The following is a 112,177-nucleotide window of genomic DNA, read 5'->3' as shown; positions in this document are numbered from 1 at the left end:
GATCCGCGCGAGCGGGCCAAGGCCGAGAGCTTTCCGAAGCAGGATTGCCTCTATACCCTCACCGTCTGCCCGCCGCACGGCACGCCGCAGATCCGCGTCATCGGCTCGATCATCGAATACCTCTTCGCGCCGGACGATGCGGAGGCGGTCTTCACCCGCCTCTGCGATCCGGCGGTGCGCATCGTGACGATGACGCTGACCGAGGGCGGCTACAATATCGACGACGAGACCCAGGCCTTCAAGCTCGACACCCCGGATATCCAGCACGATCTGGCCAATCCCGGCCGCCCGCGCACGGCCTTCGGCTTCGTGGCCGAAGCGCTCGCCCGCCGCCGCGCCGCCGGGCTGCCCGCCTTCACCATCCAATCCTGCGACAACCTCCGCCATAACGGCCATGTCGCGAAGACCGCCTTCGTGAGCTTCGCCCGCGCGCGGGATGCGGAACTTGCCGAATGGATGGAGCAGGAGGTCGATTTCCCGAACAGCATGGTGGATCGCATCACCCCCGCGACCTCCGAGAACGACCGCACGCGCCTCAACGCGGCGAGCGGCATCGCCGACGAAATTCCCGTCTTCTGCGAGGATTTCATCCAATGGGTGGTGCAGGATCACTTCCGCCTCGGCCGCCCGGCCTGGGAAAAGGCGGGCGTGCAGATCACCGACGATGTCTGGAGCTACGAGCAGATCAAGCTCCGCATGCTCAACTCCTCGCACAGCATGCTGGCCTTCCCCGGCACGCTTGCGGGCTATCGGCTGGTGCATGAGACGGTGGCCGATCCGCTCATCGCCCAGTTGCTGATGGATTTCTGGAACAAGGACGTCATCCCGCTCCTCAAGCCAGCGCCGGGCATGCCGCTCGACGGTTATCGGGACAAGCTGATGGAGCGCTATTCGAACCCGGCGACGCGGGACCAGACGATCCGCATCGCGACGGACGGCGCATCCCGCATCCCGATCTTCTCGGGCGATACGCTGCGGAGCGTGCTGGAACAGGGCAAGGACCACCGCCGCCTCGCCTTCCTGCTCGCCTGCTTTGCCCGCTGCCTCGGCGGGGTGGACGATAAGGGCGAGCGCTTCCACACGCCCGAGCCGCGGCTGACGGAGGCCGACCGCGCGACGGCGGCGGAGGCCGACCCGATGGCCTTCCTGAGCTTGCCGATCTTCGCGGGCCTCGGCATCGAGAAGGCGCCGGGCTTCGTCCGCACCTATCAGAGCTATCGGGAAAGCCTCGCCACCCGCGGCACCCTGGCGACGCTGAAGGAGATCGTCGCGGGCTGAGCGGGCAAGGGCTGAGCGGGCGAGCGCGCGGCGTGGCGGAATACGGCGGAATGGCGCGCTCGGCGGAGGTTCACGGGCGGGCATTTCGCTGGGCGCCGCTCGTGCCCGAACTACTGGTCGCCGAGATCGGTCCGAGCCTCGCCTTCTGGCGCGATCTTTGCGGTTTCGCGATCGCCTACCATCGGCTGGAAGAGGGCTTCGCCTATCTCGACCAGGAGGGCGCCCAGTTGATGCTCGAAGAAGCGGGGCATGGGCGAAACTGGATTACCGGCCCGATGGAGCGCCCGCTCGGCCGGGGCATCAATTTCCAGATCACGCTCAGCGATATCGGGCCGATGCTGGCGCGCCTTGCCGATGCCACCTGGCCGCTCTTCATGGCGCCCGAGGAAAAATGGTATCGCGCGGACACCATCGAGATCGGGCAGCGGCAGTTTCTCGTCCAAGATCCGGACGGTTATCTCATCCGCTTCGCCATGCCGCTCGGCGAAGGGCCGGCCTGACGCGCTGGTGCGGACGGCGGGGATCGAACCCGCACTCCCATCCGGGAGGCAGATTTTAAGTCTGCTGCGTCTACCGGTTCCGCCACGTCCGCATCGGACCCACCTTAGCCCTGGGTGAGACGCTTGGCGATATCCAGCCCCATGCGGATGAGGCTTTCCGAGGCTTCCGGCGTGTTGAACCCGTCATGCGCGGTCAGCGTCACGTTCGGCAGGCTGGTCAGCACATCCTCTGCCGGCAGCGGTTCGCGATCGAAGACATCGAGGGCGGCGTGGCGAAGATGCCCAGCCCTTAGCGCCCCGACCATCGCGGCGGTATCGACCAGCCCGGCGCGGGCGGTGTTGACGAGGATCGCCCCCGGCTTCATCGCCGCGATCGCCGCCGCATCCAGAACGCCGCGCGTCTCCTCCGTCAGCAGGAGATGGAGGGAGAGCACATCGCTCTCGGCGAGCAGCCTCGGCAGATCGACGAAACTGACGCCGGGGGCGCTGCGCGGCGTGCGATTCCAGGCGAGCACCCGCATGCCCGAGCCCGCGGCGATCCGCGCGACCTCGGCCGCGATGCCGCCGAAGCCGTAGAGGCCGAGCGTCCGCCCGGTAAGCTGCACGCCATTGCCGCGCGGCCAGAGGCCGGCGCGAACGCCACGGTCGAGCATCGCGATATTGCGCGCCGCCGACCACATCAGCGCAATCGTATGTTCCGCCACCGCCGTATCGCCATAGCCGCGGATGGTATGGACGCGGATGCCGAGCGCCTCGATCGCGGCGACGTCCATATAGGACTGCGCGCCGGTGCCGAGGAAGATGATGTGGCGGAGGTCCGGGCAGGCGGCCATCGCCTCGGTCGGCAGGGTGGTGTGGTCGTTGAGGATGAAATCGAAGCCGGCGAACAGCGCCGGCATTTCCTCGGGTTGAATGACCTTGCGCCGGCCGACCAAGATCGGGGGATCATCCGGCCGATGCACCCGGGCGAAGACCGCATCCAGCCCGCCGCTCGCATCCGGGTAGATGCCTCTCATGCCGCCTTGCCTCCCTCATCCGTTTCACCGGCAGGCTGGGGCCGCGGCGGAATTTCGGCAAGAGCACGCATCTGCTTGACGCAGCCTCGGTCTTTCCGCAAATCTCGCCCGGTATCCCGGGGCGATAGCGTGCGTTCTTCATGTTTCACCTGAAGCCCGACGGCAAACCCCCGCGGCTCCCGCCAGCGCCCGCAGGATGGGCGGGCGGCCGTGCCCCGCCCGCCCACGCGCCCTATGTGCCACCCCGCTACGAGGTGGCGGACGAGGAGGATGTCCTCGGCCTCATGGAGGACACCGCCTTCCCGGCGGAGGAGGGAGAAAGCGGCAGAGCCGGCCCGACCGAGCGTGGCGGGCGCCGCCGCTCCTGGCTCCGCCTCATTCCGCGCCTCGTCAAATGGAGCATCTTCGTCACCGTCTGGGGCGGCCTCGCCGCCGCGCTGGTGCTGCTCTACTTCTGCTGGGATCTGCCGCGCCCCTCGGCCGGGATGGCGGCAATGCGCCGTCCTTCCCTCGTGCTCAGCGACATGCACGGCCGCCCCTTCACCCATTTCGGCGATTACACCGGCCAGCCGCTGACCCTGCAATCGGTGCCCGCCTATCTGCCGGAGGCGGTGGTGGCGGTGGAGGATCGGCGCTTCTGGCAGCATGGCGCGATCGATCTCCTCGGCATGGCCCGCGCCGTCGTCGTCGATCTCACCGCCGGGCGGATCGTCCAGGGCGGCTCGACCCTCACCCAGCAGGTCGCCAAGACGCTCTTTCTCAGCGACGCCCGCACCTTCCGCCGCAAGGCGCAGGAACTCTTGCTCACGCTCTGGCTCACGCATCACTTCACGCCGGCCGAAATCCTCGAAATCTACCTCAACCGCGTCTATCTCGGCGCCGGCGCCTGGGGGATGGATGCCGCGGCCGAGACCTATTTCGGCGTGCCGGCAAGCGCGGTGACGCTGTGGCAGGCGGCGATGCTGGCGGGCCTGCCGCGGGCGCCCTCCCGCTTCAATCCGCTGGCCGATCCGGCGGCGGCGGCGGCCCGAACCCGCGAGGTGCTGGCCGCCATGGTCCGCGCCCATGACATCACCCAGGCAGCGGCCGATGCGGCGGCGGCGGCCATCACCGTTGTGCCGCGCTCGGCCGATGCGGATTACTGGTTCTCCTCCTGGGCGGCGCAGCAGGCCGGGCCCTTCATCCCCGAGAATACCGATTCGCGGCTGGCGACGACGCTCGATCCGCGCCTGCAGATCGTCGCGCAGCGGGCGCTGACGGCGATGCTCGCCGGCCCCGGCATCGCCGCCCAGGCGCATCAGGGGGCGATCGTCGTGCTCGATGCCGCCACCGGCGCGGTTCGCGCCATGGTCGGCGGATCCAATGATGGGCATGATTTCTTCAACCGCGCCGTGCTCGCCCGGCGGCAGGCAGGCTCCTGCTTCAAGCCTTTCGTCTGGCTCGGTGCCCTGCAGGCGGGCATGACGCCGGCAAGCACCGTGCTCGACGCGCCGGTGCGGATCGGCGGCTGGTCACCGCATGATTACGACCGGACCTATCGCGGCGCCGTCTCGCTGACCGAGGCGCTGGCCTATTCCCTCAATACCGCCGCCGCCCGGCTGATGCTGGCCGCCGGCGGCCCGCGGGCGGTGGCGGCTATCGCGCATCGGCTCGGCGTCTCCGACCCGTTGCCCGATAACGGCACGATCGCGCTCGGCACCGCCAATGTCGGGCTTTTGGAGATGACCGCCGCCTATGCCGCCTTCTTCAATGGCGGGCACCGCGTGGTGCCGCACGGCATCACCGGGCTCTTCGCCGGAGGGCGAGACCTCATCGCGCCGCCGGCCCCGCCCGTGCCGGTGATGACGGCGGCGGAGGCAGCCGCGATGCGGCAGATGCTGGGTGCCGTCGTCTCCTACGGCACCGGCCGCGCGGCCGCCGTGCCGGGCTATTTCGTCGGCGGCAAGACCGGCACCACGCAATCGAGCCGCGATGCCTGGTTCATCGGCGGCATCGCGGGCGATGTCATCGGCGTCTGGGTGGGTAACGACAATGACAGCCCGATGGCCGGCACAGTCGCCGGCGGCACGCTGCCGGCGGCACTGTTCCACGATGTCGCCCTCGCCGTCGTCCACCCCTGACGCGGCGTGCGCCTGCCACGCGGCTTAGCGGGGCAGCGGGCGCCCCCGCGTCTCGGGCATCAGCGCCATGGCGATGACGCCGAGAATCCCCGAGCCGATCATATACCAGGCGGGCGAGAGCGGATCGCCGCTGACGCCGATGAGCCAGGCGAGGACGAATTGCGTCGTCCCCCCGAAGACCGTGACGGCGAAGGCATAGACCGTGGAAAGCCCCGAAGCGCGCACCGCCGCGGGCAGCATTTCGGGGATGGCGACGATCAGCGCGGCCGAACTCAGCGAGCCGAGGACGGACATGAGGCCGGTGGTGCAGAGCAGCGTCACGGTCGCGGGGTGGCCGTCGAGGAAGAGGAAGGCCGGGTAGATCAGCAGGATGAGCAGGATGCGCGGCGCCAGCATGACGATCTTGCGGCCGATGCGATCCGCGAGCCAGCCGCCGGCGAGCGCGAAGACGATGGTGGTGAGGCCGCTGATCACCGGTGCGGCGATCGCCGCCGGCGGCTTCAGATGCAGCGCGGTTTCGCCATAGGTCGTCATATAGAGCCCGACATAGGCGGAGATGGTACTCGCCATGATGGCGACGAGGCCGAGGATGAGCGGCCGGGGATAGCCGATGAGCAGCTGGGCGAGCACGCGGCCGGCGCCGCGGCGCCGGATGGCCGCGCCGGCCGCCACCGTCTCGGGCAGGCGGCTGCGGATATAGAGGCCGCCCGGGACGATGCTGAGGCCGAGCAGCAAGGCGATCCGCCAGCCCCATCCCGCCATCGCCGCGGGCGAGAGGCTGTGAGCGAGGAGAAAGCCGATGAGCCCGGCGCTGAGCAGGGCGCAGCCCTGGCTCGCGATCTGCCAGGAGGCGAGCCGCCCGCGCCGGTCATCCGGCGCAATTTCGACGAGATAGCTCGTCGCCGGCCCGACCTCACCGCCGAGCGCGAAGCCCTGGATGAGCCGGGCGATGACGACCAGCACCGGCGCGGCGTAGCCGATCGCCGAAAAAGGCGGCATCAGCCCCAGCATGAGCATGCCGAAGGCCATGAGGCCGATCGTCAGCAGCATCGCGGGCTTCCGCCCGGCATGATCGGCCAACGCGCCGATGACAAGCCCGCCGAGCGGGCGGGTGAAGAAGCCGACCCCGAAGGTCGCGACAGAGATGAGCAGCGAGACCACCGGATCATGCGCCGGGAAGAAGCTGCGGCCGATTTCCACCGCGAAGAAGGTGTAGGTGGTGAAATCGTAGAATTCGAGGGCGTTGCCGAGCACGCAGGCGAAGACGGTGGCGGCAGGCGGCGCGGCTGACGTCCGCGGCGGCTCGCCCGGCGCGGTATGGAGAGGCATCGGCGGCGGCAGGGGCATCGATTCCATCCCGATCTTGGGGTCTCTGCCCAGAAAGGAATGCCGCCGCGCCGGGTTTGCAAGGGCGCGGGCGCGCCCCGATCACTCAAGAGCCAGGGGGGTCTTCCCTCTTCAACCGCAAGATATGGAGTGCCACCCTGCGTCGTTCCCCATCATCTAGTAAAACTACGCGAAAAATCGTTGACCTTTCCAAGCCCCAAGGATACCGCTCGTGCGTGACAACTCTTTCGCGCACCCGCCCCAATCTTCGCGTTCGAGGCCGGTCCTTCATGGCCTTCGTGCTCTCGCCTGACGCGCCGCTCCGCGCCTGGTTGGGTGAGCTGGACGCCCAGATCGAACGTTCGGCGAGCTTTTTCGCCGGGCGCCCGATCGTGGTCGATCTCTCCGCCATCCCGCAGGACGACCCCGATCTCGACACGCTGTTCGACGAGTTGCGCAGCCGCGGCATCCGCATCATCGGCGCCGAGGGCGCGGATGGGCTGACGCCTGCGATCCAATCCGTCGGCGGCCCGCTGATCGGCGGCCGGCCGCTCGGCCTCTACGAAGTGCCGGACGATCCGCCGGACGAGCCGCCGCCGCCGGAGCCGACCTCGATGGTCCTCGATCAGCCCGTCCGCTCCGGGCAGACGATCCTTTTCCCGCAGGGCGACCTCACCGTCAGCGCCTCGGTCGGCTCCGGCGCGGAAATCATGGCCGGCGGGTCCATCCATGTGTACGGTGTGCTGCGCGGCCGCGCCATCGCGGGGGTCACCGGCAATCCGCAGGCGCGCATCTTCTGCCGCAAGCTCGATGCCGAACTCATTTCCATCGACGGTCTCTATATGACGGCGGAGGATATGGAAGCCTATCGCGGCAAGTCCATCATGGCGCGCCTCGAAGGCTCCTCCATCATCATTACCGAGATTAGCTAGGTGCCATCCGGCACGGACGACGCGGATAGGGGTTAAGAATGGCGAAAGTTCTCGTGGTGACTTCGGGCAAGGGTGGCGTCGGCAAGACCACCTCCACGGCCGCCATCGGCGCCGCCCTCGCGCAGAAGGGCCAGAACGTCGTCGTCGTCGATTTCGATGTCGGCCTGCGCAATCTCGATATCGTGATGGGCGCCGAGCGGCGCGTCGTTTTCGACATGATCAACGTGATCCAGGGCGATGCCAAGCTCTCCCAGGCGCTGATCCGAGATAAGCGAGTGGAGAGCCTCTCGATCCTCCCCGCCTCGCAAACGCGGGACAAGGATGCGCTGACCAGCGAAGGTGTGGCGGCGGTGATCGCCGAGCTGCGCGAGAAGTTCGACTGGGTGATCTGCGACAGCCCCGCCGGGATCGAGCGGGGCGCGACGCTCGCCATGCACCACGCCGATGTCGCGCTGATCGTGACCAACCCCGAAGTCTCCTCGGTGCGCGATAGCGACCGCATCATCGGCCTGCTGGACAGCAAGACCGAGCGCGCCACCAAGGGCGAGCGGATCGAGAAGCACCTGCTGCTGACGCGCTACGATCCGGTGCGCGCCGCGCGCGGCGACATGCTGAAGACCGAGGACGTGCTCGAGATCCTCTCGATCCCGCTGCTCGGCATCATTCCGGAGAGCCAGGAAGTGCTCCGCGCCTCCAACCTCGGCACGCCCGTCACCCTCGCCAGCACCGATTCCGCCCCGGCCCGCGCCTATATGGACGCGGCCCGGCGGCTGTTGGGCGAGCAGGTGCCGATGACGGTGCCGGGCGAGAAGCAGAGCTTCCTCGGCAAGCTCTTCGGCAGGAGGGTTGCATGAGCTTCTTCGGCTTCCTCAGCCGCAAACCGACGGCGACGGTCGCGCGGGACCGTCTGCAGATCCTGCTCGCGCATGAACGCGCGACCTTGGGTGGCAATTCCGATCTCGTCGCCATCCTGCAGGAGGAGATCCTCGCCGTCATCGCCAAGCACATCTCGGTCGAGCGGGAGAAGGTGCAGGTGAAGCTCGACCGGGGCGACAGTTTTTCGACGCTGGAAATCGGCGTCGAGATCCCGCCCGGCCTGCAGGGCCGCAAGACGCCGGGCAATCCCGCGCTCCGCGCCTCCTGATCCGGCCGCAAGCGTCCCCAAGGAGGCTCGCCGATGGCGCTATCAGGACACCAGTCGGGTGATGGCGATCTGCCGCCCGTCACCGCCTTCGGGCCGGATTTTCCCTTCGCCTATGATGCCTGGCTGACGCATCCCGCGGGCCTCGGCCACCTGCCGGCCGAAACGCTCGGCGCGGAAGTCGCGGTGGTCGGCGCGGGCCTCGCCGGGATCGTCGCGGCGTTCGAACTCATGAAGCTCGGCCTCCGGCCGGTGCTCTACGAATCAGCGCGCCTCGGCGGCCGGCTGCGCTCGGAACCCTTCAGCGGCGGTGCCGGCGTCGTCGCCGAACTGGGCGGCATGCGCTTCCCCACCTCCTCGCGCGGGCTCTACCACTATGCCGATGCGGTCGGGATCGAGACCGCGCCCTTCCCCAATCCGCTCGACGCGGTGACCCCCTCGACCCTCATAGACCTCGAAAGCGAGCAGTTCTATGTCGAGGGGAATGGCGGCGGGCGCCTGCCGCCACTGCTGCAGGAGGTGTCGGACGCCTGGGACGAGGCGCTGGAGCAAGGATCGGGCTTCGCGGCGCTGCAAGGCGCCATCCGCCGGCAGGATGTGCCCGCGCTGAAGGCGCTGTGGGATCCGCTGGTGGCGCAGTGGGATGAGCGGACCTTCTACGATTTCGTCGCCTCCTCGCCCGCCTTCCAGCGCCTCTCCTTCCGCCATCGCGAGGTCTTCGGCCAGGTGGGTTTCGGCACCGGCGGCTGGGATAGCGATTTCCCCAATTCCATGCTGGAAATCCTCCGCGTCGTGTTGACGGCGCAGGATGAGGGCCAGCGCCTCATGCTGGGGGGCGCCGAGCAACTGCCGCGCCGCCTCTGGTCTCGCGTGCCGGAGCGGATGGTCCATTGGCCCGCGGGCACGTCTCTGAGCCGCCTGCATGGCGGCGCGCCGCGCCCCGGCGTCACCTCCATCGCGCGTGCCGATGACGGGCGGATCGCCATCACCGACCGCTGGGGAGACAAGCGCTTCTACAAGGCCGCCATCGTCACCTGCCAGTCCTGGCTGTTGACGACGCATATCGACTGCGACGAGAGCCTCTTCTCGCAGAAGCTCTGGATGGCGCTGGACCGCACGCGCTACATGCAGTCCTCCAAAACCTTCGTGATGGTGGACCGGCCTTTCTGGACGGAGCGCGATGCCGAGAGCGGGCGCTATCGCATGAGCATGACGCTCTCCGATCGCATCACCCGCGGCACCTATCTCTTCGACAACGGGCCCGACAAGCCTTCAGTCATCTGCTTATCCTACTCCTGGATGTCGGACGCGATGAAGGTTCTGCCGCTTGATGCCGACAAGCGGGTGCGGCTGATGCTGGCGGCCCTCGCGAAAGTTTATCCAGACGTTGATATTGCATCCCACATCATCGGCGAGCCGATAACGGTCTCCTGGGAAAATGACCCGAATTTCCTCGGTGCTTTCAAGGGCGCGCTTCCTGGCCACTACCGCTACAACCGGCAGATGTATTGTCATTTCATGCAGGATGCGATGCCGCCGGGCGAACGCGGGTTGTTCCTGGCGGGGGATGGCATCTCCTTCACCCCCGGCTGGGCGGAGGGGGCGGTGCAGACCGCGCTCAATTGCGTCTGGGGCGTGATGCACCAATATGGCGGGGTGAGTGCGGCGGCCAATCCGGGCCCTGGCGATCTCTTCGAGGCGATCAAGCCAGTCGAACTCCAGGGCTGACCGTTCCCTCCTGCACTCGCCCGCGCGCTTCGATCCGGGCACCGCTCGTTGCCATATCCGCCCGCTCGCGGATCGGTTAGGCTTCCGTTCAGGAAACGCGGAGCCTGGACCGATGCGCCGTCTCGGAGCTTGCCTCGCCGCCCTGGCGCTTCTCGCCGCGCCCCCCTGCCTCGCCCAGACAGCGAGCGGGAGCGCCGACCCGCTCGGAGCGGCTGACACGCTGTTCCAAACCGGGCATTTCGATGAAGCCGCCACGCAGTATCGGGGCATCGTCGCGAAGACGCCCGAGGACTATCCCGCGGTGCTCAAGCTCGGCCAGATCGCGCTGCTCGCCAAGCTGGAAGAGGACAAGGCTGAAACGGGGGCCGGCGGTGGCGGCACGCTCAAAACCGTGCCCTATACGGTGCGCCGGCTCTCCTTCGGGCGCGTGGCGGAGAAGAATGTGCCGGGGCTCTATGACGGGCCTTTCCCATGGGAGCACATGTTCGGCTTCTCCCTCGCCGGCATGGTCGGGCACGACTTCTTCGCGCCCTATGCCGTCACCTTCGATTTCCGCCACATGGCGATCATCCTCACGCGCTGAGGATGGCAGGCACCCCTCAGGGGTGCGCGGCGGTGGCGGCGCGGCTGAAGGATCGGTTGAGCTGCGAGCCGAGATCCTGCCCTTGCGTCATGAGATAGCCGCCGAAGCCGAGGAAGGCGGCGAAGGCGCCCACGGCCGCCATGCCGATGAGCGAGAGGCGCCAGGGCGAAGGATGCTCCGCCTGGTCAAGCCGCTTGCTGCTCCCCTGCTTGGGCATCGCCGCTTCCCTTCGAAACCTCGCCTCACGACGCCGGAACATCGCGACCAGCCCCTCCGGCCATCGCCGCGGCCGAGGCCTGTCCCGTCCCGCAGCCGAAAAACCTCCCGGCCGGCCGTAAGCTGCATCGGCGGACCGGACAGACACAGCCTTAAACACAGTGCGTGATACCATAACGTTAATATCTAGCAAGATTCTCCATATCATTAACTATTTGGAAGTATATGCGGCCGCGCGACCGGCGGGCCCGCGGAGGGCCCCAGCCCTTGTTTCAGAGAGCGGTGAGGCGGCTGACCGCCCAAGCCCCCGCCTCGGCAAGCACCGGATCGGGCTCGGCGGCGAGGCGCTCGGCCTCCGGCAGCAGCGAGGCATCCCCGCTATTGCCGATGGCGATCGCGACATTGCGGAGGAAGCGGTTCCGCCCGATGCGCTTGATCGGCGAGCCGGCGAAGAGCGCGCGGAAGGCCGCATCATCGAGGCGGGAAAGATCGCGCAAGGCGGGGGCTTGAAGCTCCGCCCGCGCCGCGAGCTTCGCCTCCCGCCCCGCAACCGCGAAGCGGTTCCAGGGGCAGACGGCGAGGCAATCGTCGCAACCATAGATGCGGTTGCCTATCGCTTCCCGGAACTCCGCGGGGATCGGCCCGGCATGCTCGATCGTGAGATAGGAGATGCAGCGCGTCGGCTGCAGCCGGTAGGGCGCGGGGATCGCCGCGGTGGGGCAGGCGACCATGCAGCGCGTGCAGCTGCCGCAGCGGTCGGCATGCGGCGGATCGGGCGGGAGATCGAGCGTCGTGTAGATCTCGCCCAGGAAAAGCCAGGAGCCGTGGCGGCGGGAGACGAGGTTGGTGTGCTTGCCCTGCCAGCCGAGGCCCGCGGCAGCAGCCAGCGGCTTTTCCATCACCGGCGCGGTATCGACAAAGACTTTCACCTCCGGTTGCTGCCCGGCCGCGCGTGACACGATGAACTGCGCGAGGTGCTTGAGCTTCCCCTTGAGGATGTCGTGGTAATCACGGTTGCGGGCATAGACGGAGATAGCGCCACGCGCCGGCTGCGAGAGGGTCGCCAGCGGCTCGCCCTCCGGCGCGTAGGAGAGGCCGAGGGAGATGACGCTCCGCACTGCCGGCCAAAGCCCGCGCGGATCGGCCCGCTGCTCCATCCGTTCAGCCAGCCACCCCATCTCGCCATGATCGCCGGCATCGACGAGTTCGCGCAGCCGCGCGGCCGCCTCGGGCGGCAATTCGGCGCGGGCGAAGCCCACCGCATCGAAGCCGAGTGCATGCGCCTTGGCGCGGATCTCGGCCCCGATATCGGCGGGTCGCTTCGTCATCCCCGGCCGCGATAGGGAGCGACGCCCTGATCGGGCAGGAAGACGCCTGCGGGCGGGGCGCCCGTCTGCCAGAACACGTCGATCGGGATGCCGCCGCGCGGATACCAATAGGCGCCGATGCGGAGCCAGCGGGGTGCGAGAAGGTCGATCAGCCGTTCGGCGATCATCATGGTGCAGGCTTCATGGAAGGCGCCATGATTGCGGAAGCTGGTGAGAAAGAGCTTGAGGCTCTTGCTCTCCACCAGCCATTCACCGGGAATATAGTCGATGACGATATGGGCGAAATCGGGCTGGCCCGTCATCGGGCAGAGGGAGGTGAATTCTGGTGCGGTGAAGCGCACCACGTAATCCTTGCCCTGCGCCGGGGCGGGCACGCGTTCCAGCAGCGCATCCTCAGGCCGGTCGGCCGGGCGGGCTTCCGCGCCGAGCTGCGTGAGCCCGGCATAGGGGTTGTCACTCATCCTTGTCTCCTTCCGCCCAACGGGCGCGAACGGCGGCCGTATAGGCATCGAGCCGGCCTTCCAGGATAGCGCTCCGCGCGCCGGCCACGAGGCGCTGATAATAGGTGAGGTTGTGCCAGGTCAGCAGCATCGGCCCGAGCATTTCTTCCGCCCGGAACAGGTGATGCAGATAGCCGCGCACGTGGCGGCGGCAGCCGAGGCAGGCGCAGCCGGGGTCGAGCGGCCTTCCATCATCGGCAAAGCGGGCGTTGCGCATATTGAGGATGCCGCGCGAGGTGAAGGCGCGGCCGGTGCGCCCCGCCCGCGTCGGCATCACGCAATCGAACATGTCGATCCCGCGCGCGATCGAGCCCAGCAGATCATCGGGCGTGCCGACGCCCATGAGGTAGCGGGGCTTGTCCTCGGGCATGAGATCGGCCGTCGCCTCGATCATGGCGAACATCATCTCCTGGCCCTCACCCACCGCGAGGCCGCCGAGCGCATAGCCCTCGAAGCCGATCGCCATCAGCGCCTCGATCGAGCGGCGGCGGAGATCGGGGAAGACTGAGCCCTGGACGATGCCGAAAAGCCCGTAGCCGGCGCGCGGCACGAAGGCCTCGCGCGAGAGCCCGGCCCAGCGCATGGACATCTCCATCGACGCCTTCGCCTGCTCCTCCGTCACCGGGAAGGGCGGGCATTCGTCCAGCACCATGGTGATCGTGGCATCGAGCTTGTGCTGGATCTGCACTGAGATCGCCGGCGTCAGCCGGTGCTTCGAGCCATCGAGATGGGATTGGAAGGTGACGCCCTCGGCGTCGAGCTTGCGCAAGCCGGCGAGCGACATGACCTGAAAGCCGCCGCTATCGGTGAGGATCGGCCCCGGCCAGTCCATGAGCTTATGCAGCCCGCCAAAGGAGGCGACCTTATCCGCACCGGGGCGGAGCATGAGATGATAGGTATTGCCGAGCACGATGCCCGCGCCGGTGGCGCGCACGGCATCCGCCGTCATCGCCTTCACGGTCGCGGCCGTGCCGACCGGCATGAAGGTCGGCGTCGGCACATCGCCATGGGCGGTGCGCAGCACCCCCGCACGGGCATAGCCGTCCGCGCCGGCACGCTCCCAGGTGAGGCTCATCGGCTGCGCTCCAGCAGCGAGGCATCGCCATAGGAGAAGAAGCGATAGCCCTGGGCGATGGCGTGCTGATAGGCGCTTCGCATGCGCTCCAGCCCCATGAAGGCCGAGACAAGCATGAAGAGGGTGGATTTCGGCAGGTGGAAATTGGTCATGAGGCAATCGACGATGCGGAAACTGTAGCCGGGGGTGATGAAGATATCGGTCTCGCCTGTGAAGGGGCGGAGCGTGCCATCCGCCGCCGCCGTTTCGAGCAGGCGGAGGCTCGTGGTGCCGACGGCAACGACGCGGCCGCCCGCCGCCCGCGCCGCGTTGATGCGCGCCGCCGCCTCGGCTGTAATGATGCCGCGCTCGGCATGCATGCGGTGTTCGGAGACATCCTCGACCCGCACCGGCAGAAAGGTGCCGACGCCGACATGGAGCGTGACGGTCTCCCGCAGCACGCCCTGTGCATCGAGGCCAGCGAGCAGTCCGGGCGTGAAGTGCAGCCCGGCTGTCGGCGCGGCGACGGCGCCTTTCGGGTCGGCGAAGACGGTCTGGTAATCCGCCGCATCCTCGGCCGTGGGGCCCTCGGGCCGCTCGATATAGGGCGGGAGGGCGAGCGCGCCGGCCTGATCGAGCGCGGCGGCGAAGAGATCGCCTTCCTGATCGAAGCGGAGGGCGACCGAGCCATCGGCCCGCCGTTCGGCAACCGTCGCCGTGAGATCGGCGCCCTCGAAGGCCAGCCGGTCACCATCGCGGAGGCGCTTGGCGTTCCGCGCCAGCGCCTGCCAGCTGCCATCCGGCAGCGGCCGGTCCAGAGTGATGCCGATGCGCGCCTCGCCGCGCCTGGCCGAAAGCTGGGCCGGGATGACGCGGGTGTTATTGGCGACGAGGATATCGCCGGGGCTCAGGAGCGAGGGCAGATCCCGCACGATGAGATCGGCGAGCCGATCGGCCCGCACATGCAGCAGCTTCGCCGAATCGCGCGGGCGCGCCGGGGCTTGGGCGATCGCGCCCTCGGGCAGGTCAAAATCGAAATCGGAGAGGCGCATCAGTCTTCGAGGTAGGAGGCGATCTCGACGTGGTTGCCGTCCGGATCGCGGCAATAGACGGAACTCATCGGCCCGAGCGCGCCGAGCCGCGGCACCGGGCCTTTCTCGACCTTCACGCCGCAGCTTTCGAGATGGGTGATGATATCCGCCGGGCCGAAGGCGGTGATGAAGCAGATCGAAGCCGTGCCGGGACCGGCGGAAGCGCCCGTCACGCTCGGGTCTTCGTCAGCGGAATAGAGGTTGATCTTCTGGCCGCCAAAGCGAAGCGCCGTGCGCTGATCCTGGCCGAATTCCTCCCGCTCCATGCCGAGCACGCGCTGGAACCAGGAGGCTGTGGTCTCCACGTCGCGGCAGGTGAGCGAGATGTGGTCGATCCGGTCGATAGTGAAACGCATGCCTCGAAGCCCTATCCTCTCGGGTGCCGGCACAGCGGCCAAGAGCGGCGCATAGCGGAATACGCGCGCGCTGGGAATGTTCCGAGATGGGAGGCTGCGTCTCCACACGCCAGGCACAGCCGCGCCGGCCGCGGAACGGCAAGGCGCGAGACGGGCGGGGCTCTCGCCTCGTCTAGTCCTTGGGCGGGCTCCGCCGGCGGAAGGCGTCGAGGCTCACCACCTGCGGCGTCTCGGCCGGGGCCGGGGCTTCCGCGTCCTGCTCTACGGCCGTACCCTCCGCCGCCTCCGCCTCCTCGCCAAGCTCATCCTCTTCATCGAAGGGCCGCGGCTGCATGCGCAGCCCGAAGCGGACATGCGGATCGGCGAAGCCGACGATGGCGCCCGAGGGGATGACGAGGGTCGAAGGAATGCCCGAGAAGGAGAGGCCGACGGTCAGCACCTCGTCCTCATCCACCTTGAGATCCCAGAACTGGTGCTGCAGGACGATCGTCATCTCCTCGGGATATTGCGCGAGCAACCGGGAGGGGATGTGCACGCCGGGATAATCCGTGCGGAAGGTGAGGTAGAAGTGATGCTGCCCGGGGAGGCCATGCTCGGCGACGTGAACCAGCGCACGCAGAGCAACCGCCCGCTGGGCCTCGTCCAGCCAGCTTTCATAGGGCAGAAGGCTCGGCGGCAGTTCGGTAGGCTCGTCCGTCACGCAGGAAGGCTCCTCTCATACGGCGGGCTTTCGCCCTGCGGCGCGCATGTTAGGTGGAAAGGGAGCGTGAATATAGGGGGCTTCTGTTGCCCGGTGCCCCCCGAACCGCGCTTATTGCTGCTTACGCAGCGACAGCGAATGCCTCATGATTGTCATTGGCATTTGTAAAATGACCCGATAACGGCGGTATCATGCCGAGCGAAAGATGCACCTTTACCGCGCGTGTCGAGCCTGTTTCGCCCCCATGAACGTCGGAGCTATCGCCCGAACGTGAATGGTGGAGGCGCCGGGTACTGCCCCCGGGTCCACTACGCTTATTCCGAACACCGTTTATCGCCATAGTTGGCCGAAGCCAGCGAGAGGAATATAGGGCGTCCGGCAGGACAAGAGAAGAGGCTGAACGTGCGCCCGAGCGAAAACCAGACCACCGCCACCCCCGGGGCTCGGGATCTGCCGGAACCGACGCTCCGCGCCACCGTCCCCGCCCTCGAAGCGCGGCTCTACAAGCCGATCCCGCTGCTCGACCACGGCTTCCTCCGCGTCATCGACTATATGGGCGATGACGGCGCCATCGTGCAGGCGGCCCGGGTTTCCTACGGGCGGGGCACCAAGCGGGTCAGCGAGGATCGCGGCCTCATCCGCTATCTCATGCGCCACCGGCACACCACGCCCTTCGAGATGTGCGAGATCAAGTTCCACGTGAAGCTGCCGATCTTCGTGGCGCGGCAGTGGATCAGGCACCGCACGGCGAATGTGAACGAGTATTCCGCCCGCTATTCGGTGCTGGACCGGGAGTTCTACATCCCCGCGCCCGCGCAGCTTGCCGCGCAATCCGCCCTCAACCGCCAGGGGCGGGATGCGGTGCTGCAAGGCGAGGAGGCAGCGCGCGTGCTCGATCTGCTGCGCGAGGATGCGGATCGCTGCTATCGTGACTATGCCTGGATGCTGAACGAGGGGAGCGAGGCGGCGCCCGCCGACCCCGCCCGCCAGGGCCTCGCGCGGGAACTTGCGCGGATGAACCTCACGCTCAATACCTATACGCAATGGTATTGGAAGACCAACCTCCACAACCTCTTCCATTTCCTCGCCCTTCGCGCCGATTCCCACGCTCAGTACGAAATCCGCGTCTATGCCGAGGCGATGATGGCGATCACCGAGGATTGGGTGCCGGTGGCGGCCGAAGCCTTCCGCGACTATCGGCTCGGCGCCGTCAGCTTCTCCGCCCCGATGATGGCGATCCTCCGCCGCATGCTGGCGGGCGAGGCGGTGGGCCAGGCGGAAAGCGGCCTCTCGATACGCGAATGGCGGGAGATGATGGCGGCTCTCGGCCGGGAAGGCTGAACGCCCCCGCCACGCGCCTCACGGAACGGCGAGAATTTTTCTCGCACCTGCATCAAAGCCATCGACCGACGGCTGATTGTCGGGCAGCATCATGGGGTTAGCGCCTTGCCCCGCAAGCCTGCCGGCGCCTCCGGCGGCCGCGCGGGCAAGGCCGCCACCCGCCCGCCCTGCCCCGCCAGCCGAGGAAGAGCCCGCCGATGTCGATCCATGCCGCGCTGACCCATCGCACCCGCTACAGCTACGATCGGCTGGTGACACTCGGCCCGCAGACGATCCGGCTGCGGCCCGCGCCGCACGCCCGCACGCCGATCCTCTCCTATAGCCTCACCGTCTCGCCCGAGCCGCATTTCATCAACTGGCAGCAGGATCCACAGGGCAATTTCCAGGCGCGCGTGGTCTTTCCCGAACGCGTCACGCATTTCGATGTCACGGTCGATCTCATCGCCGATATGGCGACCATCAACCCCTTCGATTTCTTCCTCGAACCCGAGGCGGAGTTGTTCCCCTTCACCTACGATCCCGGCTTGGAGGAGGAGCTTGCCCCCTTCCGCAAGCTCCATCCGCCGGGGCCGGAACTCGCCGCGCTGATCGCCGAGATCCCGCGCGCGCCGCGCAAGACGGTCGATCTCCTGGTCGCCATCAACCAGATGCTGGCCGAGCGCATCGCCTATATCGTCCGGCTCGAACCCGGCGTCTGGACGCCGGAGGAGACGCTCGCCCGCGCCACCGGCTCCTGCCGCGACTCGGCCTGGGTGCTGGTGAATCTGCTGCGCCACCTGGGCTTCGCCGCGCGCTTCGTCTCGGGCTATCTCATCCAGCTGGTCGCCGATCAGAAGCCGGTCACGGGCCCGGCGGGCCCCGCCGCGGATTTCACCGATCTGCACGCCTGGGCGGAGGTCTATCTCCCCGGTGCCGGCTGGATCGGGCTGGACGCGACCTCCGGCCTGCTCGCCGGCGACGGCCATATCCCGCTCGCCGCGACGCCGGAACCCGCTTCCGCGGCGCCGATCTCGGGCCTCGTCGATGAATGCGAGACGACCTTCGACGTCGCGATGACGGTGGCGCGGGTCTCGGAGACGCCGCGCACCACCAAGCCCTATGCGCCGGAGACCTGGTCCGAGATCCTGCGCGCCGGCGCGCGGGTCGATCGGGCGCTGCTCGCCGGGGATGTGCGGCTTTCCATGGGCGGGGAGCCCACTTTCGTCTCGGCCTCGGATTTCGATGCCCCGGAATGGACGACGGAGGCGCTCGGCCCCTCGAAGCGCCGGCTGGCCGGCCGGCTGCTCCGCCGCCTGGCGCCGCTCTGGGCGCCGGGGGCGGCCCTGCAATACGGGCTCGGCAAGCATTATCCGGGCGAGCAATTGCCCCGCTGGGCGCTGCTCTGCCACTGGCGGCGGGATGGCGAGCCGATCTGGCTCAACCCCGATCTCCTCGCCTCGGACGAGGATCGCGGCGCGGCAACCGCGACGGAGGCGGCGCTCTTCGCCGGCCGCCTCGCCGAGCGTCTCGGGGTCGATCCGGCCCTCGTCATTCCGGCATATGAGGACATCCACTATTTCCTGTGGCGGGAGAAGCGGCTGCCGGCCAATGTCGTCGTCGAAGATGCCAAGCTCCGCGATCCGCTGGAGCGCGCGCGCCTCGCCCGAGTGTTCGGCCAGGGGCTCGGCGCCTCGGTCGGCTCGGTCCTGCCGCTGCGGCGCGCCGTGGTGGGCGAGGGGCGGCGCTGGCAGAGCGGCCGCTGGTTCTTCCGCGAGGGGCCGCTGTTCCTGATCCCGGGGGATAGCCCGGTCGGCTTCCGCCTGCCGCTCGAAACCCTGCCCTGGGCGGAGCCGCAGCATATTCCCTATGAGAGCGAGCGCGATCCCTTCAGCCCGCGCCCCGCCCTGCCGCCGCACCCGCGCAACGAACGCCAGGCGCGGCTCTGGGGCTCGTCGGACCTCGGCGCCGGCATGGCCGGCCGGGGCTTCGCCGGCCAGGGCGGCGGCTACGGCCTGGCCGGCGGCATCATGCCGCAGGACCGGGATTGGGAAGCCTATCGCCCGCGCCCGGGCCAGGAGGAGCCGGGGCTGGTGCGCACCGCCCTGTCGGTCGAGGCGCGGGGCGGCATCGTCCACGTCTTCTTCCCGCCGCTCTACGAGGCCGAGGACTGGATCGACCTTGCCGCGGCGGTAGAGGCGACGGCCGAGGAGCTGGGCTGCAAGGTCTTTCTCGAAGGCTATCCGCCGCCCGCCGATGCCCGGCTCAACCAATTCTCGGTCACCCCCGATCCCGGGGTCATCGAGGTCAATATCCATCCGGCGACGAGCTGGGCCGAGCAGGTGGAGCGTACCGAGCAGCTCTATGCCATCGCCCGGGAAGAGGGCCTCGCCACCGAGAAGTTCATGCTCGACGGCCGCCATATCGGCACCGGCGGCGGCAATCACGTGGTGATGGGCGGGGTGGAGGTGGCGGACAGCCCCTTCCTGCGCCGGCCGGACCTGCTCAAGAGCCTGCTCGGCTTCTGGCAGAACCATCCGAGCCTCTCCTACCTCTTCAGCGGCCTCTTCATCGGCCCCTCCTCGCAGCATCCGCGCATCGACGAAGCGCGGATGGACAGCCTGAACGAGCTGGAAATCGCCTTCGCCCAGATCAGCCCCTTCCGCGAGACCGTGCCCTGGCTGACCGACCGGCTGCTGCGCAACATCCTCGCCGATATGACCGGCAATACCCATCGCACCGAATTCTCGATCGACAAGCTCTATGCCCCCGAGGGTGTCGGCGGGCGGCGCGGCCTCGTCGAATTCCGCGCATTCGAGATGCCGCCGCATGCCCAGATGTCGCTCGCCCAAGTGCATCTCATGCGCTCGGCCATCGCCGCCTTCTGGCAGAAACCCTATGAGCGGCCGCTCATCCGCTGGGGCGCCCGGCTGCACGACGATTTCATGCTGCGCCATTATGTCGAGCAGGATCTGCGGGATGCGCTCCGCGATCTCGGTGCCCTGGGCTTTCCCATTCCGGCCGAATGGTTCGCCCCGCATGTCGAATTCCGCTTCCCCGTGATCGGCGCCGTCTCCACCCATGGCGTCACGCTCGAAATCTCCCATGCGCTGGAGCCGTGGCATACGCTCGCCGAAGATCCGGCGGCGGGCGGCACCGTCCGCTATGTCGATAGCTCGGCCGAGCGCATCCAGGCCAAGGTCAGCGGCTGGGTGGCGGAGCGCTTCATCCTTGCCTGCAACGGCATCGCCGTGCCGCTGACGGAAGCCGACCGGCTGGGCGATGCCGTGGGCGCCGTGCGCTTCAAGGCCTGGAACCCGCCTTCCGCCCTGCACCCGACGATCCGCGCCCAATCGCCGCTCGTCTTCGATATCTATGACCGCTGGAGCGGCCGCTCCCTCGGCGGCCTCACCCATCACATCTCCCATCCCGGCGGCCTCGCCTACGAGCATTTCCCGGTGAATGCGAACGAGGCGGAGGCCCGGCGGCGCTCGCGCTTCAGCACCCATCGCCATAGCCCCGGGCCGATGCCCGAGCCGCGCGGCGCGGCGGGGGTGGAGCATCCGCGCAGCCTCGATTTGCGCCGCTTCGCTTGATGGGCGCATAAGCGCCGGCCGATCATGACGGAAGCACGATGATTCTGCCGGGTCTCAGAGACGGCTTGGACGAGATGGTGGATGGCGCGCGCAATGTGCGCCCCCATTGGCGCGGCGTGCTCGGCGGGCTTGCCATGCTGAGCGACAGCCTGGCCGCCCGCCAGCGCCGGCTCGATCAAGCCTTCGCCGACGAGGGGGTGCGCAGCATCCTGCCTGGCGCCCAAGGCGCGGGCGGAGCGGACGGCGCCGGGCTCTGGCATTGCGATCCGATCCCGCTGCCGATCGCCGCGCGGGAATTCGCCGCCCTCGAAGCCGGGCTCGCCCAGCGCGCCCGCCTGCTCTCCGCCCTGCTCGACGATCTCTACGGCCCGCAGGAGAGCCTCGCCCGCGGCCTGCTGCCGCCCGCACTCGTCTATGCCAATCCGGGCTTCCTCCATGCCTGCCATACGCGGCCCGGATTGCCGGGGCCGCGCCTCTCCTTCTATGCCGCCGATCTCGTGCGCGAGCCCGACGGGCACTGGCGGGTGCTGAGCGACCGCACGGCCGGGGCTGCCGGCGTCGGCATGGCGCGGGAAAACCGCCGCATCCTCTCCCGCGTGGTGCCGGAGATGTTCCGCTCGGTGCAGATCCGCGCGCTCCGCCCCTTCTTCGATCTCTGGCAGGATTCGCTCGCCGAATTCGCGCCCCCCGGGCGCGCCCTGCCGAATATCGCGCTCCTCACCCCGGGGCCGGGCAGCCCGCAATGGCTCGAACACATGCTGCTCAGCCAGGAACTCTCCTGCAATCTGGTGGAGGGCGGCGACCTCACCATCCGCGGCGGCGTTCTCTACCTCAAGATGCTGAACGGCCTGCGGCGGATCGACGTGCTGCTCCGCCGCCTCGACGGGCGCATGCTCGATCCGCTGGAACTCCATGCCGGCAGCCTGCTCGGCGTGCCGGGGCTGATGGATGCGATCCGCGGCGGCACCGTGCGCATCACCAACGATCCGGGCTCGGCGGTGGCGGAAGCGCCTGCCCTGCCACGCTTCCTCCCCGGCCTCGCCCGCCATCTGCTCGGCGAGGAGTTGCTGCTGCCGAGCATCGAGACGCTCTGGCTCGGCGAGGAGCGCGACCGGGCGCGGGTGATGAGCGACGTGAACGGCTGGCTGATCCAGCCGGCGACGGAGAGCACCGGCACCTGCTGGCAGGCGGCTGAGATGGAGCCCGCGGCACGGCACGATTTGCTCGGGCGGATCACGGCGCGGCCCGCCGAATTCGCCGCCGCCCGTATCAGCGCGCCCTCCCTCGCCCCTTGCGCCCGCGGCAGCGACCTCGTGCCCCAGGCGATCGTGCTCCGCATGTTCCTCGTCCATAGCGGTGGCGCCTGGCATGCCATGCCGGGTGGCCTCGCCCGGCATCTGGAGCCTGGGCAGTTCACCGGCCAATTGCCCAGCCGGGGCATCTCCAAGGATGTCTGGGTTCTGGCGGAAGGCAGCGAGCATATCGTCGGGCCGCCGGTGCAGGCCCAGGCGCCGCTGCCCATCCGCCGCGTCTATGGCGAATTGCCCAGCCGCACGGCGGACAATATGTTCTGGCTCGGCCGCTATATCGAGCGGCTGGAAACCGCCGCCCGCCTCACCCGCGCGCAGATCCTGCGGCTCGGCCGCGCCCAGCCGATGCCGCGCGAGCAGGCCGAGTTGCAACTGCTCGACGCCTGCCTCGCGGTGACGCATATGACCAGTATCGACCTCGCGGCCGCCGGCGCCCCGACCCCGGCCTCGATCGCCGCGATGCTGCGCGAAAGCGGGCCGATCGGCCGCCTGCTCGGCAAGGTCGGGCGGCTCACCGATCTCGTGCGCGACCGGCTGACCGGCGAGATGTATGCCGCCTTCACCCATATGCTGCGGAGCGCAGGCGAGGAAATCGCCGCCGGCGGCACCACGCTCGATGGCCAGGCGCAAGCGATGGCCAGCATCCAGCGCTTCGCCACCGTCGTCGCTGGCCTCGCCGCTGAGAATATGGTGCGCGGCGGCAGCTGGCTGTTCCTCGACATGGGCCGCCGCATCGAACGCGCGGCGCTGACGGCCGACAATCTCGCCGTCGTGCTCGACCAGCCGGAGCCGCGGCTCGAACTCGGCCTCCGCCTCGCCCTCGAACTCTGCGATTCCGCCATCACCTATCGTAGCCGCTATTTCACCACGCTGCAGGCGGCCCCGGTGCTCGATCTCGTCATCGCCGACGAGAGCAACCCCCGCGCCATCGCCTTCCAGATCGCGACGCTCGTGCGCCTGCTCGGCAGCATGGGCGAGGAGGCTGATGCCCGGCTGACCGGCCAGGCCGAGGCGCTGGGGCGGCAGGCGCAGCAGATCGTCGCCGATATCGTCGGCCGGCGGGAGCTCGGGGCGGCCGCCGGGGTGGCCGAGCGGTTGCGGGCGCTGGCGGAGGCGATGCGCGGCCTTTCGGACCTTCTGTTCCGCCGCTACTTCGCGCTGCTGCCGATGCCCCGGGCGGTCGGGATCGAACAGGCGGAGGACTCGCCCTCCCTCAATGGCGCCGCCTGAGGAACCCGCGGCCCATGCGCTTCAAGCTTCGCCACATCACGAGCTACAGCTACGCCGAGCAGGTCGATCTCGCGAGCCATATGCTGCACCTGTCGCCGCGGCCGCTGCCCTGGCAGGAGGTGCGCGAGCTGCGCATCCTCTGCGAGCCGGCGCCCGCCCGAACCAGCCGCGCGCTCGACCATTTCGGCAACGAGGCGCAGTGGATCTTCATCGATCAGCCGCATGCGGCGCTGAAGGTGACGGCGGAATCGGAAGTCGCGGTCGCGTTCCCCAAGGCACCGGCCCCGCAGGAGACCCTGGCTTGGGAGACGGTCGTCGCCGAAGCGCAGGCCGGCGGGCCGCTCGCCTGGGAGGCGGCGCAATTCCTCTATCCCGGCCCGCTGGTGCCGAACGACCAGGGCGCCGGCCCCTATGCCGCGCAATCCTTCCCGCCCGGGCGGCCGATCCTCGCCGGGCTGATCGACCTCAACAGCCGGATCAAGCGGGATTTCGCCTTCCGCCCCTTCAGCACCACGATCACCACCTCGGTTGCCCGCGTCATGGCGCAGCGCGCCGGCGTCTGCCAGGATTTCGCCCATCTGATGATCGCGGGCTTGCGCGCCCTCGGCCTGCCGGCGCGCTATACCTCGGGCTATATCCGCACCGCGCCGCCGCCCGGCCAGGCGCGGCGGGTGGGGGCGGATGTCTCCCATGCCTGGGTCGGCGCCTGGCTCGGCCCGCGGCATGGCTGGGTCGATCTCGACCCGACCAACGATCTCGTGGTGCGGGATGAGCATGTCGTGCTCGGCTGGGGGCGGGAATTCAGCGATGTCTCGCCGCTGCGGGGCATCATCCTCGGTGGCGGCACGCACGGCCTCACGGTCTCTGTCGATCTCGAACCCCTCGCGGCCTGAGCCATGCGGCGGAGCCTGCCCCGCCTCCGGGCAAGATGCTGGCGCGCGGCGCGGGGCCGGGGCATGCTGGCGCATGGCTGAAGAACAGATCCCCCCGGTCGAAGTGCTCGATCCTGGCGCCGGGCCGGTGCTCTATCGCGTCGCCGTGCCGCCGGCCGAGATGCCGCCGGTGCCGGTGCATGCGCTGGAAGGCGCGCTGGATGCGGCGCGCAGTGCCGCCCGCCAGGGCGGGGAGACGCGGCCGCGCCGCTTCCGCTTCGCCGCGCCAGGCGGCGCGGTCGCCGATTTCACCATTTCGGACCGCGATGCGCGGTTCTGGGCCCAGGCGGTGGATCGCACGGCCGATCTCGGGACGCTCGGCGGCCTCTCCCTCTGCCTGCGGCTGCTCGCGCTTGTGGACCTGCTGGGCACGGCGCCTTGGGCCGCCCGCTACCTGCGCGCCAGCCCGGATGGGCCGCGCATGGACCGCGGGCTGTTGCGGGCGGCGGCGCGCACCAATCTGACCGAGGAAGCGCGCTTCAACGAAGCCTCCTTCCGCCGCAACCTGCCGCTCGCCCAGGCGGGCGGGACGCCTGCCCCCACGGCCTTCACCGGAGTTTCCTCATGACCCTTGCCGAATTCATCCGCCGCCCTGGCAGCGGTCAGGCCCGGGTAGCGCTGCTCGCGCTGCCGCTCATCCTGCTCGCCGGCTGCGCCGAGGCGCCGCAGCAGAGCAAGAGCGAGCAATCACAATATGATGCCTGCCACCGGATGGCGGATCGTATCGTCAAGCAGGCCAATGTCGCGTCCCTGAGCCAGGGCGATCCCTATAGCTCGCCCTTCGCCGCGACCTCGGTGCTGCCGACGACGACGGACAATCTCTCGATCGAGCATCAGCGCGAGCAGATCATGAACGACTGCATGCACCATTACGATTCCTATGCCCCGAACCAGGGCGTGGTGACGGCGACGCCGGGCAGCCCGGTGGTGAGCCAGCCGGTGCCGCCGCCGCCTGCCGATCTGGCCGGGCCGACGGGCAGCGATCTCACAAAGCCGCCGATCCTGCCGCCCGCGCAATAACGCGCAAGGCCCCGCCGCACCGGCCCGCTACTGCTGCGCCGGCGGCGTCAGCGGCGTCGGCTGCGCGCCCGAAGGCGTCGGAGCCGCGGTCGGGGTCGGCGCCGTCGTCGGAGCGGGGGCGAGCGGCTGGCTTTGAATAGCCGGGCTCGCCGGCATGGCGGTGGCGCCGGGGCTCGGCGTCGCCGCAGCGCCTGCGCCCGCCTGCGGCGCGGAAGCGAGCGGCATGGGCGGCGGCAGGCTGCCGGCAGCGGCAGGTGCGGCGGCGGTGCCGGGTGAGACGCCATGCGCCCGCTGCCACACCGGATCGCCGAGATTGACCTGCCCTGGGGTCGTATTGGTCGCCGTCAACGCGCCCGCCCCGGCGCCGACGGCCGCCCCGATCGCCACCCCGATCGGCCCGCCGACGAGGCCGATCAGCGCGCCGGTGCCCGCCCCCGTCGCCGCCCCGCCCGAGGTGCGGCCGGGCTGGCTACTGCCGCAGGCGGAGAGCAGCGCCGAAAGCGCGATCGTGAAAGCCGAGCGGATTGCGACGTTGCGTCTCATGGTCACCTTCGCACAGTTTCAGCCTTGTTAATCCCTGCAACGGGCGGCAAGGCTTGTCCAGAAACGCTGTTTCCTTGGCGGCATTAAGGCTAGCCTTTGCCAAAGGCGGCCCGCCGCTTCCCGCCTGATCTTCATGGGAGACCGAGATGGTGCAGATCGAGCTCAAGACTCCGCCGAAACCCGCCTGGATGGCGGAGTTCCAGGCCTTCATCATGCGCGGCAATGTGATCGACCTCGCCGTCGGCATCATCATCGGCGCGGCCTTCACCGGCATCGTCAACAGCCTGGTCAAAGACCTGCTGAACCCGATTCTCGGCCTCATCGTGGGCGGGATCGATTTCAGCAACCTGTTCATCACCCTCAAGGGCCCGCACGAGCCGACCCTCGCGGCTGCGCAAAAAGCCGGTGCGGTGACGATGAATATCGGCGTCTTCATCAACGCCGTGATCAATTTCGTGATCGTCGCCTTCGCGGTCTTCTGGCTGGTGCGGGTTATTTCCAAGCTCTACCGCAAGCCCGCTCCGGCACCGGCTGAGCCGGCGCCGCCGCCGCCCACCGAAGTGCTGCTGGCGGAAATCCGCGACATCCTGAAATCCGAGCAGTCCCGCCTGCCGATGCCGCCGAGCCCGGCGGAATAAGTCGAACGCGCAGAGGTGGGCGCGGCGCGCCCCAGCCTCTCCGTTACTGCGCGGTGCCGCCGAAGCCCACGAAGCCGGCCGAAGGCACCGCCGCCCCGCTGCCGCCGCCATAGCTCGCGGCATAGGCCGAGCCACCCGGCGCCGGGGCAGGCCCCCGCGCGGCCAGCGTCGTCGCCTGCGGACGGGTGGCGCCCTTCTTGGCGGCCGAGGGGTTGAGGAAGGAAACCGGCGTCGTCGTCGCCTTCAAATCCTTCTCGCTCATCCCGAGCGTATTGGCCGGCGGCTGCGCCATGGGGCCCTGCGGCTCGGAATAGTCCGAGCCATTGGCCTTCATCATGGTGACGAGCAGGAAGGTGATGGCGTTGCGGCCAAGCTGGATCGAGACATCCACCGGCGTCTGGCCGACCGCATCGCGCGCATTGAGATCGGCGCCGCGCGCCAGCGCATCCCGCGCGGCGGTGACATCGCCGCGGTTGATCGCATCGAAAAGCTCGGTCGTGGGGGAGAGGAGCGAGGCGTCGATCGGGCTCTGCTTGATCGGCGCCGTGGGGCTCGCACCAGGCAAGCCGGCGACCGAGGGCTGCGCCTTGGGCCCGTTATTGGCGCCCTGCACCACCGGGCCCATCGCGGTGGGCTGCGGCAATGCCGCCTGCGCCGCCGCCCGCTCGGCCGGAAGTGCCGCCGCGAAGCCCAAGCCCAGGACGAGGCCGGGGACCAGCCCCCTCAGAATCCGGCTGTTCATGCTCGTTTCACTCACTCCATTCCGGGGCGGATCGTCCCGGCGCGGCGCCGCGCCGCCCTCGGCTTGCGCGCGGTCTCTATCACCGCAGGGGAAGGTTCAGCCACCAAAAACCGAAATTTAAGTAGGCTGCATAGCAGAGCCAGAGATAGGGGGGGAGTAACAATGCGCCCGAGGCGCGGTTTCGCCGCCAGAAGGCGCGGAAGGTCGCCGCGGCCGCGAGGCCCAGCAGGGCGACGACAACGAGGGCGAGGCCCGGCGCATGCAGGCGGAAGAAGATGCTCGGCCACAGCGCGAGCAGCGCCACCTGCCAGGCCCAGAGGCGGAGCGCCGGGCGCGGGCTGAGCCGCCAGGGATCGACCTGCCGCCAGATAAGCCAGGCGGCCATCCCGTAGCTGCATCCGGCCAGAGCCCAGACGCCGGAAAAGGCGCGCGGCGAAACGAGCCCGGCGGGCGGCCGCAGCGACAGATACCAGTGGTGGAGATCGTGCGAGACGAGGCTCGTTGCCGCGAGCTGGACCAGCAGGGCCAGACCCACGAACCCGAGCAGCGCCAGGAACTGGGCGCCGCTGCTGTGATCACGGCCGGGATCCCGTAAATTCTGGAAGACACGCCCCCCTTGCGGCCAAGCTCCGGCAGATACCGGGCCTCAGGCTAGGCCGGGTTGCTCGCCATGGGAAGGCAGCGAAACGGGCAGGCAAGCTGCGAAAATCCGGGGGTCGCGCTTGGGCGGCCGGCCAAGCGGCGGGCAGCCCGCCGGGCCCGAGCTGGGGTCAGCGCAGGCTGCGGTCCGGCGCGCTCGTCTCGATTGCCGGGCCGCTGAAGGACGGGGCGGAGGCGAATTGCACGCTTTGCGAGAAGAGCGCGCGGCCATGGCGGCGTTCGGCGGCGGTGCGCAGATCGGCCGGCGGCGCATTGCCGAGATCCATCTGCGGCGCCGGGCCGGCCTCGGCCATCAGCAGATGCGGCGTGGTGCTGCGGTAGATGAAGCCGTAGGTGGGATAGACCGAACCATAGGTCGAGGTGTGGCCGAGGGCCACGCGCACCGCCGTCCAGTCATTGTTCGGGGAGACATCGACCACCGCGATATCGGAGGAAACGCCGCCCGGCACGAAGCCCGGCCCGCCCCAATTCGCCTGGGTGATGAGGATTTCCCGCCGATTGACCACTTCCTGGACGACCGCGACATGGCCGAGCCGCATACGGCCATTGGCCCGGAAATTCAGCACCGCCCCAGGCTCGGGCGTATGGCCGCGGCCGAAGCGGCCGGCCGCCTCGTTCCACCAATTGGCCGCATTGCCGGTGAGATCGATGCCGGAAACCTCGCGCGCATAGGGCACGCATTCGAGAAAGCCGTGGTGATAGACCCCGTCGCTCAGCCGCGCTTCCGCCGTGCGGGTGCGCCAGACCGTGCGGAGGTAGCTATGGCCATGCACGCGCACCCGATAGGTGACGCGCACCCGGCGGACCTCGACATGGCTATGAGCCGCCATCGCGACATGGCGGATGGCGGCGTGATGGGTCTCGACCGCGAGGTGGCGGACCGGCCGATGCTCTACGTGATGCGTGGCGGATGCGACATGGCGATAGACGGTGTGATGCGCGGCGGATGCGACATGTCGATAAATTGTGTGATGCGCGGCGGCGACATGCACGGCCGTGTGCCTGTGCGCGGCGGCGACATGGCTGCGATGTTCAACTTTATGAGAGGCTGCCTCAGCAGCGAGCGAGAAGAGAGACGAGCCCGCAACCAAAAATGATGCAAAAACACAGGCTTTTCTAACAATGTTCTGCATCGTACTCCGACCGGTCCAGCGTGCCAAACATCACAGCTTCATGAAGTGGGCGTAACCGAGCTTCGCCGCGGAGACAACCGTCCTTCGCCAGAAATGCATGTCAACCCCGCAATTTGTCCAATTCCGCGACAAAGCGTGAGGAGTTTTAGGACCATTTTCCTAATTCGCGCATTTAGTCGGACCATCGTCTCATCGCTGGCAGGAGGCCGCGTTCTGGAGTCCGGCGGCCGTTGGGATGCAGGCCAGCGGAAGGGGCCGAAGCCCGAGGGAGCGCGCGGATCGTTCCGCGGAGGAGGCCCCAGGCCCTGCTCTGCGCGCCGGCCGCGGCCCGGAACTCCCCGCACGGACGGGTACGGGAGAGGCGCGTCACCGCGCGGCCGGATGAGCGGCCGGCGCGGCGGTCAGCGCATGCGGCCTTACTTGCAGGCCGTGACCATGATTTCCACGAGGTGCTTCGGATCGGCCATATTGGCTTCCACGCAGGCGCGGGCGGGGGCGAGCCCCTCCGGCAGCCAGGCCTGCCACACTTCGTTCATCGCCGGGCGGTCGGAAATCCGCTTCAGCCAGATCTGCGCGGTGAGAAGGCGCGTCTTGTCGGTGCCGTGCTCTTCCAGCAGCGCATCGATCTGGGCGAGAATTTCCTCGGTCTGGCCGACGACATCCTTGTCCAGATCCTGCGCCGTGCAGCCCTGGAGATAGACGAAGCCGTGGTATTCCACCGCCGCCGAGAGGATCGGGCCGGGATTGGTGCGGATGATCTTGCTCATGGAAAAATCCTGGACTTGAGGGAGGCCTCCGGCCTGGATTGGCCGGCCGGGCCAGCTATAGAGCAGATCCGGGCACGATAGAATGAGCCTGGCCGAGCGGAGATGGGCAGGTCGCGCGGCGCGGCGCCGCCCACCGCTCAGGCGGGCTCGGCGGGGAAGATCGTCTCCGGCCGGACCAGCGCCTCCTGCGCGGCGATGAGCGCGATCTCCCGCTGGCCGAGTTCCGCGGTGCGCCGCAGCACGGCATGGATCGCGGAGCCTGCCGCGCTCAGGGCCTCGGCGACGGAGCCGGTGCGCAGGATATGGACGAGGAACAGCGCCGCCACCGCATCGCCCGCGCCGTTGACGGCGAGCGGCAGCAAGGGCGCGCGCAGGCGGAAGAAGCGCGCCCCGTCGGCGGCCAGCATGTCAAGGCAATCGGGCGGCGTCTCCTCCGTCCGCAGGCTCGTCACCAGCACGATGCGCGGCCCCGCCTGCTGCAAGGCGGCGACCGCGGCCTTGACCTCGCCGAGCGTGCCGCAAGGCAGGCCGGTGAGATGCTTCAGTTCGAACAGATTGGGGGTCAGGATATCCGCCGCCGGCACGATCCGCGCGCGGATGAGCTCGGCCACCCCCGGCCGGACATAGACGCCGCGATCCTCGTCCCCGATCACCGGATCGGCGCAGTAAAGCGCCCGCGGATTGGCGGCGCGGAGCCGCGCCCGTGCATCGAGCACGGCTTCGGCCACCAGCGGATCGCCGAGATAGCCGGAGAGCAGGGCGTCGCAGCCCGGCAGCACGCCGCGTTCCTCGATCCCGAGGACGAGTTCGCGGATCATATCGGGCGCGGTCGCCGCCCCCCGCCAGGCGCCATACCCGGTATGGTTGGAGAATTGCACGGTATTGACCGCCCAGACCTCGGCGCCGAGGCGCTGCATGGGAAAGACCGCGGCGGCATTGCCGACATGGCCATAGGCTACCCAGGATTGAATCGAGAGAATGTTCATGGCCGGGGGAGTTAGCACTGTCCAGGATGCCGCCGGCAAGCACCCTGCCTTCAGGCCTGCCCGCCGGGGCCGCCCATCCGGGCGATGCCGGCCCGGCCAGGCTGGGCCAGAGGAACCAGCGCCCCACGCAGCCCAGGGGTGACAATTCGTTCTGACTATGCAACTAACTGCGCTCTGCCCTTCAGCCCGAGGACCAAGCGATATGCCCTTCCGCAGCCCCCGCCGCCGGCCGGCGCCCCGCGCTTCGATATGTCTGGCGCTCCTGGCGCTGACCCCGCTCCTGGCCTTCGGCCCCACCCGGCCTGCCGCCGCGCAATCCGCCGCGGGGAGTGTCGCGCCCGCAACCGCGGTGCCAGCGGCAGCCGTGCCGGCGCCAGGGGCCGCAGCCGGGCATCACCCGGGTAGCAAGGCGCTCAACAACTATCTGGCCCAGCTTCACGGCAGCCTGCGGATCACGGCGGCAGAAGAGCCGCTTTGGGCCAGCTTCGCGCAGATCATGCGCGATAACGCCTATACGCTCGGCCAGGCCTATCGGGAGCGACGGGCCAAGCTCCGCTCCATGACGGCGATCGAGGATCTCAATTCCTATGTCGGCGTCGAGCAGACGCGGCTCGATGGGCTGAAGCGCACCTCTGCCGCCTTCGCGGCCCTCTATGCCCAGATGCCACCCGACCAGCAGAAGGTCGCGGATGCGCTGTTCCTCGAAGATCTGCCCGGCGGCCCGCACCGCAAGGCGCATCCCGGCGGCGCCCCGCACCACAAGAAGAAGCATGACGCTGCGGCCTCTTCCGGCCAATAGGCGGAAGGCGCGGCCTGAGGATCGCGCGCCTCAGCCGCCGGGGGGCGGGCGGGGCTCCGCCGCGCGCCGCTCCTGCTTCCCTCTCATGCGCGGCAGGCCCAGGCCGAGGTTGCAGACAAGCCCGCGCCGGTCTATAGGCCGCCGCTTCCGCGCTTCCGGTCGTATCGGCGGCGCCGACAGCAACGGAACCCGCAGCCATGAAGCCGAATATCCACCCCGACTACCATGAAGTGACCATCATCATGACCGATGGCACCGAATATAAGACCCGGTCCTGCTTCGGCAGCGCGGGCGACACCCTCCGCCTCGACATCGATCCGAAATCCCATCCCGCCTGGACCGGCCAGCAGCGCATCATCGACAGCGGCGGCCAGATCGCCAAGTTCAACAAGAAGTTCGCCGGCATCGGCATGCGCAAGGGCTGAACCGGCCGCCGCGCCACACAAAATCTTGACCGCTCTCCGGGGCCGCTTCTTGAAAGAGGAGCGGCCCTTTTCCATATCCGGGGTGCCGGGGTGCCCGATTGGGGCCCCGGGCGTGCATGGCGAGCCGGCCCCATCGGCGGCTCGATTGTTCAGACCTTGCTCTTCAGGAGGTTTTCATGATTCGCGATTTCACCCCGCTGTTCCGCACCGCTATCGGCTTCGACCGGCTCGCCCAGATGGTCGAGGGCTTGCAGGAAACATCCGCCACCGCCTTCCCGCCCTACAATATCGAGAAGACCGGGGAGGATACCTATCGCGTCACCATCGCGGTCGCGGGCTTCCGCCCCGAGGATCTGGACGTGACGGTGAAGGAGAACACCCTGCTCGTCTCCGGCCGTGTCCAGCAGGCCTCGTCGGACAAGGTGGCGACGCTCTATCGCGGCATCGCTGGCCGCTCCTTCGAACGCCGCTTCGCGCTCGCCGATCATATCGTGGTCGAGGATGCGACGCTCGATAACGGCCTGCTCCATATCGGCCTCAAGCGGATCGTGCCGGAAGCGCTCAAGCCGCGCCGGATCGCGATCGGCCTTTCGGGCGCCGAGGGCCAGAAGGTGATTACCGCCGAGGCGGAGCCGGAGATGGCCGAAGCCGCGGGCCGGCAGCAGCAGGCGGCCTGATCGCCGCCGGCGCCTGACGCAGCCGGGCTTCTGATGACCGCCCGTGTCCGGTGATGACGAGGGGGCCCGCGCTGGCCCCCTCGCCTTTTCCGCCGCCCCCCTGGTTGTGCCCCCAGGCTTCGGCCATATTTCCTTCCCAAGGCCGGGTGCCAATGCGGGCTGAGGGAGGATCAGAGGCTGGCACGTTTCGCGTTTCATGGTCTCCGTATCGCCAAGCCGGCCTTCTGGGCGCCGGCCTGCGCGCTCGGCCTGGCGCTCGCCGCCCCCACCCGCGCGGCCGACCCACAGCCCTATGCGGTCAGCTTCACCAAGACCGGCAATGCGGCGATCGACAAGCTCGCGCCGCAGACATCGAGCCTCGTCGCGCTCCGCACCAAGGCCCCGGCCGGACCCTTCGCCCTCGTGCTGCGGGCGCGGGCCGATATCGGCCGGCTGCAGACCGTCCTCGATAGCGAAGGCTATTACGACGGCACGGTTGCCATCACGATCGACGGCAAGCCGCTCGACGACCCGGACCTGCCGCAGGCGATCGCGCAATATCCCGGGGCGACGCCGGTGCCGGTGCAGGTCACCCTCACCCTCGGCCCGCTCTTCCACCTCGGCAAGGTAGCGGTGAAGGGCGATGTGCCGGCCAAGGCCATGGCGCGGTTCGGCTTGCGGAGCGGCGCGCCGGCGCGGGCGGCCGAGGTCATCGCCGCGGGGGCACGGCTGCAAAGCGCCCTGCTCGATGAAGGCTATGCCTTCGCCAAGGTCAGCACGCCGCTCGCATTCGAAAACCCCGCCGCCAGGACGATCGACATCACCTATACCGCGACCGTCGGGCCGCGCGTCGATATCGGCGCGATCACGGTGGACGGGCTGCATGCCGTCCATCGCAGCTTTGTCCAGCGCGAGATGACACTGCGGCCCGGCGAGCGGTTCAGCCCGGCCAAGATCGAAACCGCGCGGCAGACCCTCGCCGGGCTCGATGTCTTTTCCTCGGTCCAGGCGGTGCCGGGCACCGCCCTCGGCCCGGATGGGCGCCTGCCCGTCACCTTCCGGGTGGTGGAAGGGCCGCCGCGCACGGTGAGCTTTACCGCCGGCTACGCGACCGATACGGGCGGCGCCCTCGGCGTCGCCTGGACGCATCACAACCTCTTCGGCGGCGGCCAGACCCTCGCCCTCTCGGCCCAGGCGACCGGTCTCGGCGGCTCCAGCACCAATGGCCTCGGCTACAATATCGGCGCGACCTATACGCTGCCGGCCTTCTTCCGCCGGGATCAGACGCTGAGCTTCAACATCGGCGCGCTGAAGCAGGATTATACCGCCTATAATCAGCAGGCGGTGCTGGCCGGCACCACCTTCACCCGCAAGCTCGGCAAAGACTGGAGCCTGAGCGCCGGGCTCACCGGCATCATCGAGCAGGTGGCGCAAGAGGGCGTCAACCGCCGCTACGACCTGCTGCAGTTGCCGCTGGCCCTGAAATACGACAGCACGAATTCCCTGTTCGACCCGACGCGCGGCATCCGCGCCGCGGCGAGCGTGACGCCGACGGAATCCTTCCTCAACCCGAGCACTTTCTTCACCATCCTGCAGCTTTCCGGCTCGACCTATATCGACCTCACCGGCAAGGGGCGGAGCGTCATCGCGCTGCGCGGGCTCATCGGCTCGGTGCAGGGCGCCTCGACCTTCGAACTGCCGCCGGACCAGCGCTTCTATGCCGGCGGCAGCGGCACCATCCGCGGCTATGCCTATCAGTCCGTCGGGCCGCAATTCGCCGATGGCAATCCGGTCGGCGGCACCTCAATCGATACCGGCACGGTGGAATACCGCCAGCGCATCGGCAAAAGCTTCGGCACGGCGCTGTTCGTGGATGCGGGCCAGGTGGGCAGCACCGCCGCGCCCTTCCAGGGCAGCGTGAAGGTGGGGGCCGGCATCGGCCTGCGCTATTACACCGCCATCGGCCCGATCCGCGTCGATTTCGCGGTGCCGCTGGTGCATCAGCAGAATAGCGGAAACTTCCAGCTCTATATCGGCATCGGGCAGGCCTTCTGATGCACATGGCCCGGCGCATCGCCAAATGGCTCGCCATCGCCCTCGGTGCGGTGGTGGTTCTTCTGCTGGTGCTGCTCGGCGGCGCGGCGATCGCGCTCAATACCGCCGCGGGCCAGAGGATGGTGGCCGGGCTGATCAACCGGGAGGCCAAGGGCTCGCTCGCGATCGCCGGCCTCTCCGGCACGATCCCGACCGATCTGCGCCTCGCCACGGTGCGGCTCCAGGATCGCGAGGGCACCTGGGCGACCGCCTCGGGCCTCGCGCTGCGGCTGCGGCTGCTCCCCCTGCTGCACGGCAAGCTGATCATCGACGAGCTGAGCGCCCGGCGCATCGCCCTGCTCCGCCCGCCACTGGCGAGCCGCAAGACGCCGCCGCAGCCGGCGAGCGGGCCCTACCAGGCGGAGATCCCTGGCCTGCCCGTGCAGATCGACCTCCGCTCGCTCACCATCGGCGAGGTGAAGGTGAGCAGGCGCTTCACCGGCACCGTGGGCGCCCGCCTCGCGGTCGCCGGCTCGGCCACCGTCACCGGGCGGAACATGGGGCGGATCGCCCTCGCGCTCCGCGATCTCGACGGCGCCGGCCGCTACGGCGCGGCGGCGGCGCTGATGGGCCAGGCGCTCGATGCGCGGCTGACGCTCGACGAGCCGGCGCACGGGCTGATCGCCCGGCTCGCCAGGCTGCCCGATCTCGGGGCGCTGCACCTTGCCGCGCATCTCGCCGGGCCGCAGAGCGCGGCGCGGCTGGCGCTCGATCTCGCTGCCGGGCCGCTCACCGCCGCAGCCCATGGCACGATCGACATTCCGGGCGAGGCGGCGCAGCTCGCCATCACCGCCCATGCGCCGGCCATGCAGCCGGCGCCGGGCCTTGGCTGGCAGAAGGTGGATATCGCGCTCACCACCGCCGGGCCCTTCACGAAGCCGACCGCGCAGGGCCATATCCTGCTGCAGGGGCTGGCGGCCGGCGGCGCCTCGCTCCGCTCGCTCACCGCCGAGGTGGGCGGCGATCTCGGCGCGGTGCAGCTGCACGCACGGCTCGTCGGCCTCGCCGCTCCCGGCCTGCCGCCCGGTCTGCTCGGCGATGCGCCGATCGAGGTAAGCGCCTCGGCCGCCTTGCAGGCGCCGGCGGAGCCGGTGCATGTCACGATCCGGCATCCGCTCGCCGCCCTCACGCTCGACGGCACGCTCAAACCCGGCCTCGCCGCACGCTTCACCCTCGATCTGCCGCAGCTCGCCCCCCTCGCCGCGATCGCGCATCAGAGCCTGCAAGGCAGCGCCCGGATCACCGGCACCGCCAGCCGGGCAAGCGGGGGCGCGGGCGCGGGGGGCGCCATGGCCGCGCATATCGCCGCCGCCATCCATCTGACGCAGGCGATGCCCCAGGCGATGGCGCTGACCGGCGGGCGGCTGACGCTCGGCGCCGATGCGCGGATGGCCGGCAAAACGCTGACCCTCTCCACCCTCACCCTGCAGGGCGCGGATATTGACCTCGCCGCCCATGGCACGCTGCAGACGGCGAGCGAGGCCCTCGCCCTCGATTGGCACCTCGCGCTCGCCAGGCTCGGCGATCTCAGCCCCACGCTCTCAGGCGCGCTGAGCATGACGGGCCATGCCGCCGGCACCGTCCGCAACCTCGCCGTCGCCGCGCATGTCACGGGCAGGCTTGGCGCGCGGGCGGGAGGCAAGCTCGGCCGGGCGGGGCCGATCGACCTGCAGCTTGCCGCGACCGGCCTGCCGGCGGCGCCCGAGGCGCGCATCACGCTGACCGGGGCGCCGGCCGGGGCGCCCGCCCATATCGCGCTGACCGCCGGGCGCAGCGCGCAAGGCGCGGTCAGCCTGCGGATCGCTGAGCTTAGCTGGAAGAGCCTCAGCGGCAGCGGCGACCTCGCACTCGCGCCCGGTGCCCGGCTGCCGACCGGCGCGCTCTCGCTCGCCATCACCCGGCTTGGGGATTTCGCCTTCCTGCTCGGCCAGCCGCTCGGCGGCAGCCTCTCTCTCACGGTGCAGGCGCCGCCCGGCCAGGCGGCGCATGTCGCGCTCCAGGCCCACGGCCTTGCCTTCGGCACGAACCGCCTGGCCGGGCTCGCGCTGACCGGCACGGTGCAAGACCCGATGGGCGGCGATCCGCGCATCGGGGCCACGGCACGGCTGACCGGCCTCAGCGCCGCCGCGGTGCGGGGCGATGCGCGCCTCACCGCGCAAGGCCCGCTGAGCGCGCTGGCCCTCACCCTCGATGCCAATCTGCCGGATCTGCAAGGCGCGCCGGCCCATGCCGCCGCCCGCGCCACGCTGGACGTGCAGCGGAGCAGGCTGGCGCTCGCGGCGCTGACCGCCGCCTGGCACGGCGAAAGCCTCCGCCTGCTGGGGCCGAGCCGCATCGCCTTCGGCAAGGCGATGGCGGTGGATCACCTCCGCCTCGCCGCCGGCCCCGCCACCATCGAGGCTTCCGGCAGCATCACCCCGCGGCTCGCGCTTACCGCCCGCCTCAGCAACCTCACCCCCGCGCTCATCCAGCCCTTCGCGCCGAACCTGCACCTCGCCGGGCGCTTCGATGCCGCGGCGGAGCTCAGCGGTTCGCTTGCCGCCCCGCGCGGCACCGTCACCCTCACCGGGCGCGGCCTGCGGGAGACGACGGGGCCTGCCGCCTCCCTGCCCGCCGCCTCGCTCGACGCGCGGGCGCAGCTCGCCGGCCGCACGGCCGATCTCGCGCTGCGGCTCGATGCCGGCAGCGCGAGCCACCTCGCCATCACCGGCACGACGCCGATAAGCCCGAGCGGGCGGCTCGCGCTCGCCATCGGCGGCAAGCTCGACCTCGCGCTGATCGATCCGATCATGCAGGCCCAGGGTCGGCAGATCGCCGGCATGGTCACGCTCGCGCTACAAGCCTCGGGCACATTGAAGCAGCCGGTCATCGGCGGGCAGATCGCCCTCGATCGCGGCCGGTTCCAGGATTATGTGCAGGGCCTCACCCTCTCGGCGATCACGGCGCGGATCGAGGCGCGCGGCCAGGATCTCATCCTCCGGCAATTCGATGCCCAGGCCGGCAACGGCACGATCGCCATGACCGGGCGGATCGGCGCGCTGGCGCCTGGCGTGCCGATCGACCTGCGGATCACCGCGCGCGATGCCTCCCCGGTGCAGAGCGACCTGCTGACCGCGGTCTTCGACAGCGCTTTGCATGTCGCGGGCTCGGTCGCGAGCGGCATCACCGCCGCCGGCACGCTCCATATCCGCCGCGCCGAGATCAACATCCCGGACAGCTTCCCCCCGAGTGTCGCCGTGCTGACGGTCCATAAGCCCGGCGAGAAGCCGGCCCCGCCGCAGCCCCCGGCGCCGCCCATCCACCTCGATCTCACCCTCTCCGCGCCGCGCGCGATCTTCGTCCGCGGCCATGGGCTCGATGCGGAACTCGGCGGCCAGCTGCACCTCGGCGGCACGCTCGCCGATCTTCAGCCGCATGGCCATTTCGACATGATCCGCGGCACCTTCAGCCTCGTCACCTCCACGCTCACCTTCACCACCGGCAAGGTGGGCTTCGACGGCGGCAAGATCACCGATCCTTCCCTCGACTTCGAGGCGACCACCGAATCGGGGAGCATCACGGCGACCCTGGCCGTCACCGGCTATGCGAGCGCGCCGAAGATCTCGCTCACCTCCTCGCCCGTGCTGCCGCAGGACGAGGTGCTGGCGCAGCTCCTCTTCCATAGCAGCACCGCCCAGCTCAGCCCCTTCCAGCTGGTGACGATCGCCTCGGCCGTCGCGCAGATCGCGGGGGTCAATACCGGCGGCGGGCCGGGCGGCGTGCTCAACAGCCTGCGCCAGGGCCTCGGGCTCGACGAATTGTCGATCGGCAGCAGCACGACGCCCTCCGCCATCCCCTCCAACACGACGACGACCAACAAGACCCAGAGCGCGCCGACCCTGCAGGCGGGCCGCTACGTGGCGCCGGGCATCTATGTGGGGGCGGTGCAGGGCACCGGGCTCGGCGGCAGCGGCGCCAATGCCGGCACCGCGGCGCAGGTGCAGATCGACATCGCCAAGGGGCTGAAGCTGGAGACGCAGGTCGGCGGCAACAGCAACGGCGTCGGCGTGACCTACCAGTTCAAATACTGAGGACCGATGAGGCCTGGGCAAAATAAACCCGGACGCGCAGAGCGCATCCGGGTCCAGAGAGCAGCTATGGCGCCGGTCGGGCCATGAGGCTCGGCCGGCACACAGCCTGACGATTTAGTTCGACGTGGTGCCAGTGACCTTGTGGTGCACGGCGCCGGGGCCCTTCTTGGTGCCGCCGCGCACGTAGTTGTAGTGCTTGCCGTTGAGCTTTTTGTGCTTGCGCTTGTGGGTCTTCGCATGCGGCTTGGCGACGATGCCGGGGCCACCGACCGGGGCCGAATTGTTCGCACCCTGGCCGGAGCTCGCGGCCGGAGCGGTGCCGGTGATGGAAGCCTTCGGATTCGGCGGCGGAACGGAACTGGCAGAATTCTGGGCCAGGGCGGCGGCCGGAGCCAAGGCTAGCCCCAGAACAATGGCAAGGGTGGCATTGAAGATACGCATTAGGGAAACTTCCTGTTAAAGGTGGACAGGCGATCTGGTTTGGCTCGACCGTGCAGGGCTTCTCTCCCTGGTTCGCGCATAAGGCCCTTATTTCGCTCATGACTCAAGGGATTTTGAGCCGAAAGGCCGCATCAGGCGCGAATGTTAACACCTCAGAGCAGGCAGAGTTCGCGTAAGGCCAGCCGCAGGCTTGCCGGAAGATCCTGCCCCAGCGCCGCATCCGGGCCGAGATCGGCGGGCGCGTCCTCCCCCCGCAGATAGCGCCACCCCTGGAATGGCTTGGTCAGGCGCGGCTCCACCGGCACCAGCGCGGGATCGAGGATAAGGGCGGCGCAGGCGCTGGCATCGGGGTAGTGATCCTGCCTGAGATCGCTTATCCGCTGGCGGCATTGCACCCGCCCGGCGATGACCCAGTAGATCGAGCCGCCGTCGATCAGTTCCGCGCTGCGCTTCGGCCATTGCCGCGTGCGGTGGCGCAGCGGCGGCTCGGCCGCGGCGCGGGCGGCCTGCGCCTCACCGAGATGGGCGATGTCGCGGATGCCGACCGCGAGCTTGATGAGGTGAAGCATGAGGGGTCCATCAAATCGCAAGGAAGCTGCGGCAGTATCGGCGCTCCGTCGCGTGGCGCAACCGCGCCACGCGCTTGTCATCATCCAATGCTTGACAGTCCGCCCCCTGCCTTTGCGAAGATGCATGACTGGAATAGGAGTCGCACAGCCTCATTGCGCTTGACCCGCACCTTCCGGAACGCGATTGGTCCCACCCCGCCGGGATGCCCCGGCGGCTGGACAGGATCAGTTGTGCCATGAGCCTCCCCGATCTCCGCACCGAGACGCTCTCCGTGCCGAGTGACGCCGCCCCGAGCCTGCCGCACCCTACCGATCGCGCGGCGAATGGCGGCCAGGATCTTGCCCGCCCGCTCCGCCGCCTCCACATGATCACCTGGGGTTGCCAGATGAATGTGTACGACAGCGGCAGAATGGCGGATGTGCTGGCGCCCTTGGGCTATGGCCCGACGGAGGATCCCGCCGCGGCCGACATGGTGATCCTCAATACCTGCCATATCCGCGAACGCGCGACCGAGAAGGTGTTCTCCGAACTCGGCCGCCTGCGGCTGGTGAAGGAGGCCCGCGCCGCCGAGGGGCGCCGCACCATCCTCGCCGTCGCCGGCTGCGTCGCCCAGGCCGAAGGCGCCTTCATCACCGAACGCGCGCCTTATGTGGATATCGTGCTCGGGCCGCAGACCTACCATCGCCTGCCCGAGATGGTGGCCCGCGCCCATCGCGCCGCGGGGCCGGTGATCGAGACGGATTTTCCGGTCGAGCAGAAGTTCGATTTCCTGCCCGAACAGGCGGCGGGCGAGGAGCGCGCGGTCACTGCCTTCCTCACCGTGCAGGAGGGCTGCGACAAGTTCTGCTCCTTCTGCGTCGTCCCCTATACGCGCGGCGCGGAAGCGAGCCGCCCGGCGCGCTCGGTCATCGAGGAGGCGCGGCGGCTCATCGCCCGGGGGGCGCGTGAGATCACCCTGCTCGGCCAGAACGTGAACGCCTATCATGGCGAAGGGCCGGACGGGCGGGATTGGGGCCTCGGCCGGCTCATCCGCGCGCTCGCGGAGCTCGATGGCCTCGCCCGCATCCGCTACACGACCTCGCATCCGCGCGACATGGGCGAGGATCTCATCGCGGCGCATGCCGAGGTGCCGGCCCTCATGCCCTTCCTGCACCTGCCGGTGCAATCGGGCTCGGACCGCATCCTCGCCGCGATGAACCGCCGCCATACCGCGGACGACTATCGCCGGCTGATCGAGCGGTTGCGCGCGGCGCGGCCCGATCTCGCCCTTTCGTCTGATTTCATCGTCGGCCATCCCGGGGAGAGCGAGGCGGATTTCGCGGCGACGCTCGGCCTCATCCGCGAGATCGGTTTCGCGCTCGCCTATAGTTTCAAGTATTCGCCGCGCCCCGGCACGCCGGCAGCCGGCAGCCCCGGCGCGGTTGCGGAAGCCGAGAAGGACCGGCGGCTCGCCACCTTGCAGGCGCTGCTGCGCGAGCAGCAGGAAGGCTTCAATGCCCGCTGCGTCGGGCGCGATCTGCCGGTGCTCGTGACCGGGCCGGGGCGGCATCCCGGGCAGATCGCCGGCCGCTCGCCCTATCTCCAGGCCGTCCATATGGATGGGCCGGTAAGCCTTGCCGGGCAGGTGGTGACTGTCCGGGTCCAGGGGCATTCCCTGAATTCACTTTCGGCCAGCCTCGGCCGCACGCATGGCCTTAACCAGGTTCTTGAAGAGGAGCGAGCCAGCGCTTGACCCAGATCTCGGCTGCCGAACGGTCGAACACCCCCCGGGCCGCGGATGCGGCGCCTGCCGCCACCGCCCGCGGGGTGACCTTGCAGTTTGGGAATAACCACTTGTTATCGCAGTTGCTGGGCGATCATGACCGGCATCTCATCCGGCTGGAACAGGCGCTCGGCGTGCGTCTCGCCTGCCGGGGCAACCGCATCGCTATCACCGGCGACGCCGAGGGGATCGAAACCGCGCAAGCGACGCTGAACCGGCTTTACGGCCGGCTGGAACGCGGCCATCGCCTCTCGGCGAGCGATATCGATGCCGCGATCAAACTCAACAGCCGCCAGGCGGAGCCGCGCCTGCCACTCGCCGATCTTCCCGCCATCCGCACCCGCAAGGGCGTGATCGAGCCGCGCAGCCCGGCCCAGGCTGGCTATATGGAGATGCTGGCGCGGAACGAGATGGTCTTCGGCGTCGGCCCCGCCGGCACCGGCAAGACCTATCTCGCCGTGGCGCAAGCCGTCGGCATGCTGCAGACCGGCCAGGTCGATCGCATCATCCTCTCCCGCCCGGCGGTGGAAGCGGGGGAGAGGCTCGGCTTCCTGCCGGGGGACATGAAGGAGAAGGTCGATCCCTATCTCCGCCCGCTCTATGATGCGCTGCACGACATGATGCCCGGCGATCAGGTGCTGCGGCGGATGGCCGCCGGCGAGATCGAGGTGGCGCCGCTCGCCTTCATGCGCGGGCGCACCCTCGCCCATGCCTTCGCCATTCTGGACGAGGCGCAGAACACCACGCCGATGCAGATGAAGATGTTCCTCACCCGCATGGGCGAGGGCACCCGGATGGTGATCACCGGCGACCCGAGCCAGGTGGACCTGCCGCCCGGCATCAGCTCCGGCCTCGTCGATGCGCTGGCGACCGTCGAGGGCGTGCAGGGCATCGGCGTCACCCGCTTCGGGCAACAGGACGTTGTGCGCCATCCGCTGGTCGCGCGCATCGTCGAGGCTTATGACCAGCGAGCAACGGCTGAGCGGGACCACGCGCGGGATGCGCGGCGCCACCGGCCACGTGAGAGTGACCTTGGAACCCCGAAGTAGTACCACGGAACCCCCGCCTGCGCCTGACCTCATCATCGAGGACCGGCGCTGGCGGCGGTTCGTCCCCCGCCTCGAAGAGCGCGTGCAGCGCGCTGTCCGGGCGGCCCAGTCCGCCGCCCCGGATATCCTGGTCGATACGATCGTCCTGACCGGAGACCGGGCTGTGCAGCGGCTGAATGCGCGCCATCGCGGCCGCAACAAGCCCACCAATGTCCTGACCTTCGAGCCGGTGGCCGAGGGCCTCGGCGGCGAGCTGGTGCTGGCGCTCGGCGTGCTGCGGCGGGAAGCGGCCGCCGAAGGCAAGAGCATCGCGGCCCATCTCGCCCATCTGCTGGTGCATGGCATGCTGCATCTGCAGGGCGAGGATCACCACCATCCGGGCGAGGCCCGGCGCATGGAGATGGCGGAAAGCCGCATCCTCGCCCGCCTCGGCGTCGCCAATCCCTGGAGGGCGGCGCGATGAGCCAGTCCGACGGGTCTTTCTTCTCCCGCATCCTCTCGATCCTCGGCCGCCGCGGCAATGAGCAGACGCTCCGCCAGTCGATCGCCGAACTCGTGGAAGAGGCTGGAACGACGACGGCGACCCACACGCCCGCCGAGGAACTGCCTGAGCTGGACCGGCAGGAGCGGGCGCTGATCGCCAATATCCTGCAACTGCGCGGCACGATCGCCAATGACGTGATGGTGCCGCGCACCGATATCGTGGCGCTCCGCGCCGATCTCACCCTCGACGAGACCTTGCAGCGCCTGCGCGAGGAACAGCATTCCCGCCTGCCGATCTATCGGCAGGAACTCGATGACATCATCGGCATGGTCCACATCAAGGATGTCTTCGCCTATATCGGCCGGGCGGAGGAGTTCTCGCTCGAAAAACTGCTGCGCCGGCCGCTGATGGTCGCCCCGCAAGCGCCGGTGCTGGATCTGCTGGTGCAGATGCGCCAGGCGCGCATCCATATGGCGCTGGTGATCGACGAATATGGCGGCGTCGATGGCCTCATCACCATCGAGGATCTGGTGGAAACCATCGTCGGCGATATCGACGACGAGCATGACGATGTAGAGGCGCCCTTGATGACCGAGCGGGCAGACGGCACGCTCGATATCGCCGCCCGGCTGCCGATCGAGGATTTCGAGGAGCGCGTCGGCCCGGTGCTCACGCCCGAGGAGCGGGCCTCCTCGATCGATACCGTGGGCGGGCTGATCTTCACCCTGGCGGGGCGGGTGCCAGCCATGAACGAGATCATCCTCCACCCTGCCTCGGGCGCCGAGTTCCAGGTGCTGGACGCCGATGCCCGCCACATCCATAAGGTGCGGGTACGGCCGCCCCTCACCAAGAACGAGACGGAAGGCGCCGCGGCAGCGGCGTAAACTTCGCAGATGCGCCTGAACGGGACCGAGGCGCATCCGCGCCTGAGGAAGATGGCAGCCTTTTTGCGCCCTGGGCCCGGGCTTGCCATCGCCATGGTACTGCTCTCGTCGCTTTGCTATTCGCTCGGCTATGCGCTGACGAAGCGGATCATCGCCGTCTGGCATTTTGATGCCATGCAGCTTTTCGTCCTGCGCTCGCTGCTGGTCTGCGCGGGCTTTGCGCTGATGTCGCTCTTCGGCCGCCGGCCGCTTTCGCTCGCCCGCCTGCTCGCGCCGCCGCAGGCGCGGGTGCAGCGGCTGGCGGCCACCGCCCTCGTGCTCTCGGCGGTGCTCGCCATGATCGGCTATGCCCATCTCGCGGTGACGACGGCGACCGCCTTCAGCTTCACGACGCCGCTGCTGGTGACGATCCTCGCCGCCCTGCTGCTGCGCGAAAAGGTGCCGCCGCTCCGCTGGGTGGCGGTCGGGCTCGGCTTCGCCGGCGTGCTCGTGGTTCTGCACCCGGGCGCCGGCACGCCGGGGCAGGAGAGAGGCCAGATGATCGGTGTTGCCGCCGCCCTCGGCTCGGCCGTGCTCTACGCCGCGCAGCAATTGCTCATCCGCCATGCGCGGGATTCGGTGACAACGACGGATGTGGTGGCGCAGGGCGCGCTACTCGGCCTCATCCTGCTCGGCGGCTTCATGCCCTTTATCTGGCGGCCGGTGCCGGCTTCCGCCTTCACCCTCATCCTGCTCGCCACCATCGCGCAGACCGGCGGCCTGTTCAGCATCGCCGCCGCGATCCGCATGGGGCAGATCTCGCAGCTCGCCCCCTGGCAGTATGGCGGCATGGTCTGGGCCATGCTGCTCGACCTCACCATGTTCGGCCATGTGCCGGGCCTGCTGGCGCTGACCGGCGCGGTGATGATCGCCGCCGGGGGCTTGCTCTCGCAGCTCAAGCTTGGGAGGAGTCGTCGTACGGCCAAGGTGAGGACGCGCCCATGAAGACCTTTTTCGTGCAGATCAAATGCGAGCTCGGCCGCGCCTATCAGGTGGCGGCGGAGCTTGCGGATGCTTTCGAGAACGCCCAGCAGATCTTCTCGACCTCCGGCCAGTGGGACATCCTCGCCCAGTTCCGGCTGGAGGACGAGGAGGATATCGGCGTCTTCGTCAACGAGCGGCTGCATCAGGTGGCGGGCATCCGCGATACCTACACCATCATGGTGTTCGACGCGTTTACCCCCGGCCCGGCGTGAAAACTGCCCCCGGGGCGCAAACCCCAGGGGCTGATAGCCGCCTCGTCAGGCCGCCTTGGCGATCATGCCATGCGGATCGATCACGAATTTCTTCGCCGCCCCGGCATCGAAGGCCTCGTAGCCCTGCGGCGCGTCTTCGAGGCCGATCACCGTCGCGTTGACGATCTCGGCGATCTTCACGCGGTCATACAGGATCGCCTGCATCAGCATCCGGTTGTAGCGGATCACCGGCGTCTGCCCGGTATGGAGCGAATGCGCCTTCGACCAGCCCTTGCCGAAGCGCAAAGAGAGGCTGCCGACCTTCGCCGCCTCATCCACCGCGCCGGGATCATCCGTCACGTAAAGGCCGGGAATGCCGATATTGCCGGCAACGCGGGTGATCTCCATCATCTGGTTCAGCACCACCGCCGGCTGCTCGCCGCCGGCGTGTCCCCGCGCCTCGAAGCCCACCGCATCGATCGCGGCATCGACCTCCGGCACGCCGACCACCTCGGCAATCATCTCGCCCAGGCGATCATGCTTGGCGAGGTTGATCGGCACGAAGCCCATGCGCTCGGCATGGGCCAGCCGCTCGGCATTGAAATCGCCCACCATGGTCACGGCCGCACCGAGCAGCCGGGCGGAGGCGGCGGCGGCCATGCCGACGGGGCCGGCGCCCGCGACATAGACGGTGGACCCCACGCCGACCTTGGCGTTGACGGCACCGTGGAACCCGGTCGGGAAAATATCCGTCAGCATCGTCAGATCGCGGATCTTGGCCATCGCCTGGGCCTTGTCCGGAAACTTGAGCAGGTTGAAATCGGCATAGGGCACCATGACGTAGCGCGCCTGCCCGCCGATCCAGCCGCCCATATCGACATAGCCATAAGCCCCACCCGGCCGCGCGTCGTTCACCGTCAGGCAAACGCCGGTATCGCCGGCCCGGCAGCAGCGGCAGCGCCCGCAGGCGACGTTGAAGGGCACCGAGACGAGATCGCCCTTCTTGAGCATCTCGACATCGATGCCGGTCTCCACGATCTCGCCGGTGATTTCATGGCCGAGCACGAGGCCCGCCGGCGCGGTGGTGCGGCCACGCACCATGTGCTGGTCGGAGCCGCAGATATTGGTCGCCACGATCTTGAGGATGGCCGCATGCTCGATCTTCCGGCCGTCCGGAGATTGGAGCTTGGGGTCTGGAATGTCCTGCACCTCGACATGCTTGGGCCCGAGATAGACGACGCCGCGATTTCCGCTCATGAGCTTGCTCTCTCCCGACTGGGGCCGATCTTCTCGCCCGGGCGGGTTGCCCGGCGGGATCGCCTGCCCCCAAGGTCGCGCTTTCGGCGCTTGGCTTCAATGCCCCCGGGCTGCACGGATGCGACAGGCGTGCAGCAGATACCTGCCAGATTTTGCCGCCAAGGGTTGCCGCGCCCGGCGCTTGGTGCGAGTTTGCCCCCACCTTTCCACATATCGCGCGAGGATAAGATGGCCAAAATTCCGGTGAAGACCCCCGTCGTGGAATTGGACGGCGATGAGATGACCCGGATCATCTGGGGCTTCATCAAGGAGAAGCTCATCCTCCCCTACCTCGATATCGACCTCAAATATTATGACCTCGGCATCGAATACCGGGACCAGACCGACGATCAGGTGACGGTCGATGCCGCCCACGCCATCCGGCAATACGGCGTCGGCGTGAAATGCGCGACGATCACGCCCGATGAGGCGCGGGTCGCCGAATTCGGCCTCAAGAAGATGTGGCGGAGCCCGAACGGCACCATCCGCAACATCCTGGACGGCACGATCTTCCGCGAGCCGATCATCTGCAGCAACGTCCCCCGCCTGGTGCCGCATTGGAACGAGCCGATCGTCATCGGCCGCCACGCTTACGGCGATATCTATCGCGCGGCGGAGACCAAGATCCCCGGCCCCGGCCGCGTCACGCTCAATTACGTGCCGGCTGATGGCTCGGCGCCGATGGAGCTGGAAGTGCACGATTTCAAGGGCCCGGGCGTCGCACTCGGCATCCACAACACCCTCGCCTCCATCCAGGGCTTCGCCCGCGCGAGCTTCAACTACGGCCTCGCCCGCAAATACCCGGTCTATCTCTCGACCAAGAATACGATCCTGAAAGCCTATGACGGCATGTTCAAGGACGTGTTCCAGGAGATCTTCGACGCCGAGTTCAAGGCCGAGTTCGACAAGCTCGGCATCACCTACGGGCACCGGCTGATCGACGATATGGTCGCCTCCGCGCTGAAGTGGGAAGGCGGCTATGTCTGGGCCTGCAAGAACTACGATGGCGATGTGGAAAGCGATATCGTGGCGCAGGGCTTCGGCTCGCTCGGGCTGATGACCTCGGTGCTGCTCAATCCCACGGGCACGATCGTCGAAAGCGAGGCGGCGCACGGCACCGTGACGCGCCATTACCGCGAGCATCAGAAGGGCCGGCCGACCAGCACCAACCCGATCGCCAGCATCTTCGCCTGGACGCGCGGGCTGATCTATCGCGGCCGCTTCGACAATACGCCCGATGTCACAGCCTTCGCCGAGACGCTGGAGCGCGTCTGTGTGGAGACGGTGGAATCCGGCCACATGACGAAGGATCTGGCCGTGCTCATCGCCAAGGACCAGCCTTTCCTGACAACCCAGGATTTCCTCTCGAAGATCGACGACAACCTCAAACTTGCGATGGCGAAGGCGTAACCCGCCCTCGTAATCGCGCTACGGCGCCTCATCTCTCTCCCGCAGGCCTTCCGCCTGCGGGAGTTCGCTTGCATGACGCGCCGCACCCGCTCTTCGGCTGGCCTTGCCGGCCTCAGCCTCGCCTGGAACGTGCCGCAGGTGGTGGCGCTGCGCCTCGCCAAGATCGCCCGTGGCGGCAAGCCGGCCAAGGCGGAATCGAACCTCATGGTCTCGGAAAAGATCGCGACCGCGCTGCAGGCGCAGGCGATCATGGCGCGCTCGATGCTCGCCGGTGCGCCAGAGAAGGGCAGCAAGGCGGTGACGAAGCTTTACGCTCGCAAGGTCGCGGCCAATCGCCGCCGCCTCGGCAAGGGCTAGGCCTTATCCCCGGCCCGCCGGTCTCGACCCCGCAGCTCTCGGCCCGCGGCCGCTCTCGCGCCCCGCCTCGGCGCACGCTGCGTCATCGAACGGTCATCGCGCGGGGTCCTGGCCGCGGCCATGATCCGGGCCTGACCGCGTGCAGAGGAGAGGATGATGTCCCGCAAGCCGCACCGCCCCAAGCAGGCGCATAGCCCGCAGCCAGGCAAGGCCGCTGGCCAGCAGACGACTGGTCAACAGACCGGCCCGCAGCCCGCGCCGAGCTTCGCCCAGCCCGAGCCTGGGCCCGATCCCACGCAATTCGCGGTCTATCACCCGACGGATAGCGCGATCTACCGCACGATCGACACGCTCAACCGCGAACACCTCATCACGCCGCTGCCCTTTCCCGCCCCGCGCGGCGGTACGGAGCCGCGGCTGACCCTCGCCGAAGTTCTGGGCCCCGGGGGTGCTGCCGCGGAGCAGAAGATCCTCGCCGCCCGGCAGATCGTTTTTCATGCGGTGGGCGATACCGGCAATACCCGCGGCCCCGACCCGCAGAACGAGGTCGCCGACAAGATGCTGAGCGATTTCGACGATGCCGACCCGCGGGACCGCCCGATCTTCTTCCTCCACCTCGGCGACGTCGTCTATAATTTCGGCGAGGCGACATACTATTACGATCAGTTCTACGACCCCTACCGGGCCTATCCCGCGCCGATCCTGGCGATCGCCGGCAATCACGATGGGATGGTCGCGCCCAACTCCGGGGCGACGACGCTGACCGCCTTCCTCGAAAACTTCTGCGCCGAGAGCTTCCATGTGACGGCGGAGGCCGGCGGCCTCAACCGCACCGCCCAGATCCAGCCGGGCGTCTTCTTCACCTTCGAGGCGCCCTTCCTCCGCTTCCTGCTGCTCTATTCGAACACGCTGGAAGATCCGGGCGTCATCTCCTCGGAGAACGGCACCTGGCCTGATATCGGCGATAGCCAGCTCGCCTATCTCAAGGCCGCGTTGCAACGCGCCAAGGAGGAGAAGTTCGAAGGCGCACTCATCCTCGCCCACCATCACCCCGCCTATACGGCGGGCGCCAAGCATGGCTGGAGCATCAAGCTGCGCGAGGAGGTGGATGCGATCTGCGAAGAGGTCGGGCTCTGGCCGCATGCCGTGCTCTCGGCGCATGCACATAACTACCAGCGCTTCACCCGCCACCGGGGCGCGACCCAGATCCCCTATATCATCGCCGGCAATGGCGGGCACGGCATCGCCAAGCTGGTGCGCAAGGGCCAGCCGCCGCTGCGTGTGCCGATGACGCTCGCCCCAGCGGCCGCGGGGGACGATCCGGTCGTCTTCGAAAGCTATGACGATCAGGACTACGGATATTTGCGCATCGTCGCGACCGCCCAGCAGCTGCGCATCGAATACCACCCGGCGAGCGACGGGGACACGGCCAAGACCCCGGATGACATGGTCATCGTCGATCTCGCCAGCCGGCAGATCTCGGCGCTGATCGGGCCGGATGCGAGCAGCTGACCGCGAGGCCCCGCGCGCCCGGTTCCGGCGCGCGGGAAAACGCAGACTATTCTTCGTGCCAGGTGCGGCCGTCACGCTCCAGCAGGGCGACGGAGGCGGAAGGCCCCCAGGTGCCGGCGCGATAGGGCTTCGGGAATTCGCCGGAGGACATCCAGGCATCCATGATCGGATCGACCCAGCGCCAGGCGGCCTCTACCTCGTCACCCCGCATGAAGAGCGTCTGGTTGCCGCGCACCACATCGAGGATGAGCCGCTCATAGGCATCCGGGTTGCGCACCGAGAAGGCCTTGGCGAAGGTCATGTCGAGCGGGACGTATTGCAGCCGCATGCCGCCCGGGCCCGGATCCTTGATCATCAGCCAGAGCTTGACGCCTTCATCCGGCTGCACGCGGATGACGAGGCGATTGGCCTGCAACTGCCCCGCCGTCTCCTCGAACACCGAATGCGGAATGGGGCGGAACTGCACGACGATCTCCGACACGCGGGAGGGCAGGCGCTTGCCGGTGCGCAAGTAGAAGGGCACGCCCGCCCAGCGCCAATTGCCGACCTCGGCTTTGATGGCGACGAACGTTTCCGTCATGCTCTGCGGCTCGCCAAGCTCCTCCAGATAGCCGCGCACCGGGCCCTTGACGGAGGCGCCGGCGGTATATTGGCCGCGCACCGTCCGCTGCGCCACCTGAGCCGGCGTCATCATCTGCAGCGAGTTCAGCACTTTGAGCTTCTCGTCCCGCACCCGGTCGGCGTCGAGCGAGGTCGGCACCTCCATCGCGGTGAGGCAGAGCAGCTGGAGGATATGGTTCTGGATCATATCCCGCATGGCGCCCGCGGTATCGTAGTAGCCGGCCCGGTTTTCGAGCCCGACCTCCTCGGCGACGGTGATCTGCACATGATCGATGTGCTGGGCGTTCCACACCGGCTCGAACAGTGAATTGGCGAAGCGCAGCGCCATGAGGTTCTGCACCGTCTCCTTGCCGAGGTAATGATCGATGCGATAGACGCTCGATTCCGGGAAGATCTTGCCCACGGCCGCGTTCAGCGCCTGGGCGGATTCGAGATCATGGCCGAGCGGCTTCTCGATCACCACGCGGCTATGTTCGGTGATCAGCTTATGGGCGGCGATCTGCGCGCAGATCGGGCCGAAAATGTCGGGCGCGGTCGAGAGGTAGAAGACGCGGATACGGTCGGGCTGCTCATTCAGCCGGCGGGCGAGATCATCCCAGCCATCCGAGCCGGTGGCATCCATCGAGACATAGCCCACGCGCTCGATGAAGCGGGCGAGGACCTCTTCCTCGATATCCGCCTTGGGCACGAAGCTCTCGATCGCCTCGCGCGCGACGGCGCGGAATTCCTCATCCGTCGTCTTGCGGCGGGACGTGCCGATGATGCGCGCCTCGGGCGGCAGCTGGCCGGCACGATCCCGCTGATAGAGGGCGGGCAGGAGCTTGCGGCGCGAGAGATCCCCGGAACCGCCAAAGATGACGAAATCAAACGGATCGACGGCAATGATGCGTGCGACCATGCAGAAGGGCTCCTCTTCGGGCGAGGGGTGAGTTTACGCGACTGCGCAGGATTGACCAAATTTGGATCATTTGTTCGCCCGAGCGACAGGGGCGAAACGCTCCGCTCCTTCTTGACGGGCGAGACCGCCTGGCGTCAACGACGCGGCATGGAAAATCCGCCCCCGACGACGGAAGCCGTCAGCCCGCGCTTCGAAGCCCTCGACGGCTGGGAGAGCGAAACCGCGCTCGAGGCGCTCTGGGAAGGGCAGATGGCGGCGATCGCGGCGCTCAAGCCCGCGCTGCCGGCGATGGCGCGGGCGGCGGAGGCGGCGGCCGAGCGGCTGCGGCCAGGGCTCGGCCGGCTGATCTATTGCGGCGCCGGCACCTCCGGCCGGCTCGCCGCCCTCGATGCCGCCGAACTCCCGCCGACCTTCGACTGGCCGGCCGAGCGCGTCGCCCTGCTGCTGGCGGGCGGCACGGCGAGCCTGACGCACGCCGCCGAGGGGGCGGAGGATGACGCCGCGGCGGCCGAGGCGGCGCTCATGGCCCTCGCCCCCGCGCCGGCGGATGTGCTCATCGGCCTCGCCGCCAGCGGCGGCACGCCGTTCACCCGCTCCGCGATCCGCGCGGCGCAAGCCGCCGGCAGCTGCACCATCGGCCTCGCCAATAGCCCGGGCGCGCCGCTGCTGGCCGAAGCGGCCTATCCGATCCTCATCGAGACAGGGGCGGAGGCGATCGCCGGCTCCACCCGGATGAAGGCCGGCACCGCGCAGAAGGCGGCGCTGACGCTGCTCTCCACCCTCATCATGATCCGCCTCGGCCGCATCCATGCCGGGCGGATGGTGGAGATGCGCCCGACCAACCAGAAGCTCACCCGCCGCGCCATCCGCATGGTGGCCGATCTCGGCGGCTGCGAGATGGCGGCGGCCGAGGCGGCGCTGGCCGCGGCGGGCGGGGTGATCAAGACCGCGGTGGTGATCTGCCTGACCGGGCAGAGCGCCGAAAGCGCCTCTGCCCTGCTTTCCCGCCATGACGGAAATCTCCGCCGGGCCTTGGCCGAGACGCGCGAAAAGCCGCTATAGCTGCGGGAAACCTGCCCGGCCGCATGGGCGGCCATGACCGGAATGACGTGCAAAGCAAGGAGCCGAGGATGACCGACAGCATGACGGCCGCCGATATGCGCATCGAGCATGACGCGCTGGGCGATGTGCCCGTGCCCGCGAACCGCCTGTGGGGCGCGCAGACGGAACGCTCGATCCATAACTTCCCGATCGGCCGGCAGACCTTCCGCTGGCAGCGGCCGGTCATCCGCGCGCTCGGCATCCTCAAGAAGGCGGCAGCCCTCGCCAATGCCGAACTCGGCGAATTGCCCAAGGACAAGGTCGATCTCATCGTGCAGGCGGCGCAGGAGGTGATCGACGGCCGCTGGGATGACGAGTTCCCGCTTGTCGTCTTCCAGACCGGCTCCGGCACCCAGAGCAACATGAATGCGAATGAGGTGATCGCCAACCGCGCCATCCAGATCGCGGGCGGGGTGCTCGGCTCGAAGAAGCCGGTCAACCCGAACGACGATGTCAATCGCGGCCAGTCCTCCAACGACACCTTCCCGACGGCGATGTATATCGCGGCCGTCGAGGTCATCGCCGGCAAGCTGCTGCCCGCCATCACGGTTCTGCGCGATACGCTGCACGCGAAGGCGGAAGCCTTCGCCCATGTCATCATGATCGGGCGGACGCACTTGCAGGACGCGACGCCGATCACCCTCGGCCAGGCGATCGGCGGCTGGGTCGCCCAGCTCGACGAGGCGGCGCGCGCCATCCGCGAAAGCCTGCCCTGGCTCTACGAACTCGCGATCGGCGGCACCGCGGTCGGCACCGGGCTCAACGCCCATCCGCAATTCGGCGAAACGGCGGCGCGCCATATCGCCAAGGAAACCGGCCACCCCTTCGTCTCGGCGCCCAACAAGTTCGCGGCCCTCTCGGCGCATGATGCGATCGCGCATGCGAGCGGCACGCTCCGCACGCTGGCCGGCGCGCTGATGAAGATCGCGAATGATGTGCGCTGGCACGCCTGCGGCCCGCGCGCCGGCTTCAACGAAATCCATATCCCCGAGAACGAGCCCGGCTCCTCCATCATGCCGGGCAAGATCAATCCGACGCAGTGCGAATCAATGACGATGGTGGCCGTGCAGGTCTATGGCAATGATGCCGCCGTCGCCTTCGCCGCGAGCCAGGGGAATTTTCAGCTCAACGTGTACAAGCCGGTGATGCTGCATAACCTGCTCGAATCCGCGACCATCATGGCCGAGAGCATGCTGGCCTTCGAGGAGCATTGCGCGCGCGGTATCGAGCCGAATTACGAGAAGCTCAAGCACAATCTCGAAAGCTCGCTGATGCTGGTGACCGCGCTCAACCGCCATATCGGCTACGAGAAATCGGCCCAGATCGCGCTCAAGGCGCATCGCGAGAACCTCAGCCTCAAGGAATCGGCGCTCGCCCTCGGCTTCCTCACGGAAGAGCAGTTCGCCGCCTGGGTGAAGCCCGAAGACATGCTCGGGCCGAGTGCCGCCAAGAAGTAACCCGCCACCCCTCATCCTGAGCAGCACGGGTGCCCCGCCTTGATCTCGGTCAAGGCGGGGCTTTCTGTTTTCGCAGATGCACAACGGGTCTTCCGGCAAGCGAAGGAGACCCCCGATGCCCTACGGCTCCGAAATTGACCTGCCCGATCTTCCCCCGCCATCCCTGATCGACCATCAGGCGATCGCCCAGCGGATGGACCGCCGGCTGCACGCGCTGGAAAGCCGCTATACGGGAGGACTGGCACCTGCCAGCCTGCCGATAGCCGCCATGGATTGGGCCTTCCAGGCGGCCAACCGCCCCTTCGCGATGGCCGAGCAGTGGCGCGCCGCCTTCGACCAATGGCGCCGCCTCGGCCGCATCCTCTCCCACACCGGGGAGCCCGTGGCACCCCGCCCGGACGATCATCGCTTCGCTGCAGCAGCCTGGGCGCAATCGCCTTTCGCTGAACTCGTGCAGGCGGTACTGCTCGGCGAGGAATGGTGGCAAGGGCTCATCATGGCGCCGGGTGGCGTCGCCGCGCATAACCGCCGCGTCCTCAGCTTCACGATGCGGCAGTGGCTGGACATGCTTTCCCCCTCCAACTTCCCCTGGAGCAATCCCGAGATTTTGGCGACGACGCGCGATCGCCGCGGCCTCAACCTGCTCGAAGGCTATGCCAATTACCTGCGGGATCTCGCCGGGAAGGCCGGCGAAGAGAACAGCAGGCTCCGCCCCGGCCAGGATCTGGCAACCACGCCGGGCAAGGTCGTCTTCCGCAACGATCTGATCGAACTCATCCAATATGCGCCGACGACGCCCGAGGTCGCGCCCGAGCCCGTGCTCATCGTGCCGGCCTGGATCATGAAATACTATATCCTCGATCTCTCGCCGCATAACTCGCTCGTCGGCTATCTCGTGAGCCAAGGCCATACCGTCTTCATGATCTCCTGGCGCAATCCGGGCCCGGAGATGCGGGATGCCAGCCTCGAAGATTATCGGCGGAGCGGCGTCATGGCGGCGATGGATGCCGTCTCCGCGATCTGTGACGGGCAGAAGATCCACCTCACCGGCTACTGCCTCGGCGGCACGCTCGCCACGATCGCCGCCGCGCAAGCCACAGCGGCCGGCGATGATCGCTTGGCGAGCCTCAGCCTTTTCGCAGCACAGACCGATTTCAGCGAAGCGGGCGAATTGCAGCTCTTCATTTCCGAAGACCAGATCGACTTCCTCGAAGATGTCATGGAGACCCAGGGCTATCTGTCGAGCCGGCAGATGAGCGGCGCGTTTCAGATGCTGCGACCGAACGATCTCATCTGGTCGCGCCTCATCCGCGCCTATTTCCTGGGCGAGCGGCCAGCGCGTTTCGACCTCATGGCCTGGAATGCCGATGGCACGCGGATGCCGGCGCGCATGCATAGCGACTATCTGCGCAAGCTCTACCTCGGCAATGATCTCGCGGAGGGCCGCTTCGTCGCGGGCGGGCGGACGCTCGCGCTCGACGATATCCATCTGCCGATCTTCCTCGTCGGCACGGAGCAGGATCACATCGCGCCCTGGCGATCAGTCTATAAGCTGCACTTCCTCAATGACGGGGCGATCACCTTCGTGCTGACGGCGGGCGGGCATAATGCCGGCATCGTCAGCGAGCCGGGGCATCCACATCGGCATTACCGTATCGACACGCGCGCTGATGGCGGCCGCACGCTGGGCGCCGAGGAATGGCAGGCGGCGCATGGCCCGCGAGACGGCTCCTGGTGGCCGGAATGGGCGCGCTGGCTCAGGCGGTATTCGGGCGCGCCCGTGCCGCCGCCGGCGATGGGCCTGCCTGGCGTGCCGACCCTCGGCCCCGCACCCGGGCGTTACGTGTTGGAAGAGGGGTGAGCGCCATGGCCAGCATTGCAGCCGGCGAGGCGGAAGCCTGGATCGAGAACCACCCATTCGCCGAACTCACCCTTGGCCAATCGGCCAGCCTCACCCGCCGCGTGACGCAGCAGGACATCGATCTCTTCGCGACCGTGAGTGGAGACCTCAACCCGGCGCATGTTGATCCGGACTACGCGGCCGGCGACATATTCCACCACGTCATCATTCATGGCATGTGGGGCGCGTCCCTCATCTCCGCCGTCCTCGGCACGCGCCTGCCGGGGCCGGGCGCGATCTATCTCGGCCAGGATCTGCATTTCCGGCACCCGATCGCGCTTGGCGATACCATCACCGCGACCGTCTCGGTGCGCGAGATGAAGCCTGAGAAGCAGGATGTGGTTCTCGATTGCCTCTGCACCAATCAGGTGGGGGAGACCGTCATCACCGGCACGGCCTTCATCCGGGCGCCGGCCGAGAAGGTGCGCCGGCCGCTCATCCATCTGCCGAGCGTGCGGATCGAGCGCCATGCGGCGATCGCCGCCATCCTCGCCCGTGCCGGCCGGCCCGCGATTCCGACCGCGGTGGTTTACCCGGCCGATGCACTCTCGCTTTCGGGCGCTGTGGCCGCCGGCGAAGCGGGGCTGATCGCGCCGATTCTCATCGGGCCGGAAGCGGCGATCCGAGGTGCCGCCAAGGAAGCCGGGCTTGATCTTTCATCCTGCCGCCTGCAACCGGCGCCAGACGCCGCCGAGGCCGCGGCGCTGGCCGTCTCCCTCATCCGCGCCGGCGAAGCGGGGATGCTCATGAAGGGCGATCTGCATACCGATCTCTTCATGCACCCGGTGCTGGATAGCGCCACGGGGCTCAAATGCGGCCAGCTGCTCAGCCACGCCTATGTGCTCGACGTGCCAGGCTACCCCCGCCCGCTGATCGTGACCGACGCGGCGGTGAATATCCGCCCCGATCTCTCGGACAAAGCGGCGATCGCCCAGAACGCGATCGACTTCGCGCGCGCGGCTTTGGGGATCGAGCGCCCGCGCCTCGCGATCCTCGCCGCTGTCGAGACGCTCTCCGCACGCATGCCCTCCACGCTCGATGCCGCCGCGCTCTGCAAGATGGCGGATCGTGGACAGATCACCGGCGGGATGCTGGACGGGCCGCTCGCCTTCGACAATGCGGTGAGCGAAGCGGCGGCACGGGAAAAGGGCATCCGCTCGGAGGTAGCGGGACGCGCCGATATTCTCCTCGTGCCGGATCTCGAAGCCGGCAATATCCTCGTCAAGCAGATGATCTTCCTCTCGGGCGCGGAGGCCGGCGGCATCGTGCTCGGCGCCCGCGTGCCGATCCTGCTGACGAGCCGCGCGGATAGTGCGCGCACGCGGCTCATTTCGGCGGCTCTCGGCTGCCTGCTCGCGAAGAGCGGCAGCGGGCCCGCCACTCAGAGCTTGTAAGCCCGCCGGGCGAGGTGATAGGCGAGGTCGGCGGCCAGTTCCTCCGCCTCGTCCTCGTCCAGCCGATGCTCGGCGACGAGCCCGGCGAGGAAGCCGCAATCGATGCGCCGCGCCATGTCATGCCGCGCGGGGATGGAGAGATAGGCGCGGGTATCATCGTTGAAGCCGACGGTATTGGCGAAACCCGCCGTCTCGATCACCGTTTCGCGGAAGCGGCGCATGCCTTCGGGGCTGTCGAAGAACCACCAGGGCGGGCCGAGGCGAAGCGCCGGGTAATGGCCGGCGAGCGGGGCGAGTTCCCGGCTGTAGCTCGTCTCGTCCAGCGTGAAGAGGATGAGGGTGAGGCGCGCATCATTGCCCATGGCATCGAGCAGCGGCTTCAGCGCATGCACATAATCCGTGCGGGTCGGGATATCCGCGCCCATATCCGGCCCGCGCGCCTGGAAGAGGCTCGGGTTATGATTACGGAAGCTACCGGGATGGAGCTGCATGACGAGGCCGTCATCGAGGCTCATGCGCGCCATCTCGGTCAGCATCTGGGCGCGGAAGGTCTCGCGCTCGGCCGCCGTCGCCGCACCCTTCACCACCTTGTCGAACAAGGCGCTGGCGTCGCCCGGCGAGAGATCGGCGGTCTGCGCCGTCGGGTGGCCATGGTCGGTCGAGGTGCAGCCGAGGCTTTTGAAGAAGGCGCGGCGGATGCGATGGGCATCGAGATAGCCGGCCCAGGTCATCGGCGTGCTGGTCAGCGCAGCCAACTCCGCGACATTGCGGGCGAAGCCTTCGCGATCGGGATCGACGACGAAATCCGGCCGGTAGGCGGGCAGCACGCGGCCCGCCCAGCCTGAGTCCCGCACGCTCTGGTGATGGGCGAGATCGCTCAAGGGGCTATCGGTCGTCGCGATCACTTCGAGGTTGAACCGCTCATAGAGGGCGCGCGGGCGGAATGCGGGCGTCGCCAGCCGGTCGGCGATCGCGTCGTACATGTCGTCGGCATTGGCGACCGAGAGACGCTCGGTGATGCCGAAGAGATCTTCGAGCGACTGCTCGAACCAGATGCGCGTCGGCGTGCCGCGGAAGAGATGGAAATGGCGGGCGAAGAGCCGCCAGATCGCCCGGCTGTCCTGCTCCACCGCCTGCCCGTCGCGCCGCGGAATGCCGAGCGCATCGAGCGAGACGCCCTGGGAATAGAGCAGCCGGAAGATATAGTGATCGGGCTTGACGAAGAGGGTCGCTGGGTCAGGGAAGGCCTGATCCTCGGCATACCAGGCGGGATCGGTATGGCCATGCGGCGAGATGATCGGCAGGCTGCTGACCGATTGGTAGAGCCGCCGCGCGATGCCCCGCACGCCGGGATCGGCCGGAAAAAACCTCTCTGGATGCAAAGCCATGGTCTCTGTCTCCTCCCGCTTGATCTCGGCGCCCATTCGGATTGATATATTAGTATGTCAATTTCTCTCGCGCTGCAAACCGCCGCGCCGCGTGTCACCGCCGCGATGGCGATCTATCGCGCGCTGCGGGCGGCGATTCTCAGCCTCGATCTGCCGCCCGGCGCGGCGCTGCTCGACAGGCGCCTCTCCGACCAGTTCCAGGTCAGCCGCACGCCGGTGCGCGAGGCGCTGATCCGCCTCGCCGAGGAAGGGCTGGTGGAAATCCGGCCGCAATCGGGCACCTTCGTCTCGCGCATCCAGGCGGAGGCCATCCCCGAAGCGCTCGACCTGCGGCTCGCCCTCGAAAGCATGACGGTGCGGCGCGCGGCAATGGCGGCCGATGCCGCCGCCGCCGCCCGCCTCGCCCGCATCCTGGCCGAGCAGCAGGCTGCCGCCACCGCCGAGGACGCCGCCCGTTTCCACGTCGCGGATGAGGCGTTTCACGAAGCGATCGCCGAGATCGCCGGCAGGCCCGCCGCCTGGCGGCTCATCCAGGAGGTGAAGCAGGCGCTGGACCGCGCGCGCCGGTTGACCCTGCCGGCGCCAGGGCGCATGGCGCAGGTGATGGCCGAGCATGGCGCCATCCAGGCGGCGATCGCGGCGGCAAAGCCCGGCAAGGCGGAGCGCCGCATGGCCGATCATCTGGCGGCCCTGCTGCCCGATATCGCGCGGCTGCGGGCAGCCTATCCCGCCTATTTCGCGTAGGGCGGAGCCGGCCCGCCCTGGATAACGACGGCCGGGATTTGTTGCGGACAGATGATGGTGAAGCGGGCGCGGCTCAGCCGAAGGGCTCTGCTTCCCGCGGCCAGAAGCGCCCTTTCCGCCGCCGATAGGGGATGGTCGCGAAATCCTGCGAGAGGGCGCCCGGCGCGCTCGCATAAAGCACCGTCTGCGCGATCGGCGCGAAGCCGGCATGGAAATGCTGGCTCGATTTGACGATGAGAATATCGAGGGCGGCGGGATCGAGCCCGAGCGCCTGCATCGCCTCCGGGTGGAAGGTTTGCGTGCGGGTGGCGCAGAGGATGAGATCGATCCCCTCCGCCCGCACCCAGGCGGCGGCGCCGAGCGAGACCGGCGCTTCCCCGAAATGCTGGATCGCCTCCTCGGCCAGCCCCATGACCGTCACCTCGAGATCGATCGGCGCGCCGGAGGCCGGGCCGCACTTGCCCCCCACCCGCAGCGCGAGGCGCGCCCCCTGCCCCGCCTCGTGGCAGAAGCGTACGGCGACCGGATCCCAGAAATAGCCGAGCATGACACGGGCCAGCCCCCGCGCCCGCACCGCCGCCAGGCAGAAGGTCGCATCGCCCGGCGCGCCGCCACCCGGATTGTCGGCGACATCGGCGATCACCACCGGGCGGCCGGGCTGCTCGCCCAGGAGATCCTGGGCGACCGTGAGCGCCGCTTCGATCGTGAGGCTGGCGGGCGCCAGCGCCTTGCGCATGGCAAAGAAGGCCTCGCCATAATGCCGCGCGGTGGCGGCCGCCTTCTCCGCATCGTCATCGGCGATGGCGATCACCTTGGCACCCATCTCCGGCACATCGGCCCAGGGAAAGCCATGCACCAGGGAGAGCGAGAGGATGCCGTCCCGCCCTTCATGGCGCGCCATCTGGTCGATGAAATCGCGCAAGGGCTGGGCGGTGGGGCGGAAAAGGCCGCTCATCCGGCAATCATAGACCGCCATCACCGGGCGCGTGCGCCCCGCGGCGGCATCGGTGATGAGGGTGAAAAGCTCCTCCGCCCGGGCGGGGATATCGGTATGCGGATATTCCTTATAGGTCAGGATCACGGTGGCGGCCGCCATCATCGCCTCCGTGAGGTGGCAGTGCAGATCAAGCTCCACCCCGATCGGCACGCCCGGCCCGAGGATGGCGCGCGCCCGGGCCAGGAGATCGCCCTCGCAATCCTCATAGCCTTCCGCCACCATCGCGCCGTGCAGGGCGAGGAGCACGACATCCGGCCGCGCGGCGCTGAGATCGCGCAGGATCTCGTCCCGGAACGCCTCATAGACCGGCCGCGCGGTCAGGCCGCCCGGCTCGGCATAGGCGCAGAGGCTTTCGGCAACGTCCCAGCCCAGCGCCTCCGCCCGCTGCCGCCAGCGATAAAGCTGCGCCGAGCAGTAGTTCTCCGGCCGCCGGGTCGCATCGCCATGCGCCACGAAGCCTTCGGCGAAGGCCATGGCGCCGGTCGGCAAGGGGGCAAAGGTATTCGTCTCGGTGTCGAGCGCCGCGATGAAGAGCTTCATGCCGCCGGCCGGCCGCCGGTCAGCGGCCGTAAAGGCCGGTCAGGCTCGCCTTCTCGATGGTCGCGAAATGCAGGTAGTAGCCGACCATGGCGCCCGGGCTATCGGCGGTGAGCGGCAGGCTCTCCTCCTTCAGGGCATGCACCGTGAAGATGTAGCGATGCGGCTTGTCGCCTTCCGGCGGGCAGGGGCCGCCATAGCCGGCGACGCCGAAATCCGTCCGCCCTTCCACCGCGCCGCCCGGCAGGCGCCCCTGGCCGGGGTGGCTCGCCCCCTCATGCAGGGAGGAGATGTCGAGCGGGATGTTGAACACCGTCCAATGCCACCAGCCGCTGCCCGTCGGCGCATCCGGGTCGTAGCAAGTGATGGCGAAGCTCTTGGTGCCGGCCGGCGCGCCGGCCCAGGCGAGCGCCGGAGAGATATTGCCGCCGGTGCATCCGAAGCCCGCGAAGGCGTGCCGCAGGTCGATTGTCCCGCCCTCTTCGAGATTCGGGCTGGTGAGGGTCAAGGCCATGGCGCGCTCCGGCGTTGCGGGGGGTGGGATCGGGGGACGGGCGCGATCTCACGCGGCGCGGGCGCCAGCGTCAAGGCCCGGCAGTTGGAACTGGCGGGACATCGCCGCCTTTTCATGCGCCAGCAGCCAGGCCTTGCGGGGCAGGCCGCCGGCATAGCCGGTCAGCCGCGCATCGCTGCCGACGACACGGTGGCAGGGCACCACGATCGCCAGCGGATTGGCCCCGTTCGCGGCGCCGACGGCGCGGCTTGCCCCGGGCTTGCCGATCATGCGGGCCACGGCGCCATAGGGCCAGGTTTCCCCCGGCGGGATCTGGCGGAGGGCGGACCAGACGGCGCGCTGGAAAGGCGTGCCGCTGGTCGCTGTTTCGATCGCGGCGAGCGCGCCCACCTCGCCCGCGAAATAGCGGGCCAGCAGCTGGCGGATGGCAGCCGGCGCCGCCCCGGCCACGAGCGTCGCCGGTCCATACTGCAGGCGGAGCAGCCGCCGCATGCGGCCTTCATACTCCGCGAAGTCGAGCGCGCGCAGCACCCCGCCGTCGCAGACAAGCAGGATTTCGCCGATCGGCGAGGCCAGGCGATCAAGCAGCAGTTGCATGGTTCGTCTCCTTGCGGTGCGGGCCCTCGATGATGGCCCGGTGCCAGAGGTGCATGGCGGCATAGCCGCGCCAGGGGCGCCAGCGCTCGGCCGCCGTGGCGAGGCCGCGCTGGTCGAGCCCGGCGGCGCGTTGCAGGCCGATATCCTGGGCCGGGAAGGCATCGGGCTCACCCAGCGCCATGAGCGCGATGCAGTGCGCCGTCCATGGTCCGATGCCGCGGAGGGCGGAGAGCCGGCCGATCGTCTCGTCGAGCGTCGCTGCGCGGGCGAGGAGGTCGGGCTCCGCCGCCACTGCCTCCGCGAGGCTGAGGATCGCCCGCCCGCGTGCGCGCGGGATATTGAGATCGCGGCTGAGGCTTTCGCCCGCCGCCAGCAGGCGCGCCGGCTCGGGGAAGAGATGGGTAAGACCGGGGATCGGCGTTTCCACCGCCGTGCCGTAGAGGCTGACGAGCCGGGCCGAGAGCTGCCGCGCCGCCGGCAGGCTGATCTGCTGGGCGAGGATGATCCGCACCGCCGCCTCGAAGACATCCCAGGCGCCGGGCAGCCGCAGCCCGGGGCGCGCAGCGATGGCGGCGCTGAGGCGGGCATCCTCCCCCAGCACCTCGGCAATCGGCCCCGGATCGGCCCCGAGGTCGAGCAGCAGCCGCAACCGGGCGACGATGCGCGGCAGCAGGCGCAGCACCGGAAAGACGATCCGCGCCCGCAGATGGTCGGCCCCACCCACGGTGATCGTCAGCGTGCCGTAATGGCCGCCGAGGCTGATCACGCGGTGATAGGCGGCAGGCTCCACCCGCTCGATCCCGGCGATCGCATGCGCGCCGAGAAGGGTGATGAGCCCGGGCCAATCGTAAGGCGGGCGGAAGGGCAGGCTGAGGGTGAGGCCGGGCGCCGCCTCGCCGCCCGCTATCTCGCCACTCTCCGCGCCGCAGGCCGCCGGCAGCACCCGGCCGCGCCGCATGGCGCTCGGCGCCTGGCCGTAGAGGCTGCGGAAGACATGGTTGAAGCGGCGGAGGCTTTCGAACCCGGCGGCGAGGGCGACCTCGGTGATCGGCAGGCTGGTCTCCTCGACCAATTGCCGGGCGAGCAGGTTGCGGCGAGTGCGCGCCACCTCCCCCGGGCTCGCGCCGAGATGGACGGCGAAGAGGCGCCGCAACTGGCGCCCGCCGAGCCCGAGCCGGCGCGGTAGCGCCTGCGGCGTCTCCCCCGCCGCGATCAGCGCCATCGCCCGCTCGATCACCCGGTCTCGCGGGGCGGTGCTCGGCGCGCGCTCCGGCCGGCAGCGCAGGCAGGAGCGGAAGCCCGCCACCTCGCAGGCAGCGGCGGAGGGAAAGAAGGTGCAGTTCTCAGCCTTCGGCGTCGGCGCAGGGCAGACCGGGCGGCAATAGATCCCCGTCGTCCGCACGGCGGTGAAGAAGCGCCCGTCGAACCGCGGATCGCGCGTGGTGAGCGCGCGGTAGCAGAGCGCGGGATCGAGGGGTGAGGCCAGTCGGGCGGCGCTTCGGGGCATGGCGCATCATGCCATGCGCCGCCGCTCCGTCGCTCGCCGTTTTCGGACCGGGATGCGAAAGCGCCGCCGCCTTCAGGTGGTGAGGCGGCCGAGAACGCTTCCCGGCTCCACCACCGAATTGGCGGCGGCGAGGATGGTGAGCCGGCCAGCCGCCGGGGCCAGGATTTCGTGCAGCGCGCTTTCGATCCTGACTTCGGCGACCCTGGCGCCGGAAGCGACCACCGCACCTTCCGCGACATGCCACCGCTCGAGAATGCCTTCAGGCAGCATGCCGTTGCGCCACAGATCCTCGCTCAGCCTGATATCGGTCATCGCATAGCCTCCCTGGAACGCACCCTCGCAGACTGCGGCGCCCGGCCGCGCAGCGCCTTGACGGAGATCAAGCGGGCGGGGGATTCGCGCCACGGTCAGGCGGGCGGCGGGCGCGGCGGCTCACGGGTGGTGGTGGTGGTGCGCTTGGGCCACGGCCGCCGGCTTGGTCGCGCCGCGATGGCCGCAGCAGCTCCGCGCCGGCATGCGGATCGGGTTGCGGCGCTTGAGGAGCACGAGGCCGAGCGCGATGAGGCCGAAGACGAGATTGAGCCAGAAGGTGTAGTTGAAGGCGAAATGCACCATCCGCGCCGCGCCTCCCGGCGCCGGTTGCGGCGGAATCCAGCCGAAGGCGCCGAAGACGAGTTCCATGATCAGCGCCGCCAGCACCATCGTCGCGTAGAACAGCCCCAGCATATAGGCGGCCATCTTCCAGCCGTAGTAGCGGCGATAGACATCGAGCAGCGGCAGCACGATGAGATCGGCGAAGAGGAAGGCGAGCACGCCGCCGAAGCTGACGCCCGATCCCCAGAGCACGGCCGCCATCGGCACGTTGCCGATCGAGCAGACGAAGGTCAGCATGGCGACGATGGGGCCGAGCAGCGCGTTCAGCGGCACCTGCACCCAGGGGCTCGCATGATGCAGGAAGAGCGCCTGCCACACCCCGTTCGGCACGAAGGCGGCGAGCAGGCCGGCGATGGCGAAGCCGAGCGCCAGATCCTTCCACAGCATCTGCCAATCCATGACGAAGCTATGCGCGGCGCTGATCCATGTCTGCCGCTGCATCAGCCGCTGGCCGAGCGTCCCCGCTGCCGCGGCGGCGCCATGATCATGCCCCCCTCCGCCGGCTTCGGGGTGCTGGCGGGCGGCCTCGACCAGGCGATGCGGATAGGTAAGCTTGATGAGAAGGGTGAGCAGAATGACGAGCACGACGCCGCCCAGCCATTCGCCCGCCATGAACTGCCAGCCCATCAGCAGCAGCAGCACGAGGCCGAGTTCCACCACAAGATTGGTCGAGGCGAAGAGGAAGGCGAGGCTCGGGGCGAGCGCCGCGCCGCGTTTGAAGAGCGTGCGGCTGACGGAGGCGGCGGCATAGGAGCAGCTGGAACTCGCGGCCCCGGCCACCGTCGCCAGCGCCACCTCGCGCAGGCCGTTCCGCCCCAGCGCCCGGCGCATCTGGTCCTTGGAAACCACCGTCTGCAACAGGCCGGAGATCGCGAAGCCGAGCACCAGGCTCCAGCCCACCTGCCAGAACATGCCGATGGCGAGCACCAGGGCCCGCCAGAGATCGCTCAGAACGAGCATCATGACCATCCTCCTGCGATCGGATCAGGCCGCAGTGTAATCCTTCCCATTATTGGAAGGTCCAGCGGTGGATGCCTGCCTACGCCGCCCCTCTGGCATGCGGCGCGCCGAGGCCGCGTACGGGGCGCGCGAGAGGATCAGCGATCGCCGCCCAAGGCCTGGACGCCCACCAGCGCGGCGAGCGGTTCGAACACGCCCGGCGCCCCAGCTGCCAGCGCATGGCCACGCCACATCCCGTCATCGGCCAGGAAATCGCTGACGCGCCCGCCGGCCGCCTCGATGACGCAGAGCGCGCCGAGACAGTCCCAGGCGTTGATATGCTGCTCGACATAGCCGAGCAGCCGCCCGCAGGCGACATCGCAGAGCATCAGCGCGCCGGAGCCGTTGCGGAAGAACATGCCGCCCTGATCGAGCACGGCGCCGAGGAGCGGCAGGAACTCGGCCGCCGGAACGCGGGGCGAATAGCCGGTGCCGATCATGCCATCGGTGATCCGCGCATCGGGGCGCACCGCGATCGGCGCGCCGTTGAGGGTGGCCGGCTGGCCGCGCCGGCCGATGAACACTTCGCCCCGCGCCGGCGCGGTGACGAAGCCCATCTCCACCCGCCCATCCAGGACGAAGGCGATGGAGACGCACCAGTTCGGCATATTGCTGACGAAGGGCTGGGTGCCGTCGATCGGATCGACCACCCAGATGCCGCGCGCGCCGGCCACTGCATCCGTCCGCCCGGTTTCCTCGCCGAGGAAGGCATCCTCCGGGAAGGCGGCGGCCAGCCGCTGCTTGATCAGCAGTTCGGTATTGAGATCGGCCTCGCTCGCCATGTCCTGCGGGCCCTTGGCCTTGATGGTGAGCGCGCCGAGCCGCTGGAAATAGCCCATGGCGAGCTGTCCCGCCTCCTCGGCGAGGCTGCGGCCGAAGGCGAAGCGAGCATCGAGATCGAGAGCAGCCATCACTATCCTGTCCTGCCTGGTAAGAGCGTGCGGTAAGATTTCGTGGGCGCGGCGCCCGGCCGCTATATGCGCGGCACCATCAGATTTGTCATGCGCCGGACGCCCGAGCGCTTGAGGCGGCGGCCCGCCCGGCCTATGGGAGCCGGATGGCCGCCATCACCCAGTTCCAACCGAACGCCACCATCCATCTGCACCGGCACGACCTGCCGGCCGGGCTCGACCTCGGGCCCGCCATCGCCGTTGATACCGAGACCATGGGGCTCGATCCCCGGCGGGACCGTCTCTGCCTCGTCCAGCTTTCCGCGGGCAACGGGGAGGCGCATCTCGTCCAGCTCATCCCCGAGGCGCTGGGCGGCCGCGGCTACGACTGCCCGAACCTCAAGGCGCAACTTGCTGACCCTGCCCGCCTCAAGCTCATGCATTTCGCCCGCTTCGATGTCGCGATGCTGCACCACGCGCTCGGCATCACCGCCGCCCCCGTCATCTGCACCAAGATCGCCGCCAAGCTCGTGCGCACCTTCACCGACCGCCATGGCCTGCGCGACCTCTGCCGCGAACTCCTCGGCGTCGAGATCTCGAAGCAACAGCAGACGAGCGATTGGGGAGCGCCGGACCTCACCCCCGAGCAGCTCGCCTATGCTGCCTCGGACGTGCTGCACCTGCATGCACTCTGGGCGCGGCTGGAGGCGCTGCTGCTGCGCGAAGGGCGGCGGGATTTGGCGCAGGCCTGCTTCGATTTTCTCCCCGCGCGCTGCCGCCTCGATCTCCTCGGCTATGACGCGCCGGACATCTTCGCCCATCAGGGCTGACGGCGCGGCCGCTCGCGGCCGGGCGGGCTTATGCTAAGCTTGCGGCTTCTGGCAGGAAGTGGAAGGCAGCCATGATCGAACTCGATTATCAGGCCATGGACGCGACCCCGGTGGCGCGCGACCCCTATACCCATATCGTGGTCGAGAATTTCGTGAAGCCGGCCTCGCTCGCGGCGGTGGTGCAGGAATTGCCGAAGCTCGAAAAGGGCGGCTCCTTCCCGATCGACAGCCTCCGCCTCGGGCCGCATGCCAAGGCGCTGGTGGCCGAGCTTGAGGGGCCGCGCTTCCGCGCCGCCGTTGCCGGCAAATTCGGCCTCGATCTCGACGGCGCGCCGACGATGGCGACGCTGCGCGGCGCCTCACGCGAGAAGGATGGCCGCATCCATTGCGACAGCGCGACCAAGCGGGTGACGATTCTGCTCTACCTCAACCCCGAGACGGAGGCCTGGGCGCGGCGCGAGGGGTGCCTGCGCCTGCTGCGCGGGCCGGAGGATATCGAGGATTACGCGGTCGAAGTGCCGCCGGTAAACGGCACCCTGCTGATCTTCCCGAACGGGCCCACCACCTGGCACGGCCACAAGCAGTTCGTCGGCACCCGCTATGTCATTCAGCTCAATTACATGACGACCGATGCGACCGCGCGTTCCGAAATCCGGCGGCACAAGATCTCGGCCTTCATCAAGCGCCTGACCTCCTCCGCCGCATGAGCGGGAGCAGCGAAAGCCCCATCCGCCATCTGCGGCAGACGGTGCTTTCCGACGAGACCTATCTGCTCCGCCGGCTGGAGTTCGAGCAGAAGCGGCGGGATGGCCGCTGGGTGCCGATGCGCCGGGAGGTGTACGACCACGGCAACGGCGTCGCGCTCCTCGCCCATGATCCGGCGCGCGGCACCGTGCTGCTGGTGCGGCAGATCCGCTTCGTCACCTATCTCAACGGCCATCCGCAGCCGCTGCTCGAATGCTGCGCCGGGATGCTGGAGGGCGAGGACCCGGCACGCGGCATCGCGCGCGAGGCCGAGGAGGAACTCGGCTATCGCATCCGCGCGGTGCGGCCGGTTTTCGAAGCCTTCATGAGCCCCGGCTGCTTTACTGAGAAACTCTCCTTCTTCCTTGGCGAATACAGCCCCGCCGACCGGATCGGCGCGGGCGGCGGCCTTGCTGCCGAGGGCGAGGATATCGAGGTGGTGGAAATGCCGCTCCGCACGGCGGTGGCGATGATCGGGAGCGGCGCGATCGTCGATGCCAAGACGATCATGCTTCTGCAATTGGCAGCCCTCAACGGGCTTGGCTGAAGCGGCAAGGCAGGCGGGGGCGCGTAGCCCAGAAGGATCGTTTCTTTTCAGCACAGCCTTTGCTAGCGTTCCGCGCGTCCAAGCGGTCTCAGCTCCGAGCGATCCCGAAGAGGAAACAAGGCCATGCGGTTAGCCGCGACCATCTTCGCCCTTTGCACCGCCGTCTGCCTCATGCCCACTGCACTTCATGCACAGAGCGCTGCCAGCGGCACCGCCGCCCCGGCCGCCACGCCGCAGAAGCCTGCTGAGCCGAAGACCCCGTCCGCCGCCTTGGCCGCGCTCGGGACCATGGTGACCAATATGGGCTATACGCCGCACTTCGGCTCCTCCGGCACGTGGTTCTCGATCGATTACACCGCCAAGAACGCCTACAAGATTGCCTTCGCGCTCTCGCCCGACAAGTCGGTGCTCTACCTCTATATCTCCTATGGCGTCAGCGCCGCCCAGCAGGCGGAGATCCCGACGCTCCGGCTGCTGCAATGGAGTGATATCCATCGGGACTATTTCTCGATCAGCAAGGACAAGACCCAGGTCTCGCTCAACATGAACATGCCCGTGGTGCAGCTGACGCCGAAGATCCTGCGCGAAGCCCTCAGCCTTCTCGGGTCCGACGCCGATGATTCGGACAAGATCTTCTATCCCGGCAATTGGAAGTAACGGCCGGCCGGTTGGTGCCAAGCCTGCCTATTCGGCGGCGATGCGGGCAAGCGCGTAGCCCGCGCCCGGCTCGCCCCCGGCGAGCCGCCGGGCGAGGGCGGCGAGGATCGGCGCCGCTTCCTCCTCGAAACGCCAGGGCGGGTTGACGAGCAGGAGACCGCTGCCGTTGAGCCGATCGGGCGCCACCGGCTCGCGCCACAGCAGTTCCGCCGCCACCACATCCCGCACCCCGGCATCGGCCAGTGCCTGGTGGAAGGCGCGGACCGGAGCGCGGTGCTTGATCGGATACCAGATCGCGAAGACGGCGGCCGGGAGCTTGCGCAGACCCTGGGCCAGAACCGCCTGGAGCCGGGCGAACTCGTCCGGCTGTTCGAAGGGCGGGTCGAGCAGGACCAGCGCCCGGCGCTCCTTCGGCGGCAGAAAAGCGCCGACGGCCTCATAGCCATCCCGCAGATGTACAGCCGCCTGCGGCCAGCCCGCCATGGTGGCGCGCAGCCGGGCATGATCCTCGGGGTGCAATTCGCAGGCGATCAGCCGGTCCTGCGGGCGCAGCAGGGCGGCGGCGATGACGGGCGAACCGGGATAGAGGCCAAGGTGGCGGACGAGCGCGAGGTAATCGGCGAGCGGCGCCGCATCCGCCGCATCCTCTGCCTCCCCGGGCGCGAGCAGGCGGCCGATGCCGCCCTGCCATTCCCCGGTGCGACGCGCTTCCTCGCCCGCCAGATCGTACCGGCCGATGCCGGCATGAGTATCGAGCAGCAGAAACCCCGCGGCCTTGCGCTGCATCGCCCGGATGAGCCAGACGAGCAGCGCATGCTTCATGCAATCGGCCGCGTTGCCGGCATGAAAGGCGTGGCGATAATTCACCGCCGCTGGCCCGGCTGCGTCAGAGGCGGGTGCTGGGCGTTGCCTGCTCCACCGCCGGCAGCGCCGTCAGACGGTCGAGAATGGCGCCCACGCCGCCCAGCACCTCGAACCATTCGGTGGCGCGCTGCGGCACGAAGCCGAGCGCGATATAGCTGCGCACCAGAGCCATGAAGCTCTCCCCCCAGCCGCCGATATCGCAGATGAGGATGGGCTTGGCATGCAGATCGAGCTGCCGCCAGGTCACCATCTCGAAGGTCTCGTCCAGCGTGCCGAGGCCGCCCGGCAGGGTGACGAAGGCGTCCGAAAGCTCGAACATCCGCCGCTTGCGGCTATGCATGCTGTCCGTCACGATCATCTCCGAAACGCCGGTATGGGCGACCTCGCGGCGGGCGAGGAAATCCGGAATGATGCCGACGACGGTGCCGCCGGCGCCGAGCGCGCCATCGGCGACGCCGCCCATCATCCCGATGCTGCCACCGCCGAAGATGACGGTGATGCCAGCCTCGGCGAGGGCGCGGCCGAGGTCAGTCGCGGTCTGCCGGAAGATCGGGTCGTTACCCGAAGCCGCACCGCCGAAAACCGTCACCGCCTTGATTGCCGGCATCCGCGCACTCTCCCTCGCCACGTGAGCGTCCTTGGTGGCAGGCCGCCCGCGCGGATGCAACCCCGGGGGCGGGGGCGCGGCGGTCGCGCGGAAACTCCGCGCGGGCTGTGGAATTTGATGCTATGGATTCACGAGACTCGCGCGGATTTCTGCAATGGCGGATCGGAACGGGAATGACTGAGGCGACACGGCAATCACCCGCGCCCACGCGCGGCCGGGGGCGCGTTCTGCCGCCGCTGGCGCTCGCCCTGCTCTGCCTGCTGGCGGTCGCCGCCTATATCTTTGAGCAGCGGGCGCGCCATCCGGCGCCGCAGACGAGCCCGGTGGCCGCCGCCCCCGCTCTGCCGGGCTCTGCCGCTCCCGCTTCCGCCGCCCCAGCCTCTGCTTCCTCGGGCGCTGCCGCGAGCGCTGGGCTTGCCACGGCACCTCAGCCGGCCACACCTCAGCCGGCCGCACCTCAGCCAGCCGCACCAAACATCGATGTCGTGCGCGTCGATAAGGACGGCAATCTCGTGATGGCCGGGCGGGCGAAGCCCGGCGAGACGCTCGCCATCCATAATGGCCAGCAGGCGCTTGGCACCGTCACCGCCGATGCCGAAGGCCAATGGGTCTTCCTGCCCGAGACGCCACTCAGCCCAGGCGCGCATCAGCTCACCGTCGCCGCGCCCGGCGTGCCGGCGACCGACAAGGAGGACAGCACGGAGGTTCTGCTCGGGCTGCCGAAGGCGGGCGCGGGCGCGACTTCCGCAACCGCGACCGTTCCTGGCCAGACCCTCGAAAGCGGGCCGCTCGTCGTGCTCTCGCAAGGCACGGCGCCGCCGCGCCTGCTGGCGACGCCGCCCGGCAGCACGCCCGGGCCGGTCGGCCTCGATATCGTGCAATATGGCGAGCAGGGGCAGATCCGCTTCACCGGCCATGCCAAGCCCGGCAGCACGGTGCGCCTCTATGTGGATAACAAGCCCGTGGGCGAGGCCAAGGCCAACCCCCAGGGGCAGTGGAGCCTGACGCCGAAGGCGGCTCTCGCCCCCGGCGTCCACGCGCTCCGCACCGACGAATTGGCGGCCGGTGGGCGGGTGGAAGCCCGCAGCGAGGTGCCCTTCGCGCGGGCCGATCTCGCGGCCGCCCTCAAGGCCGGGCAGGACATCGTCCAGCCCGGGGATTGCCTCTGGACGATCGCCCGCCACAGCTACGGGCACGGCATCGCCTATACCGCGATCTTCCAGGCCAACCGGTCGCAGATCCGCGATCCGGACCTCATCTATCCCGGCCAGGTGCTGACCGTGCCGCCCGGCCCTGCAGCCACATCAAACCCATGAGCGAAGGGCGAGACAAGCGCGCCCGGGCGCGGTAAAGACGCGCCATGGCCCATCCCAGCGCATTCAAATACGTCCTCTCGCCGCCGCATCCGGCAGCACGCCCCTTCCTCGCCATCGGTGCCGCCGCCGTCATCCTCGGCCTGATCTTCACGACCTGGCTGGCCTGGCTCGGCATCGCCTTCATCCTCTTCTGCCTCTACTTCTTCCGTGACCCGGAGCGCTTTCCGCCGACCCGCCCGGATGTCTTCCTGGCGCCGGCGGACGGGCATGTGGTGAGCGTGGAGCTTGCCGCGCCGCCGGCGGAACTCGGCCTCGGCGCAATGCCGCGCTGGCGGGTTGCGATCTTCCTCTCGGTGCTCGATGTGCATGTGAACCGCATGCCGGCCGATGGCACCGTCACCCGCATCGCCTATCACCATGGCAAGTTCCTCAGCGCCAATATGGACAAGGCGTCGGACGAGAACGAGCGCAACGCCCTCGCCATCCGGCTGACGGACGGGCGGGAGATCGCCGTGGTGCAGATCGCGGGCCTCATCGCCCGGCGCATCCTCTGCGACGTGAAGGAGGGTGATTATGTCCAGGCCGGCAGCCGCTTCGGCATCATCCGCTTCGGCAGCCGCACCGATCTCTATCTGCCGCAGGGCGTGCTGCCGCTGGTGCGCGAGGGGCAGACGATGATCGGCGGGGAGACGGTGATCGCCGAGCTTGCCGCCCCGGCGGAGGCCGCGCCGCCCGATTTCGCCCCCGATCTCGCAGCCGCCTTCGCGGCCGAAAATGAGGGGCCGCTACCCGAAGCGCCACTGCCCGAAGCTCCTCTGCCGGAGGCCATGCTAGCCGCCGAGCCGGCGGCGCCGGCAGAGCCGATGCCCCCCGCCCTCACCGACCACCTGCCCGAGCGGCTCCCCGAACAGGTGCCGGAACAGCCGGCTGCCGAGCCACCGGAACACCCGCCCGAAGGCCCGCGGCCAGCGGCGCCGCCGCAATCGTGAGCGATGCGCAAGGCCCCCGCCCGGCGGCCGGCGGAGAAGGCCCGGCGGGCGAAAGGGGTGATCCTGGCGATGCCGGCCGCGCGCCGCGCCGCTGGTCCGGGCGGCCGCGCCGCTTTCGCCGCCCCGCTCACCGCCCGCGCTACAAGGGCCCCTCCTTCAACCGGGTGCTGCCCAATCTGCTGACCATGCTCGGCCTCTGTGCCGGCCTCACCGGCATGCGCTTCGGGCTCGGCGGACATTTCGACGCGGCAGTGATCGCGATCGCCGTCGCCGCTGTCATCGACGGGCTGGACGGGCGCATCGCGCGGCTGCTGAAAGGCACCTCCCGCTTCGGCGCGGAGTTCGACAGCCTGGCCGATTTCCTGTGCTTCGGCGTGGCGCCGGGCTTCTTGCTCTATCTCTGGTCCCTGCAGCGCTATGGCGGCGTCGGGTTCATCCCCTCGCTGCTCTTCGCTGTCTGCATGGCGCTGCGGCTCGCCCGCTTCAATGCCGCCCTCGATGCCTCGCCCGCGCCCACCTATACCTCGGGCTTCTTTACCGGCGTGCCGGCGCCGGCCGGCGCGCTGCTCGCCCTCTTCCCGATCTTCCTCGGCCTCGAAGGCCAGTCCCTCGGCCTCGTCTGGCTGCAGGATATCGCCCATGCGGCGGGGGTGGTGAGCCTGGTGCTGATCGGCACCGCGGTGCTGCTGGTCTCCACCCTGCCGGTCTGGAGCTTCAAGAACTTCAAGGTGCCGACGGCGGCGGTGCTGCCGATCTTCCTCGGCACCGGCGCCTTCGCCGCTATCCTCTTCGCCGAGCCCTGGGCGGCACTGGCCGGCGCCGGGGTGATCTACGCCGCCATGCTGCCCTTCAGCCTGCGCAGCTTCCGCCGCCTGCGCGAGGAGGCGGAAGCCATGCGCGTGGACGAAGAAGAGGAAGAGGCGGAGGCGGAGGAAGCCGGCACGCCGCCCTCGGGCCTCAGCGCGGCAGACCTGCCCGAGGCCGGGGCAGCACCCGGCCCTATGCGCCCGGCGGCAGATTGAAGGGTGTGATGACGTGAACGGGTGAGAGCCCCGCTCCCGGCACCTCGCGCAGCGCGCCATGAGCCTGCATGATATGGCGGCAGGCGGTGCGCATATCCTGGTTCAGATCGTGATGCAGCACGGCGCTGATCCGCCTCTCCCGCAGCAGCCGCGCATTCTCGGCATCGAGATCATGGGCGACGAAGGCGGCGCAGTGCCGCCCCACCTCGGCAAAGGCGGCGAGCACCGCCTGGTTGCCGCCGCCGATGGAATAGGCGCCGGCGATCATCCGGTCCGCCGCCAGCGCCGCGCGCGCCAGCGCCACCGTCTCGGCATCGCGGCCGAAACCTTCGCTCACCTCGACAATGCCGATATCGGGGTAGAAACGCCGCATCGCCTGGCGGAACCCGGCCTCCCGCTCCTCCTCGCCCCGAAAGCGGCTGCTGCTGAGGGTGACGAGCACACGGGCATGCCCAGGCTTGAGCCAGGCGCCGAGCAGATAGGCGGCGGTTTCCCCCGCCGCGCGATTGTCGATCCCGACATAGGCGGCGCGACGGGCATGGGGCAGGTCGGTCACCACGGTCACCACCGGGATGCCGGCCTCGGCCAGCCGGTCCACCGCGGCGGCGACCTCCGGCACGTCCGGCGCCTTGAGGATGACGCCGTGGCTGCCCCGCGCGGCGATCCCGTCCAGCACGGCGACCAGCGCCTCCGTCGGGATCATCTCCCAGAGGTGGAAGCGGGCGCGGAAGACCGCCGGCTGCAGGGTGGGTAATTCCGCCTCCAGCGCCGCCCGCACGGCGGCGGAAAAGCGGGTCGGCGTCTCCATCACCAGGTCGATCGCGAATTTCCGCCCCGAGAGCGCCCGCTGGCGGCTCTGCGCCTCCAGATCGCGGATCGCTTCGGCCACCCGAGCGCGCGTGAGGCTGCGCACGCCCGCCCGTTCGTTCAGCACCCGATCGACGGTCGCGACGCTGAGGCCCGCCTGGGCCGCGATTTCCTTGACGAGAAAATGCCGGGACATGCGGCACAGTCTGCCCCGGAGGGCGCCCGGCCGCCAGGCATTTCTGATGGATTTCTGATGGATTCCTGAGCGCCCGGCCACCGCAGAACGGCTTAAGCTCCGCCCCACCAAGCAAGAGGGACGAACGCCATGAAGAGCGACGATCTGCGCCGGATCAGGCCCGAGCGCGTCTATCTTTCCGCCGAGCGGGTCTGGCTCGACGATCTCCGCCCCATCACCGAGGCGGAAACACGGATCGAGGATTACCCGCATGCCGCCGAAGTCGCCTCCCGCGTGCTGATCTATGATTGCGACCTTATCCGCGCGACCGCCGCCACGCCGGAAGGGCGGCGCCGCGTGCTCGCCGAATGGGCGGAGGCGCTGATGGATGGGCCCGGCATCATCGTGCTGCGCCGCGCCTTCGCCGATACCGCACCGGTGGACGCGGCGAGTGCGGAGTTCCGCGCCATGATCGCCGAACAGCAGGCGAGCGGCACCGGCGGCGGCGATCATTTCGCCAAGCCCGGCGCCAATGACCGTATCTGGAACGCGCTCGAAAAGCTGTGCCTGCGCGCGCCCGAGGTCTTCGCCGCCTATTACGGCAACGAGATGCTGGCCATGGTGAGCGAGGCCTGGCTCGGCCCCGCCTACCAATTCACGAGCCAGGTGAATGTGGTCAACCCCGGCGGCGCCGCGCAATCGGCGCATCGGGATTACCATCTCGGCTTCATGACGCCGGCGCAGATGGCGCGCTACCCCGCGCATGTCCATCGCCTCTCCCCGGTGCTGACGCTGCAAGGCGCCGTCGCCCATTGCGACATGCCGCTGGAAAGCGGGCCGACGCTCTACCTGCCGCATTCGCAGAAATACGAGGCCGGCTACCTCGCCATCACCACCCCCGCCTTCGCCGAGCATTTCGCGCAGCATCATGTCCAACTGCCGCTCGCCAAGGGGGATGCCGCCTTCTTCAACCCGGCGCTGTTCCACGCCGCCGGGCACAACCGCTCGACCGATATCCGGCGCATGGCCAATCTGCTCCAGGTCTCCTCGGCCTTCGGGCGGGCGATGGAAAGCATGGACCGGACACGCATGAGCCTCGCGCTCTATCCCGCGCTCATCGCCATGCGGGAAGCCGGGCGGATCACCGAGGCGCGGGCACTGGAGGCGATCGCCGCCTGCGCCGAGGGCTATCCCTTCCCGACCAATCTCGACCGCGATCCGCCGATCGGCGGCCTCGCGCCGCAAAGCCCGCAGGCGATGATGGCCGAGGCTTTCCTCCGCAACGAGGCGCCGGCGACCTTCAGCGCCGCCTTCACCGCCCAGGCCGAACGGCGGCTGACCTAGAGGCGGTCAGCGCGGCCTGGCGCTCCTGCCACGCGCCGCGTGCTGCTCCCCCGAGGCTTCCGGCCGAGCTTCCTCTCACCCGCACCGCCCGGGGGCGCGAAGGCCGGCGGCGGCGAGCCCAAAGCCCCAGGCGGCTTCAGCTGGACGGCCGAGGCGCCTGCGCTCTAACATCGTCCGTTACGCACCAGGAACGCCGGGCGAGAGGAAACGAACCATGGCGCATGGACCAGCAAGCCGCCGGAGCATGTTGGCGGCCGCCTGCACCGGCATCGGCACCGGTATCGCCGCCGGCCTGGGCACCGCCCTCGCCCCCTCCGCCGCCCGCGCCGCCGTGGCCGAGCCCGCGACGCCGGCCGATATGGCAGCCCGCATCCAGGCGATCATTCCGGCGGTGGAAGACCAGATCGCCCAGGGCATGGCGGGCTTCGACGTGCCGGGCCTCGCTATCGGCATCGTCCATCAGGATCGGCTCGTCTATGCCCGCGGCTTCGGCGTCCGCAGCCGCAAGACCCGCGCCCCCGTCGGCACCGGCACGGTGTTCCAGATCGGCTCCACCACCAAGGCCTTCCTGGCGGCGACGCTCGCCATGATGGTCGATCGCGGGCATTTCAAATGGGATGACCGCGTCGTCGATCTCGATCCTGAATTCGCGCTGAGCGACCCCTGGGTCACCCGCGAATTCCGCGTCTTCGATCTGATCGCCCAGCGCTCCGGCCTGCCGCCCTATGCCAATGACGGGCTCGGCCTGCTCGGCTTCGACCAGGCAGCACTCATCCGCTCGCTCAGGCATGTCGCGCCGGTATCGAGCTTCCGCTCCACCTTCGCCTATACCAACATCACCCATATGCTCGCCGGCCGTATCGTCGCCCGCGCGGCAGGCGCCAAGGACTGGAACGAGGTTGCGCAGGCGGAACTTCTCACTCCCCTGGGGATGACCCGGTCGAGCATGACGGCGGCGGCGATCATGGCGGCCCCCGATCATGCGGAAGGCCATGTCTGGGCGCCGGCGGGCTCCTTCGAAGTGCCCTTTACCCAGATCTTCCCCTATGATTTCGGCGGCGCCGGAGACATCAATTCGACGGTCGAGGATATGGCGCATTGGCTGCGGCTCCAGCTCGCCAACGGCACGCTCGGCGGCCGCACCTATGTCTCGGCCGAAGGCATGGCCGCGACCCGCACGCCGAAGGTCTCGATGTCGCAGACGCAGTTTTACGCGCTCGGCTGGGTCATGCGGCGTTCAGACAACGGCACGGTGATCTGGCACAATGGCGGCACCACCACCTTCGGCGCCTTCGTGGGCTTCCTGCCCGACCACGGGGCGGGCGTCGTCATCCTCAGCAATGCGACCAATGTCGGCCTGCCCGATGCGCTCGGCGCGATGGTGACGGACAAGCTGCTCGCCAATCCGCCCGTCGATTACCTCGGCATCCTGCTCAAGCGCGCCAAGGCGCAGGCGGCGGAAAGCGCGCAGACCTTCGCGCCCCCCGCCGCCGCCGTGCCGCCGCCGCCGCTCGGCCCGCTTGCCGGGGATTTCGCCAATCCGGCGATCGGCCAGGTCACGGTCTCGGTCGATGGCAAGCGCCTGGTGATGACCCTGGCCGAGACCGGGGCGCGCATCGCGATCGCGCCCTGGAATGGCGATGTCTTCACCGCGTCGCTGCTCGCCGAGGGGCGGTTCGCGACGATCGCCCGCAACCTCGGGCCCGACCCGCTGGGCTTCGTGCAATTCCAGATGGGCGATGACGGCCGGCTCGGCCGGCTCAAGCTCGCCATGGCGGACGGCCAGGCCTATCTCTTCGAGCGGCGCCAAGCCGGCCCCGGCTAAGGCTCAGGCTCAGCGCAAGCGCCGCCGGCCGCCGGCGATGGTGATGACGGCGATGATGATGAGCCCGGTCAGCACATCGCGGATGCCGGCGCCGAAACCCGCGGTGTTGAGCAGCGTCACCACCATGAAAAGGAACAGCGAGGCGCCCCAGATGCCGGGCAGATTGGCCGCCCCGCCGGCGACCGAGGTGCCGCCGATGACGACGACGGCGATGGAGCTCAGCAGATATTCCGCGCCCATATCGAGCGAGGAGCCGCCAGTGAACCCCGCGAGCAGGGCGCCGGCGAGGCCGCCGAGCGCCGCGCAGAGCAGGTAGGTGAGGAAGCGCACGCGCTCCACCCTGATCCCGGCGAGGCGGGCGGCGCGCATATTCTGCCCGGTGGCGAGCACCGAGCGACCATAGACCGTGCGGTTGAGCAGAATGGCGGCAAGCCCGGTGAGGACCAGGGCGGCCAGCGCCAGCACCGGCACGCCCGCGAGGCGCAGCACGGTGAAATGGGCGAAAGCCGGCGGCGGGGTGATCTGCAGGCCGCGCCCGTAGCTGATGCCGGCCGAGACGAGGATGAAGCTCGCCGCCAGCGTCGCGATGATCGGCGGAATGCGCAGGAGCCGGATGAGGGCGTAGTTGAAGACGCCGACGAGCGCGCCGACGAGGATGGCGGCGAGCAGGCCGAGCAGGATGCGGCCATCCGCCTCGCCCATCACCGTCATCGCGACGGCGCCGGACAGCCCGATATTGGCCGGCAGCGAGAGATCAATATTGCCGGGACCGAGGGTGATGACGAACATCTGGCCGATGCCGACGAGCACGGTAAAGACCGAGAAGGCGAGCGCTGCCGAGAGCATGCCGCCCGCGCCCTGGCCATGCGCCACCGCCACGGCCAGCAGCCAGACCACCAGGGCGCCGATAAAGGACCATAGCCACGGCTTGCGCCGCAGCCGCAGGAAGGCCGAGGGGCCGCGCGCTGCGCCTGTCGTCATCGCTCGCTCCTGTTGATCAGCGCGCGGGCGGCCAGGATGATGATGAGGATGATGCCCTGCGCGCCCACCTGCCATTCCTGCGGAATGCGCAGGTTCGGCAGGGCCGCGATATGGAAGAAGTTGAGGGCGACGGCGGCGAGCTGCAGCGTCAAGGCGCCGATGACCGCGCCGATCGGCGAAACCCGGCCGCCGACGAATTCCGCGCCGCCGAGGATGGCCCCGGCGATCGAGAGCAGCGTGTAGCCGTTCGCCATATTCGCGTCCGCCGAGGTGGAGACGCCGACGAGCGCCATGCCCGAGAGCACGCCGAAGAGGCCGGCGCAGCCATAGGCCGTCATCTTCGCGCGCAGGAGTGACCAGCCCGCCCGCTCGATCGCATGCGCATTGCCGCCGACGCCGCGCAGCGTGGTGCCATAGGTCGTGCGCATCAGCCCGACATGCACGAGCGCCGCGATGACGATGGCGGCGACGATCGGGAAGGGCACCAGCGGCACATGCAGGCCGACGAAGCCCTGCAGCCAGTCCGGCGCCGTGCCGCCCGGCGTCGGCCGGATCAACAGGGCGAGGCCGAGCCAGACGAAGCTCATGCCGAGGGTGACGACGATCGAGGGCAGCTGGCGGAGATGGATGAGCGCGCCGAGCGCGACATAGATGCCGATGCCGAGCAGAAGCGCGAGCCCGGCGCCGATCGGATGATCAGGCATCCAGGTCGCGGTGACGCAGCCGGCGAGCCCCACGAAGGCGCCGATCGACAGATCGAGATCGTTGACGGTGATGACGAAAAGCTGCGCGATGGTGGCGAGCGCCACCGGCACCGCCAGGTTGAGCATGAGCGTGAAGCCCATGTAGCTGATCGCCCGCGGGTTGAAGCTCGCGATCGCGAAGAGCACCAGGGCGAGCGAGATCGCGGGCAGAAGCGCACGCAGCGCCCGCGCGGCCGAGAAGCGCCGTCTCATGGCAGGCGTCCCGGCGGCTGCCTGCCGGCTGCCCACCCCCCTCACGCCGCATCCTGGAAGGAGGCGTGGATGAGCTGTTGCTCCGTCAACTCGGCGCGCTGCAGCTCGGCGACGATGCGGCCGTGGCGAAAGACATAGACATGATCGCAGTGGCGCAATTCTTCGAGTTCCGTCGTATACCAGAGGAAGGTGCGGCCCGCGGCGGCTTCCCGGCGGATGAGATCATAGACATCGAGCTTGGTGCCGATATCGACGCCGCGCATCGGATCGTCCATCACCAGGATGCGCGCGTCCGAGCCGAGCGCACGGGCGAAGAGCGCCTTCTGCTGGTTGCCGCCCGAGAGCGAGAGGATCGGGTTGGCCATATCGGGCGTGCGGATGCCGATCCTGCCCTTCCAGCTTTCCGCCATCGCTGCTTCCTTGGCGGGCGAGAGCAGTAGGCCCTGGCGGAGGCGGGCGAGCGAGCGGATGGTGATGTTCTCGGCGATCGACCAGAGCGGAAAGATACCGTCCACCTGCCGGTCTCCGGCGACGAGCGCGACCGGCGCCATGGCCGAGACCCGCGCCTCCGGCCGGGCGGCCGCTTCCAGCACTTCCATCAGCAGATCCGTCTGCCCATGGCCGGAAAAGCCGGCGAGGCCGACGATCTCACCCGCATGTGCCTGCAAAGCGATGCCGCCTGCCTGGGCGCGCGGCCGCGCGCGCACCATCAGCGGGCGCGCCCCGCGCACACTGGCGGGCGCGGCCTCTGCCCCCGCCTCGGCATCGAGCGCATGGCCGCCACCCATGGTCTCGACCAGGCGGGTGCGGTCAAAGGCATGCGCGGCATCCTCCGCCACCACCCGCCCATCGCGCATGACGATGATACGGTCGCTCACGGTGAGGATTTCGCCCAGGATATGCGAGATGAGGATGACGCTGCCGCCTTCAGCCACGAAGCGGCGGGTGAAGGCGAGCAGCTGTTCGGCGGTCGCGGCATCGAGGGAGGAGGTCGGCTCGTCGAGGATGATGAGGCGCGGCGCCCCCTCCGAGACGCTGAAGGCGCGCGCGATCTCCACCATCTGGCGGCGGCTGATCGAGAGATCGGCGACCATCATGTCCATGGCCAGGCCGTGGCCGGGAAAGATCGCATCGAGCTTGGCGCGGATGAGCGCGCCCGCGCGGCGGCGCCAGCCGGGGCCGCGGATCGTCGGATGCATGATGCGGGCGTTTTCGGCGATGGTGAGATTGGGGCAGAGCGACAGTTCCTGAAAGACGCAGCGGATGCCGAGGCCTTGCGCCGCCGCGATGGAATAGCGCGCCCCGGCCGGAAGGCCGGAGACGGTGAACTGCCCCGCGCTCGGCCCGATCGCGCCGGCGAGGATGTGCATGAGCGTCGATTTCCCGGCGCCATTGTGCCCGACGAGGCCGAGCGCCTCCCCCGGCGCTATGGCGAGATCGACGCCGCGCAAGGCCTGCACGGCGCCGAAATGCTTGGTGACGCCGGCGAGCCCGATGATGGCTGGCCTCCGATCCATCAGGGGAGCCCTCCGCGCCCGCGGCCTGCCGCTTACTTCGCCTGGCTTGCCGCGATCGCCTTGATGGCGTCGGCCTGGCTGTATTCGGTGTTGTAAACGCCGCCGACCGGGGCCGCCTTCAACGCCGCGTCGAGATGCGCCTGATCGACCGTCAACGCCGGGAAGGTGATGTCGTGCGGCACCTTCTTGCCGTCCAGAATCTGCTGCGCGACCCAGAAGGCGAGCGTGACGCCGCCCGGAGCGATCGAGGCGGACCAGGTGGTGTAGCCGTTCTTGTCATGCTCCTGCTTCCACCAAGCGAGTTCGTCCTGCCGGTTGCCCATGATGATGATCGGCACCGGCCGGCCGGCGCCGATGAAGGCCTGGGCGGCGCCATAGCCATCGCCGCCCTGATCGACGACGCCGACGATCTTGGGCAGCGAGGGCAGCACCGTCGCGACCGCCTTCTGCGCGGTCGCCTCATCCCAATTGCCGGTGACGGAACTCACGATCTTGAAGTTCGGATGGGCCTTGATGCCCTCCTCGATGCCCTGGTGGATTTCGTTGTCGATCGAGGTGCCGGCGAGGCCGCGGATTTCGAGCAGATCGCCGCCCTGCGGCAGGCGGGTGGCGAGGTAATCGACCTGCTGGCGGCCCATGCCGACGTAATCGATGCCGACGCGATAGGCGCAAGGCGCCGTCACCGTGCCATCGAAGGAGACGACGGTGATGCCCGCCTGGCAGGCGGCCTTGACCGCGCCGTTCAGGGCATCGGGGGAGGCAGCGTCGATCACGATCGCATTATAGCCTTGCAGGATGAGGTTCTGCATCTGCGCCGCCTGGGTCGGCACCTCCTTATCGGCGGTGGTGAAGGCATCGGCCGCGGCGACGATGTGATCGGCGACCGCCTGCTTGGTGACCTTCGCCCAGCTCTGCAGCATCGCCTGGCGCCAGGAATTGCCGGCATAGTTGTTGGAAAGGGCGATACGATCGCTCGATGTCGCCGCCTGGGCGGCGACGGAGAGCAGCATGGCAGCGCAACCAAGCGCCGAAGCCATCAGGACTTTCTTCACGGTTCCTCCTCTATCCGGCTGTGCGGATTTATGGTTTGCCGGCGCGGCGGGGCGCCGGATGCGGCCTTCACTTTTAGTCTGAACAGTCTCTTTTGTCGCGGGCTCGCTGTCAACGCGGGGAAAGATGCGGCGCGGGTCGGCAGCGGTCGGCGCGGGCGGGATATCCAATCCCGCCGCGGAACGATAAGAATGAGCGATCGGTCTCGGGAGGATTGGATGCGCTTTCTCCGCCATCTCGGCGCGGCGGCCCTGCTGCTGGGCCTCGCCATCACCAGCCTGCCACCGAGGCCGGCCGCGGCGCAGGACGCCTCCACAGAGCTGGCGCTGCCCGGCTTGCAGCAGGATGCGGAGCGCTTCCTCGCCACGCTGCGCGCGGCCCACCCGGCGGGCTTGTCGGAGAGCGCGCTGAGCCAGGCCGCGGATGACGCCGCGGCCGCTCTCGACGCGCAGGATTTTCCCCGCGCGGTCGCTTCCTCCGAGACCTTCATCGGTGGCCTGCCGCAAAACGAGACCCCGACGCCCGATCTCTGGCGCGGCCTCGCCACGGCCGAGCTGAAGCGCACCCCGCCGCAGCCGAAACCCGCGCTCTTCGCGGCCTGGTTCGCCTTCACCACGGTCGATCCGCAAAGCGACACGGTGGCGGCGGACCAGCTCGCCGCGCTCGACCTCATGCGCCAGGCCTTCGCCGCGCTCCACCAGCCGTTCGGCGAGGCGGAAGTGCTGCTCGCCATGAGCCGCCGCCTGCCCACGGACGATCCGCGGCGGCAGAGCCTGCTCGCCCAGCGCGCCGCCCTCGGCCTGCTGTTCCGCTCGGTCTCGACCGAGCCGGACGCCTTCCCGACCCGCGCCTGCCTCAGCTTCCTCGGCAGCCCGACTGCCGCGCCGGATTTCGTGCCGGGCGATTGGGTGAGCCTCCAGCCGGCGGTGAAGGATGCCGCCGTCACCCTCGAATCCCACCAGATCTGCATCACCGGCCTGCCAGCGGGGGAGACGACGCGCGTCACGCTCCGCCAGGGCATGCCCGGCGATGGCGGCCTCGTGCTGAAGGCGGCGGTCTCGGTGCCGGTTGCCATGCCGGACCGCTCGCCCCGCCTCGTCTTCGATGGCGCGCGCTATCTGCAACCCAAGGGCGGGCAGGCGACGGTGGCGCTCGCCAGCGTCAATCTTTCGGCCGTCTCGCTGCAGCTGGTGCAGATCAGCGAGCGCAACCTGCTGCATGTGATGCAGACCTACCCGCCTGGCGGCAGCCCGATCGATAGCTACGGTGCCCAGGATCTCACCCAGAACCAGGGCCGCGTGGTCTGGACCGGACATGCGGCGGTCGCCGCCTTCAAGCACAATGCGCTGCGCCACACCATCCTGCCGCTGCCGCCCGTGCTGACCGCGCCGGGCCTCTACGCGCTGATCGCGACGCCGGGGGATGGCACGCCCTTCGCCCAGGGCGAGGCGCCGACCGCCGTGCAGATGATCCTCCGCACCGACCTCGCCCCGACCGTCTGGCAGGGCGCGGATGGCGATCTGGTGCAGGTGCGAAGCTATGCCACCGGCCTGCCGGTCGCGGGCGCCACCGTCGATCTCATCGCCGCCGACAACAGCATCCTCGCCAGCGCGCAAACCGCGGCCGACGGCACCGTGCGCTTCGCGCAGCCGCTGCTCGGCGGGCAGAATGGCGAGGCGCCGGCCGCCTTGCATGTCAGCGGCCCGCGGGGCGACTTCACTCGCATCAGCCTGACGGCGCCGAATTTCGACCTGTCCGACCGCGGCTCCTCCGGCCAGGCACAGCCAGGGCCGATCGACCCCTTCCTGTGGACCGACCGCGGTATCTATCGCCCGGGCGAGACGGTGCAGGTGATGGGGCTGATCCGGGACGAGGCGGGCGCGCCGCTCGACCTGCCGCTGCACCTCATCATCACCCGCCCCGATGGCCGCGTCTTCGCCGATAGCGTGCCGCCCCGGATAGACGAGGATGCGATCCACGCGGCGGTGACGCTTTCCGCCGGCGCGCCCTTCGGCATGTGGGATATCCAGCTCAAGACGGACCCGAAAGGCCGCGCGATCGCCGACCTGCCCTTCCAGGTGGATGCCTTCGTGCCGCCGCGCCTCGCCGTCTCCCTCGGCAACGCCGCGCCCAAGATCCTGGAGCCCGGGCGGATCAACACCCTGCCGATCACGGTGCGCTTCCTCTACGGCGCGCCGGGGAACGACCTCTCGGGCGATGCCAATATCACGGTCCAGCCGAACCCGACGCCGTTTCCGGACTTTGCCGCCTACCGCTTCGGCCTCAACGACGATGCTTTTACCGGCAGCCAGACGCAGACCACGATCGCACCGACCGATGCCGCGGGAGCGACGAGCCTCGCACTCGACCTCTCCCACCTGCCCGATAGCAGCCGGGCGCTGGAAGCCGATATCTGGGCCAATATCAACGACCCCGCGGGGCGGAGCGTCTCCGCCCATACCACGCTGCCGATCCGCCCGGCCGCGCCGATGATCGGCATCGCCGAGGATTTCTCGGGCGACTCGGTCAATGCCGATACCAGCGCGGGCTTCCGGCTCATCGCCCTCGGGCCGGACGGCAAGCGCGTCGCCATGCCGGTGACGCTGCGGCTGGTGCGGCAGACGCCGGATTGGCGCCTCGCGGTCTCCGGCGGCCAGGCCCGCTACGAGACCGTGTGGCACGATACGCCGGTCGATAGCCGCAACCTCACCCTGCCCGCGACGGGCGCGCCCTTCGCCTATGCCCGCACCCTGCCGTTCGGCCGCTACAAGCTCGAGGTGCTGCAGGCCAGTGGCGGGCTCGCCGCCTCCTCTGTCGTTTTCTATTCCGGCTGGGCGATCGGCGATAACCCGGATGTGCCGGCGCGGGTCTCGGTTCGGGCCGACAAGGCGCAGTACCAGCCCGGAGAGACCGCGACCCTGCATGTCGAAGCGCCCTATGCCGGGCCCACGACCGTGCTGGTGATGACCGACCGGGTGAAGCGGATCATCAACCTCGTGCCGACAGCGGCGAGCTTCGACGTGACGATCCCGGTCACCGCCGATTGGGGGCCGGGCGCCTATGTCGGCGTGCATGTGTTCCGGCCGGAGCGGCCGGCCGCCGGGGGCAAGCCAGAGATCGCGCCTGCGCGGGCCATCGGCCTCGCCTGGGTGGCGCTCGATCCCGCGCCGCGCACGCTGCCTCTCAGCATCGGGGCGGCGGCGCTCTACCGCCCGCGCACCGAGATCACCATCCCCGTCAAGACCAAGCCCGGGGCCTATGTGACGCTCGCGGCGGTGGATGAGGGCATCCTGGCGCTCACCGCGTTCAAGACGCCCGATCCGCTCGGCCATTTCTTCGGCAAGCGGGCGCTCGGCGTCGGCATCCATGACGATTTCGCCCGCCTCCTGCCGCCGGCGGGGGATGCGAATACCGTGCTGCACCAGGGCGCGGGCGGCGACATGGAAACGCCCAACATGCCTATTCCGCAGAAGATCGTGTCGCTATTCGCAGGGCCGCTGCAGGCGGGCCCGGATGGCATCGCCCGCTTCCCTCTCGCTTTGCCGGATTTCGACGGCACGCTGCGGCTGATGGCGGTCGGCTGGTCGGGCAGCACCTCGGGCAGCGCCGGGCAGGACATGGTGATGCGGGACCGCGCGATCGTGGAGCCGCTGCTGCCCCGCTTCCTGAGCCCGGGCGACCAGGCGCGCATCGCGATCCTGCTCCAGAACGTCGAGCTGCCGGCCGGAACCTTCAGCCTGCAGGTCTCGGCCAGCGGCGCGATCGCGCTTGCCGGCGGCGCACCGGCGCCGATCACCCTCGGCACGGAGCAGCGCCAGCTGGTGCCGCTGTCGCTCATCGCCCGCGGCGTCGGGCTCGGCCATCTCACCATCAGCGCCGAGGGGCCGGGCGGCTTCCACGTCGTCCACACGGTCACGCTCGCCGTCCATTCCGCGCGCGGGCCGGTGGCGCAAGTGACGCCACTGACCTTGCCGGCCGGCGGCCGCCTTACCCTCACGCCGAAAACCGATGCCTTCATCCCTGGCACCTGGGCGGCGAGCGCCACCTTCGGCCTCGGCCTGCCCTTCGACACGGCGGCGCTGGTGCGCGCGCTGGAAGCCTATCCGCTCGACTGCCTGGAACAGCTGGCGAGCCGTGGCCTGCCGCTGACCCTGCTTTCGGGGGCGGCGGCCGGGCCGGACCCGGCCGGCCATCTGCAACAGGTGATCTCGGCGCTGGCGGACCGGCAGCGCTATGACGGGGCCTTCGGCCTCTGGTCCGCCAGCGGCGATGCAGAGCCCTGGCTCACCGCCTATGCGACCGAGGTGCTGCTGCGCGCCGCCAAGCTCGGGGCTGCGGTGCCGCAGCCGATGCTCGACCAGGCGCTGCGCTGGCTGACCGCGGAGGTCGGCACGCCGCCTTCCAGCCCGGCCGATTACGCGGCGCAAGCCTATGCGCTCTACGATCTCGCCCTCGCCGGGCAGGCGCCGGCAGGCGCCATCCGGGTGGCGGCCAGCACCCTCGGTTCGGAGCCGACGCCGCTCGCCCGCGCGCAGATCGCCGCCGCCCTCGCCCGCCTGGGTGAGCCGGACAAGGCGAAGGCGATCTTCACCGCCCTTCTCGCCGAGCCTGGCCGGCAGGATTGGAGCGCCGATTACGGCTCGGCACTCCGAGATCAGTTCGCCATCGCCGTACTCATCGCCGAAAGCGGCGTGATGCCGGAGCGGCTGGCCGCCATCCGCCGGGGCCTGCCTGGGGCGGAGCTGAACCCCGATCGGCTGAGCACCCAGGAGCAAGCCTGGGCGGCAGCCGCGGCCGGCGCGCTCGGCAAGCTCGCCGGGCCGGTGTCTTTGCGTGTCGATAGCCGCGCGCTGGGGCCGGCGCCGAGCATCACCCTGCCGCTTGCCGCCGCCACCACGGTCGTCAATCCCGGACAGGTGGCGCTGCCGGGCAGCCTCGTGGTGCAGGGCGTGCCGCAGACCCCGCCGGCCGCCGCGCGGGCCGGCATGCAGCTGCGCCGCAATTTCTACGCCCTCGACGGCAGCACAATTTCGCCCGACAAGCTGACCCAGAACACCACCTTCGTCATGGTGATCGACGGCCAGGCGACGGATGGGCAGGCGCATCGGGCGCTGCTGCTGGCCGGCCTGCCGGCAGGCTGGGAGATCGCCGGGCGTTTCCCCGGCGGCAAGGTGCCCGGCATGGACTGGCTGGGCACGCTGACCACGCCGGAGACCGAGGCCGCCGCCGATGACCGCGAAGCCGCCGTGGTGGATGTGACGGGCGACCAACCGGCCTTCCGCCTCGCCGTCATTCTCCGCGCCGTCACACCCGGCACTTTCGAATACCCGGGCATGCAGCTTACCGACATGTATCGGCCGGCGATCTTCGCCCGCCAGAATACGGTGCGGATCACGGTGCTGCCGGCGGCGCCATGAGGGCGCGCCGCCGCCTGGCCGCCTGCGCGCTCGGCCTCGGCCTCGGCCTCACCCTCGCGGCCGGCGGGCTCGCGCTGCTCGGGCGGCTCGACCCGGCGCCGCTGCCACCCGCCCGCGCCTGGGGCACCCGCATCCTCGCCGCCGACGGCACGGTGCTGGCGCTCAGCCCCGCGGCGGGCGGCGTCTGGCGTTTCGAGACGAGCCCGCGCGCCGTCTCCCCCTTCCTGATCCGCCTGCTGATCACCGTCGAGGACCGGAATTTCAGGCGCGAGCCCGGGGTCGATCCACTCGCCATCCTGCGCGCCGCCGGGCAATGGATCGCGGCCGGGCATGTCGTCTCCGGCGGATCGACGCTGACGATGCAGACCGCCAAGCTGCTCGATCCGCGCCCCCGCACCATCGCGGCCAAGGTGCTGGAAACCGCCCGCGCCTTCGACCTCTGGCGCCGGCTGACGCCCGACCAGATCCTTGGCCTGTGGCTCTCCTCAGCGCCCTTCGGCGGCAATCTGGTGGGGGTGGAGGCCGCATCCTATGCCTGGTTCGGCAAGCCGCCCGGAGCGCTGGACGCGGCGGAGGCCGCGCTGCTGGTGGCCTTGCCGCGGCGGCCGGAGGCGCTGCGGCCGGACCGGCATCCCGCCGCGGCGGAGCGCCTGCGCAACCGCATCCTCGCCCTCGCCGCCGCGCGCGGCCTGCTGACCCCGGCGGAAGCGCGCAGCGCCGAGGCCGAGCCCGTGCCCCGCCGGCGCCAGCCGATGCCACGGGCTTTGCCGCAGCTTTTCGCCGACATACGGCACCCGCCGCTTCTGCGCACCACCCTCGATGCCGGGCTGCAAGGGGCGGTGACGGATGCGGCGGAGGCCGCCCTCCTCGCTTTCCCCCCGAAAACCGCGCTCACCATCATGGTGACGGATGCCGAGAGCGGAGCGATCCGCGCCCTCTGGCTCGGCCAATGGAACGACACCGCCCGCGCCGGGCGGAGCGACCTCAGCCGCGCGCTGCGCAGCCCCGGCTCCACCCTCAAGCCCTTTCTCTACGCGCTCGCCTTCGCCAATGGCCTCGCCGCACCCGATAGCCTGCTCGCCGATAGTCCGCGCCATTTCGGGGCCTATGGGCCGGAGGATTTCACCGGCCGCTTCGCCGGCCGGGTGACGGCGCGAGACGCGCTCCGCCGCTCCCTCAACCTGCCGGCGGTGGGGCTGCTCGCGCGCTACGGCGCGCTGCGCTTCGCGGCCGATCTGGCGGCGAGCGGCACGCCGCTGCATCTGCCGCCCGGCAGCGAACCGAGCCTGCCGATCATCCTCGGCGGCGCCGGCCTCTCGATGCGCGCTTTGATGGGCCTCTATGACGCAATCGCGAGCGACGCCACGGTGCGGCCGCCATGGCTCGTGCAAGGTGCCGCGCCGCCCCGCCAGGTGCGGCTGCTTTCGCCGGAAGCCGCGGCGATGGTGGCCGATATCCTCACCCGGCCCTTCCCCACGGACCTCACCCTGCAGGGCATCGCCTGGAAAACCGGCACCAGCGCCGGCAACCGCGACGATTGGGCCTTCGGCTTCGATCGCCGCCACGTCATCGGCGTCTGGGTCGGCCGGCCGGATGGCACGCCGATGGGCAGCGGCGAAGCAGCCGACCGGGCACTGCCGATCCTGGCGCGGCTCTTCAGCCTCCTGCCGCCTGCGCCACGGCGCCGTGCGCCACCGGCCGCGATGCTCTCGCTCGCCGCCGCCCCGGCGGCCGATCCGCTGCGGCTGCTATTCCCGCCGCCCGGCGCCGTGATCGAGGGGCTCGGCACGCTCGACCTCAAGGCCATGGGCGGCGAGCGGCCGCTGCGCTTCCTCATCGACGGCGCGCCGCTCACCTCCATCCCCGCCCTGCGCGAGACCGAATGGCAGCCGCCGGGGCCGGGCTTCTATACGGTTGAGGTGCTGGACGCGACGGGCGCTGCCGCGCGGGTGGCGATCCGGGTGAGCGGCGGCGGCTGAAACCCGCCACCCGGCGGCGAGATTCCGCGATCAAAACGGTCCGCCACGGCGCGTCCCGCATCGATGACTGCTCATGCGCGACGGGTCGGCCCGCCGCGCCGGGACGGGGCTTGCCGACAACGCCCACGACATCACTGCGCCAGAAAGATCTCTGTATCCGCGCGGGATTTTCTGTAAGGCTAGGGCCCGGGAGGAACCGCGCGCCAATGAAGCCCTATCTGCCCCTCGCCCTGCTGCTGCCGCTCTGCGCCACTGCCTGCGCGCCGGCAAACGTGCCGCGCTACCGGGTGCAAACCGCGAGCGCGAGCAATATCACCATCCTGATCGACCCGGCCTTGCGCAACCTGCCGGCAGCAGAGCGCGCCGCAGCGGCGCATTGCGCGGGTTTCGGCAAAACCGCCGTGCAACTCGGCATCGGCAAGCCGCGCGGCGGCCTCGCCCCGGTCAGCTTCGCCTGCCGACCGCCGGGCGGATAAGGCACCCGCTTCGTCACGCGTATTGCCTGACCATTCGTTCTGTGCGAGCCTGAAAAAAACAGCATAAACGGGCGGATCTGTTCTTGGCGGAATTTGTCCTTGAAACCTCGGGGCTGACGAAATCCTTTCGCGGCTTCACCGCCGTGGATGGCGTTTCGTTGCGCGTGGTGCAAGGCTCTGTCCATGCGCTGATCGGCCCGAACGGCGCCGGCAAGACCACCTGCTTCAATCTGCTCACCAAATTCCTGCAGCCGAGCGCTGGGCGCATCCTGTTCCGCGGCGAGGATATCACCCGCGCCAAGCCCGCCGATGTCGCGCGGCGCGGCCTCGTCCGCAGCTTTCAGATCTCCGCCGTCTTCGGGCGGCTGACGGCGCTTGAGAATGTGCGCATGGCGCTGCAGCGCGGGCGGGGCCCGAGCTTCGATTTCTGGCGCTCCGACCGGCTGCTGCGGCAATATGACGATCGGGCGCGGGCCCTGCTCGCGGATGTCGGCCTCGGCGGCTTCGCCGATACCCTCGCCGCCGCCCTCTCCTACGGTCGCAAGCGCGCGCTCGAAATCGCCACCACCCTCGCCCTCGATCCGCCGCTCCTGCTGCTCGACGAGCCGACCGCCGGCATGACGGAAGAAGACGTGGCGCGCATCGTGGAACTGATCCGCCGCATCCGCAGCGGGCGCACGATCCTTATGGTGGAGCACAATCTCTCGGTGGTCTCCGGCCTTTCGGACCAGATCACCGTGCTGACGCGGGGCAAGATCCTCGCCGAGGGCGATTACGACAGCGTTTCGCGCAATCCCGCCGTCATCGCCGCCTATCTGGGTTCGGACCATGCTTGAAGTCTCGGGGCTCAACGCCTGGTATAGCGAAAGCCACGTGCTGCACGGGATGGAATTCAGCATCCGGGAAGGCGAATGCGTTACGCTGCTCGGCCGCAACGGCGCCGGCAAAACGACGACGCTCAAATCCATCATGGGCCTGGTGCCGCGGCGGCGCGGCAGCATCCGCTTCCAGGGGCGGGAGCTGGTGAATGCGAGGCCGGACGAGATCGGCCGCGCCGGCATCGGCTTCTGCCCGGAGGAGCGCGGCATCTTCGCGGGCTTGAGCGTGTATGAGAACCTCATGCTGCCGCCGGTGGTGGCGCCCGGCGGGCTGACGATCGCCGAGATCCATCAGCTGTTCCCGAATTTGCAGGAACGCGCGCGCAGCCCCGGCACCAAGCTTTCGGGCGGCGAGCAGCAGATGCTGGCGATCGCCCGCATCCTGCGCACGGGTGCGAAGCTTCTGTTGCTTGATGAGCCAACCGAAGGGCTCGCTCCGGTCATCGTGCAGCAGATCGGCGCGATGATCGCCGAGATCAAGCGGCGCGGCTTCACCGTGCTTCTGGTGGAGCAGAACTTCCGCTTCGTCTCGCAACTGGCCGACCGCCACTATCTCGTCGAGCAAGGGCGGATTGTCGATATGATCCCGAGCGCCGAACTGGATGACAAGATGGACGCGTTGCACCGGCGCCTTGGTGTCTGACCTGACTGCAAGAAATGATTTTGGGGAGGCAAGACGATGACACTCACGAGACGAGGCGCGCTCGGCGCCGCGGCCGCCGCAGCAGCCCTGGCCGGCCTGCCCAGCACGCGGGCCCGGGCGCAGGGGAAGAAGACGCTTACCATCGGCGTATGCAGCGATTTCTCCGGCGTCTATAGCGATATCGGCGGCAAGACCTCGGTTGCCTGCGTGCAGCAGGCGATCGAGGATTGGGGCGCGGCCGCCAAGGGCTATGACATCAAGGTCATTCAAGGCGATCACCAGAACAAGCCGGATGTCGGGGCCGGTCTCGCACGCCAGTGGTTCGACAATGGCGTCGATATGCTCATCGACGTGCCGAATTCCGCGGTCGGCCTCGCCATCGCCGCGGTCGCCGCGCAGAAGAACCGCACCTACATCAACTCGAATTCCGCGACCTCGCTGCTCACCGGCACCAAGTGCAATGCCGCGACCATCCATTGGACCTACGACACCTATATGCTGTCGCACTCGACCGGCGGCGCGATGGTCAAGCGTGGCGGCAAGAGCTGGTTCTTCATCACCGCCAACTACGCCTTCGGCCAATTGCTGCGCGACCAGACGGAAGGCGTGGTGAAGGCGGCCGGCGGCACGGTCGTCGGCGATGTCGCCTATCCCTTCCCGCAGACGACCGATTTCTCCTCCTTCCTGTTGCAGGCGCAATCCTCCGGCGCGCAGGTGCTGGGGCTCGCCAATGCCGGCAAGGATACGGTGAACTCGATCAAGCAGGCACATCAGTTCGGCATCACGCAGAGCGGCATGAAGATCGCGGGGCTCCTCATCTATATCAACGATGTGCACGGCATGGGGCTCGATATCGCCCAGGGGCTGGTGCTGACCGAGAGCTTCTACTGGAACCTCAACGACCGCACGCGGGCCTTTACCAAGCGCGTGCTGCCGAGGACGCCGACCAACTACCCCTCCATGGCGCAGGCCGGCTGCTACAGCGGGACGCTGCACTTCCTCAAGGCAGTGGACGCGCTCGGCGTGGACAAGGCGTTGGACGGCGCTGCCGTCGTCGCCCAGATGAAGAAGATGCCGACGGATGACGACGCCTTCGGAAAGAACTACATCCGCGAGGATGGCCGCTTCATGTGCCCCTCCTTCCTCTTCCAGGTGAAAAAGCCGGGGGAAAGCAAGATCCCCTGGGATTACTACACCCTGCTGCACGAAACTCCGGCCGAGGAGACCTTCGCGCCGCTGGCGACCGAAGGCTGCCCGCTCGTCAAGGCCTGACCGCCCATGGTGATGATCTTCGGCAAGCCGCTGCCGCTGCTCTTCGGGCAGCTTCTGCTCGGCCTCATCAACGGCTCGTTCTACGCCATGCTCTCGATGGGGCTGGCGATCATCTTCGGCCTGCTGAGGATCATCAATTTCGCCCATGGCGCGATGTTCATGGTCGGCGCCTTCGTTACCTGGGGGTTGCTGACCTATCTCGGGATCGACTACTGGGGCGCGCTGCTCTGCGCGCCCGTCATCGTCGGCCTGTTCGGCATCGCGGTGGAGCGGACGCTCATCCGCCCGATCTACAAGCTCGACATTCTCTACGGCCTGCTGCTGACCTTCGGCCTCGCCCAGGTGCTGCAGGGGCTTGCAACCAACTACTTCGGCGTCTCCGGCGTCAGCTACGAGGCGCCGCGCATCCTTGGCGGCGTCGTCAATCTCGGCTTCATGTTCCTGCCAATTTATCGCGGCTTCGTGGTTTTCGCGGCGATCATCATCTGCGCCGCGGTCTGGCTCGTCATCGAGCGCACGCGGCTCGGCGCGCTGTTGCGGGCGGCGACGGAAAACCCTGCGCTCGTCCAGGCTTTCGGCGTGAACGTGCCGCGGCTACTGGCGCTGACCTTCGGCGGTGGCGTCGCACTTGCGGGCCTGGCCGGCGTGCTCGCGGCCCCGCTCTACTCGGTCAATCCCGGCATGGGGTCCGACCTCATCGACACGGTTTTCGCCGTCGTCGTCATCGGCGGCATGGGTTCGATCGGCGGCGCCATCCTTACCGGCTTCGGCCTCGGCATCATCGAAGGCTTCACGGATGTCTTCTACCCGCCGGGCTCGGCCGTCGTCGTCTTCGTCGTCATGGCGATCGTGCTGCTGGCGCGCCCGGCGGGCCTCTTCGGAAGGGCGGCCTGAATGTTCGGCTTCTCGCGCGCCCAGAGCCTCGCCCTTCTCATCCTCGTACTGGTGGTGATCGCGGCGCCCTTCTTCTTCTATCCCATCGTCGTCATGCAGGTGATGTGCTTCGCGCTCTTCGCGCTCGGCACCAACCTGCTGATGGGGCAGGTCGGGCTGCTCTCGCTCGGCCAGGCGGCCTATTTCGGGCTCGGCGGCTATGTCGCGGGTTATCTCGTGCAGAGTGCGGGCCTGACGCCTGAGCTTGGTATCATCGCGGGTGGCATCGCGGGGGCGGCGCTCGGCACCGTCTTCGGCTGGCTCGCCATCCGCCGGCAGGACATCTATTTCGCGATGGTGACGCTCGCCCTCGCCCAGATCGTCTATTTCGGCGCGGTGCAGCTGACCGGCTTCACCGGCGGCGAGAACGGCATCCAGGGCATTCCCCGCAGCGCGCTCTTCGGTGCCATTCCGCTCAAGAACGATCGGGTGATCTACTGGCTGATCGCCATCATCTTCATCGCCGGCGTGCTCTTCGTCCATCGTATCGTGCACTCGCCCTTCGGCCAGGTGGTCAAAGCCGTGCGGGATAACGAGCCGCGCACCGTCTCCCTCGGCTACAAGCCCGCGAACTACAAATGGATCGTCTTCATCCTCGCGGCCTTCCTCGCCGGCATCGCGGGCGCCGCCAAGGCCATGGTGATGGGCATCGTGACGCTCTCCGATGTCGGGGCGAGCAATTCCGGCCTCGTCGTGCTCATGGTGCTGCTGGGCGGTATCGGCACGATCTTCGGGCCGATCGTGGGCGCGCTCGTCGTCGTCGCCATGCAATACTATCTCGCCCCCTTCGGCGCCTGGGTGATTGTGATCCAGGGCGCCATCTTCGTCGTATGCGTGCTCGTCTTCCGCCGCGGCATCGTGGGCGAGATCGCCCATCATCTGCGCACCTCGCTCTGAGGCGGCGCCGGATTTCGGAGAACCGCCATGGCTGCCATCGCGCTCCCCCGCCTCATCCGCCTCGGTGCCGGCGCGATCGGCGAGACGCCGGCGCTGCTCGCAGCCCTCGGCCTCGCCCGCCCGCTCATCGTGACCGATCCGTTCCTCGCCAAATCAGGCGGTCTTACCCGCTTGCAGGATCTGCTGGGTGAAGCCGGCATTTCTGCGCCCGCCTTCACCGAGGTGGTGCCGGACCCGACGGTCGCCTCCGTGGAGGCCGCGACCGCCATGATCCGCGCGGGCGATTTCGACTGCGTGATCGGCTTCGGCGGCGGCAGCCCGATCGATACCGCCAAGGCCGCCGCCGTGCTCAGCCAGACGGGTGGGCAGATGCAGGCGTTGAAGGTGCCGCATGTGCAGGACGCGGCAGGCCTGCCGATCATCGCGATCCCCACGACCGCCGGGACCGGCTCGGAAGCGACGCGCTTCACCATCATCACGGATGAGGCGAGCGGCGAGAAGATGCTCTGCGCCGGCCTCGCTTACCTGCCGATGGGTGCCATCGTCGATTACGAACTCACCCTCTCCAAGCCCGCGCGGCTGACCGCCGATACCGGGGTGGACGCGCTGACCCATGCGATCGAGGCTTATGTTTCCCGCCGCGCCAATGCGTTTTCGGACGGGATGGCGATCAGCGCCATGACGCTCATCTGGGCCAATCTGCGCACGGCCTATGCCGAGCCCGGCAACCGCCCGGCGCGGGAAGCGATGATGCTCGGCGCGCATCAGGCCGGCATCGCCTTCTCCAACGCCTCCGTCGCCCTCGTGCACGGGATGAGCCGGCCGATCGGGGCGCATTTCCATGTGGCGCACGGGCTTTCAAACGCGATGCTGCTCCCGGCGGTCACGCGCTTCTCGCTGCCGGGCGCGCTCGGCCGCTACGCCGATTGCGCCCGCGCCATGGGGATCGCTGCGGAGACGGAGGGAGACCAGGCGGCGGCGGCCCGGCTGACGGAGGCGCTCGCGACCCTCAACCGCGATCTCGCGGTGCCGACGCCGAAGAGCTACGGCATCGATCCGGCGCGGTGGGAGGCGCTGCTGCCGCTGATGGCGGAGCAGGCGCTCGCCTCCGGCTCCCCGGCCAACAACCCCCGCGTGCCGGAAGCCGCCGAGATCATCGCCCTCTATCGCGAAGTTTGGGATTGAAGGGCGGTCCGGCTCAGGCCGCCTCTTCCGCCACACAGGCGACCGGGGCCAGGCGCAGCACGGTGTCCACGAGGCCCGGGAAACGCTGATCAAGCTCCGCCCGGCGCGAGACGAGGCAGCGCGTGCCGTCCTTGCGGTTGAGGATAAGCCCGGCGTTGCGCAACACCTTCATGTGATGGCTGAGGGTGGAGGGCGAGACCTTCACCTCAAACCCGCTCCAGGCCGCTTCCTCACCCGGCACCAGCCGGCGGAGAATGCAGAGCCGCACCGGGTCGCTCAGCGCATGCAGCACCTCGGTCAGTGCGACCGTCTCAATCCTCGGATGCGGGTAGGGCTCTTGCGTCATGCTGAAGCTCATTATATTCGATGTTCGTCGAACATCAAACGGTGAAAGACGCCGCCTTCGCCTCTTCCGAGGGTTGGCGGCGCGCCAATCGGCTTATCGCCCTCATAGAGGATTTGCCAGACATGCCCACGCTTTTCGACCCTATCCGCCTTGGGAGCCTCGATCTCCCCAACCGCATCTTCATGGCGCCGCTGACCCGCGCGCGGGCGACGGAGGACCGTATCCCGACCCCGCTGATGCGCGACTACTATGTGCAGCGCGCTTCCGCCGGGCTCATCGTGACGGAAGCAACCGTCGTCACCGCAAAGGGGGTCGGCTACGAGCGCACCCCCGGCATCTGGTCCGACGCCCAGGTAGAAGGCTGGCGGATGATCACCGATGCCGTTCACGCGGCGGGTGGCCATATCGTCATGCAGCTTTGGCATTGCGGCCGGATCTCGGACCCGTCGCTGCTCGGCGGCGAACCGCCCGTGGCGCCTTCGGCGATCGCCGCGCAGGGCCATGTGAGCCTGTTGCGGCCCGAGCGCCCCTACCCGATGCCGCGGGCGCTGACGCTCGAAGAAATCCCCGGCATCGTCGCAGATTTCCGGAAGGGCGCCGAGAATGCGATGCGCGCCGGCTTCGACGGCGTGGAGATCCATGGCGCGAACGGCTACCTGCTCGACCAGTTCCTGCAGGATGCGAGCAACAAGCGGACAGATGACTATGGCGGCCCGGTGGAGAACCGTGCGCGGCTGATGTTCGAAGTGGTGGATGCCGCGATCTCGGTCTGGGGTGCCGAGCGCGTCGGCCTGCATCTGGCGCCGCGCGGCGACAGCCACAGCATGGGCGATAGCGACCTGCTCGGCACCTTCAGCCATGTCGCGCGTGAAGCCAAGAAGCGCAACCTCGCTTTCCTGTTCGCGCGCGAGCATGCCGCCCCGGATTCGATCGGCCAGGCGCTGAAGCGGGAATTCGGCGGCACCTACATCGCCAATGAGCGCTTCACGGTCGAACAGTCCGAGGAGGCGTTGGCCGAGGGTTGGGCGGACGCCATCGCCTTCGGCGTCAAGTTCATCGCCAACCCCGATCTGCCTGCGCGCCTCCGCGCGGGCGCGCCGCTCAACGAGCTTGATCGCACGACGATGTATGGCGGCGGCGCACGTGGCTATACTGACTACCCGGCGATGACCCCGGCGGAAGCGGCAGCGTAACCCCGCCGACACGCCTCACAGCATGCCGAGCAGACGTTCGGCATGCTCGGCGATCATCGCCTCCTCATTGGTCGGGATCACCCGTACCTCCACCGCGCTATCGGGCAGACTGACACGCTCAGCATTCTCAGCATTGGCGTGAGGATCGAGCCGAAGGCCGGTCCAGGAGAGGCGGGCGCAGATCTCGGCCCTGAGACCCACCGCATGTTCCCCGATGCCCGCGGTGAAGACGAGACCATCGAGCCCGCCAAGCACGCTGATGAGGGCGCCCGCTTCCCATACAAAGCGATAGACGAAGAGGTCGAGCGCCTGCCGCGCCTCCGGCACTTCGCTCGTCTGCAATGTCCGCACATCGCCACTGATGCCGGAGACCCCGAGTAGGCCCGACTTCTTGTAGAGCAGCTCTTCGATCTCCGCGAAGCTCATGCCTTGGCGCGCGAGATAGAGCAGCACACCCGGATCGATCACTCCTGAGCGCGTTGCCATGACAAGACCGTCGATCGGGCTGAAGCCCATGGTGGTCGCGACGCTCCGCCCCTCATGCATCGCGCAAAGGCTGGCGCCCGCGCCGAGATGTGCCACGATGATCCGCCCACCCGCCATATGGGCCGCCGTTCGCTTCAGGTGGCGTGCGATATATTCATAGGAGAGGCCGTGAAAGCCGTAGGCCCGCACGCCCTTCTCGGCGATCGCGCGCGGGATGGCGTAGGCGCGCGCGACGGCCGGAATCGTTTGATGAAAGGCGGTATCGAAGCAGGCAATCTGCGGCAGCTTCGGCCGTGCCGCGGCGATGGCGCGGATCGGCGCGATGTTGAGGGGCAGATGCAAGGGATCGAGCGGGGTCAGCGCCTCGATCCGCGCGACCACCGCCGCGTCAAGCTGGATCGGCGCGCCGAACTCTTCCCCGCCATGGACGATGCGGTGGCCGACAGCGAGTAGCGGCGCGCCGCCGAGATGCTGCTCGACAAAGCCGAGCAGTTCTTCGAGCACGTGGCTGTAGGAGGCGTTGTCCTCCGGCTTCCAGCGCCGTTCGATCAGCACCTCCCCCGCATCGTCCACCGCATGGAAATGCGGTACGCTAGCGAGGTTTTCGATCTCGCCGCGCAAGGACTGGTGCCGCCCGCGCCCGACATCGAAGAGGGCGAACTTGATGCTCGACGATCCCGCATTCAGCGTCAGGATGGAGCCTTGCCCGCTCACCGCGATACCTCCCGCCGCCCGCTCAGCGATGCCAGCGCCAGGAGGTGATCTCGGGCATATCGTCCCCATGCTCGCCGACATAGAGCTTATGCCGCTGGATCGTCGTCCAATAGCGATCCTCGGCGGCGGACACCTCGCCGACGAGACGCGGAATACGGCGGATCGCGTCAAGCGCCAACTGGAAGCGATCGAGATTGTTGATCACGACCATGTCGAACGGCGTCGTCGTCGTGCCTTCTTCCTTGAAGCCGCGCACGTGGATATTGCGGTGGTTGTGCCGCCGATAGGTCAGCTTGTGGATGAGCGCGGGGTAGCCGTGGAAAGCGAAGATCACCGGCTTATCCGCGGTGAAGAGCGCATCGAAAGCCGCATCCTCCAGACCGTGCGGATGCTCAGAGGTCGGCTGCAACACCATCAGATCGACGACATTGACGACCCGGATTTTGATACCCGGCACGTAATCGCGCAGCAGCGTCACGGCGGCGAGGGTTTCGACCGTCGGCACATCGCCCGCGCAGGCCATCACCACATCGGGCTCCCCCGCATCGCTCGCCCAATCCCAGATGCCGGCGCCCGCCGTGCAATGACGGATTGCCGCATCCATGTCGAGCCACTGCCACTCAGGCTGCTTCCCGGCAACGATGAGGTTGATGTAGTTGCGGCTATGCAGGCAGTGATGGGCGACGGAGAGCAGGCAATTCGCATCCGGCGGCAGGTAGATCCGCGCGACATCCGCCTTCTTATTGGCGACGAGATCCATGAAACCCGGATCCTGGTGCGAGAAGCCGTTATGGTCCTGCCGCCAGACATGAGAGGTGAGCAGGTAGTTGAGCGAGGCGATCGGCGCGCGCCAGGGGATATCCCGCGTCACCTTCAGCCACTTGGCATGCTGGTTCATCATCGAATCGATGATGTGGATGAAGGCTTCGTAGCAGCTGAAGAAGCCGTGCCGGCCGGTGAGCAGATAGCCTTCCAGCCAGCCCTGGCACATATGCTCGCTCAACACCTCCATCACGCGGCCATCGGCTGCGAGATCGGTATCATTGGGCTCGCGCGCGGCCATCCACAGCTTCTCGGACACTTCGTAAACCGCATCGAGCCGGTTGGATGCCGTCTCGTCCGGCCCGAACAGGCGGAAGTTCTGTCGCTCAAGGTTCTCCTTCATGACATCGCGCAGATAGCGGCCGAGCACGCGGGTTGCCTCCTCGCGGACCGCGCCCGGGGCCGGCACCGCGACCCCGTAGGCCGCGAAATCGGGCAGGGCCAGCGGCTTCATGATCTCGCCGCCATTGGCATGCGGATTATAGCCCATGCGGCGATGGCCGGTCGGCGCGAGGGCGGTGATCTCCTCGCGGATCTTGCCCTGCGCGTCGAACAGCTCTTCGGGCTTGTAGCTCCGCAGCCAGTCTTCGAGGATTTTGAGATGGGCGGGCTTGGCGAGATCGGTGATCGGCACTTGATGCGCGCGCCATGTGCCCTCAACGGGCTTGCCGTCCACCTCCTTCGGGCCGGTCCAGCCCTTTGGCGTGCGGAAGATGATCATCGGCCAGCGCGGCCGCTCGGGCGGGCCTTCGGCATCGGGCGCGCGGGCAGCGGCCTGGATTTCGCGGATGCGGGCGAGGATCCTGTCGAGCGTGGCGGCCAGCGCTTGATGCACCTCGTCCGGATCGCTGCCTTCGACGACATACGGCTCGTAGCCGTAGCCGCGCATGAGATCGGCGAGTTCCTCGCGGCTGATGCGGGCGAGGACGGTCGGGTTGGCGATCTTGTAGCCGTTGAGATGCAGGATGGGCAGCACCGCGCCATCGCGCGCCGGGTTGATAAACTTGTTCGAATGCCAGCTGGTGGCGAGCGCGCCGGTCTCGGCCTCGCCATCACCGACGACGCAGGCGACGATGAGATCGGGATTGTCGAAAGCCGCGCCATAGGCATGCGCGAGCGAATAGCCGAGCTCGCCGCCCTCATGGATCGAGCCCGGGGTCTCCGGCGCCACATGGCTCGGGATGCCGTAGGGCCAGGAGAATTGCCGGAACAGGCGATGCAGACCGCTCCGGCTGCGCTCGATCGCCGGATAACGCTCGGTATAGGAGCCTTCGAGATAGGTCTGCGCGACGAGGCCGGGGCCGCCATGGCCGGGCCCGGCGATGTAGATCATGCTCAGATCATGCTCTTTGATGAGCCGGTTGAGATGGACATAGAGCATGTTGAGCCCGGGCGTGGTGCCCCAATGGCCGAGCAGGCGCGGCTTGACGTGTTCGAGCTTCAGCGGCTCTTCGAGCAGCGGATTCTCCCGCAGGTAGATCTGCCCGACCGAGAGGTAGTTCGCGGCCCGCCAATAGGCGTCCATCTTGCGCAGCATGTCCGGTGAAAGCGGGGCATTTTCTGGGCGCGTGGCGGATGCTTCAGTCATCGGGACCCCCTCGGGTGCGGTGGCAGGGATGGCCGGGCGCGGCACCTGGGCCAGGCGGCGCGCCACGGCTTGCCGGGCGGGGGAGGATCGCACCTCCTGCCCGGCGGCATCTCTTGTCCTCGCAAATCAGGGGGCGCCGCGTTGATACAAGTCAACTGGCGACAATTGTCATCCGCCCGTCACCCGCAAGTGTCGGTGCGGTGATGGAGCTGCCGCCTCAACCTTCCCGCAGATGATCGATCAGGCGGCTACGAAGTTCGGGCGGCAAGGTCGCCTCCATGGCGGCATGCAGCCGGCGGAGGTTGCGGCGGCTCTCGTAAAGTTGATCGAGCAGCGATAGCACCACGGGCACCGCTCCCTCGTCGAGGCCCATATCCTCCCGCAGCTGCACGATGAGACGCACGCGGGCGACATCGATCTCACGAAAGCGATAGGCGCCCGGGCCGCCATCCGGCCGCACCCAGGCATTGGCGATCCAGCGCCGCAGATCCTCGGGATCGAGGCCGATGACGGCGGCGGTCATGCGTTCGATGGTGATCATGCGGCCTCCATCATGGCGCGGCGAGGATCCGGCGCGGGGGTGGTGGGATGATCACGCAAGGCGGCCTCCACCGCCGGGTCGATCCCGCCGAGGACGAGCGTCAGGGTCACGAACTGATCCCCCGCCGGCGCCCCGCCATGGGCGGCGACGCCACGGCCGCGCAGCCGCAGGCGCGTGCCGGCATCCGACCGCTTGGGGACCGCCATGGCGACGGGGCCCGATGGCGTCGGCACCGTAATGCGGGCGCCGAGCACCGCCTCTGCCACGGTGACGGGCACGGTGACGTGGATATCCCGCCCTTCGCGGCGGAAGAAGGGATGCGGGGCGACATGGATTTCGATCAGCGCATCGCCCGCCGCGCCACCATCCCGCCCAGGCCCGCCCTGGCCCTTGAGGCGCATGATCTGCCCCTCCTCGATCCCCGGCGGGATACGCACGTCAAGCCCTTTGCCATCGGGGAGCGCGAGCCGCTTGGTCGCCCCGCGCACGGCGTCGAGAAAATCGATCGTCAGCGTATAGGTCACGTCCCGCCCCTTGCGCGGCCCGCTCGCCCGGCCTTCCCGCGCCTGGCCGAAGAGATCGGAGAAGAGATCGCCCAGCTCCTCCTCGCTCATGCCGGGAGCCGCATGCTGGCGGTAGCGCTTCCCTTCTGCGCCATCGGCGTAGCGGCGATAGGCGGGATGCTCCGGCTGAGCCTCCGCGCCCGTCGCGTCGATCTCGCCGCGATCGTAGCGGCGACGCTTCTCAGCATCGCCCAGAATGTCATAGGCGGCGGCTACGGACTTGAACGTCTCCTCCGCCGCCCGGTTGCCGGGATTGAGATCGGGGTGATGCGTTTTGGCGAGCGCGCGATAGGCGCGCCTGATCTCATCGGCCGTCGCATCCCGCGCCACCCCAAGGGTGGCGTAGAGGTCGTTCTTCGCCATCATCCCGTCCTGGCTCAAGCAAGCGTGAGGTTATGTAGGTCGGACGATAGGGCGGTTGAAGGGGCGAGGCACGTCGCATCTTCCTGGCCTATGCGCAGGACAGAGGCGCAGATTTGCAGCGGTGCCGCGCGGTGGGAGACGATCAGCGCCCCCTGGCCGGTGCGGCGGAGGCGGGCGGCGAGGCGAGCCACCACCAGCGTCTCGGTCTCCCGGTCGAGCCCGGCCGTCGGCTCGTCCAGCAGCAGCCAGGGCGCGGGGCGCAGATAGGCCCGCGCCAGGGCCACACGCCGCCGCTCCCCGCCGGAGAGCTTGGCGCCATTCTCCCCGATCCAGGTATCGAGAGCCTGCGGCCAGGCCCGCACGCGCAGAGCGAGCCCGGCATCGGCAAGAGCGGACCAGAGCGCCTCTTCCGGCAGGGGCGCATCGGGGCTGGCGAGTTGCAGATTGTCGCGCAGCGTGCCGGAGAGCAGGGCCGCATCCTGCGGCGCCAAGGCAAAAGCCGCGCGCCGCGCCTGCAGGTCGATCATGCCGAGGGGCACGCCGTCGAGGCGGATCCCCGCCGCGGCACGATCCTCCCGCAGGCCGATCAGGGCTTCGAGCAGGCTAGTCTTGCCGCAGCCAGAGGGGCCGGCAAGGCCATAGGCGAGGCCCGGGCGCAGCGGCAGGGCGGAAAGCGGCAGATGCAGCGCCGGCCGCGGCCCGATCGTTTCCCGCCCGGCGGGTTCCGGCGCCGGCACGAGCGTGCCATCCAGCCGCCGCGCCGCCTCCGCCCAACTGCCGCGCGCCTCCAGCCCGCGCAGGTAAGCGGCCGCCCCATCCATCACCATCGCGGCACCGAGCGCGGCCATCGCCGCCCGCGGCAGTGCCCGCCCAGGGCTCAAACCCAGGGCGAGCATGGCGGCGAGGCTGGTGGCGCCCCCCAGCAGCAGGGCGAACCAGCCGCCCCAGGCGGTGAGCCGCGCCTGGGCGGCGAGCAGATCCTCCCCCGCACGGCCGATCTGCCCGGCCGCCCAGCCTTCCAGCCCATAAGCGCGAAGTTCTGCGGAAGCGGAGACGAGCCCGGCATAACGCTCCCGCAGCCGGGCATGGGCACGCTGCACCTCAGCGCCCGCCGCTTCGGAAGCCCGCGCCAGCCACCAGCCGGCGGCGAGTGTCAGCCCCAGAACCGCGGCGGTGGAGAGCGCGGGCGCGATCCCCGCCGGCAGGCACATCGCCATCCCCGCCAGGATGGCGGCAACCAGCCCCCAGGGCACGGAGAGGCGCACGAACCGCGCCTCCAGCGCATCGACATCCGAGACCATGCGGCTCGCCGCGTCGCCCACCGAAAGCCCGAGCGCGCGGGCCGGGGGGGCGGCGAGGATAGCGGCGAAAAGCGCCGGGCGGATGCGCGCGAGGGCGCGCAAGGCCGCCTCGTGCCCCACCACCCGCTCGCCATAGCGGCCGGCGGTGCGCAGGATGGCGAAGAGCCGGATGCAGGCGGCGGGGGTGAAGAAGTTGAAGCCATTGGCGACGAGCGGGCCGGCGAGCCCGGCGAGTGCCGCCGCCGCCAGGAACCAGCCGGACAGGCCGAGGAGCAGCACGGATGCGGCGCTGACGATGCCGGCGGCGAGGCCCGCGCAGAGCAGGCGGCCGCGCTCACGCTTGCGTTCCGCCGCGAGCAGTCGGCCGAGATGGGCGGTCATGCAGCCTCCAAGCGGATGACGCGATCGGCGATCGCCGCCAGCGCCGGGGAATGGGTGGCGATGAGCGTGGTGCGGCCCTGCGCCACCTCGGCGAGTGCGGCGATGATGGCGGCTTCCGACGCGGAATCGAGGTGCGCGGTCGGCTCATCCAGCAGAAGCAGCGACGGCGGGGCGAGAAACAGCCGCGCAAGCGCGATCCGCTGGCGTTCTCCACCGGAAAGACCGGCGCCGCGCTCATCGAGAGGGCTCGCCAACCCGCGCGCCCGACTGGCGAGCAGGGGGCCGAGCCCAGCCTTTTCCGCCGCCTGCAGAATTTCCACCGCCGCGGCCTCCGGGCGGGCAAGCGCGATGTTCTCGGCGATGGTGCCGGCGGTGATCAGCGGCGCCTGGCCCATCCAGCCGACTGCGCCCGCGAGGCCAGCCGAGGGCAGCGGCACCGCATCGACCATGATGCTCCCCGCGCTCGGCTGGGCGAGCCCGAGGAGGAGCGCGAGCAGGCTGGTCTTACCCGCGCCGCTCGGCCCAAGCAGAGCGACGGTCTCCCCTGGCGCTACGGCGAAGGACACCGGCCCGAGCGCCGCGCGATCCTCCCCCGGGTAGCGCAGTTCGACCGCTTCGAAGCGCAGAGCGGGCGCAGAGAGGAGCGGCGGCGCGGCAATCCGTTCCGGCGGGCTCATCGCTTCCAGGGCCATCAGCCCGTCCGCCGCGGTCTCGGCCGCCTGCCGGTCGTGATAGGCGGCGGCAAGCTTGCGCAGCGGGGCATAGAATTCCGGCGCGAGGGCGAGGATGAAGAAGGCCCGTGCGGCATCCAGATGGCCGAAGCCGAACGGGGTGAGGATGCGCGGCATGAGGCCGAGCAGGTTGAAGCCGGCATAGACGGCGATCACGGCAACCGCGAGGGCAGCGAAGAATTCGAGCCCGGCCGAGCTGATGAAGGCGATGCGGAGCACGCGCATGGTGCGCCGGCGCAGCGTATCGGCGGCCGCGGCGAGACCCGCGACCTCGGCCGCCTCGGCCTGGAAGGCGAGGATGAGGGGGAGGGCGCGCATGCGGTCCGCGAAGCGGGCGCCGAGCCGCAGCATGGCGATGAATTGCGCCTCCGCCTCATCGGCCGCGGCGCCGCCCGCCAGAATCATCAGCCCGAGGAAGGGCAGCAGCGTCGCCCCCAGGATGGCGGCGCCGATCGGGCTTGCGGCGGCGCTCGCCACCAGCACCAGGAGAATGCCGGCGACAGCGGCACGGGCCGGGAGAAAACGGGCGAGATAGCCGTCGAGCGTTTCCACCCGGTCGATCACCGCCGTCATCAGCGCGCCGGTCTCCGGCCGCAGGCCGAGCGGCAGGGCAAAGACGCGGCGGGTCAGCCGATCGCGCAACGCCGCCTTGGCGCAACGGGCGGCGGCCGCGCCGAGGCGGGCGCTGCCGAGCCCGGCGAGCCCACGCGCGAGACCACCTGCAAAGCCGAGCAGCAGCCAGGGCGCCGCGGCGGCGATCCCCCGCGGCAAAGCGGCGAGCCCGTAGGCAAGCCCCGCCGCGAAGCCGATGGCGCCCAGGCTTTCGACGGTGGCGACCGCACCCGCCAGCCGGCCGAGCCGGCCGGCATCCTTGCCAAGCCCGGCGAGCCAGCTGCGCCGCGCCGCCTTCGCCGCACCCAGGCGCGCCCGCCGGACCTCGGGCGGGAGATCGACGACATCGGCAACCTCGCCCGCAGAGATCAGAACCTCGCTCATGCGGCGGACCCTAAATTCTGCAGGCCCGCCTGCATTGACGCAGATCAAGGTGCGCCGGCGCCGCCACGTCTAACGGAAGCGAAACGCCGGCCGCCTCTCGCGCGCCGGCATCCTGCCCCCGCCGCCGCCGCGCGAGGCGATCGCGCAAGCAATCCGGAGCCCAAGATGGACCACAGCGTCGTTGACCTATCACGACTACAATTCGCCATCACCGCCCTTTATCACTTTATCTTCGTCCCGATGACGCTCGGCCTGACTTTCCTGCTCGCCGCGATGGAGACGGTCTATGTCATCACCGGCAAGCAGATCTACAAGGACATGACCCAGTTCTGGGGCAAGCTCTTTGGCATCAACTTCGCGATTGGCGTTGCGACCGGGCTGACCATGGAGTTCGAATTCGGCACCAACTGGTCGATGTATTCGCACTTCGTCGGCGATGTCTTCGGCGCGCCGCTCGCGATCGAAGGGCTGATGGCCTTCTTCATGGAATCGACCTTCGTCGGGCTGATGTTCTTCGGCTGGAACCGGCTGAGCAAACCCGCCCATCTCGCGGTGACATACCTCGTCGCGCTCGGCTCCAACCTCTCGGCGCTCTGGATTCTGATCGCCAACGGCTTCATGCAGGACCCGCACGGCGCGAGCTTCAACCCCGACACAATGCGGATGGAGTTCAACAATATCGCCGCGCTCATCTTCAGCGAGGATGCGCAGGCAAAATTCGTCCATACCACGATCGCGGGTTTTGTTACCGGCGCGATGTTCGTCATGGGGATCAGCGCCTACTACCTGCTGCGCCGCCAGCACCGCGAATTCGCCGCCCGCTCCTTCCGGATGGCGGCCCTCTTCGGCGTCATCTCATCCCTCGCCGTGGTGACGCTCGGCGACGCGCTCGGGCGGCTCGATTACCTTGTGCAGCCGACCAAGCTCGCCGCGATGGAAGGTATCTGGACGACGACCAAGCCGCCGGCCGCGCCCTGGGCGCTCTTCGCGATCCCGGACGATGTCGCGCAGAAGAACTACGCCGAGATCGGGCTGCCCTATGTGCTGACGCCGCTCGTCGCGCATTCGATCGACACGCCGATCCCCGGCATCCTCGACCTCGAACAACAGGCGAAGCAGAAGACGCTGAACGGCATCAAGGCGGTCTCGGCCCTGCAACAATATGCGGCGACCAAGAGCCCCGCCGCGCTCGCGATCTTCAAGCAGTACGAGAATGACATGGGCTACGGGTTCCTGGCCCAGCGCTATGCGCCGGGTCAGAGCCTCGCCAATCTGACGGCCGCGAACACCCCGGCCGTGCTGGACAAGGCCGCACGCGACAGCATTCCGAACGTCTTCGTGGAATTCTGGTCCTTCCGCCTGATGGTTGCTTGCGGCTTTCTCTTCGTCCTCATCTTCGCCTTCGGCGCCTATTACAGCCTGCGCAACGAACTGGAACGCCGCCCATGGGTTCTGCGCGCCTGCCTCTGGGCCATCCCGCTGCCGGTGCTGACCTGCGAATATGGCTGGATCGTCGCCGAGAACGGCCGCCAGCCCTGGACGGTCTATGGCTGGCTGCCGACCTTCCAATCGGCCTCCTCTCATACGGTCGGCTATATGGTGTTTTCGCTCATCGGCTTCGTGCTGCTCTACAGCATCTTCATCGCGGCCGAACTCTACCTCATGTTCAAGTTCGCCCGCCTCGGCCCGACGCCGCATGAGGCGACGGAGGCAAAGCCGCCGCGCACCGCCCCCGTCTTCGGCCAGCCCGGTTACGCCGATCGTTCCTGGCAGTAAGCATCCGCTCCCGAAAAGGACAGACAACAGATGGAACTTTACGCAATCCTCAAGCTGGTCTGGGCGCTGCTGCTCGGCATTCTCCTGATCGGCCTCGGGGTGATGGTGGGGATGGATATGGGCGTCGGCACGCTCTTGCGCTTCGTCGGCAAGACGGATGGCGAGCGCCGCACCGCACTCAACATCATCGGGCCGCATTGGGATGGCAACCAGGTGTGGTTCATTCTCGGCGGGGGCGCGATCTTCGCCGCCTTCCCGACCCTTTACGCCACGTCCTTCTCGATCTTCTACGTCGTCATGATCCTGCTTCTGTTCAGCATGATCATGCGGCCGGTGGCTTTCGAGTATCGCTCCAAGGCAGGCGGCGCGTGGCGCACCACCTGGGACTGGGCTTTCCTCATCTCGGGCGCGGTGCCGATGATCGTCTATGGCGCGGCCTTCGGCAACGTGCTGCAGGGGGTGGGCTTCCATTTCGATTGGGATGGCCAATACCATCAGGATGAGAGCTTCATCTGGTATCTCCTCAACCCCTTCGCGCTGCTCTGCGGGGTGCTCTCTCTCGCGCTCTCGATCCAGCAGGGGGGCGCGATGCTCATGATCCGCGGCGAGGAGCCGATCTACGGCCGGGCGCGGGCCATCGCTTCCGCCGCCGGCCTGATCGCGACCGCGCTCTTCGTGCTCGGCGGCATCTGGATCCAGTTCATCCGCGGCTTCGTCTATACCGGCGCGGTCGATCCGAATATGGCGGCGACCCCGCTCGGCGGCACCGCCGTCGTCATGAAGGCCGGCGCCTGGATGGGGAATTTCCAGACCTACCCGCTGCTCTGGCTGATCCCGGCCCTCGGCCTCGCCGGCATGTTCCTCGCCGCGGTGGCGCTGCGGGGCAATCGGCCGGTGCTCGGCTGGTGGCTCGGGGCGTCCGGCTGGGCGGGCACCATCGGCACCGCCGGCGTCGCCATGTTCCCCTTCCTGATGCCTTCCAGCAGCGAGCCGAGCCAGAGCCTGACGGTGTGGAACGCGTCGAGCAGCGCTTATACCCTCGGCTGGATGGTCGTCTTCGCCGCGATCTTCGTGCCGATCATCCTCGCCTATACCTCCTGGGCCTTCCACGTGATGGGCGGCAAGGTGAAGGTGGAGAGCGTGGCGCATGACGAGCATTCCTACTGACACGGCGCCCCTGCCCTCTCAAGGAACCCATAACATGAGCCGTTTGCTCCAGATCGCTGCCCTCGCCGTGGTTCTCGCCTTCGCGCTGCTCTTCGCCGTGGTGGCGGGGGACTACGCACCCTGGTACTTCGCCTGGATGGTGGGCACCGTCATGATCGTACTGATCGCCGCGGCCGGCGCCGTGATGTTCGAAACCCAGGAAGCTGAGCGCGCCCGCCGGGGCGACGCGCGGTTCTAAGGAGACTGCCGATGATGGCCGACAAGCTCGAAGGGATCATTCTCCTGATCCCGCTCGTCTATCTGCTGCTCTATGTCATCGCCTGGCGGATGGTGCGGCGCAAATTCCCCTGAAGGAGAGTTTGCGCATGGAACGAGGCCCGCGCCGGCTGCCGCCGGCACGGGCCTTCTTTCCATCTGCGCCACACGCCGCCTGCTAGAGGGCGCGCTCGCGCCACTCCCGCAGCAGAACGAGACCCGCCGCGCGATGACCTGCTCGGCATAGCTGATCCGCCGCCTCCGTGTCGCAGGGAGGCAGCAACGCGCGGATGACGGCGCATCCAAGCGCCCGCGCCTGCCGCTCCAAGCCTTCGGCCAGCGCAGCCCGCACGGAAGCCGGATCGAGCAGATCGAGCGCCACGAAATGCTCCGCGGTCAACAGCGTGCCGAACCTCAATTCGGTATCGACGCGGTAACAGACGGCGCCGCATGGCAGCCGATGACCGAGCCTTCGTGCCACCAGGATGCCGTGGCGCGGCTGGGCGGCTGCGGTGAGGCTGCGGCGGGCATAGGCGCGCCAGCGGGGCCAGGTCAAAAGCCGGTCGTCCGCCTGCATCAGGGGAAAGAGCGGGCGGAGATCCCCCGCCCGCAAAGGCTGTACCATCACCTCATGCGGCATCTGCTGCTTCATGGAGGCCAAACCTAATCCGCGGCCCAAGCGGCGTTTTGACCTGGATCAAGAGCCGTGACGTTTACCGATTGCTCCCCAGCGAAACCGCCGGGCTGCGGTTTCTTCTTCTGAGCGCGCACGCGGCCTATAACGGAATTTGTCTCCTCATCCACAGGGCCGGGATGGATTTTATGAATAGCCTGCGCTCCCTCCGAATCCTCAGGCCTTCGGCGCCTGAACCCTGCACCGCATGCCAGGCGCGCGGCTATAGCGTCTGCAATGCGATCGAGGACAAGGATCTCGCGCGGCTCGCCGCGGTTGCGGCCGTGCGCTCACTGCCCAAGGGCGAAACCTTCATCGCGGAAGGCGAGCCCGCGACGGATTTCTTCAACATCACCCGCGGCACCGTGAAGCTCTTCAAGCTCCTCGCCGATGGCCGCCAGCAAGTAACGGGCTTCGCCGGGCCCGGTCATTTTCTCGGCCTTGCCGTCTCCCGCACCTATGCCTTCAGCGCCGAAACGATCGAGCCAACCCGCATATGCCGCTTTTCCCGCCCCAGGCTACGCGAACTGCTGCATGATTTTCCCGCGCTGGAGCAGCGTCTTCTGGAGACCGCCTGCAACGAATTGGCGAGCGCGCAGGAGCAGATGCTGCTGCTCGGCCGCAAGACAGCGCAGGAGCGGGTGGCAAGCTTCATCCTCGCGCGGCATCAGGCGACGCTTCCCTGCACGACGGAGGACGCCGTCATTCCACTGCCGATGACGCGCGGGGAGATCGCCGATTACCTCGGCCTGACCATCGAAACCGTGAGCCGCACCCTGAGCCGCTTCAAGAAGGAAAAGCGCATCGCCCTGCCTTCGAACAGCGCGCTCGTGCTGCTCGACCGGCCTTGGCTCGAAAGCCTGGCCGCCGGGCGGGACTGAACCCGGGGCTCGCCGATGCGCCCAGAAAAAGACAGGTCGCAGACGGCAGAACAGGCGTATGAAGCATCTAATCTGATGCTTGGAACATCACTCCCGATGCTTCATCCTGTTGCCTACATGGCCCGCGGCAAGGCCCGATGATCACCGCAGCCCAAATGCGTGCCGCGCGCGCCCTGCTCGGCATCGACCAGCGGGAGCTTGCCGAGCGCTCCGGCCTTTCCCTGCCCACCATCCAGCGGATGGAGGCGAGTGACGGCCTTATCCGAGGCAATGTCGATTCGCTGATGAAACTGATCACCGGGCTGGAGGAGGCGGGCGTCATGCTCATCGGTGATGGCGCGGAGAGCCGGCCGGCGGGGCGCGGCGTGCGCCTCAAGGCCCTGGGCTGAGCGCGCGGCAGCGGACCCCCCCATTATGCCCGACATGGCCGCGATCGCCCTCCTTCTCCTATCCGGCTTCTTCGCCTGCGCCATCCTCGCTCTCGTACTGCCGACAAGGGTGGCGCATGGCGCGATCTACGGCGCGAGCCTCGGCCTCTCGCTGGCTCTCCTGCTGCTCGGCGGCCATGCGATCGGCGCCCCACCATCGGTGCTGCGGCTGCCGATCGGGCTTCCGGGGTTCGGCAGCAGTTTCCGGCTCGATGCGCTCGCCGCCGCTTTCCTCGCCCTGCTCGGCCTGGGGGGCGCCGGGGCGAGCCTTTTCGGCCTCGGCTACGGGCGCCATAGCGCCGCGGCCGGGCGCGTTCTGCCTGCTTTCCCGGCCTTCCTCGGGGCGATGGGCCTCGTGCTGCTGGCGGCTGACATCTACAGCTTTCTCTTCGCTTGGGAGGCGATGTCCCTCGCCTCCTGGGCGCTCGTCATGTCCGATCACGAGGCGACGGAGACCGCGCCTGCGGGCTTCCTCTACCTGCTGATGGCGAGCGGCGGCACGCTCGCCCTCATGCTGGGCCTCGGCCTGCTCGCGGCCAGCGCCGGCAGCCCGGCCTTTGCCGTGATTGCTGGACACCGCGTGCCGCCGCCGGTGATAGCCGCGGCGCTCATCCTTGCGCTCCTGGGCGCCGGCTCCAAGGCCGGGCTGGTGCCTTTGCACGCCTGGCTGCCGCTCGCCCACCCGGCGGCGCCGAGCCATGCTTCCGCGCTGATGAGCGGGGTGATGACGAAGATCGCGCTTTATGCGCTGATCCGCATAACCTTCGATCTGCTGGGGCCGCCCGCCTGGTGGTGGGGTGTGCCGCTGCTCATCCTCGGCGGCCTCACCGCCGTCATGGGCGTGCTCTACGCCCTGATGGAGACCGATCTGAAGCGCGTGCTCGCCTGCAGCACGATCGAGAATATCGGCTTCATCCTCGTCGCCATCGGCCTCGCCCTGGCCTTCAAGGCCGCCGCGCTGAGCGGTGCCGCGGCCCTCGCGCTGACCGCCGCGCTGTTTCACGCCGTCAACCACATGCTGTTCAAAAGCACGCTCTTCTTCGCGGCGGGGGCGGCGGCCGAAGCGACCGGCACGCGCGATCTGGAGCGGCTGGGCG

At 68.8% G+C, this 112,177-nt stretch carries 100 protein-coding genes, 1 tRNA gene, 1 other RNA gene and 1 pseudogene (2 of these 103 cut by a window edge); 59 read left to right on the top strand and 44 right to left on the bottom strand.

Annotation, left to right across the window (positions count from 1 at the left end):
- Positions 1–1,278, top strand: partial view of a mannitol dehydrogenase family protein gene (locus tag ACYQ7X_RS04245; RefSeq protein WP_459695591.1) — the 3' portion only. It extends 204 nt beyond the left edge of the window; only the last 1,278 of its 1,482 coding nucleotides appear in the window; its start codon lies beyond the left edge, outside the window; its stop codon occupies positions 1,276–1,278.
- Positions 1,279–1,328: 50 nt separating this feature from the next.
- Positions 1,329–1,778, top strand: coding sequence for a bleomycin resistance protein (locus ACYQ7X_RS04240; RefSeq protein ID WP_459695590.1), 450 nt, complete (start codon positions 1,329–1,331; stop codon positions 1,776–1,778).
- 5 nt (positions 1,779–1,783) lie between these two features.
- On the opposite strand, the gene ACYQ7X_RS04235 is transcribed toward ACYQ7X_RS04240, so the two are convergent.
- Positions 1,784–1,870: transfer RNA gene (locus ACYQ7X_RS04235), tRNA-Leu, on the bottom strand.
- 12 nt (positions 1,871–1,882) lie between these two features.
- Positions 1,883–2,794, bottom strand: coding sequence for an NAD(P)-dependent oxidoreductase (locus tag ACYQ7X_RS04230; RefSeq protein ID WP_459695589.1), 912 nt, complete (start codon positions 2,792–2,794; stop codon positions 1,883–1,885).
- Positions 2,795–3,030: 236 nt separating this feature from the next.
- Here ACYQ7X_RS04230 and ACYQ7X_RS04225 point away from each other — a divergent pair, with 236 nt between their 5' ends.
- Positions 3,031–4,914, top strand: a complete 1,884-nt coding sequence (locus tag ACYQ7X_RS04225; RefSeq protein ID WP_459695588.1) for a transglycosylase domain-containing protein — start codon at positions 3,031–3,033, stop codon at positions 4,912–4,914.
- 24 nt (positions 4,915–4,938) lie between these two features.
- On the opposite strand, the gene ACYQ7X_RS04220 is transcribed toward ACYQ7X_RS04225, so the two are convergent.
- Complete coding sequence (locus ACYQ7X_RS04220) at positions 4,939–6,270, bottom strand: MFS transporter (RefSeq protein WP_459695587.1); 1,332 nt, start codon at positions 6,268–6,270, stop codon at positions 4,939–4,941.
- 206 nt (positions 6,271–6,476) lie between these two features.
- Between ACYQ7X_RS04220 and minC the strand changes: the two genes are divergently transcribed.
- The 5 genes from minC to ACYQ7X_RS04195 all read left to right on the top strand — a co-directional run bounded on the left by minC (position 6,477) and on the right by ACYQ7X_RS04195 (position 10,624).
- Positions 6,477–7,172 carry a septum site-determining protein MinC gene (minC, locus tag ACYQ7X_RS04215; protein WP_459695586.1) on the top strand — a complete coding sequence of 232 codons (696 nt, stop codon included), beginning with the start codon at positions 6,477–6,479 and terminating at the stop codon, positions 7,170–7,172.
- A 38-nt stretch (positions 7,173–7,210) separates the two neighbouring features.
- On the top strand, positions 7,211–8,026 hold the full coding sequence (minD, locus tag ACYQ7X_RS04210; RefSeq protein WP_459695585.1) for a septum site-determining protein MinD: 816 nt from the start codon (positions 7,211–7,213) through the stop codon (positions 8,024–8,026).
- Entirely contained in the window at positions 8,023–8,316 is a 294-nt protein-coding gene (gene minE, locus ACYQ7X_RS04205; RefSeq protein WP_459695584.1) for a cell division topological specificity factor MinE, read from the top strand. The genes minD and minE overlap by 4 nt, the downstream gene beginning before the upstream one ends.
- A gap of 33 nt (positions 8,317–8,349) precedes the next feature.
- Positions 8,350–10,041 carry a flavin monoamine oxidase family protein gene (locus ACYQ7X_RS04200; RefSeq protein WP_459695583.1) on the top strand — a complete coding sequence of 564 codons (1,692 nt, stop codon included), beginning with the start codon at positions 8,350–8,352 and terminating at the stop codon, positions 10,039–10,041.
- Positions 10,042–10,153: 112 nt separating this feature from the next.
- Positions 10,154–10,624, top strand: coding sequence for a hypothetical protein (locus ACYQ7X_RS04195; RefSeq protein WP_459695582.1), 471 nt, complete (start codon positions 10,154–10,156; stop codon positions 10,622–10,624).
- Between the two features lie 16 nt (positions 10,625–10,640).
- On the opposite strand, the gene ACYQ7X_RS04190 is transcribed toward ACYQ7X_RS04195, so the two are convergent.
- The 8 genes from ACYQ7X_RS04190 to ssrA form a co-directional block, all read right to left on the bottom strand.
- Positions 10,641–10,841: a hypothetical protein gene (locus ACYQ7X_RS04190; protein WP_459695581.1), complete on the bottom strand. Its 201-nt coding sequence runs from the start codon at positions 10,839–10,841 to the stop codon at positions 10,641–10,643.
- Positions 10,842–11,112: 271 nt separating this feature from the next.
- A complete protein-coding gene (queG, locus tag ACYQ7X_RS04185) occupies positions 11,113–12,168 on the bottom strand; it encodes a tRNA epoxyqueuosine(34) reductase QueG (RefSeq protein ID WP_459695580.1) in 1,056 nt (351 codons plus the stop codon).
- Complete coding sequence (gene queF, locus ACYQ7X_RS04180; RefSeq protein ID WP_459695579.1) at positions 12,165–12,629, bottom strand: preQ(1) synthase; 465 nt, start codon at positions 12,627–12,629, stop codon at positions 12,165–12,167. Before queF ends, queG begins: the two co-directional genes overlap by 4 nt.
- Positions 12,622–13,743, bottom strand: coding sequence for a tRNA guanosine(34) transglycosylase Tgt (tgt, locus tag ACYQ7X_RS04175; protein WP_459695578.1), 1,122 nt, complete (start codon positions 13,741–13,743; stop codon positions 12,622–12,624). Before tgt ends, queF begins: the two co-directional genes overlap by 8 nt.
- Positions 13,740–14,774 (bottom strand): tRNA preQ1(34) S-adenosylmethionine ribosyltransferase-isomerase QueA, encoded by a 1,035-nt coding sequence (queA, locus tag ACYQ7X_RS04170; protein ID WP_459695577.1) that lies wholly within the window; start codon positions 14,772–14,774, stop codon positions 13,740–13,742. The genes tgt and queA overlap by 4 nt, the downstream gene beginning before the upstream one ends.
- Entirely contained in the window at positions 14,774–15,169 is a 396-nt protein-coding gene (locus ACYQ7X_RS04165) for a VOC family protein (RefSeq protein WP_459695576.1), read from the bottom strand. The genes queA and ACYQ7X_RS04165 overlap by 1 nt, the downstream gene beginning before the upstream one ends.
- 172 nt (positions 15,170–15,341) lie before the next feature.
- Complete coding sequence (locus ACYQ7X_RS04160) at positions 15,342–15,869, bottom strand: SspB family protein (RefSeq protein ID WP_459695575.1); 528 nt, start codon at positions 15,867–15,869, stop codon at positions 15,342–15,344.
- Between the two features lie 72 nt (positions 15,870–15,941).
- Positions 15,942–16,265, bottom strand: a transfer-messenger RNA (tmRNA) gene (gene ssrA / locus ACYQ7X_RS04155).
- Between the two features lie 6 nt (positions 16,266–16,271).
- Between ssrA and thyX the strand changes: the two genes are divergently transcribed.
- The 6 genes from thyX (at position 16,272) to ACYQ7X_RS04125 (ending at position 25,274) form a co-directional block, all read left to right on the top strand.
- Entirely contained in the window at positions 16,272–17,210 is a 939-nt protein-coding gene (thyX, locus tag ACYQ7X_RS04150; protein ID WP_459695574.1) for an FAD-dependent thymidylate synthase, read from the top strand.
- A gap of 197 nt (positions 17,211–17,407) precedes the next feature.
- The gene (locus tag ACYQ7X_RS04145; protein WP_459695573.1) at positions 17,408–20,782 is read left to right on the top strand and encodes a transglutaminase family protein; all 3,375 of its coding nucleotides are present in this window, start codon (positions 17,408–17,410) and stop codon (positions 20,780–20,782) included.
- A gap of 38 nt (positions 20,783–20,820) precedes the next feature.
- The gene (locus ACYQ7X_RS04140; protein ID WP_459695572.1) at positions 20,821–23,322 is read left to right on the top strand and encodes a circularly permuted type 2 ATP-grasp protein; all 2,502 of its coding nucleotides are present in this window, start codon (positions 20,821–20,823) and stop codon (positions 23,320–23,322) included.
- Between the two features lie 14 nt (positions 23,323–23,336).
- Entirely contained in the window at positions 23,337–24,215 is an 879-nt protein-coding gene (locus ACYQ7X_RS04135; RefSeq protein WP_459695571.1) for a transglutaminase family protein, read from the top strand.
- A 73-nt stretch (positions 24,216–24,288) separates the two neighbouring features.
- Positions 24,289–24,822 (top strand): hypothetical protein, encoded by a 534-nt coding sequence (locus ACYQ7X_RS04130; protein ID WP_459695570.1) that lies wholly within the window; start codon positions 24,289–24,291, stop codon positions 24,820–24,822.
- Positions 24,819–25,274, top strand: coding sequence for a hypothetical protein (locus ACYQ7X_RS04125; protein WP_459695569.1), 456 nt, complete (start codon positions 24,819–24,821; stop codon positions 25,272–25,274). The genes ACYQ7X_RS04130 and ACYQ7X_RS04125 overlap by 4 nt, the downstream gene beginning before the upstream one ends.
- A gap of 27 nt (positions 25,275–25,301) precedes the next feature.
- Here ACYQ7X_RS04125 and ACYQ7X_RS04120 read toward each other — a convergent pair whose 3' ends face one another.
- Positions 25,302–25,817 carry a hypothetical protein gene (locus ACYQ7X_RS04120; protein WP_459695568.1) on the bottom strand — a complete coding sequence of 172 codons (516 nt, stop codon included), beginning with the start codon at positions 25,815–25,817 and terminating at the stop codon, positions 25,302–25,304.
- A gap of 146 nt (positions 25,818–25,963) precedes the next feature.
- Here ACYQ7X_RS04120 and mscL point away from each other — a divergent pair, with 146 nt between their 5' ends.
- Positions 25,964–26,455: a large conductance mechanosensitive channel protein MscL gene (gene mscL, locus ACYQ7X_RS04115; RefSeq protein ID WP_459695567.1), complete on the top strand. Its 492-nt coding sequence runs from the start codon at positions 25,964–25,966 to the stop codon at positions 26,453–26,455.
- Positions 26,456–26,498: 43 nt separating this feature from the next.
- Here the strand turns inward: mscL and ACYQ7X_RS04110 are convergent, their stop codons facing one another.
- The 5 genes from ACYQ7X_RS04110 to pdxY all read right to left on the bottom strand — a co-directional run bounded on the left by ACYQ7X_RS04110 (position 26,499) and on the right by pdxY (position 30,743).
- The gene (locus ACYQ7X_RS04110; protein WP_459695566.1) at positions 26,499–27,197 is read right to left on the bottom strand and encodes a hypothetical protein; all 699 of its coding nucleotides are present in this window, start codon (positions 27,195–27,197) and stop codon (positions 26,499–26,501) included.
- A gap of 79 nt (positions 27,198–27,276) precedes the next feature.
- Entirely contained in the window at positions 27,277–27,732 is a 456-nt protein-coding gene (locus ACYQ7X_RS04105; protein WP_459695565.1) for a TspO/MBR family protein, read from the bottom strand.
- Positions 27,733–27,967: 235 nt separating this feature from the next.
- Entirely contained in the window at positions 27,968–28,849 is an 882-nt protein-coding gene (locus tag ACYQ7X_RS04100; RefSeq protein WP_459695564.1) for a CHAP domain-containing protein, read from the bottom strand.
- 557 nt (positions 28,850–29,406) lie between these two features.
- Complete coding sequence (locus ACYQ7X_RS04095; RefSeq protein WP_459695563.1) at positions 29,407–29,757, bottom strand: RidA family protein; 351 nt, start codon at positions 29,755–29,757, stop codon at positions 29,407–29,409.
- A gap of 137 nt (positions 29,758–29,894) precedes the next feature.
- Positions 29,895–30,743, bottom strand: a complete 849-nt coding sequence (pdxY, locus tag ACYQ7X_RS04090; RefSeq protein ID WP_459695562.1) for a pyridoxal kinase PdxY — start codon at positions 30,741–30,743, stop codon at positions 29,895–29,897.
- 202 nt (positions 30,744–30,945) lie between these two features.
- On the opposite strand from pdxY, the gene ACYQ7X_RS04085 reads away from it, so the two are divergent.
- From ACYQ7X_RS04085 to ACYQ7X_RS04065, 5 genes are all read left to right on the top strand, one after another.
- Complete coding sequence (locus ACYQ7X_RS04085; protein WP_459695561.1) at positions 30,946–31,542, top strand: Spy/CpxP family protein refolding chaperone; 597 nt, start codon at positions 30,946–30,948, stop codon at positions 31,540–31,542.
- Positions 31,543–31,739: 197 nt separating this feature from the next.
- Positions 31,740–31,967: a 50S ribosomal protein L31 gene (rpmE, locus tag ACYQ7X_RS04080; RefSeq protein ID WP_459695560.1), complete on the top strand. Its 228-nt coding sequence runs from the start codon at positions 31,740–31,742 to the stop codon at positions 31,965–31,967.
- Positions 31,968–32,143: 176 nt separating this feature from the next.
- Positions 32,144–32,644, top strand: a complete 501-nt coding sequence (locus tag ACYQ7X_RS04075; RefSeq protein WP_459695559.1) for an Hsp20 family protein — start codon at positions 32,144–32,146, stop codon at positions 32,642–32,644.
- 402 nt (positions 32,645–33,046) lie between these two features.
- Positions 33,047–34,678: an autotransporter assembly complex protein TamA gene (locus ACYQ7X_RS04070; RefSeq protein ID WP_459695558.1), complete on the top strand. Its 1,632-nt coding sequence runs from the start codon at positions 33,047–33,049 to the stop codon at positions 34,676–34,678.
- On the top strand, positions 34,678–38,787 hold the full coding sequence (locus tag ACYQ7X_RS04065) for a translocation/assembly module TamB domain-containing protein (RefSeq protein ID WP_459695557.1): 4,110 nt from the start codon (positions 34,678–34,680) through the stop codon (positions 38,785–38,787). Before ACYQ7X_RS04070 ends, ACYQ7X_RS04065 begins: the two co-directional genes overlap by 1 nt.
- A gap of 114 nt (positions 38,788–38,901) precedes the next feature.
- Here the strand turns inward: ACYQ7X_RS04065 and ACYQ7X_RS04060 are convergent, their stop codons facing one another.
- Together ACYQ7X_RS04060 and ACYQ7X_RS04055 are read right to left on the bottom strand one after the other, a co-directional pair.
- Positions 38,902–39,228 (bottom strand): hypothetical protein, encoded by a 327-nt coding sequence (locus tag ACYQ7X_RS04060; RefSeq protein ID WP_459695556.1) that lies wholly within the window; start codon positions 39,226–39,228, stop codon positions 38,902–38,904.
- Positions 39,229–39,380: 152 nt separating this feature from the next.
- Positions 39,381–39,797 carry a DUF1489 family protein gene (locus ACYQ7X_RS04055; RefSeq protein WP_459695555.1) on the bottom strand — a complete coding sequence of 139 codons (417 nt, stop codon included), beginning with the start codon at positions 39,795–39,797 and terminating at the stop codon, positions 39,381–39,383.
- A 365-nt stretch (positions 39,798–40,162) separates the two neighbouring features.
- Here ACYQ7X_RS04055 and miaB point away from each other — a divergent pair, with 365 nt between their 5' ends.
- From miaB to ACYQ7X_RS04025, 6 genes are all read left to right on the top strand, one after another.
- On the top strand, positions 40,163–41,530 hold the full coding sequence (gene miaB / locus ACYQ7X_RS04050; RefSeq protein WP_459695621.1) for a tRNA (N6-isopentenyl adenosine(37)-C2)-methylthiotransferase MiaB: 1,368 nt from the start codon (positions 40,163–40,165) through the stop codon (positions 41,528–41,530).
- A complete protein-coding gene (locus ACYQ7X_RS04045; RefSeq protein WP_459695554.1) occupies positions 41,527–42,609 on the top strand; it encodes a PhoH family protein in 1,083 nt (360 codons plus the stop codon). Before miaB ends, ACYQ7X_RS04045 begins: the two co-directional genes overlap by 4 nt.
- A gap of 82 nt (positions 42,610–42,691) precedes the next feature.
- The gene (gene ybeY, locus ACYQ7X_RS04040) at positions 42,692–43,072 is read left to right on the top strand and encodes an rRNA maturation RNase YbeY (protein WP_459695553.1); all 381 of its coding nucleotides are present in this window, start codon (positions 42,692–42,694) and stop codon (positions 43,070–43,072) included.
- Entirely contained in the window at positions 43,069–43,977 is a 909-nt protein-coding gene (locus ACYQ7X_RS04035) for a hemolysin family protein (protein ID WP_459695552.1), read from the top strand. Before ybeY ends, ACYQ7X_RS04035 begins: the two co-directional genes overlap by 4 nt.
- Positions 43,978–44,028: 51 nt before the next feature.
- Positions 44,029–44,961, top strand: coding sequence for a DMT family transporter (locus ACYQ7X_RS04030; protein ID WP_459695551.1), 933 nt, complete (start codon positions 44,029–44,031; stop codon positions 44,959–44,961).
- On the top strand, positions 44,958–45,212 hold the full coding sequence (locus ACYQ7X_RS04025) for an Lrp/AsnC ligand binding domain-containing protein (RefSeq protein ID WP_459695550.1): 255 nt from the start codon (positions 44,958–44,960) through the stop codon (positions 45,210–45,212). Before ACYQ7X_RS04030 ends, ACYQ7X_RS04025 begins: the two co-directional genes overlap by 4 nt.
- A gap of 45 nt (positions 45,213–45,257) precedes the next feature.
- On the opposite strand, the gene fdhA is transcribed toward ACYQ7X_RS04025, so the two are convergent.
- Positions 45,258–46,448 carry a formaldehyde dehydrogenase, glutathione-independent gene (fdhA, locus tag ACYQ7X_RS04020; RefSeq protein WP_459695549.1) on the bottom strand — a complete coding sequence of 397 codons (1,191 nt, stop codon included), beginning with the start codon at positions 46,446–46,448 and terminating at the stop codon, positions 45,258–45,260.
- Between the two features lie 228 nt (positions 46,449–46,676).
- Between fdhA and ACYQ7X_RS04015 the strand changes: the two genes are divergently transcribed.
- From ACYQ7X_RS04015 to ACYQ7X_RS04005, 3 genes are all read left to right on the top strand, one after another.
- Positions 46,677–47,897: an NADP-dependent isocitrate dehydrogenase gene (locus ACYQ7X_RS04015; RefSeq protein WP_459695548.1), complete on the top strand. Its 1,221-nt coding sequence runs from the start codon at positions 46,677–46,679 to the stop codon at positions 47,895–47,897.
- 72 nt (positions 47,898–47,969) lie between these two features.
- Positions 47,970–48,254, top strand: coding sequence for a hypothetical protein (locus ACYQ7X_RS04010; RefSeq protein WP_459695547.1), 285 nt, complete (start codon positions 47,970–47,972; stop codon positions 48,252–48,254).
- A 156-nt stretch (positions 48,255–48,410) separates the two neighbouring features.
- A complete protein-coding gene (locus ACYQ7X_RS04005) occupies positions 48,411–49,766 on the top strand; it encodes a metallophosphoesterase family protein (protein WP_459695546.1) in 1,356 nt (451 codons plus the stop codon).
- A gap of 46 nt (positions 49,767–49,812) precedes the next feature.
- Here ACYQ7X_RS04005 and zwf read toward each other — a convergent pair whose 3' ends face one another.
- Positions 49,813–51,285, bottom strand: a complete 1,473-nt coding sequence (gene zwf, locus ACYQ7X_RS04000) for a glucose-6-phosphate dehydrogenase (protein WP_459695545.1) — start codon at positions 51,283–51,285, stop codon at positions 49,813–49,815.
- A gap of 147 nt (positions 51,286–51,432) precedes the next feature.
- On the opposite strand from zwf, the gene ACYQ7X_RS03995 reads away from it, so the two are divergent.
- The 4 genes from ACYQ7X_RS03995 to ACYQ7X_RS03980 all read left to right on the top strand — a co-directional run bounded on the left by ACYQ7X_RS03995 (position 51,433) and on the right by ACYQ7X_RS03980 (position 57,137).
- Positions 51,433–52,347, top strand: a complete 915-nt coding sequence (locus tag ACYQ7X_RS03995) for an N-acetylmuramic acid 6-phosphate etherase (RefSeq protein ID WP_459695544.1) — start codon at positions 51,433–51,435, stop codon at positions 52,345–52,347.
- Positions 52,348–52,415: 68 nt separating this feature from the next.
- The gene (gene fumC, locus ACYQ7X_RS03990; RefSeq protein ID WP_459695543.1) at positions 52,416–53,843 is read left to right on the top strand and encodes a class II fumarate hydratase; all 1,428 of its coding nucleotides are present in this window, start codon (positions 52,416–52,418) and stop codon (positions 53,841–53,843) included.
- A gap of 115 nt (positions 53,844–53,958) precedes the next feature.
- Positions 53,959–55,704 carry a PHA/PHB synthase family protein gene (locus ACYQ7X_RS03985; RefSeq protein ID WP_459695542.1) on the top strand — a complete coding sequence of 582 codons (1,746 nt, stop codon included), beginning with the start codon at positions 53,959–53,961 and terminating at the stop codon, positions 55,702–55,704.
- Positions 55,705–55,709: 5 nt separating this feature from the next.
- A complete protein-coding gene (locus tag ACYQ7X_RS03980; RefSeq protein ID WP_459695541.1) occupies positions 55,710–57,137 on the top strand; it encodes a bifunctional enoyl-CoA hydratase/phosphate acetyltransferase in 1,428 nt (475 codons plus the stop codon).
- Here the strand turns inward: ACYQ7X_RS03980 and uxaC are convergent.
- Positions 57,125–58,525, bottom strand: a complete 1,401-nt coding sequence (gene uxaC / locus ACYQ7X_RS03975; RefSeq protein WP_459695540.1) for a glucuronate isomerase — start codon at positions 58,523–58,525, stop codon at positions 57,125–57,127. The two genes, ACYQ7X_RS03980 and uxaC, sit on opposite strands and share 13 nt — an antisense overlap.
- A 54-nt stretch (positions 58,526–58,579) precedes the next feature.
- On the opposite strand from uxaC, the gene ACYQ7X_RS03970 reads away from it, so the two are divergent.
- Entirely contained in the window at positions 58,580–59,269 is a 690-nt protein-coding gene (locus ACYQ7X_RS03970; protein ID WP_459695539.1) for a GntR family transcriptional regulator, read from the top strand.
- A gap of 73 nt (positions 59,270–59,342) precedes the next feature.
- Here ACYQ7X_RS03970 and ACYQ7X_RS03965 read toward each other — a convergent pair whose 3' ends face one another.
- The 7 genes from ACYQ7X_RS03965 to ACYQ7X_RS03935 form a co-directional block, all read right to left on the bottom strand.
- Entirely contained in the window at positions 59,343–60,806 is a 1,464-nt protein-coding gene (locus tag ACYQ7X_RS03965) for a M81 family metallopeptidase (RefSeq protein ID WP_459695538.1), read from the bottom strand.
- Positions 60,807–60,825: 19 nt separating this feature from the next.
- A complete protein-coding gene (locus tag ACYQ7X_RS03960) occupies positions 60,826–61,317 on the bottom strand; it encodes a YbhB/YbcL family Raf kinase inhibitor-like protein (protein ID WP_459695537.1) in 492 nt (163 codons plus the stop codon).
- 48 nt (positions 61,318–61,365) lie between these two features.
- Positions 61,366–61,914, bottom strand: coding sequence for a methylated-DNA--[protein]-cysteine S-methyltransferase (locus tag ACYQ7X_RS03955; protein ID WP_459695536.1), 549 nt, complete (start codon positions 61,912–61,914; stop codon positions 61,366–61,368).
- Positions 61,898–63,421, bottom strand: coding sequence for an AlkA N-terminal domain-containing protein (locus ACYQ7X_RS03950; RefSeq protein ID WP_459695535.1), 1,524 nt, complete (start codon positions 63,419–63,421; stop codon positions 61,898–61,900). The genes ACYQ7X_RS03955 and ACYQ7X_RS03950 overlap by 17 nt, the downstream gene beginning before the upstream one ends.
- A 72-nt stretch (positions 63,422–63,493) precedes the next feature.
- Positions 63,494–63,733 (bottom strand): lipoyl domain-containing protein, encoded by a 240-nt coding sequence (locus tag ACYQ7X_RS03945; RefSeq protein WP_459695534.1) that lies wholly within the window; start codon positions 63,731–63,733, stop codon positions 63,494–63,496.
- Between the two features lie 120 nt (positions 63,734–63,853).
- Positions 63,854–65,038, bottom strand: coding sequence for a permease (locus tag ACYQ7X_RS03940; protein WP_459695533.1), 1,185 nt, complete (start codon positions 65,036–65,038; stop codon positions 63,854–63,856).
- Positions 65,039–65,172: 134 nt separating this feature from the next.
- On the bottom strand, positions 65,173–65,985 hold the full coding sequence (locus tag ACYQ7X_RS03935; protein WP_459695532.1) for an inositol monophosphatase family protein: 813 nt from the start codon (positions 65,983–65,985) through the stop codon (positions 65,173–65,175).
- Positions 65,986–66,131: 146 nt separating this feature from the next.
- Here ACYQ7X_RS03935 and ACYQ7X_RS03930 point away from each other — a divergent pair, with 146 nt between their 5' ends.
- The 4 genes from ACYQ7X_RS03930 (at position 66,132) to ACYQ7X_RS03915 (ending at position 68,742) form a co-directional block, all read left to right on the top strand.
- Positions 66,132–66,794 (top strand): ribonuclease D, encoded by a 663-nt coding sequence (locus tag ACYQ7X_RS03930; RefSeq protein ID WP_459695531.1) that lies wholly within the window; start codon positions 66,132–66,134, stop codon positions 66,792–66,794.
- Between the two features lie 71 nt (positions 66,795–66,865).
- Entirely contained in the window at positions 66,866–67,501 is a 636-nt protein-coding gene (locus tag ACYQ7X_RS03925; protein ID WP_459695530.1) for a 2OG-Fe(II) oxygenase family protein, read from the top strand.
- Positions 67,498–68,085, top strand: coding sequence for an NUDIX domain-containing protein (locus tag ACYQ7X_RS03920; RefSeq protein WP_459695529.1), 588 nt, complete (start codon positions 67,498–67,500; stop codon positions 68,083–68,085). Before ACYQ7X_RS03925 ends, ACYQ7X_RS03920 begins: the two co-directional genes overlap by 4 nt.
- A gap of 123 nt (positions 68,086–68,208) precedes the next feature.
- On the top strand, positions 68,209–68,742 hold the full coding sequence (locus ACYQ7X_RS03915) for a hypothetical protein (protein WP_459695528.1): 534 nt from the start codon (positions 68,209–68,211) through the stop codon (positions 68,740–68,742).
- Positions 68,743–68,769: 27 nt separating this feature from the next.
- On the opposite strand, the gene ACYQ7X_RS03910 is transcribed toward ACYQ7X_RS03915, so the two are convergent.
- Both ACYQ7X_RS03910 and ACYQ7X_RS03905 read right to left on the bottom strand, forming a co-directional pair.
- Positions 68,770–69,609 (bottom strand): 23S rRNA (adenine(2030)-N(6))-methyltransferase RlmJ, encoded by an 840-nt coding sequence (locus tag ACYQ7X_RS03910; RefSeq protein WP_459695527.1) that lies wholly within the window; start codon positions 69,607–69,609, stop codon positions 68,770–68,772.
- A gap of 19 nt (positions 69,610–69,628) precedes the next feature.
- A complete protein-coding gene (locus ACYQ7X_RS03905) occupies positions 69,629–70,213 on the bottom strand; it encodes an LOG family protein (RefSeq protein ID WP_459695526.1) in 585 nt (194 codons plus the stop codon).
- A gap of 173 nt (positions 70,214–70,386) precedes the next feature.
- On the opposite strand from ACYQ7X_RS03905, the gene ACYQ7X_RS03900 reads away from it, so the two are divergent.
- From ACYQ7X_RS03900 to ACYQ7X_RS03890, 3 genes and pseudogenes are all read left to right on the top strand, one after another.
- A complete protein-coding gene (locus ACYQ7X_RS03900; protein WP_459695525.1) occupies positions 70,387–71,529 on the top strand; it encodes a LysM peptidoglycan-binding domain-containing protein in 1,143 nt (380 codons plus the stop codon).
- 44 nt (positions 71,530–71,573) lie between these two features.
- Positions 71,574–72,236, top strand: a pseudogene (locus ACYQ7X_RS03895) (phosphatidylserine decarboxylase); the annotation flags it as partial.
- Positions 72,237–72,514: 278 nt separating this feature from the next.
- The gene (locus ACYQ7X_RS03890; RefSeq protein ID WP_459695524.1) at positions 72,515–73,540 is read left to right on the top strand and encodes a CDP-alcohol phosphatidyltransferase family protein; all 1,026 of its coding nucleotides are present in this window, start codon (positions 72,515–72,517) and stop codon (positions 73,538–73,540) included.
- On the opposite strand, the gene ACYQ7X_RS03885 is transcribed toward ACYQ7X_RS03890, so the two are convergent.
- Entirely contained in the window at positions 73,518–74,543 is a 1,026-nt protein-coding gene (locus ACYQ7X_RS03885; RefSeq protein WP_459695523.1) for a LacI family DNA-binding transcriptional regulator, read from the bottom strand. The genes ACYQ7X_RS03890 and ACYQ7X_RS03885 overlap by 23 nt on opposite strands.
- Before the next feature lie 129 nt (positions 74,544–74,672).
- Between ACYQ7X_RS03885 and ACYQ7X_RS03880 the strand changes: the two genes are divergently transcribed.
- Both ACYQ7X_RS03880 and ACYQ7X_RS03875 read left to right on the top strand, forming a co-directional pair.
- Entirely contained in the window at positions 74,673–75,866 is a 1,194-nt protein-coding gene (locus ACYQ7X_RS03880; RefSeq protein WP_459695522.1) for a phytanoyl-CoA dioxygenase family protein, read from the top strand.
- 214 nt (positions 75,867–76,080) lie between these two features.
- Positions 76,081–77,691, top strand: a complete 1,611-nt coding sequence (locus ACYQ7X_RS03875; RefSeq protein WP_459695521.1) for a serine hydrolase — start codon at positions 76,081–76,083, stop codon at positions 77,689–77,691.
- Between the two features lie 9 nt (positions 77,692–77,700).
- Here ACYQ7X_RS03875 and ACYQ7X_RS03870 read toward each other — a convergent pair whose 3' ends face one another.
- The 4 genes from ACYQ7X_RS03870 to ACYQ7X_RS03855 are packed head-to-tail and all read right to left on the bottom strand — an operon-like array spanning position 77,701 to position 82,197.
- The gene (locus ACYQ7X_RS03870; RefSeq protein WP_459695520.1) at positions 77,701–78,672 is read right to left on the bottom strand and encodes an ABC transporter permease; all 972 of its coding nucleotides are present in this window, start codon (positions 78,670–78,672) and stop codon (positions 77,701–77,703) included.
- Entirely contained in the window at positions 78,669–79,628 is a 960-nt protein-coding gene (locus ACYQ7X_RS03865; RefSeq protein ID WP_459695519.1) for an ABC transporter permease, read from the bottom strand. Before ACYQ7X_RS03865 ends, ACYQ7X_RS03870 begins: the two co-directional genes overlap by 4 nt.
- 41 nt (positions 79,629–79,669) lie before the next feature.
- Positions 79,670–81,145 (bottom strand): sugar ABC transporter ATP-binding protein, encoded by a 1,476-nt coding sequence (locus ACYQ7X_RS03860; protein WP_459695518.1) that lies wholly within the window; start codon positions 81,143–81,145, stop codon positions 79,670–79,672.
- Between the two features lie 32 nt (positions 81,146–81,177).
- Positions 81,178–82,197, bottom strand: coding sequence for a substrate-binding domain-containing protein (locus ACYQ7X_RS03855; protein WP_459695517.1), 1,020 nt, complete (start codon positions 82,195–82,197; stop codon positions 81,178–81,180).
- 189 nt (positions 82,198–82,386) lie between these two features.
- On the opposite strand from ACYQ7X_RS03855, the gene ACYQ7X_RS03850 reads away from it, so the two are divergent.
- The 9 genes from ACYQ7X_RS03850 (at position 82,387) to ACYQ7X_RS03810 (ending at position 95,875) form a co-directional block, all read left to right on the top strand.
- Complete coding sequence (locus ACYQ7X_RS03850) at positions 82,387–87,612, top strand: alpha-2-macroglobulin family protein (RefSeq protein WP_459695516.1); 5,226 nt, start codon at positions 82,387–82,389, stop codon at positions 87,610–87,612.
- A complete protein-coding gene (gene pbpC / locus ACYQ7X_RS03845) occupies positions 87,609–89,591 on the top strand; it encodes a penicillin-binding protein 1C (RefSeq protein ID WP_459695515.1) in 1,983 nt (660 codons plus the stop codon). Before ACYQ7X_RS03850 ends, pbpC begins: the two co-directional genes overlap by 4 nt.
- Positions 89,592–89,797: 206 nt before the next feature.
- The gene (locus ACYQ7X_RS03840; protein ID WP_459695514.1) at positions 89,798–90,067 is read left to right on the top strand and encodes a hypothetical protein; all 270 of its coding nucleotides are present in this window, start codon (positions 89,798–89,800) and stop codon (positions 90,065–90,067) included.
- An 83-nt stretch (positions 90,068–90,150) separates the two neighbouring features.
- Positions 90,151–90,903 carry an ABC transporter ATP-binding protein gene (locus ACYQ7X_RS03835; RefSeq protein WP_459695513.1) on the top strand — a complete coding sequence of 251 codons (753 nt, stop codon included), beginning with the start codon at positions 90,151–90,153 and terminating at the stop codon, positions 90,901–90,903.
- Entirely contained in the window at positions 90,896–91,588 is a 693-nt protein-coding gene (locus ACYQ7X_RS03830) for an ABC transporter ATP-binding protein (RefSeq protein WP_459695512.1), read from the top strand. Before ACYQ7X_RS03835 ends, ACYQ7X_RS03830 begins: the two co-directional genes overlap by 8 nt.
- A gap of 36 nt (positions 91,589–91,624) precedes the next feature.
- Entirely contained in the window at positions 91,625–92,860 is a 1,236-nt protein-coding gene (locus tag ACYQ7X_RS03825; protein WP_459695511.1) for an ABC transporter substrate-binding protein, read from the top strand.
- Between the two features lie 6 nt (positions 92,861–92,866).
- Positions 92,867–93,754 (top strand): branched-chain amino acid ABC transporter permease, encoded by an 888-nt coding sequence (locus ACYQ7X_RS03820; protein WP_459695510.1) that lies wholly within the window; start codon positions 92,867–92,869, stop codon positions 93,752–93,754.
- Positions 93,755–94,690, top strand: a complete 936-nt coding sequence (locus ACYQ7X_RS03815) for a branched-chain amino acid ABC transporter permease (protein WP_459695509.1) — start codon at positions 93,755–93,757, stop codon at positions 94,688–94,690.
- 27 nt (positions 94,691–94,717) lie between these two features.
- Positions 94,718–95,875: an iron-containing alcohol dehydrogenase gene (locus ACYQ7X_RS03810; protein WP_459695508.1), complete on the top strand. Its 1,158-nt coding sequence runs from the start codon at positions 94,718–94,720 to the stop codon at positions 95,873–95,875.
- A gap of 13 nt (positions 95,876–95,888) precedes the next feature.
- Here the strand turns inward: ACYQ7X_RS03810 and ACYQ7X_RS03805 are convergent, their stop codons facing one another.
- The gene (locus tag ACYQ7X_RS03805) at positions 95,889–96,221 is read right to left on the bottom strand and encodes an ArsR/SmtB family transcription factor (protein WP_459695507.1); all 333 of its coding nucleotides are present in this window, start codon (positions 96,219–96,221) and stop codon (positions 95,889–95,891) included.
- 122 nt (positions 96,222–96,343) lie between these two features.
- Between ACYQ7X_RS03805 and ACYQ7X_RS03800 the strand changes: the two genes are divergently transcribed.
- Positions 96,344–97,414: an alkene reductase gene (locus tag ACYQ7X_RS03800; RefSeq protein WP_459695506.1), complete on the top strand. Its 1,071-nt coding sequence runs from the start codon at positions 96,344–96,346 to the stop codon at positions 97,412–97,414.
- A gap of 15 nt (positions 97,415–97,429) precedes the next feature.
- Here the strand turns inward: ACYQ7X_RS03800 and ACYQ7X_RS03795 are convergent, their stop codons facing one another.
- The 6 genes from ACYQ7X_RS03795 to cydD all read right to left on the bottom strand — a co-directional run bounded on the left by ACYQ7X_RS03795 (position 97,430) and on the right by cydD (position 105,900).
- Complete coding sequence (locus ACYQ7X_RS03795) at positions 97,430–98,614, bottom strand: acetate/propionate family kinase (RefSeq protein ID WP_459695505.1); 1,185 nt, start codon at positions 98,612–98,614, stop codon at positions 97,430–97,432.
- 22 nt (positions 98,615–98,636) lie between these two features.
- Entirely contained in the window at positions 98,637–101,024 is a 2,388-nt protein-coding gene (locus tag ACYQ7X_RS03790) for a phosphoketolase family protein (protein WP_459695504.1), read from the bottom strand.
- 217 nt (positions 101,025–101,241) lie between these two features.
- A complete protein-coding gene (locus ACYQ7X_RS03785; RefSeq protein ID WP_459695503.1) occupies positions 101,242–101,565 on the bottom strand; it encodes a chaperone modulator CbpM in 324 nt (107 codons plus the stop codon).
- Positions 101,562–102,491: a DnaJ C-terminal domain-containing protein gene (locus ACYQ7X_RS03780; protein WP_459695501.1), complete on the bottom strand. Its 930-nt coding sequence runs from the start codon at positions 102,489–102,491 to the stop codon at positions 101,562–101,564. The genes ACYQ7X_RS03785 and ACYQ7X_RS03780 overlap by 4 nt, the downstream gene beginning before the upstream one ends.
- Before the next feature lie 14 nt (positions 102,492–102,505).
- On the bottom strand, positions 102,506–104,173 hold the full coding sequence (locus tag ACYQ7X_RS03775) for an amino acid ABC transporter ATP-binding/permease protein (RefSeq protein ID WP_459695500.1): 1,668 nt from the start codon (positions 104,171–104,173) through the stop codon (positions 102,506–102,508).
- Complete coding sequence (cydD, locus tag ACYQ7X_RS03770) at positions 104,170–105,900, bottom strand: thiol reductant ABC exporter subunit CydD (protein ID WP_459695499.1); 1,731 nt, start codon at positions 105,898–105,900, stop codon at positions 104,170–104,172. The genes ACYQ7X_RS03775 and cydD overlap by 4 nt, the downstream gene beginning before the upstream one ends.
- A 165-nt stretch (positions 105,901–106,065) precedes the next feature.
- On the opposite strand from cydD, the gene ACYQ7X_RS03765 reads away from it, so the two are divergent.
- Genes ACYQ7X_RS03765 through ACYQ7X_RS03755 form a run of 3 tightly spaced genes read left to right on the top strand, consistent with a single transcriptional unit; the run spans position 106,066 to position 109,081 of the window.
- Complete coding sequence (locus ACYQ7X_RS03765; protein WP_459695498.1) at positions 106,066–107,676, top strand: cytochrome ubiquinol oxidase subunit I; 1,611 nt, start codon at positions 106,066–106,068, stop codon at positions 107,674–107,676.
- Between the two features lie 30 nt (positions 107,677–107,706).
- Positions 107,707–108,843, top strand: coding sequence for a cytochrome d ubiquinol oxidase subunit II (cydB, locus tag ACYQ7X_RS03760; protein WP_459695497.1), 1,137 nt, complete (start codon positions 107,707–107,709; stop codon positions 108,841–108,843).
- A 34-nt stretch (positions 108,844–108,877) separates the two neighbouring features.
- Positions 108,878–109,081 carry a hypothetical protein gene (locus tag ACYQ7X_RS03755; protein WP_459695496.1) on the top strand — a complete coding sequence of 68 codons (204 nt, stop codon included), beginning with the start codon at positions 108,878–108,880 and terminating at the stop codon, positions 109,079–109,081.
- Positions 109,082–109,276: 195 nt separating this feature from the next.
- Here ACYQ7X_RS03755 and ACYQ7X_RS03750 read toward each other — a convergent pair whose 3' ends face one another.
- Positions 109,277–109,750 (bottom strand): hypothetical protein, encoded by a 474-nt coding sequence (locus ACYQ7X_RS03750; RefSeq protein WP_459695495.1) that lies wholly within the window; start codon positions 109,748–109,750, stop codon positions 109,277–109,279.
- A 170-nt stretch (positions 109,751–109,920) separates the two neighbouring features.
- Here ACYQ7X_RS03750 and ACYQ7X_RS03745 point away from each other — a divergent pair, with 170 nt between their 5' ends.
- From ACYQ7X_RS03745 to hyfB, 3 genes are all read left to right on the top strand, one after another.
- Positions 109,921–110,652: a Crp/Fnr family transcriptional regulator gene (locus tag ACYQ7X_RS03745; protein WP_459695494.1), complete on the top strand. Its 732-nt coding sequence runs from the start codon at positions 109,921–109,923 to the stop codon at positions 110,650–110,652.
- A gap of 155 nt (positions 110,653–110,807) precedes the next feature.
- A complete protein-coding gene (locus ACYQ7X_RS03740) occupies positions 110,808–111,041 on the top strand; it encodes a helix-turn-helix domain-containing protein (protein WP_459695493.1) in 234 nt (77 codons plus the stop codon).
- A 25-nt stretch (positions 111,042–111,066) separates the two neighbouring features.
- A protein-coding gene (gene hyfB / locus ACYQ7X_RS03735; RefSeq protein WP_459695492.1) for a hydrogenase 4 subunit B crosses the window boundary here: on the top strand, positions 111,067–112,177 show its 5' portion. Its footprint extends 896 nt past the window's final position; the window shows 1,111 of its 2,007 coding nt (coding positions 1–1,111); it begins with the start codon at positions 111,067–111,069; its stop codon lies beyond the right edge, outside the window.

It is taken from the genome of Acidisoma sp. C75 (assembly GCF_054665095.1).
Note: the sequence above shows the minus strand (reverse complement) of the source record. Positions and strands in the feature narration are given on the sequence as shown.

What these genes read in the sequence shown, in the direction of transcription:
- ACYQ7X_RS04240 (WP_459695590.1), top strand. Translation starts at nt 1,329, where the DNA reads ATGGCGCGCTCGGCGGAGGTTCACGGGCGGGCATTTCGCTGGGCGCCG.
- ACYQ7X_RS04230 (WP_459695589.1), bottom strand. Translation starts at nt 2,794, where the DNA reads ATGAGAGGCATCTACCCGGATGCGAGCGGCGGGCTGGATGCGGTCTTC.
- ACYQ7X_RS04220 (WP_459695587.1), bottom strand. Translation starts at nt 6,270, where the DNA reads ATGGAATCGATGCCCCTGCCGCCGCCGATGCCTCTCCATACCGCGCCG.
- minD (WP_459695585.1), top strand. Translation starts at nt 7,211, where the DNA reads ATGGCGAAAGTTCTCGTGGTGACTTCGGGCAAGGGTGGCGTCGGCAAG.
- minE (WP_459695584.1), top strand. Translation starts at nt 8,023, where the DNA reads ATGAGCTTCTTCGGCTTCCTCAGCCGCAAACCGACGGCGACGGTCGCG.
- ACYQ7X_RS04200 (WP_459695583.1), top strand. Translation starts at nt 8,350, where the DNA reads ATGGCGCTATCAGGACACCAGTCGGGTGATGGCGATCTGCCGCCCGTC.
- ACYQ7X_RS04195 (WP_459695582.1), top strand. Translation starts at nt 10,154, where the DNA reads ATGCGCCGTCTCGGAGCTTGCCTCGCCGCCCTGGCGCTTCTCGCCGCG.
- ACYQ7X_RS04190 (WP_459695581.1), bottom strand. Translation starts at nt 10,841, where the DNA reads ATGCCCAAGCAGGGGAGCAGCAAGCGGCTTGACCAGGCGGAGCATCCT.
- queG (WP_459695580.1), bottom strand. Translation starts at nt 12,168, where the DNA reads ATGACGAAGCGACCCGCCGATATCGGGGCCGAGATCCGCGCCAAGGCG.
- queF (WP_459695579.1), bottom strand. Translation starts at nt 12,629, where the DNA reads ATGAGTGACAACCCCTATGCCGGGCTCACGCAGCTCGGCGCGGAAGCC.
- tgt (WP_459695578.1), bottom strand. Translation starts at nt 13,743, where the DNA reads ATGAGCCTCACCTGGGAGCGTGCCGGCGCGGACGGCTATGCCCGTGCG.
- queA (WP_459695577.1), bottom strand. Translation starts at nt 14,774, where the DNA reads ATGCGCCTCTCCGATTTCGATTTTGACCTGCCCGAGGGCGCGATCGCC.
- ACYQ7X_RS04165 (WP_459695576.1), bottom strand. Translation starts at nt 15,169, where the DNA reads ATGCGTTTCACTATCGACCGGATCGACCACATCTCGCTCACCTGCCGC.
- ACYQ7X_RS04145 (WP_459695573.1), top strand. Translation starts at nt 17,408, where the DNA reads ATGTCGATCCATGCCGCGCTGACCCATCGCACCCGCTACAGCTACGAT.
- ACYQ7X_RS04140 (WP_459695572.1), top strand. Translation starts at nt 20,821, where the DNA reads ATGATTCTGCCGGGTCTCAGAGACGGCTTGGACGAGATGGTGGATGGC.
- ACYQ7X_RS04135 (WP_459695571.1), top strand. Translation starts at nt 23,337, where the DNA reads ATGCGCTTCAAGCTTCGCCACATCACGAGCTACAGCTACGCCGAGCAG.
- ACYQ7X_RS04130 (WP_459695570.1), top strand. Translation starts at nt 24,289, where the DNA reads ATGGCTGAAGAACAGATCCCCCCGGTCGAAGTGCTCGATCCTGGCGCC.
- ACYQ7X_RS04125 (WP_459695569.1), top strand. Translation starts at nt 24,819, where the DNA reads ATGACCCTTGCCGAATTCATCCGCCGCCCTGGCAGCGGTCAGGCCCGG.
- ACYQ7X_RS04120 (WP_459695568.1), bottom strand. Translation starts at nt 25,817, where the DNA reads ATGAGACGCAACGTCGCAATCCGCTCGGCTTTCACGATCGCGCTTTCG.
- mscL (WP_459695567.1), top strand. Translation starts at nt 25,964, where the DNA reads ATGGTGCAGATCGAGCTCAAGACTCCGCCGAAACCCGCCTGGATGGCG.
- ACYQ7X_RS04110 (WP_459695566.1), bottom strand. Translation starts at nt 27,197, where the DNA reads ATGAACAGCCGGATTCTGAGGGGGCTGGTCCCCGGCCTCGTCCTGGGC.
- ACYQ7X_RS04095 (WP_459695563.1), bottom strand. Translation starts at nt 29,757, where the DNA reads ATGAGCAAGATCATCCGCACCAATCCCGGCCCGATCCTCTCGGCGGCG.
- pdxY (WP_459695562.1), bottom strand. Translation starts at nt 30,743, where the DNA reads ATGAACATTCTCTCGATTCAATCCTGGGTAGCCTATGGCCATGTCGGC.
- ACYQ7X_RS04085 (WP_459695561.1), top strand. Translation starts at nt 30,946, where the DNA reads ATGCCCTTCCGCAGCCCCCGCCGCCGGCCGGCGCCCCGCGCTTCGATA.
- rpmE (WP_459695560.1), top strand. Translation starts at nt 31,740, where the DNA reads ATGAAGCCGAATATCCACCCCGACTACCATGAAGTGACCATCATCATG.
- ACYQ7X_RS04075 (WP_459695559.1), top strand. Translation starts at nt 32,144, where the DNA reads ATGATTCGCGATTTCACCCCGCTGTTCCGCACCGCTATCGGCTTCGAC.
- ACYQ7X_RS04065 (WP_459695557.1), top strand. Translation starts at nt 34,678, where the DNA reads ATGCACATGGCCCGGCGCATCGCCAAATGGCTCGCCATCGCCCTCGGT.
- ACYQ7X_RS04060 (WP_459695556.1), bottom strand. Translation starts at nt 39,228, where the DNA reads ATGCGTATCTTCAATGCCACCCTTGCCATTGTTCTGGGGCTAGCCTTG.
- ACYQ7X_RS04055 (WP_459695555.1), bottom strand. Translation starts at nt 39,797, where the DNA reads ATGCTTCACCTCATCAAGCTCGCGGTCGGCATCCGCGACATCGCCCAT.
- miaB (WP_459695621.1), top strand. Translation starts at nt 40,163, where the DNA reads ATGATCACCTGGGGTTGCCAGATGAATGTGTACGACAGCGGCAGAATG.
- ACYQ7X_RS04035 (WP_459695552.1), top strand. Translation starts at nt 43,069, where the DNA reads ATGAGCCAGTCCGACGGGTCTTTCTTCTCCCGCATCCTCTCGATCCTC.
- ACYQ7X_RS04030 (WP_459695551.1), top strand. Translation starts at nt 44,029, where the DNA reads ATGGCAGCCTTTTTGCGCCCTGGGCCCGGGCTTGCCATCGCCATGGTA.
- ACYQ7X_RS04025 (WP_459695550.1), top strand. Translation starts at nt 44,958, where the DNA reads ATGAAGACCTTTTTCGTGCAGATCAAATGCGAGCTCGGCCGCGCCTAT.
- fdhA (WP_459695549.1), bottom strand. Translation starts at nt 46,448, where the DNA reads ATGAGCGGAAATCGCGGCGTCGTCTATCTCGGGCCCAAGCATGTCGAG.
- ACYQ7X_RS04015 (WP_459695548.1), top strand. Translation starts at nt 46,677, where the DNA reads ATGGCCAAAATTCCGGTGAAGACCCCCGTCGTGGAATTGGACGGCGAT.
- ACYQ7X_RS04010 (WP_459695547.1), top strand. Translation starts at nt 47,970, where the DNA reads ATGACGCGCCGCACCCGCTCTTCGGCTGGCCTTGCCGGCCTCAGCCTC.
- ACYQ7X_RS04005 (WP_459695546.1), top strand. Translation starts at nt 48,411, where the DNA reads ATGTCCCGCAAGCCGCACCGCCCCAAGCAGGCGCATAGCCCGCAGCCA.
- zwf (WP_459695545.1), bottom strand. Translation starts at nt 51,285, where the DNA reads ATGGTCGCACGCATCATTGCCGTCGATCCGTTTGATTTCGTCATCTTT.
- ACYQ7X_RS03995 (WP_459695544.1), top strand. Translation starts at nt 51,433, where the DNA reads ATGGAAAATCCGCCCCCGACGACGGAAGCCGTCAGCCCGCGCTTCGAA.
- fumC (WP_459695543.1), top strand. Translation starts at nt 52,416, where the DNA reads ATGACCGACAGCATGACGGCCGCCGATATGCGCATCGAGCATGACGCG.
- ACYQ7X_RS03985 (WP_459695542.1), top strand. Translation starts at nt 53,959, where the DNA reads ATGCCCTACGGCTCCGAAATTGACCTGCCCGATCTTCCCCCGCCATCC.
- ACYQ7X_RS03980 (WP_459695541.1), top strand. Translation starts at nt 55,710, where the DNA reads ATGGCCAGCATTGCAGCCGGCGAGGCGGAAGCCTGGATCGAGAACCAC.
- uxaC (WP_459695540.1), bottom strand. Translation starts at nt 58,525, where the DNA reads ATGGCTTTGCATCCAGAGAGGTTTTTTCCGGCCGATCCCGGCGTGCGG.
- ACYQ7X_RS03970 (WP_459695539.1), top strand. Translation starts at nt 58,580, where the DNA reads ATGTCAATTTCTCTCGCGCTGCAAACCGCCGCGCCGCGTGTCACCGCC.
- ACYQ7X_RS03965 (WP_459695538.1), bottom strand. Translation starts at nt 60,806, where the DNA reads ATGAAGCTCTTCATCGCGGCGCTCGACACCGAGACGAATACCTTTGCC.
- ACYQ7X_RS03960 (WP_459695537.1), bottom strand. Translation starts at nt 61,317, where the DNA reads ATGGCCTTGACCCTCACCAGCCCGAATCTCGAAGAGGGCGGGACAATC.
- ACYQ7X_RS03955 (WP_459695536.1), bottom strand. Translation starts at nt 61,914, where the DNA reads ATGCAACTGCTGCTTGATCGCCTGGCCTCGCCGATCGGCGAAATCCTG.
- ACYQ7X_RS03950 (WP_459695535.1), bottom strand. Translation starts at nt 63,421, where the DNA reads ATGCCCCGAAGCGCCGCCCGACTGGCCTCACCCCTCGATCCCGCGCTC.
- ACYQ7X_RS03945 (WP_459695534.1), bottom strand. Translation starts at nt 63,733, where the DNA reads ATGACCGATATCAGGCTGAGCGAGGATCTGTGGCGCAACGGCATGCTG.
- ACYQ7X_RS03940 (WP_459695533.1), bottom strand. Translation starts at nt 65,038, where the DNA reads ATGATGCTCGTTCTGAGCGATCTCTGGCGGGCCCTGGTGCTCGCCATC.
- ACYQ7X_RS03935 (WP_459695532.1), bottom strand. Translation starts at nt 65,985, where the DNA reads ATGGCTGCTCTCGATCTCGATGCTCGCTTCGCCTTCGGCCGCAGCCTC.
- ACYQ7X_RS03930 (WP_459695531.1), top strand. Translation starts at nt 66,132, where the DNA reads ATGGCCGCCATCACCCAGTTCCAACCGAACGCCACCATCCATCTGCAC.
- ACYQ7X_RS03925 (WP_459695530.1), top strand. Translation starts at nt 66,866, where the DNA reads ATGATCGAACTCGATTATCAGGCCATGGACGCGACCCCGGTGGCGCGC.
- ACYQ7X_RS03920 (WP_459695529.1), top strand. Translation starts at nt 67,498, where the DNA reads ATGAGCGGGAGCAGCGAAAGCCCCATCCGCCATCTGCGGCAGACGGTG.
- ACYQ7X_RS03915 (WP_459695528.1), top strand. Translation starts at nt 68,209, where the DNA reads ATGCGGTTAGCCGCGACCATCTTCGCCCTTTGCACCGCCGTCTGCCTC.
- ACYQ7X_RS03905 (WP_459695526.1), bottom strand. Translation starts at nt 70,213, where the DNA reads ATGCCGGCAATCAAGGCGGTGACGGTTTTCGGCGGTGCGGCTTCGGGT.
- ACYQ7X_RS03900 (WP_459695525.1), top strand. Translation starts at nt 70,387, where the DNA reads ATGACTGAGGCGACACGGCAATCACCCGCGCCCACGCGCGGCCGGGGG.
- ACYQ7X_RS03885 (WP_459695523.1), bottom strand. Translation starts at nt 74,543, where the DNA reads ATGTCCCGGCATTTTCTCGTCAAGGAAATCGCGGCCCAGGCGGGCCTC.
- ACYQ7X_RS03880 (WP_459695522.1), top strand. Translation starts at nt 74,673, where the DNA reads ATGAAGAGCGACGATCTGCGCCGGATCAGGCCCGAGCGCGTCTATCTT.
- ACYQ7X_RS03875 (WP_459695521.1), top strand. Translation starts at nt 76,081, where the DNA reads ATGGCGCATGGACCAGCAAGCCGCCGGAGCATGTTGGCGGCCGCCTGC.
- ACYQ7X_RS03870 (WP_459695520.1), bottom strand. Translation starts at nt 78,672, where the DNA reads ATGACGACAGGCGCAGCGCGCGGCCCCTCGGCCTTCCTGCGGCTGCGG.
- ACYQ7X_RS03865 (WP_459695519.1), bottom strand. Translation starts at nt 79,628, where the DNA reads ATGAGACGGCGCTTCTCGGCCGCGCGGGCGCTGCGTGCGCTTCTGCCC.
- ACYQ7X_RS03860 (WP_459695518.1), bottom strand. Translation starts at nt 81,145, where the DNA reads ATGGATCGGAGGCCAGCCATCATCGGGCTCGCCGGCGTCACCAAGCAT.
- ACYQ7X_RS03850 (WP_459695516.1), top strand. Translation starts at nt 82,387, where the DNA reads ATGAGCGATCGGTCTCGGGAGGATTGGATGCGCTTTCTCCGCCATCTC.
- pbpC (WP_459695515.1), top strand. Translation starts at nt 87,609, where the DNA reads ATGAGGGCGCGCCGCCGCCTGGCCGCCTGCGCGCTCGGCCTCGGCCTC.
- ACYQ7X_RS03840 (WP_459695514.1), top strand. Translation starts at nt 89,798, where the DNA reads ATGAAGCCCTATCTGCCCCTCGCCCTGCTGCTGCCGCTCTGCGCCACT.
- ACYQ7X_RS03830 (WP_459695512.1), top strand. Translation starts at nt 90,896, where the DNA reads ATGCTTGAAGTCTCGGGGCTCAACGCCTGGTATAGCGAAAGCCACGTG.
- ACYQ7X_RS03825 (WP_459695511.1), top strand. Translation starts at nt 91,625, where the DNA reads ATGACACTCACGAGACGAGGCGCGCTCGGCGCCGCGGCCGCCGCAGCA.
- ACYQ7X_RS03820 (WP_459695510.1), top strand. Translation starts at nt 92,867, where the DNA reads ATGGTGATGATCTTCGGCAAGCCGCTGCCGCTGCTCTTCGGGCAGCTT.
- ACYQ7X_RS03815 (WP_459695509.1), top strand. Translation starts at nt 93,755, where the DNA reads ATGTTCGGCTTCTCGCGCGCCCAGAGCCTCGCCCTTCTCATCCTCGTA.
- ACYQ7X_RS03810 (WP_459695508.1), top strand. Translation starts at nt 94,718, where the DNA reads ATGGCTGCCATCGCGCTCCCCCGCCTCATCCGCCTCGGTGCCGGCGCG.
- ACYQ7X_RS03805 (WP_459695507.1), bottom strand. Translation starts at nt 96,221, where the DNA reads ATGACGCAAGAGCCCTACCCGCATCCGAGGATTGAGACGGTCGCACTG.
- ACYQ7X_RS03800 (WP_459695506.1), top strand. Translation starts at nt 96,344, where the DNA reads ATGCCCACGCTTTTCGACCCTATCCGCCTTGGGAGCCTCGATCTCCCC.
- ACYQ7X_RS03790 (WP_459695504.1), bottom strand. Translation starts at nt 101,024, where the DNA reads ATGACTGAAGCATCCGCCACGCGCCCAGAAAATGCCCCGCTTTCACCG.
- ACYQ7X_RS03785 (WP_459695503.1), bottom strand. Translation starts at nt 101,565, where the DNA reads ATGATCACCATCGAACGCATGACCGCCGCCGTCATCGGCCTCGATCCC.
- ACYQ7X_RS03780 (WP_459695501.1), bottom strand. Translation starts at nt 102,491, where the DNA reads ATGGCGAAGAACGACCTCTACGCCACCCTTGGGGTGGCGCGGGATGCG.
- ACYQ7X_RS03775 (WP_459695500.1), bottom strand. Translation starts at nt 104,173, where the DNA reads ATGACCGCCCATCTCGGCCGACTGCTCGCGGCGGAACGCAAGCGTGAG.
- cydD (WP_459695499.1), bottom strand. Translation starts at nt 105,900, where the DNA reads ATGAGCGAGGTTCTGATCTCTGCGGGCGAGGTTGCCGATGTCGTCGAT.
- ACYQ7X_RS03765 (WP_459695498.1), top strand. Translation starts at nt 106,066, where the DNA reads ATGGACCACAGCGTCGTTGACCTATCACGACTACAATTCGCCATCACC.
- cydB (WP_459695497.1), top strand. Translation starts at nt 107,707, where the DNA reads ATGGAACTTTACGCAATCCTCAAGCTGGTCTGGGCGCTGCTGCTCGGC.
- ACYQ7X_RS03755 (WP_459695496.1), top strand. Translation starts at nt 108,878, where the DNA reads ATGAGCCGTTTGCTCCAGATCGCTGCCCTCGCCGTGGTTCTCGCCTTC.
- ACYQ7X_RS03750 (WP_459695495.1), bottom strand. Translation starts at nt 109,750, where the DNA reads ATGAAGCAGCAGATGCCGCATGAGGTGATGGTACAGCCTTTGCGGGCG.
- ACYQ7X_RS03745 (WP_459695494.1), top strand. Translation starts at nt 109,921, where the DNA reads ATGAATAGCCTGCGCTCCCTCCGAATCCTCAGGCCTTCGGCGCCTGAA.
- ACYQ7X_RS03740 (WP_459695493.1), top strand. Translation starts at nt 110,808, where the DNA reads ATGCGTGCCGCGCGCGCCCTGCTCGGCATCGACCAGCGGGAGCTTGCC.